We start from the raw sequence: 115,343 nt of genomic DNA on the forward strand, positions 1-115,343 counted from the left end.
TCTGGAGTTCGTTGGTGGAGAATCCCTTTTTTGTGCAACTCATCAGGAACATCGTTTTGTACCACACCAGAAACGGCAGCTTGGAGCTCTCCATGATCGTACCGCTGCGCAACGAGGTGCGGAAACGGCAACCTTTGCATTCATAACTCCATTTACCCTGTAACCAATAATGGGAAGTGCCCCCGCATCGCTTGCAGACAACCCCTTCCTTATCACGCTGCTCCTTGAAATGCAAACGACAATCTTCCTCCGAACCGAAATGAGCCGTAAAACTGAATATGTTCATAATCCCTGCTTTTTGAGCGCTAATATACTAAAAATATTAGGTGTGTTTGCGGAGAATCAGAAAATATTAATCAGAAAGTACGGGCTACATTTGCAGGCAATGTTCATGCTCTTGGCGATGTTGGTCTGCGCCGTGGTACTGACCTCGTGTGAAAAAGACGACCTCGACATACAACAAAATTACCTGTTTGAGGTACAGGTAATGCCTGTTCCAAAGGATGTGTCAAATGGTCAAACCGTAGAAATAAGGGTAACGATACAGCGAAGCGGAAATTTCAGTGATGCAAGTTACTACATCCGCTATTTCCAGTTTGACGGACAGGGAGCATTGCGCTATTACAGTGAACCGCCGTATATGCCCAATGACGTGTACCTGTTGCCACAGACACAATTTAGGTTGTATTACACCTCGCAATCCACCGTATCACAGGCGTTTGATATTTGGATTTCGGACAACTTCGGGAACGAAAAGCAAATAAGTTTCCAGTTTAACAGCCGTGATTAAAGACAGAAAAAACCTGCACGTTGGGCAGTTTTTTTTCATTTTTAAGCCTGCCATTCGGTGCTTTTTCGTAAATTCAAAGTGTCGAATTATAATAGCTATCGTTATGGGTGCATCACTGGTTTTAGGCATAATAGCACTGGTTTTGGGATTAGGTCTCCGTTACTGGATTAACCGCAGGAAGTTTTACAGGCGTAGCCCGACCGGAGCGGAAGGCTTTTCATCCTATGAAAAGTCGGTTATTATTAAAACTTCTGAACGTTTGGGCAAATGGATAGCTTATGCTTTGATTATATTCGGTGTGCTGTTCTTGTGGAGTTATTCGAGACAGAAAAAGGCAAAAGAAAAAGCATCCCAAAACACGGAGATACAGAACCCACGATAAGTAACGATATTTAGTTTTAGGGAACGGTACAGGTCTTTACGGTCTGTACCGTTTTTCTTTTACAATCTTCCCATGTTAAACCCAAATTGAAAAGGCGGATGGCTGTTGTATAAGAAAATCCACATTGTTATCTTTGCTATTAGAAAATATAAAAATCTTAAAGTGTTTTTGCTTTAAGTCTCGACATTTAAAACTGGTAATTTTAAACAATTCTCCGAGACAAATAAGTAAGAACGCTCATGCTATGGCGTGGGCGCTCGCTTATTCGGAGAGAGGCGTACCAGTGCCTTAATGTCGATAAGTGTAGTTGCCTACGCTTTTTTATTGCAGGTCGCTACTTTTAAAAACAGATATTATGGTTACTGGAAAAGAAAACAAAAAAAAAGTCTGTGTAGCGGTCATAGATAGCCATGCACATCTTCGGGAGATGCCCGTAAAGCAACTTGAAAATTCGGGCTATACAGTATTGTTCCAAACAGGTAACGGGCAGGATGCCCTACAAAAACTAAAAGAGAATAACAGATTACCCGATGTCTGTCTCATTGAGGAAGATTTTGCCACGGCTAAACTTTTACTCGAAAAGCATCCCGATTTGAAAGTCCTAATTTCCAGTACGGAAGACGACACCGAAAGCGTAACGGATATGCTAAAGGCAGGTGTTTCGGGATATATTCTGAAATTTGCAGACCCCGATGAAATGCTAACCGCCGTTAAAGCATTGAGCGAAAACAAAAAATATTTCAGTGTTGGGATTAGTGGGATAGCAATGGAATATTTTAAAAATCAATCACAATCTTAGGTTTCTTTGCTAATCAAAACTTCTAATTTTATATTCTATTGTTTTCCGCAAGTTTCCTATAATGTTCTCCCAATGCTGTCAATTTGCAAGATTTACTTTCCATTGCGACATTCCACATATGTTGAGCGCCTACTGGTTTAAGTAAATTAAGTCTATTATATTTTTGTAGAACAGCAAATATCTTGGTGTTTTCTTCAATTGGGTCGGGCATACCTTTATCTCGTCCTTTCATTTCCGGTTCAAAGGAAGGGTCAAGATTAAATTCAAATCCGGCTACGGGAAATAAATCTTTTATCATTCGTAAGTCGTCCAATTCTATTGAGGGTGACGCTTTTCTTAAAGATATAAAGTTCCGTACATTTGTTTTGAAGATAGGTCGTTGCTCCCATGCCCCCAAGGATTGGTCAATATGAGCATAAACACTTCCTGGCGTTATATCTCCTAAAATATTAGAGGCACTACCGTTTAGGGCGTCAACTAATAATGTTGTAAAAACGCCACTACCGTTTTGTTCTGATGCATATTGGTCGGAGGTTGAGGCTGTTAAAATAGTTATTCCCTCATTAATTAAAGCACTATCTTTTATATTAGGTGGATTTCCGGCAATACCCGAATGACAACTATCTAATATAATAACTTTGTTGGTTGCTGGTGAATCGTTAGCTAAAACTAAAATATCGTTTAAAGAAACTCCATCATCACCTCTTTTTGCATCACTTCCTAACAAATAGCCACCTGTTGTTTCAATATGCCCATGACCAGCAAAATAAAGCAAGGCTACTTCTGATTTAGTGTTAAACAGCTGGCTAATAGCATCTTTAAGCTGACCTCTATCAAGGGATTCTCTCTCATTTGAAGCTGTGAGCAATTTACAATCAAAGTTTACTGAGCCATCAAAATTTCTTTCTAAAATGCCTTTGACTGAGTAGGCATCATTAACACAACCATATAAATCGCCTCCATTTGGATAGTGATTTATTCCGATAATTAATGCAATTTTCATTATAAGGAATCAATGAAATTTTTAATATTGTCCCAAGTCCAAACTTTCGTAGTTATACCTGCGATTTCGGTTCGGTCATTTGAGTACGCCCAAACCCCAAGAATTTTTTTTCTCTCTTCCTTAGCACATTGAATTTCCCACTTTTGTCCTGATGACGATAAAGAATTCTTGCTAACTAAAACAATTATACCATCGGAACGTCTAATTCTCGTTCTAACTCTGGATTTCCAATCTTCACTATAAGGTTCTTTCACAGACATATCAATATATTCGAAAGGTGAATGTGTTAAAAGAGATTGTCCTTTCAAAAAATCTCTTTGTGTTTTGTCTTCAATAGCAAATGCGATAAATACAACTTTCTTCATAAATGACTAATTTTTTTATAACACTCCATTTTTTAAAAATAGCGAGATTAGCTTGTGGCTTACACTATGGTTTATTTTACAACAAATTTAATAAATAAAAACGTCCTCTCCGTCTCTAATTCGAACTAATTTATAATCTTATGGTTTCTTTGCTACTTTCTTTTCCGTCTCAACTCATGAAAGAAAGTAGGCTATGCTCTATACAACCTATTTGGAAAATGCAGGTAAGAAACTGCGGAGCGGAAGCATTTAACAAAGGGGTTGTTCCGCTTTCCGCAAAAAGACGGTCCCGACCATCGAAAGGATCTATCTTTTTGCCCACCGGATTTTAATAAAAATGGGAACGGCGCACCGTTCCCGAAAATTCAAGAATTATAAAATACATGACCGCTATCGCTCCAATAGTCACCGCTAAACAGGTCACGGGCATAAGCCTCATAATCGAAGTACGTTTTTGCAAATTCGGGCAAGTCCATTTGCTCTACCTGTTCATAGGCAAAATCTTCCTCGTCCTTGTATTCCCCTATATAGTCATCGTCAAAGTCGCTCATTAGGTCGTCAATATCCCCCTCGGACAACTTACGGTGTCCATTGTCACACCATATTAGAAATGCCTCTTTTCGGGTTTCGTCCATATCTTCCAAAGCCTCCAAAACCTCAAATATGCTATCGCTTATCCAACATTCGCCGATTAAGCCGTTTGGGATGTTCTCGTAATCTTGAAACATAAATTCGGGGTCTTCCTCGTCATCGTGCAACTCCCTGCAAGCGTCGTAAAATTCGTCTTTGTCCGCATAGTCGGATAGCGTTAGCCATTCCCCGAAGATTGAACCGTCATTATATTTTGCGTATGTGCCGACATATACCCTTGCTTCCGATGTGTTTATTTGATGTGTCATTTCTTTACTGTTTTGAATTAATTTTTTTGATTTATTCGGCAATGAGAGGTGGTGCTGTTGTTTTGTTTCAATACCATTTCCAATGCTTATATTCCTCATGCCTGACATTTTTTTTATTCGTGTAAAGAGCCGGAGTATGCTGTGTTTCGTTTCGAGAGCAGTTTAGGTTAGTGTTTAGGATGCACAAGGTTTTGGAAAACAAATACTACCCAACGGGTGGAGATTTTTTTTCAAACTTGCATGACCTTTTGCCTCCGTTAAGAACACGTCCAACCTTTGCTCCATGAAACGTGAACAACAGGCATACCCGCTTTTTAGGTATAACCAAACGTGGAAGAAATGGGGATAGCATTGCCGAAATGGTTCTAAACAGGCAGACTATGCCAAATAATTCAACCCAAAGACACAATCCAATATCCACTCCATCAGTATGATAAGTTTGTCTGTGCGGATTAATCCGTGTGGTTAACAGGCAAAAAACAGTTGAAGATGGATAAAGAAAAAGCGAACGATTTAACACCCGAAAGAGTTGTACAAATCTTGAAAAAGAAAGGAACAGAGGTCAATTTAGAGGAAGCAAAAACCATCTTGGAGTTTGTCAAGAAGATAGCTGACATTGCAGTTAACCAGTATCTAAGAGGAAAACTATAACCTAATGAACAAGGAAAACTGTTGTGATGAGAAAGGCAGATTTATACATACGTGTATCGACAGACGAGCAAGCGGACAAGGGATATTCGCAACGTGACCAAGAAGACCGATTAAGAAAATATTGTGAGATAAAAGGTATTTCGGTAAGGGATGTGTACATAGAAGACCATTCGGCAAAATCTTTCAAACGTCCAGAGTGGCAGAAATATTTATCCAACCTGCGTAAAACAAAAAACAACAAAGCGGGGTCGATAATATTATTTACCAAATGGGATAGGTTCAGTAGAAATGCAGGAGATGCGTATCAAATGATTAACCAGTTACGGACACATGGCGTTGAGCCTGTTGCGATAGAACAGCCCTTAGACCTTACCATTCCCGAAAATAAAATTATGCTTGCGTTCTATCTTGCTTCACCGGAAGTTGAGAACGACAGGCGTGCATTAAATGTTTTTCACGGAATGCGCAGGGCGAAAAAAGAGGGGCGGTATATGGGTACTGCTCCATTGGGATATGTCAATAAGATAACAGAGGGCAAAAAGAAATTCATAGCACCGCATGACTTTGAAGCACCCATATTAAAATGGGCGTTTGAGCAAATCGTTTCCAATAACTTCAATACGGAACAGATATGGAAAATGGTTCGGGAGAAAGCCGATGGAAAAGGTCGGTTCAGCAAAAATAACTTTTGGGTAGCCGTCCGAAACCCCTTGTACTGTGGCAAAATATTCATTCCTCCCTACAAAGAGGAAAAGGGATATTTTGTCAAAGGACAGCATGAGCCATTAATCAGCGAAAAGACATTTGCGGATGTACAGGATATACTCGATGGGAGAAAGAGGGTTGTAAAGCCTAAAATCGTGGCTATGGACAATCTACCGCTTAGAGGGTTTATTAAATGCCCTAATCCTAATTGTAATAGGATGCTCACAGGAAGTGCCTCAAAGGGCAAGATGGGCAATTACTATTACTATTATCATTGCACTTCCTCCTGCGGAGTACGTTTCAAAGCCGAAACCGCCAATGAGGCTTTCTTAAAACAGTTACGGCATCTATCACCAAAAGAGGGTATGGTCGATGTTTTTATCGAAGCCTTTATAAAAGACTTCAATAACAAGACCAAAGCCCAAAATACCGAACGGGCAAATATCATAGGTGAGATTGATGCGTTGAACAAACGCTATCAAAATGCTCTTTTAAAGAATGCCGATGGAGAAATGGCAGATGACGATTTCCAAGAAGTAAAGAAATTGACCAAAGGAAAGATTGAGGCTTTGGAACGGAGATTAAACGACTTGGCAGTAGTCGGAACGGAGATAAAAGACTTGGTAGCATCCACCTTAAAAAAGGTCGCAAACATTGATAGACGCTATGAAAACGGCGATATTGAGGAAAAAAGGCTTATAGTGAGTTCGATGTTCCCCGATTTTTTGGAATTTGACGGAACACAACATCGAACTCCGAGGCTAAATTCTGCGATTGCACTTATCTATCAGAATAACAGCAAGTTACAAGACAAAAAAAATGGGACAAGTCTTTCTTTTTTAGACTTGTCCCAAGAGGTGATCCCGCTGGGATTCGAACCCAGGACCCATACATTAAAAGTGTATTGCTCTACCAGCTGAGCTACGGAATCGTTGTTCTTTTATCGAGAACCCTTCGTTGTTTGAAGTGATGCAAAGGTAGAAAAATCCTTAATATGTGCCAAATCTTTTGAACTTAAATTTGTCCTTAATCAAATAAGTCGCTGTTTTTCAGTTTGAAAAAATGAATAAAAATATTGGCTTAGATATATACTGAAGTGGTTTCTGTTCAATTTTTACCCAAAAACTTGCAGAAACAACCATTTTGCCGGACAGCAAAAGGGGATCTGTTTTTCCATATTCATTAAAAAATTGAAATAAGTGGGGGCTGAAATTATTAGGGCGTTGCATTCGGGAATTGTTTTACCCATGTTCGGGCCATATTGCGAAATTCCGAATATGTCTCGAATGAGACCAAAGCCATGTACATCTGAAATCAAAAACGATTGTTAAAATTTTGATCTAAGCAAGGAGGGAGGCAATGCTGGTATCGAATTTAATGAAAACAGTGCCTATGGTCTAAAGGTAGAAACTCTTAGGGAAAATAGGATACTTTGTAAAGGTTAATAATCCTTGAACTTAGAAATTGCCTTAAAAATAGCTTGCCCTGATCATTCTGGGAACTGAGTTGATGTCATGGAGAATATCAACTTTAGCAAATCCTTTCTTGATCAGAAGTTCCTTGGTTTCTTCGGAAAGGTATTGGTTGATCTCGAAATAGAGGGTTCCTTCTTTTTTGAGGTGTTTTAGGGCGAATGAAGCGATATGGTCGTAAAACAATAATGGGGCTGAGTCTTCCACAAATAAAGCCGTGTGCGGCTCGAAATGCAGTACATTGCGGTGCATATCCCTTTTCTCGTCATGGGTGATGTAGGGCGGGTTGCTGACAATGATGTCATATTGCTCCTGATCAAAGACCAGGTTCCATTCCAGGATGTCCAAACAACGGAAATCAACAGGGCAATCATTTTGTTGAGCATTCTGTTTAGCAATGGCAATGGCCTCTGGGGAGATGTCCACTGCGGACACATGGGATTCAGCAAGACCTTTTTTCAAGCTGATCGCAATACAGCCAGTCCCTGTGCCGATATCGATTATATCAAGATCGGATTTGCGCTTGTTTTCGGAGATAATCAGCTGTACGAGTTCCTCCGTCTCAGGTCTGGGGATTAAGGTATCCTCCGACACGATAAACTCCATTCCATAAAAAGGAGCCCTTCCAATAATCTGTTGGATAGGTCTGCCGGTCTGAAGCTGTTGCAGGAGCAAATTGAAGTTGGTCTCCTGATCCTCCGAGAGCTTATCTTGCAACTTCATGCTAAGTTGGATCCTGCTGTAACCCAGCAAATGTTCGGCAGCAATCTGAAACAGGCTCAGTGCCTCATCCTGATCATAAATCGACGATAAATCCGACACAAATTTTTGCCTTAAGCTGCCTATAGAATCCATACAGCAAAGGTAGGAAAAAAACTTGTGGCGAGCTGCTCTTGACAGCTCGCCACAAGTTTTTTAGACATCAGACAATAGACACAAGACAACATACCCTCGGCAAGAATCTCACACAAACTGTTGGGGTGTATCGCATACACCCCAACAGTTTATGTGCGTTAAGCTGGCGAAATATAGGTTATGATCTTGGCCTATCCTCTCATCTTTTCCATCCTGGTTCATTCCCTGATCTTGGTCTATCCTCTTATCCTTTTAATCCTGGTTCAAACAAGTTGGCATAGACGAGCAGCTCCTACGAACCTGTGAATTATTCTGGCCAAATATAAGATCATGGTCATAGTCCATCCGGAAGGTTTTTCTCAATCCACCAATCTCCATACTCAAATCTATTTCACTACCTTTGAAACATGCATAATCAATACATGAAGCGATGTTTGGAATTGGCTGTCTTGGGGGCAGGCAAGACCAGTCCGAATCCGATGGTGGGGGCAGTGATTGTCCACAATGGAGAAATTATTGGAGAGGGTTATACGTCGCCTTATGGAGGTCCCCATGCGGAGGTGAACGCGGTTCGATCAGTGATCGATCAGGTCGGAGAGGCGAAGGCAAGGGAGCTGTTTTCGGAGAGCACGATCTATGTGAGCTTGGAGCCCTGTGCGCATTTTGGGAAGACACCGCCCTGTGCGGACATGATCGTGGACATGGGTTTCAAGGAAGCTGTGATCGCTTGTTTGGATCCCTTTGCAAAGGTAAATGGTTTGGGCCTGAAAAAGTTGGAGGATGCGGGGATTAGCACTGAAGTAGGGGTTTTGGAGGATGAGGCTAAGTGGGTGAACCGCAGGTTCTTTACAAAACTGAAAGAGTTCCGTCCTTACGTAATCCTGAAATGGGCAGAAACGGCCAATGGTTATTTTGCACCTGTATCGGGGCAGCGCTGGATCAGCAATCAGGCAAGTAAGCAATTGGTGCATAAATGGCGTTCGGAGGAAGATGCGATCCTGGTCGGCAAAAGAACGGCAGAGCTTGACAATCCAAGCTTGACGGTTCGGGACTGGGAAGGACGGAACCCGAAGCGCATATTGATCGACAAAAATCTTGAACTTCCGGAAAGTCTTTCAATTTTTGACGATGCAGCGGAAACCATAATTTTCAATGCTCAGAAAACCGATTGGCAGGGTAACCGGAAATATATAGAACTGGAGAATTTTGACCTGTACCTTCCACAGCAAATCCTTTATCAGCTGTATTTAATGGATGTACAGTCCATTATCGTTGAAGGAGGTAGAAAGACGCTTGACCTGTTTATTCAGGCAGGACTTTGGGATGAAGCCCGCATATTTGTAGGAGCCGAATCATGGTCTGAAGGCATCGAGGCTCCAAAATTAATTGGAGACATGAGGGAAGAAATAAAAGTAGGTTCAGATCTATTGAAAATTTACCTTCCAAAATAAATCGAATCATAATTTTTCCTAGCAAAGCTTGCCCTCAATCTATTGGGAGGCTTAATTCACTATTTTATAAACTTGTTTTTAAAATTAAAATACGTAATTGAAAGTTAAATATATTATATTTAGCTATGCGTATATCCGAGCATATCCTATACTTTATTTGGCGTTATCGACTTTTTGCTCCATTTGATCTTTGTTGTACGAATGGAGATGAGATTGAGGTTGTTCAAATGGGCAACTATAATACCGATGCTGGACCAGACTTTCTTCTTGCCCATCTTCGTATAAATGGCCAGGACTGGCATGGACATGTTGAAATCCATGTAGACCCCAATGATTGGAACCAACATGGACATCAAAAGAACAAGGCTTATAATGCAGTGGTGCTGCATGTGGTCTGGGAAGCCGGCTTGGACTGTTTCCTAGAGGATGGAACCCTCATTCCCTGTTTGGAATTGAAGCCTATCGTTGAGGAATCCCTATTACAGAAAATTGAGAAACTCTTGCAGAATAATCACTGGTTGCCCTGTAGCTATGGAATGGATCAGGTGCCAGACTATCAGAAGATCCAGGTCTTGAACCGAATGGGGATTGAGCGATTGGAGCATCGCTATAAGATCGTGGTCATGATGCTCAACAGCTATAGAGGGGATTGGGAAAGGGTATGTTTGGGAATGTTGGCAGGTGCGTTTGGAATGAAGGTCAACAAGCAATCCTTTCAGGACCTGAGCCAGATCCTGTCCTTGAAATTGATCCAAAAGATGAAGAATAGCCCCGAGAATATACAGGCCTTGTTTTTTGGGCAGGCGGGGTTCTTGAAGTCCTATAAGGGGGGTGATCCCTATATCTTAAAGCTTCAGGCCAATTATGGCTATCTGAAGAAAACCCAGAAGTTAATTGAACTTTCCGCCTTTCAATGGAAGTTTATGCGCATGCGACCCTATAATTTTCCGACGATTAAATTGGCCCAGCTTGCAGCGATGTACTGTCGCTTTGCCTCTTGGTTTTCCCTGATCGTGGAAGCGAACAGTTTGGATGAATTAAAAGGATATTGTCAGCAATTGGAGATTCCAGAGTTTTGGAATACGCACTTTCATCTGGAGAAAGAATCGGTCAGGCACAATACCCGGATTTCCGAGCAGTTTTTCCATCTCTTGGCGATCAATAGCTTTGTGCCCATTTTATTTTCCTATGGGAAGTACATAGGGAACCAGCAGTATATGGATCGCGCCTTGCAATGGTTGGAGCAGCTGAAGCCGGAGGTCAATTCCGTTTGCCGACGTTATATGGGATTTGGCTTGGACCTGTTCAATGCACTGGAGACCCAGGCCGTGTTACATTTAAGGTCGGCCTATTGCAATTCCAAGCGATGTCTGGAATGTGGTATTGGGGTATCGATTATCCGAAAGGATTAAGCTTTTAGGATCTCAGCAATTTCAGGGAATCCTTTTTCTGCAGCCATATCGGATGCAGTATGCCCGAAATCGTTACGGATGGCGATATTGGCGCCATGTTCCAATAGAATGATGATCATATCGATATTACCCTGTTGGGCGGCCAAGTGCAGAGGGCTGATCCTGGAGGATTGCAGCACATTGACTTCAGCACCGGCTTCGATCAGCATTTTGGCAATATTGTTCTGTCCGTTACTTAATGCCGAGTGGATAGGGAAGACCTGATATCCATTTTGGGAGGATGAATTGGGATTAGCACCGTTTCGCAATAAGATGCGAACGATATCCTCTTTTCCAAAGTGGGAAGCTATGCCTAGCGGGTAAAAGCCATGGGAGGAGAGTTCGTTGATGACATCAGGTTTTTGGTCAACCATAAACTGTACCTGTTCGGTCAGGCCAGCGGCACAGGCTTCGTGTATGGTGATGCTCTTGATATATTTGAGGATGACCTGCACGATCTGGCTTTTTTGGTAATAACAGGCCAAAAGCAGTGCTGAAATGTCATGGCTGGTGTTTTCCTTGACAAGGTCGGGGTTTTGGCTCAGTAATAAATCTAAATCTTGGTAGTTTCCGGTCTCAATATATTCTTCCAGTACTGTCAAACTCATAGTCCTTATTTTGCGTTACGAAATAAACAAAAAAAAGTTAAAATAAAGTTACTTGGGCCCTAAATTTCTATGTTTTGCTATAAAATATTTTAGGTTAATAAATGTAATCTATACAATTTTTTTTGTTTGGGTACGAACACTATTTAATTTTTGTAGCTGATTGTCTACAAAATAGGAAATCTACCACCTTGTCTTATAACTTTTCTGTTGATTTTTTTACTTTTGTAATGCCCTCCCCAAGGGCATGTTTTTCATAGGTAGATGTAGGGTCGAATTAATCTAATTCGACCCTTTTTTTCTTTAGGGCTCAAATTTAGTTTCCAATTAGGTATTTTTTGACTTAATGGGATTTGTTGAAACGGCTAATTATTAACTATAAAAGGGTTTTGCAGGTACTGTGGAGGAAGTTTCATAGATTTGTAACATGAGCAAAAGAAAAATTGTTGTAGCCATTACCGGAGCATCCGGATCCATCTATGCGAAAGTGCTGTTAGACAAGCTGCAGCAGCTTTCAGAGCAGATCGAAGCTGTAGGGATCGTTATGTCGGACAACGCCAAGGACGTTTGGAAGTTTGAACTGGACAACGATAGTTACAAAGATTATGATTTTCCGACCTATCAGAAGAGTGATTTTATGGCGCCCTTTGCTTCTGGTTCGGCAAAGTACGACTGCATGTTTGTCGTTCCCTGTTCTATGGGGACCATGGCAAGGATTGCACATGGGATTTCCTCGGATCTGACGACCCGAGCGGCCGATGTGATCCTGAAGGAAAGGAGAAAGCTCATTTTGCTTACTCGAGAAACCCCGTTGAGCAGCATACATATCCAGAATATGGCCCTGATTACCCAGGCGGGTGGAATTATCTGTCCAGCTTCCCCATCGTTTTACAGCCGTCCACAAACCTTTGAAGAATTGGCCGCAACCGTTGTAGACCGTGCCCTGGATATCGCAGGATTTGATCTGAGCGGTTTAAAGACCTTTCGTTGGAGTGAATAATTTCATTGATCCTTTTATAGATAGGGACAGCAGGTATTTTGCGAATAATGGGATATACAAGGATTCCTAAAAGTTTTTGTAACAGTATTCATTGAATTTTGTACTTTTGTTTTTTAATGAAACAGCTGTTAATATCTTCGAATAAGGAGTTTTTATACTTGAAGAAGGTTTTTGAAAATGCTCATTGGAAAAGAACCTTTGGAAGGCTAGCTGGTTCCCACAACTTAAACAACAGCATTCAGCACAATTTTTTGATTTTCAATTCAATTCATGGCTACAATATTAATTAATTCTGCGACTTTGGTTTCGGCAGGACATCCGCTGCATTTGTCTACTGTAGACGTACTTGTGAAAAATGGCAAGATCGAACAGATTGCCAAGAAGATCAAGTCGGACGACAATAAGCTTCAGGTGATTGACGGGAAGGATTCATTTCTTTCTGTAGGATTTTTTGACCTCAACGTTAATTTCGGTGAACCGGGTTACGAAACGAAGGAGGACCTTCAGACGGGAACTGCAGCTTCGGCAGCAGGAGGATTTACGGCAGTGGCCGTACAGCCGAATACCAATCCGCCAATCCACAGCCGTTCGGAAGTAGCCTTGATCGTCAATGCTGCCAAAGGAAACCTTGTGGACGTTTTTCCGGTAGGGACGGTCAGCAAGAAACGCGAAGGCAATGAATTGGCTGAACTATATGATATGAAAGTCACAGGTGCCGTAGCCTACAGTGATGGTACGCACAGTATACAGCAGGCGGGTCTGATGTCCCGTGCCTTGCTTTATGCAAAAGGTTTTGATGGATTGATCATGGCATTTCCGGAGGATGACTCCATCGCCGCGGACAGTAAAATGAATGAAGGTGAAGTGAGTACCTACCTTGGCATGAAAGGTATCCCTAACCTAGCGGAATCCGTTATGATCTCTAGGGATCTTTTCCTAGCGGAGTATAATGAGGCGCCAATCCACTTCAGTACCATCTCTACGGAAGAAGCAGTTGACCTGATCAAAAAAGCTAAGAGTAAAGGGATTAAGGTGACCTGCGATGTCGCTGCACATAACTTGGTCTTTACAGATGAGGACGTTAAGGGTTTTGATAGCAATTATAAAGTAAGCCCTCCATTGCGTACCAAGAAAGATGGAAAAGCCCTGATCAAAGGATTGAAAGATGGCGTGATCGATGCGGTGGTATCACAGCATACTCCACAGGAGATCGAATTCAAGCAGGTGGAATTCCAGATTGCGAAAAATGGAATCATTGCGGCACAGACCGTCTTGCCATTGTTACTGAAGGCAGGTTTGTCCGCCGAGCAGATTGTAGAGAAATTAGCGGTTAACCCTAGGAAAATCTTAGGACAGGAAGTTCCTGTGATCGCAGAAGGAGCAGAGGCAAATTTGGTGTTGTTTAGTCCATCGAAAAAATGGATATTTGATAGTAAGACCAATAGATCAAAATCAGCAAACAGCCCGTTGTTCGGTCAAGAATTAACAGGTCAGGTATTAGCTGTAATTAACAATAATAAGTTGCACATCAATTAAATAACATATGGATACTAAAGTAAAGAATGCCTTAGAGGCTGCTGTAAATAATTATGCTAAGGTAGAGCAGATTGATGGACAGGATATCCTTCCGGGCTTAGCTTCCGCATTTGAATTAGATGCTCCATTTATGGATAAGGTAGAGGCCATGGATGCTGTTTTTGATGACAATCAACGCTTTGAAGAACTGCGCGAATATAGTTTTGACCTGTTGATGATCAACTTCTTTGCAGAGGATGTCCAGAAATTGGAAGAGGACTATCTCGATTCAGAAGAATGGGAAGCGATCGAGGAGGAAACTCTTGATCGTGGCTCAGAACTGTTGAATATTCTATTATACCTGAAAGAATGTGAAGATGACGAGGTTGAGCCTTCGTTGGATGATTTCTTGAAGGAGTTCCTTTTGGTTGAAGAAGATGAATTTCAGGATGAATACAGGATTTACGAAAAGGTAATTGCCAACCAGATCTTGATCGATAGCGACTATAATGAAATCGCAAAAGTGGCCAAAGGGCTTTCTGAGGATGATGAATTGGTTGATTTATTCTATCCTTTGATTTCTTTCTTCAACGAACAGAAACCAAATGCAGGACAGTTGGAGGAATATGCGCAGGCAGCTCCGAATAAGGCATTAGACCAAGCCCTACTGCAATTAATCATAAACTACAACTCATAAATTATGGATTCAATCAACGCTACAAATAATGTAAGGAAACAAGCCGTGATCAATGGCGTCATCTTGGGAGTGATATCCTTTGTTCTTTCCATTATTTCCCTTTATTTTTCGAAATCAGCTACATCGATCGTTACTTCATCGGTCATCAATATCTTCGTTAGTTATGCGGTTTTCCTTGCGATTGCAGTATTCTTTATCCTGAAATTGAGAAAAGCTAACGGTGGGTATTGGGATTTTTCTACGGCCCTGAAGAATATCTTTATTATGTTGGCCATTACGGCTGCCATAGGTCTTATCGGTATCAATATATTCAATATGGTTTATCCAAGCTTACAGGTAGAAGCTATTGAAAACACGCAGAACCTGACCATTGAGATGATGGAAGCCAATAATATGCCTGATGAGCAGATTGATGCTACCTTGGAGATGTTGGATCAGCAGAAGGAAGCCTTAGGTTCCTTGTCGATCGGGCAGATCCTGAAGGGATTGGCGGTTTCCTTATTGCTTTACTTTGTATTGGCCTTGATTTTTGCGGCAATCTTCAAAAAAGAGAAACCCATGTTCAAACCTGCAAGCAGTTCGGATGAAGCACATCCTTGGCAAAACACAGATAACAACGATAATAACGCTTAACAAACGCTAACGTTTATATGATAAAGGTATCATCCAAAAATGATACCTTTGTTCTTTATTCATTATGGACATTTCAGTAGTAATACCTTTATACAACGAGGAAGAATCACTTCCTGAATTGACGGCTTGGATTAAGCGCGTTATGGATGCCAATAATTTCACTTACGAAATCGTTATGGTTGACGATGGCAGTAAGGATAGTTCTTGGAAGGTGATCAAGAACCTGAAAAAGGCGAATGAGAATGTTATCGGTATACGTTTCAGGAGGAACTATGGGAAATCGGCGGCGCTTAACGTTGGTTTTGCAGCGGCGGAAGGCGATGTGGTCATTACGATGGATGCTGACCTTCAAGATAGTCCTGATGAGATTCCAGAGCTTTATGACCGGATCATGAACCAAGATGCTGACCTGGTTTCAGGTTGGAAGAAAAAGCGGTATGATCCATTGACAAAGACCATTCCTACCAAGTTGTTCAACTCTGCTACGCGCAGTATGTCGGGTATAGACAACCTGCATGACTTCAACTGTGGGCTGAAAGCCTATAAGAAGGATGTGGTAAAGAGCATAGAGGTTTACGGTGAGATGCACCGCTATATTCCTGTACTGGCCAAATGGGCTGGTTTTAGCAATATACAGGAGCAGGTCGTTCAGCACTATCCCCGAAAATATGGTACGACCAAATTTGGTCCGGGACGCTTTGTAAAGGGATTTCTGGATTTGATGTCCATATTCTTTGTAGGAAAGTTCGCCAAGAGGCCCATGCACTTCTTTGGACCTTTAGGCGTTATCAGTTTCTTACTGGGATTTTTCATTACCATCTGGTTGATCTGCGAAAAGCTGATGAGCATCGCCAATGGTACCGTTTATAGAAATGTGACCGACCAGCCATTGTTCTTTTTGGCATTGGTGGCCATCATCATTGGATCACAGTTATTCCTGACTGGATTTGTTGCCGAGCTGGTATCGCGCAATGGTTCCGATAGGAATAAATATCATGTAGACGAAGTCATCTAATATGTTTTTTTCCATCATCGTTCCTCTCTATAACAGACCGGTTGAGATCAAGGAAATGCTCAGTTCTTTGTTGGACCAAACCTACAAGGAATTTGAAGTGATCATTGTGGAGGATGGATCCAAAAATAATGCGGAACATATTGTAGATAAGTTCAAAGACAGACTGGATATACAGTATTTCTTTAAGGAAAATGAAGGTCAGGGATTTGCTCGGAACTATGGTTTTGAAAGAGCAAAAGGAGATTTCTTCATTGTTTTTGATTCTGATATCATTGTTCCAGAAGATTATCTGCTCAAGGTAATCGAAGGGATTGAAAAAGATAAACTGGATGCATTTGGTGGTCCAGATGCAGCACATTCTTCTTTTACGGCCATACAGAAAGCGATCAGCTATTCGATGACCAGTCCGTTTACCACAGGCGGTATCCGTGGCAATAAAAAGCATGTCGGACAGTTTCATCCCAGAAGTTTCAATCTAGGGATCAGCCGTGCCGTTTGGGAGAAAACTGGGGGATTTAAGCTTTCCCGTCGCTCAGAGGATATCGAATTCAGTATCCGGATGATCAATTCCGGCTTTAAGGTTGGTTTGATTCCAGATGCTTTTGTTTACCATAAACGAAGGACGAGCTTTGCTCAATTCTATAAGCAGACCTATAATTTTGGAAAGGGAAGGATCGATATTTACTGTCTTTACCCGAAGGAATTGAAGCCTGTTCATGCCCTGCCTGCCGTATTTGTGTTGGGCTTGGCTTTCTTGCTCATGATCGATGTCATCAACCTGTTGACCATGGACGAGATCTATTTTTTACATATCCTGGGCCTGATAGGCAATTCTTTTCTAGCGATCTATACCATATTGCTGTTTCTACATGCCTTGGTCAGTACCAAGAGCCTGAAGGTTGCCTTCTTGTCGGTGATTGCAGCTTATACGCAATTGATAGCGTATGGGTCTGGATTCCTAAGCCAATATGCCCAAAAATTTATTACGAATAAAAAGGCTTCAAAGAATTGATAAATTCCTGATGCTTTATTAAATTGTGATGAGGAGATACTATGATTTCATTAACTCAAGGAAGTTTAGATAAATTAGAAACCCTGTTCAGTGATCTTGGCTATAAACTGCGCTATGAGAAGGGATCGTTCCGAACCGGTGCATGTGTTCTGCAGAACGCCAGGGTGGTCGTGGTAAACAAGTTCTCGACCGTGGACATGAAAGTGGTTTCCCTATTGCAAATCTTGGAAACCATGGAAGTGGATGAGAGCTTGATCCAAGAAAAATTAAAGACTTTTTATCAGCAAATAAAAAAGACAAAAATTACGTTTTGAGAGTAACATTTTTAGGTACAGGAACCTCGCAGGGAGTTCCGGTTATTGCATGTCCATGTGAAGTCTGCCATTCGGAGGATAAGCGAGATAATCGCCTACGTTCTTCGATATTGCTGGAATACAATGGCTATTCGGTCATTGTGGATACAGGACCTGACTTTAGGTACCAGATGTTACGCCAGGAAGTCAAGCGCCTGGATGCCGTATTAATGACGCATTCCCATAAAGACCATATTGCAGGTTTGGATGATGTCCGTGCCTTTAATTACCAACAGCAGCAATCTATTCCGATCTATTCCAATAAGGCGACCCATGATGCCTTGAGGAAGGAGTTTTACTATGCCTTCAGTGATTATAAATACCCCGGAGTGCCTCAGCTGGAGCTTGAGGAAATCTTTGCCGGACAGGCTTTTGAGCTGTACGGAAAATCAATCCTGCCAGTGGAGGTGATGCACTATAAGATGCCTGTTCTGGGATTTAGGGTCGATAATTTTGCCTATATCACCGATGCCAAGACTATTTCAGAAGAATCCTTTAAATTATTGGAAGGAGTGGAGGTTTTGGTGATCAATGCCTTGCAACGTGAACCTCATATTTCCCATTTGACTTTGGAGGAAGCTATTGAAGTTTCCAATCGGATACAACCCCAAAAAACCTACCTTACCCATATTTCACATCGTTTTGGAAAGCACGTGGAGATAGAAACTATGTTGCCGGATGGAATTTATGTGTCTTACGATCAGTTAGTTATTGATTTATTGTAAAAAAATATGTCTGTTTAAAACAATTTGTTTGAATGACTTGTTTATCCTAATGAAAATTGAATCATTGAATAAACTATTTTACAAAACACAAATTTTAACTACTATGGGAAATATTTTGTATTTAATCGCGGTTATTCTCGTCATCATTTGGGCAATTAGCTTCTTTGGAGGTTATGCTACTGGCGGTATTATTCACATTTTATTGGTTATTGCCATTATTGTGATCTTATTGAGAATAATCAGAGGCAACGCTTAAATTTTATTAAATAACAGTTGAGCAATGGCTATGTCTTCTTCAAAGGTAATCTTCAGGTTCTGTTGATCACCGGGGAGCAGGTATAAGTTATTGCTCAACTTTTCTACAACAGATGCGTCATCTGTAAAAAAGCTTTCCTCAGGCTGTTCATAGGCTTCGATCAGTAGTTTGCCCATAAACAGTTGTGGCGTCTGTACCAACCAGACCATCTGCCTATCCACTGCATGGCTTTGTTCCTGCATCCCCATCCTTACAGAATTTGTACTCTGTACAGCAGGGATTACCGCAGGTCTATCCAAGTTACAGGTCGTATATAACTCATCGATCAATTTGCCGCTCAACAATGGTCTAGCGCCATCGTGAACCCCAATTTTAGATTCTAACCCCAGTTGGGCACTTCCCTTAATAAATTCAATACCATTTTTTACGCTCTGGAATCTCGTGTTTCCACCTTGAGTCACCTGATGCGGGATGTTGAAATCAAATTCTCTGCAGAGTTCATCCCAAAGACCAAACATCTGTTCGGAAAGAACGAGGATAATTTCGGGCTTGGTCTGTGAAGAGGCGAATTTCTCCAGGGTATGCATGAGGATGGGTTTTCCATCCAACAGAAGAAATTGCTTTGGGAGATTTCCTCCAAGCCTAGAGCCTGTTCCGGCAGCAACGATGATGACAAAATGGGTAGACATAGCTTCGATATAGCGTTTAATAAAGCAAAGTAAATAAAAAGGAATAAAAAACGCAGGTCATTGACCTGCGTTTTTCTTATTTAAGGAGTAAATTATTAAATAATCAACATAGCGTCTCCATAGCTATAGAAACGGTATTTCTCTTTTACGGCAACTTCGTATGCATTCATTACATTTTCATATCCTGCGAAAGCTGCAATCATAACCAAAAGGGTAGATTGTGGAGTATGGAAATTGGTGATCATCGAGTTGGCGATGCTGAAATCATAAGGAGGATAGATGAACTTTGAAGTCCAGTCATTTGCTGCTTTCAAATGTTTGTCGGCAGATACTGAGGATTCGATAGCGCGCATGGATGTTGTACCTACTGCACAGATCTTGCGTTTGTTATCGATACCCTTATTAACGATGCGAGCAGCTTCCTCAGAAATGATATACTGCTCGGAATCCATTTTATGTTTCGTTAAATCTTCAACTTCAACCGTACGGAAAGTGCCAAGACCTACGTGAAGGGTTACTTCAGCGAAATCTACGCCCTTAAGTTCTAAGCGTTTCATCAATTCGCGGGAGAAGTGCAATCCAGCGGTTGGCGCTGCAACGGCACCTTCGTTTTTAGCGTAGATAGTTTGGTAGCGGAATTTATCTTCAGGAGTTGCTTTTCTTTTGATGTATTTAGGAAGAGGAGTTTCGCCTAAGATCTCGATGTTCTTACGGAACTCTTCGTCAGTACCATCAAAAAGGAAACGGATGGTACGGCCACGGGAAGTGGTATTGTCTACTACTTCGGCAACCAAAAGATCGTCATCTCCGAAATACAATTTGTTACCAACACGGATTTTACGAGCAGGATCAACCAAAACGTCCCAAAGGCGTAATTCTTTGTTCAGTTCCCTCAACAAGAATACTTCGATAGTCGCTCCAGTCTTTTCTTTATTACCATACATACGAGCAGGGAAAACCTTTGTGTTGTTCAAGATCATGACATCTTTATCATCAAAATAATCCAGAACATCTTTGAAGATCTTGTGTTCGATTTTTCCACTATCGCGGTGTAAAACCATTAAACGAGATTCATCTCTTTGTTCTGAAGGCTCAGATGCTAGCAATGACTCTGGAAGATTAAAGTTGAATTGAGATAATTTCATGTTATTCTACTGATGTATTATGCCCTCTAGCCTTACTGGGGCTAGATTTTAAAAAGGCTTACAAAATTACGAAATTAAAAGCTAATTATACCCTTTTTCTTGTATTACAACAATTTAATGATAATATCGGGTAAAACCATGTAGCTATGACTGTACATTTTAGTACATGTTCAACCGAATTTATTTAATAACATTGATTTCTATAAAATATATTGTAATTTAAAACTGACATTTACACTGTCTATTACCTATTTAGATTAATTTTTTATGACAGATACAACAAAGAAGGGCGATTTTGCAAATGATTTAATACCTAACCCTGACACACTAGACGATGGAATCCATCACGTTAATAATCCAGTTCTCGACCTTCCCAATATAGAAAAGCTTTATTTAACTGCTGTTAAAGGCTATACGCAAGACCGAAACGCGTTTTATTTTTCGGATGGGCGATCGAAAGTGGAAGTGAAAGTTTTTTCAGAGGATATCATCCGCGTGCGATTGGCACCTGAAGGTTCTTTCTTGGTCGATTTCTCTTATGCCATCAGTTTCAAGGAAGATAACTACGTGAGTTATGAACTTTTGGAAGATGCCGATTATTACAAAGTAAAAACGAACTCTACGATATGCTTGATCCGTAAATCGGATTTTACCATTTCCTTTGCGGATACGAACGAGAAGGTCTTGAACAAAGACCATTCGCCAATGCACTGGGAAGAGAATGTAGATTTTGGTGGTTATTATGTCTATTGTTCTAAAGAAGCTGCTGCTGATGAAGCTTTCTTTGGACTGGGCGATAAAGCTACCAACCTGAACCTGAGAGGGAGAAGGGTGAAGAACTGGAATTCGGATACCTATTCCTATGCCTTCAATCAGGATCCACTCTATAAGACGATCCCGTTCTATATGGGTGTAACCGAAGGTCAGGCCTATGGTATCTTCTTCGACAATACCTTCAAGACTTATTTTGACTTCGCTGCAGAACATCAGGACCAAACCAGTTTTTGGTCTGAGGGTGGAGAACTGCTATACTATTATATCCAAGGTCCAAAAATGATGGACGTGGTAAAGCGTTATCATAAACTCACCGGCACCCATTATATGCCTCCAATGTGGGGCTTGGGCTACCATCAATGTAGGTGGAGCTATTACCCAGAGAATAAGGTTCGTGAAGTTGCCTATGAGTTCAGAAAGCGTGAAATTCCTTGTGACGCTATCTATTTGGATATCGACTATATGGATGGATACCGTTGTTTTACTTGGAACAAGCGCTATTTTCCAGATCCTAAAAAGATGATTTCGGACCTCAATGCCAATGGATTTAAAACGGTGGTGATGATCGATCCGGGAATCAAGGTGGATGATAGCTATTGGGTTTTCAAGCAAGGTCAGGAGAACAACTATTTCTGCCGCCGGGGGGATGATTACTTCATGGAAGGGTTTGTATGGCCAGGAAGGTGTCAATTCCCTGATTTCACAAATCCGGAGGTACGGACATGGTGGGGAACACTATACAAAGGTTTGGTCGATGATGGCGTTGCAGGTTTCTGGAACGACATGAATGAGCCCGCTGTATTTGGTAGAGGGACTTTCCCGAATGATGTTAGGCATCAATTTGAAGGACATCGTGGTTCGCACCGTAAAGCGCATAACGTATATGGTATGCAGATGGTCCGCGCGACTTACGACGGCCTGAAGAAATTATATAAAAACAAACGTCCGTTTACCATTACCCGTGCGGCCTATGCCGGTACGCAGCGGTACTCATCGGTATGGACGGGTGACAATATCGCTACTTGGGAGCATTTGCGCATCGGAACCTTACAGTTACAGCGTCTTTCGGTTTCTGGACTTTCTTTCTGTGGAACCGATATCGGTGGATTTACCGGTGAGCCAGATGGTGAACTGTACACACGTTGGATGCAGTTTGGGGTGTTCTCTCCATTTATGCGTGTCCACTCGGCAGGTGATACCCGCGATCGGGAGCCTTGGAGCTTCGGACCAGAATGGGAAGCGATCTGTAAGAAGTTTATTGAATTGAGATACAAGTTGTTACCCTATATCTATTCAACTTTTTGGTTGCAACATAAATATGGTGAACCTATCTTAAGACCAGTTGCCTTGATGGAACAGGAAAAGGCCAAAAATATGGTCCGTGAGGAGGAGTTTGGTTTTGGAAATCAATTGTTGGTTTCGCCAGTCCTTCATCCTGGTCAACAGAACAAAATTGTTTATTTGCCTGAAGGAACCTGGTATTATTATTTTGACAACAGTTTCTATGAAGGTGGTCAGGAATATACCATTGATACGCCATTGGATGAGATGCCATTCTTTGTCCGTGGTGGATCGATTATCCCTGAATATCCTGTGATGCAATTTACAGGAGAGCGCAGGGTGGAGTCATTGCGATTGAACCTGTACTATTCCGAAGGTGAACATGCATCCTACCTATATTCCGATCATGGCGAAACCTTTGCCTATGAACAAGGGGTCTATGTGGAGAAGAATTTTATTGCAAGCTGTGATACCAAGCAGGTCAGCGTGATTCAAGGTGAGGAAGGGTTGTACACTCCGTATTACAGCGATTTCCATCTGTACCTGATCGGTTTGCCATTTGAGCCAAAACAGATCACGGTGGACGGGGTCAAAACCGCTCTGCAGAAAGATGAGCAGGGAAACAGTTTTATTAAATTAGAGCGAGATTTTAAAAAAGTAAATATTCAATAACTAGCTAAAACCTACTTAATTATGCCTCAACCAGTTGAAGTACACTCCTTATTGTCCGAATTTGATGTTTTTTTATTCAAGGCAGGACGGCATTATAAGCTTTATGAGAAATTTGGTTCTCATGAACTTCTAATTAATGGGGTAAAGGGAGTATATTTTGCGGTCTGGGCACCCAACGCCCAAACAGTGTCGGTAGTCGGAAACTTCAATGGATGGAATCCTCATTCGCATCAATTACAGGTTCGGTGGGACAGTTCGGGCATTTGGGAAGGTTTTATTCCTGGATTGGAGAATGGAGAGGTCTATAAATACCATATCCATTCCAATACTGGGGAGCATCTGGAGAAGTCTGATCCTTTTGCCTTGCATACCGAGATACCACCGAAGACAGCATCGATTGTTGCTACAACATACTTTGATTGGAATGATTCAGAATGGATGTTCAGTCGTAGGGAGCATAATGCACTGGATAGGCCCATGTCGGTCTATGAAATGCATTTGGGCTCTTGGCTTCGTGATCCTAAAGATCCAGATCGTTTCTTAAGCTATTTAGAAATTGCAGAGCAGCTGATACCTTACATTCAGGAAACTGGTTTTACCCATGTGGAATTTATGCCTATCATGGAGCATCCATATTATCCTTCCTGGGGATATCAGATTACCGGTTATTATGCGGCGAGCTCCAGGTTTGGAGGTCCACAGGACTTGATGAAATTGATCGAGCTGTTGCATGAAAGCCATATTGGTGTGATCCTGGACTGGGTGCCTTCGCATTTTCCGGGAGATGCCCATGGGCTTTATAATTTTGATGGAACCCACCTCTATGAACATGCGGATCCAAGAAAGGGTTTCCACCCCGATTGGCAATCCTATATATTCAATTATGGAAGGAATGAGGTTAAATCGTTCTTGATCAGTAATGCCTTTTTCTGGCTGGATCGATACCATATCGATGGATTGCGGGTGGATGCCGTTGCCTCCATGCTTTATCTGGATTATTCAAGGAAAGCTGGTGAATGGGAACCTAATGAGTTGGGCGGAAATGAAAACCTTGAAGCTGTAGCCTTCTTGAAGGAATTCAACGAGGCTGTTTCCAAATATTACCCCAACGTGCAGACCATTGCCGAAGAGTCTACTTCTTGGACGGGGGTGAGCCGTGCCACCTTTAATGGTGGACTTGGGTTTGGAATGAAATGGATGATGGGCTGGATGCACGATACATTAGCCTATTTCAAGGAAGATCCTATCAATCGTTCCTACCATCATGATAAGCTGACCTTTGCCACCGTATATGGATTTACGGAAAACTTTATGCTGCCTTTATCGCATGATGAAGTGGTATATGGCAAGCGTTCCTTGGTCTATAAAATGCCTGGCGATGAATGGCAGAAGTTTGCCAACCTCAGGGCATTATACCTATACATGTTTACTTTTATAGGAACGAAATTGCTCTTCATGGGTGGGGAATTTGGTCAGACTGCAGAGTGGAATGTCAACCAATCCTTGGACTGGCATCTGTTGCAGTACAAGCCGCATTCTAGTCTAAAGAATTTCGTGGCGAAATTAAATGAGATCTATAGAAAGTATCCAGCACTTTATGAGAAAGCCTTCAGTCCGGAAGGGTTTTTCTGGATAGAATTAGGGGACAGGGATCAAAGCGTCTTTGCGTATTGCAGACGTGGGCACGATATGGTGAACGACCTAGTGGTCATCCTCAATCTTACACCTGTTGTCCGGAGGAAATTTAAGTTAGGTGTGCCGCATCCGGGAAAATGGGAGCTGATCCTGAACTCGGACGATCAGGCATATAATGGCAGTGGCGTATCGGTTAAGAAAGAATTGATTACAGAAAATGAACCTTGGATGGGGCAGGAACAAGCCATTGTCGTAGACCTGCCACCATTGAGCGGTTTAGTATTTAAAAGAAAATTCGGAAAATGAAAGTCATACATTTAAGTGTAGAATGTTTTCCTGTCGCCAAAGTCGGCGGATTAGCGGATGTGGTGGGTGCCTTGCCTAAATACCAAAGGGAATTAGGTATTGATGCATCGGTCATCATGCCCTACTTCAACAGGAAGTTTGTACAGGATCATGAATTTGATGTGGTAGCCCGTGGAGAATTCCCACAGGGTTCCAGTGTATTGACCTATGAAATATTAAAGGAGAAAAAAGATGAATTGGGATTTCCGTTGTTCTTGGTGAAGATCCCTAATCTTTTGGACCGTGAAGAGATTTATTGTTATCAAGATGAGGCAGATCAATGGATTGCCTTTCAGCATGCGGTTCTCCATTACCTAAAAAGCAATGATATTCATCCAGATGTGCTGCACTGCCATGATCATCATGTTGGATTGGTTCCTTTCTTGACCAAGTGGAGCAATGAATTCAATGTTTTCAAGGGTGTGAAAACGGTAGTGACGGTCCATAACGGCCAGTATCAAGGCTGGATGTCCTGGAGTAAAGGGATTATCCTGCCATCATTTGATACCTGGAAATGGGGGTTGTTGGATTGGGATGGTCTGATCAATCCGTTGGCCACCGCCATAAAATGCTGTGATGCCTATACCACCGTTTCTGAAGGTTATCTAAAGGAACTGTTTGTGGATGCGAATGGATTGCAGGATCTGTTTTCAGATGAACGCTCTAAGGCCGTGGGAATTGTCAATGGTATTGACACCTCTTTTTGGGATCCAGAGATCGATGCCTTAATCGATCATCAATATTCCATGGTAACCGTGAACCAAGGGAAGGCTGAGAACAAAATGACCTTTTGCAAGGAATTTGGTCTAGATCCGAGCAAGCCTCTGTTAAGCTATATCGGTCGATTTGCCACGGAAAAAGGAGCAGATATTTTGCCTGAATTAATTGAGAATCTTTTGAAGAAAAACTCAGGGAAATTAAGTATATTTATACTAGGCTCTGGTGATGCGGGCATCCAACAATCTATAGAGGCTATCGCTCCTAACTATAAAAATGATCTAGCAGTATTCTTTGGGTATAATGAGCCATTGGCTCACCGGGTTTATGCAGCCTCAGACCTGTTGATTATGCCTTCGCGTGTGGAGCCCTGTGGATTGAACCAACTGTATGCATTAAAATATGGGACCATTCCTGTCGTTCGCAAGATAGGGGGTCTAAGAGATACCGTAAAGGATGTAGAAGAGGGAGGCTATGGCTTTCTTTTCAATGATGTAGAGGCTGATGAAGCTGCTGAGACTGTGAAAAGAGCAATCAAATATTTGAGTTATGCTGATAACTTGACGAAAACAAGGGATGCTGCGATGGTATTGGATTATTCTTGGAACAAATCGGCAAAGAAATATATAGAGTTATATAACCAATTACTTAAATGATATGTCGCATAAAGTTGTTTCTATAGTACTAGGTGGGGGTCGAGGAACCCGCTTATTTCCGTTGACAGACCAACGTTCGAAACCAGCAGTTCCAATTGCAGGAAAGTATAGATTGGTTGATATCCCAATTTCCAATTGTCTTAATTCTGGCTACAATAAGATATATGTACTGACGCAATACAACTCGGCTTCATTGAACAAGCATATCAAAAACTCCTACAACTTCAGTATTTTCAGTAAGGGTTTTGTGGATATATTGGCTGCAGAGCAGACCAATGAAGGTGATCGCTGGTTTGAAGGTACCGCCGATGCGGTTAGAAGGACCCAGAAGAACTTGGTGAATGTGGACTATGATTACGTGCTGATCCTCTCCGGAGATCAACTCTATCAAATGGATTATTCGGCCATGGTGGACTTCCATGTTAAGAACGGAGGGGAAATCACCATTGGAACCATTCCAGTAACGGCCAAGGAAGCTCCAGGTTTTGGAATCCTGAAATCGGATGAAAACAATAAGGTCATCTCCTTTATTGAAAAACCGACCAAGGACCTTTTGGAAGACTGGACCTCGGAGGTGCCTGAAGAATTGGAAAAACAAGGTAGAAACTATTTGGCTTCCATGGGTATCTATGTGTTCTCCAAAGGTGTGATGTCAAGGATGTTGGCAGAGAACAACGGAATGGATTTTGGAAAAGAGATTATTCCAGATGCAATCGAAAGTTCAAATGTATTGAGCTATCCTTTTGACAGCTATTGGACCGATATCGGTACGATCCCTTCTTTCTTTGAAGCGAATATTGGATTGACAGATGATATCCCGGAATTCAACCTTTTTGGCGAAACGGTATATACCCGGGCGCGTATGTTGCCACCATCAAAAGTGTCAGGTACTACCTTGAACAATGCGATCATAGCTGATGGATGTATTATCTTGGCTGAAAAGATCCAACGTTCTGTGATTGGGATCCGTTCTAGGATAGGGGAAGGAACCGTGGTCAAGATGACCTATATGATGGGGTCGGATTATTATGAAGAATTAAATGAAGTTGTACAATTAACTTCATCCCAAGCTCCGCCACCAATTGGAGTAGGTGAGCGCTGTTATATCGAAAATGCCATCTTGGACAAGAACTGTAGGATTGGAAATGATGTGAGGATTAAAGGTGGGAAGCAATTAAAGGATGGGGATTTTCCTGAGTACACAATTTGTGAAGGTATTATCGTCATCAAGAAAAATGCTGTAATAGAACATGGCAGAACCATTGGGTTCTAGAACTATAAGATTTAAAAAGAAAGGCTATCCCACTCGGATAGCCTTTCTTTTTTATGTTTTTATTGTTGGCCTTTTAATACCAATTCATAGATAAAGTAAATGATCGCCAAGACAATGATTGCAATGATGATTGTTTTCTTGAGATTGTTAGCTGCTGGCTGATCATCTTTCTCTTTAACGACTGTTTCTGGAACCTTTGTAGGGTCTACATCTTCGGCGTTATTGATTTTGTTTCCTTGTTCATCTTCTTTTTCTTGCATCGTTATTCTCCATTAGTTTACTATTCTTAAACAAATAAAGAGATAAATAGTTTGAGATGGCTTGTTAGTCAACAGATTCGCGGATTAAGCCATAATCAAGGGCCATTTTTATGGCCGAGCTCAAGTTGCTGGTCTTGAATTTTTCGATCAGGTTCTTACGATGGCTCTCCACAGTGTGGTGGCTAATAAAGAGCTTTTCTGCAATTTGGGTCGTCGTCAGTCCCTGTGCCGCTTCAGCCAATATTTCCTTTTCCCGACGGGTCAATTTTGGGACACTCTTCAGTTCCGTACTGTTTTTCTTATCGATGATCAGTTTGGTCTGTTTGCATAGAAATTTCTTTCCAAAAAGAATTTCTTGGATGCCAAGCTTGATCTCGTCAATGGAAGCATTTTTCTGGATATAGCCATGCGCCCCTTCCTGAAAAGCGCTGTTGATCACAGCAAATTCATTGTGGACACTGAGCATGATGATCTTAAGATCCTTATGTTTTTTGATCAATGGACTGATCAATTCCAATCCATTCGCATCAGAAAGGTTGATGTCCAATAGCAAGACATCAATCGCAGTTTCTTCCAAAGCCTTTACCAAGACCTGCGCATTGGGATAACAACCAATGATGTTTAAATCTGGCTCTTGGGCAAGGATGTTCTTCAAGCCTTCGGATAGTAAAGGATGGTCGTCGGTGATGGCGATATTTATCATGTTTGTTTGTTTTTTGGGATATTGATTTCAAAGCTACTTCCTTGACCGATATCAGATTGTACATTCAAATTACCTTTCAAGAACTCTACTCTTGATCGTATGTTCTGCAAGCCTGCAGATTTGTTGCTGTGATTGTTGCTGTCAAACCCTTTTCCGTCGTCCTCAACGGTGATATGGTATTCGGAGTCTTCCTCAACAAGCTGGATAAGGATTTGGCTAGGGTCCGCATGCTTAATGGCATTATTGACCAGTTCTTGGATAATTCTATAGATGACCAGTTGCTGGTCAAGATTCATGTTGTTGTTAAAATGCAGGAATTGGACATCGATCTCCAGATTATCATTGCACATACGTGAGGCATAGTCATTCAAGGCTTCCTGCAAACCAAACTTCTGCAATAGGTCTGGTGTCAGGTTGTGGGCTACTCGACGGAGTTCATCAACGGCCATATCCAATTGGGTGATTCCCTTTTGCATCTTCTCCTGGATCTCAAATGATGTTTGGTCGTTCAGATGGGATAAATGCAGTTTGGTTCCTGATAAAAGTCCACCTAAACCGTCGTGTAGATCGCGTGCAATCCTTGCCCTTTCTTGTTCTTGCCCATCCAGTAGGGCAGTCAGCATGGATATTTTCGCATTTTGTCTTTCTTGTTCGATGGCAAGGTTGTGAAAGTTCTCCCTTTGTTTCATATGTTTCAGGCGCTGCGTATAGGCATAGAATAGGACCGCCAATAGGGTTAAGGCCGCGATCATCAAGGCAATGTAATACGTGTTGATCTTATCCTTTAAGCTGATTTCCTGTTGATAATTGCTGATTTCTTGAGCTCTGTTCTTGGCTTCCAGTTTAGACATCTGAATTTCCTGAAACTGCTTCTCAGCAGTCAGTTTGGAGACTTCCAATTCTTTGGACTGATTGTCCTGGATCAGCCGCAAGTTTTCCAGTTCCTGCTTCTGCTGGATTCCCAAAGCTGCCATCAATTGGATCTGCTGTTCTTTCTTTTCAGCTTCTACTTGTAAGAGTGCCAGTTCTTGGTCCTGTTTTCCTTTTTCATACTGTGCTTCAAGACGCTTGCCTATACCCAGCTTCTCCTGGTCGTAGACATTGGTAAACAAGGTAATGTATTCTTTATAATAATTGATGGCCTCCTGATAATTTCCCTCTTGCTCACTGATATGTGAAAGGGTGTTATAGATGCTCATCAAGATCTGTTGATCCTGTACCTGGGATTTGTTGATCTCTATCAGTGATGATAGCAAATGTTCTTTTGCTTTTTTGGAGTTTCCGTTCAGAAGTTCCAGTTCTGACAATATCCCATACGCCGAGGCAACCAAATTGTACTGTTTGGATTCCAGTCCTTTTGTTTTTGCCAGTTCAGCATACTGAGTTGCTTTATCCCTATATTCCTTAGGATAGAACTTAAAATAGAGATGCGAAAGGTTATTGGCTACAAAAGCTAAGTTTGAAGGTATTGGTATCTCATTCTGTTTTTCCAGATAGGTATTCAAAGCTTTTAGGTAGTATTCTTCCGCTGAGTTCCTAAATTCTACATGTTGCTGGTCTTCTAGATATTTCTGTTCATACATATAGCCCAATGACATGTAGGTGTCAAAAATGGTCAGTGGATCTTTCTGCTTCAGTGCAATATTCAGCGCTAGTTTGCTGTATTTTTCCTGCAGTTCAAACTCATTCCAGTTCGCGTAAATAGACGTCAGCTCTTTATAGACATTTGCTTTTCTGTTGAAAAGTGTATTCGATTGTTTGGCCTGATCGTAATAACTCAATGCGATCATAAACTGCTTGACTGCTTCTGCCTCCTGTTGTTGCCTTGCCAATATCCATCCATAGCCGTAATAGACATATCCTTTGGTTTCGATGTCCTTGCTGCGGTCTACCAATGACTTCGCCTTCAAGATGCTTTGCCTTGAACTTGTCGTTTCTTCCATAATCAATTGATTGATGGCAAGAATGGTATAGAGATAGGCAGAATATCGGCTGTCATTTAACTTGCTGGCAACGGCGATATCTTTTTTAAGTAGTTTGAAGGCTTCATCTTCCTTTTGATTGAAGAATAGCGCTTGCGCCAGCTTTCCGGTGCTGAAGAATTTTTCAGGATCGTCGGTGTTGTATTGATTATATTCCTTTTGGAGTTTGTCCAGGATATCCTGAGCCTTTGCCGAATGGGGAAGGAGGGCAAGAATGCTGAATAGAAAAACATAAAATATAGATAATAAGACTTTTCCTATGTTAGTGTTCATTCTTGCTTTCTGTTTGTGTATTGACAAAAGTACATAAACAGAGCCTAATAAAGGACTCTGTTTATGCTTTCGTTCGATTAGTTGATGTTTACTTTTTCACCTTTGGTGTTGATATAATACACATCGCCATCATCCGTATCCATAACTGATGCCGTACCATCTTCGAAAGAGGAAACACTGCTAAACTTAATAGGGATGACTAACTTTCCTTGATTATTGATATATCCGAATTTTTCACCCTTTTGAACAATATGCAATGGGTCTTTTTCAGAAAGAGAGATCATATCGTAGCCTTCTGCAAGTTTTTTGTTCTGTTTGATATTGTACATTACATAATGATCATTTTCAACCGAAACAAAAACTTCAGCGTTGAATTCCAGGATGAGAGGATAAGAAATCGGAACGATAACCTTTCCTGTTTTGTCCAAGATTCCGGTTTTATCACCAACGGTAGCCGATAAGTATCCGTGGCTCATATGGCTCACCATATCATATTGAGCCTTGATAACAGGCTGGTCATTGGCACCAAGGATCCCAAACTTGTCGTTTTCGGAATAGATGTACTGTTGGTATTCTGCGTCATACACAAGGAAATCATACTTGAAAGGAATCTTGATGTTACCATCTTTATCCATTGAACCATATTTGCTATCCAAATTGATTACTGTGCTTATTCCTCCACTGAATTGATCAAAAAAGGTATAATCAGCTTCGGTAATAGGATTTCCATTTTCATCCATTAAGCCTAATAGCTCGGTGTCATCATCTTGGTATAAGTAACGGTCTTCATCTACCTGCGGGACTGCTGAAAGGCTATCTACCGCATCTAAATGCTCACCCTCTTCCTCGTCAACAACCAGTGCAGCATAGAAAGTAGGAATCTCAAATTCGGTATTGCTCAGGCTTTCTTCGGTAATATTAATTGCAGTAAATCCAGTCTCGCCAATAGTAAGTTCCATTACCGCTCCAGGTAGATCTTTAAGGAACATGAATTGATCCCAATATAGGTTTGGAAGTTTATCGGAGTACCAAACTTCCATCTTAGTATAGTTATCACCCGAAAGGTCAAAATCTCCATTCACTACGGCCATCTTACAAGGAATGCCTGCTATGGTTTTAGTTTTTCCCTGGACGAATTCAAATTCTACGTCTGATTCCACATATAGCCTTCCAGCTTCACCATCATTACCTTCATTGTAAATGTAATACTGTTCGGATTCTGGAAACAACAAGAAAGAGCGATCTGTCTTTTTGTTGATAACCTGCAATCTAGTGGGTGATTCATTGAGAGAAGTCTTTATAAAAGTGTCGTTGAACCAAGCCCTCAATGAATAATTGCCTGAACTGTTTGCCTGATCCTTTTGTTCTCCAATTAAAATAGTGCGATAGTCGATTCTGTGAAGCTTTTGCTCTTGTGCCAACAATGTTAGCTTGCAAAAGCTAATAAGTAAAATAGAGAATAATAGTTTTTTCATTAAATATGATGTTATTCCACAAAAATGGACAGATTACGGCAGAAAAACCATCCCTGATAACAGCTAATTTCGTTGGTTGCACGGAAATAATTGCCTGATTTTATGATGTAGAGATTGTATAGCTCCGGAGAATAAATTTAGTAAGTATTCCTGCTAAGTGGTTTTTAATATGTAAGTAAACTACTCCAAGCAATTATTTGACACTTCACCTCTTTTTCTATGATAAAACATAAAAAGAGAAACAGCTTTTTAAGATTATTAAACTTAAAAAGATGCTTAAAATAATGTTTGTTAAGCAACGAGAATATTCTGTGTTACAACATTTATTCATTATTTTCTCTAATATCCTTTTTAATTGAAGATTAGTTATAAGATTAACTAAAGGGTAATTATTAAGCTTTAATTATGTTAACTTTTTAGATGAAGTAGCGAAACCTTTTTGTTATTTTTGAATTAACTAATTGTACTTGATAAAATATATTTAACATCTTAACCTACTATTAACAAACATTTAATAATAAACCAATATTGTAAAACCTTTCTTTGCTCGCAAAGAAATTGTACTTAAACCATGAAAAAGAACTACACCTACCTGCCCATTTTAGTGGGCTTATCGCTTCTTTCTTGGTCTGCTGCTCATGCTACATATAAGCATGTCCCACTAGAGCGGACCTATGAAATCAGTCAGAACATTATTCGAGGTAAAGTAGTCGCAGAAACAGGTGAGGCTGTTGTCGGCGCATCAGTGAGTAATGTCACGATTGGGTCTAGCACCCAAACTGATGAAAATGGAAATTTTGAACTCTCCGGTTCTGTGGGAAACGAACTGAGGATTTCCATGGTCGGCTATACTGCTAAAACTGTTACTGTTACTGGACCCCAAGTAAATGTTACTATTGTTGCTACCGATCAAAACCTTGATGAGGTCGTGGTTGTGGGCTATGGTAAGCAGAAAAAAGTGAACTTAACAGGTGCAGTAGCACAGATCGATTCCAAAGTATTGCAAGATCGTCCTGTAGCAAATGCAACCCAAGCTCTTCAAGGGGCTGTGCCTAACTTGAACATTAATTTTACCAACGGACGCCCAGGGGGGGAAGGAAAGGTAAATATCCGTGGTTTTGCATCTATTAACTCCGCAAATGCTGCTCCACTTGTCCTAATTGATGGTGTTCCGGGGAATATCAATACCATCAACCCTAAAGACATTGAATCGATATCTGTATTGAAGGATGCTTCCGCGGCGGCCATCTATGGTGCTAGAGGTGCCTTCGGTGTGATGCTTGTCACAACCAAAAAAGGACAAGCCGGAAAGATGACCATTGGCTATAGCAATAATTTTGGAACTTCTGACCTTACCGTTAACACGGATTTCATCACCAATGGCTATGATGCTGCCGTATTGAATGATGAAGCGTTTTTACGTGCAACTGGTAACCGATATACAGGTTATACCGATGAGGATTATGCAGAATTACTAAAGCGTAAAAATGACCCATCTTTACCTTCCGTGGTAATCCAAAATAGAAATGGAAAGGACCAATACGTGTATTATGCCAATACGGATTGGTGGAATACTTTCTATAGGGATAAGATGAATTCTATGGAACATGCCCTAACTTTTTCTGGTGGATCTGAAAAAATGGACTATTACATCTCCGGAAGAATGTACCAGAAAGGTGGTCTGATGAAGGTCCAGCAAGATAAGTTTGAAGGATACAACCTAAGAGCTAGATTGAATGGGCAAGTAACAGATTGGTTAAAAGTGAGCAATAATAGCCAAATTAACTATCAAAACTATACTTTCCCAGGATGGAACAGTAGTGTAGATGCCAACAATAACTTTATCTCCACAACTGTGCATGCATTACCTTCCTATGTTCCTCAAAACCCAGATGGTACGGCTACATACAGAACGGAACTGAACAATTATAATATCGGTGATGGTATCATGGCAGATTTACTTTACGGTAAATCCAAAGGAGGGGAGAAGGAATATGAATTTATCAACCTTTTTGAAGCTGTCGCTCAAATTATGCCAGGCTTGACCGTTACTGGTAACTATACATTTACCTACAATCCGATTGATAAATTTAATCGCAGGGTTCAGGCTCCATGGTCTGTTTATCCAGGCGTGATCAATTATTTGGGAAATGATCAGCTAATTCAAAACTTAGAGAATTACAAGAAACATTCCCTAAATATTTTCGCCAATTTCAACAAAAAATTTGGTGATCATAATTTAGGAGCTACAGCAGGTTACAACCAAGAACTGAGTACCTGGAGAAATGTAGGTGGAACCCAAACCAACCTCTTATCAGAAGACCTTAATGACTTTAACCTTGGTACAGGCGTGCCATTATTACGTGGTGGCGAAGAATCTTGGGCATTACAGGGGTTTTTCGGAAGGATAAATTATGATTATAAAGGAAGATATCTTTTAGAAGTAAATGGTCGTTATGATGGGACTTCCAAATTCCCTTCAGGTCAACAATTTGGTTTCTTTCCATCCTTTTCAGCAGGATGGCGTATTATGGAAGAACCTTTCCTAGAGTCTGTGAAGCCTTATATAAACGAAGCTAAACTAAGAGTTTCCTACGGTTCTCTAGGAAATGCTCAGGAAGCTTCGCCTTATGGTTATATCCCGTTATTAGGCGCTGGAAACTCAGCCTACATTACCAATGGTGGAAGAACACAATTCTTAAGTTCACCGTCGCCAATCTCTGGAGATTTAACATGGGAAAGAACCAGTACCTTAAACTTTGGTGCTGACTTTGAATTTGCTCAAAGTAGATTGACTGCATCCTTTGATTACTTTATCCGCGAAACCTTGGACATGTTGATCCCTGGAAAAACATTGCCAGCAGTATTCGGTGCTAGTTCTCCGAAAACGAATGCAGGAGATTTAAGAAACGTAGGATGGGAATTGTCATTAGCATGGAGAGATCAATTTGAAGTTGCTGATAAACCTTTTGGCTATAGTTTCGGTCTTGGCCTGTCGGATTCCAAAGCAAAGATTACCAGATTTGACAATAGAGAAATGTTGTTGAACAACTATTATGTCGGTCAGACATTAGGTGAGATCTGGGGCTATAAGATCGACGGTTTGTTCCAAACCAATGAAGAAGCTGCCAATTGGGATGTAAATCAAGATCGCATTGATGCTCGCCGTCTTTCAGCTCCCGGAGATTGGTCTAAGCTGCAGGCTGGAGATCCAAGATTTGTGGATATCAATGGAGACAAAGAAGTAAACCAAGGGAAAAATACCCTAAGTGATCCTGGAGATCAGGTTATCATCGGTAATAGTAGAGCGAGATATAACTTCGGTTTAAACTTAGGTGCCAACTGGCAAGGTTTTGATGTCTCGGCATTCTTCCAAGGTATCGGAAAACAGAACTGGTGGCCAGGTTCCAATGCGGATAAGTTCTGGGGACCTTATTCAAGACCTTATTACTCATTCGTTCCAAAAGATTTTGTTGAAGATGTATGGACTCCTGAGAATCCAGATGCATATTTCCCTCTATTGCGTGGCTATATCGCTTTGGATGGTAACAGTTCCCTGAATGTAAAATCAGACCGTTATCTGCAAGATTTAGCTTATATCCGTTTGAAAAACCTAACCATTGGTTACACTCTTCCAAACGCTATCATGAGCAAGTTGAAACTGAGCAATGCAAGGATTTATCTGTCTGGAGAAAACCTGTGGACAGCGACTAAACTAAGGTCAAAATATATTGACCCAGAACAAGCAGCTCAAGAATCTAACGGTAGAGCTTACCCTTATTCTAGAACATTTTCTTTTGGACTTGACTTTACTTTCTAAACCCATGAAAAACTCATTAATATTATATATTCTACTTGCTGTTCTAGTTACAGGATGTAGTAAGGATTATTTAGATAGACAGCCGGAGGCAAATATCTCTCCCGATGTCTCTTTCAAAAGTGTCAAAGATCTTGAATTGTTCAGCAATTCATTTTATGACGGCGCCCTTCCATCTGCTGAAGGAATCTATAACGAGGCAATTGATAATATTGTTAAAACAACCCTTCAAGATGAATTAACGGGAAAAAGAATTGTCCCTGTAAGTGGGGGTGGCTGGTCTTGGACCCAACTAAGGAATATTAATTTCTTCCTTGAAAACTGCTATAATCATCTTTCAGTTCAGGATGCTGCGCCTTATGCAGGTGTAGCCAAATTCTTCAGGGCTTATTTCTATTTTGATAAGGTTAGACGTTTCGGAGATGTGCCTTGGTACGGAAAGGTTCTTGATGTCAATGATGAAGAGGAATTATCGAAAAAACGTGATTCTAGAACGCTTATTGTTGATTCCATCATGGCAGATTTAGATTTCGCCATCAAGAATATGTCAGACGCAAAGTCCGATGAAAAAGCAACAAAATGGACCGCCTTGGCACTTAAATCAAGAGTGGCCTTGTTTGAAGGTACTTTCAGGAAATATCATACGGAATTGAACCTGCCTAATGCAAATAAATACCTTGAAATGGCTGTAGCAGCTTCCAAAGAATTAATGGATGCTGGTCAGTATAGTCTATATACAGGTGCTGGTGTTGATTCTTATGGTAAACTTTTCAGCTCTGTCAATAGCGTATCCCAAGAAGTTATTTTGGCCCGTAAGTTTTCGGATGCCCTACAGATTTGGCACAATGTAAACTATTATACCATTACAGCTTCATACGGTAAGCCAGGTCTGGAGAAAAACTTGGTCAACTCCTACTTAATGAAAGACGGAACACGCTTCACGGACAAACCTAACTATGATAAAATGACCTTCTTGGAAGAGGTAAAAGATAGGGATCCAAGGTTGCATCAAACCATAAGAACTCCTGGCTATACCAGAATAGGAGGGGCAGCACCAATAGCACCTAACTTTGGAAATTCCGTGACGGGCTATCAGTTAATCAAATTCGTAGGTGATGTGAAATATGATAACTATAATCGTTCTGAAAATGATATGCCTATTTTCCGCTATGCTGAAGTTCTGTTGAACTATGCTGAAGCTAAAGCTGAATTGGGAACTTTGACCCAAGCTGATCTTGATCAATCCATTAACCTAATCCGTGCAAGAGCAGAAATGCCAACATTGGTATTAGCAGCGGCAAACAGCAATGCAGATCCGTATCTGGCCAAAGATTATCCAGCAGTTGCTGGAGCCATGAAAGGTGCTATCCTTGAGATCCGTAGAGAAAGAAGGATTGAATTGGTTATGGAGTCCTACCGTTGGGATGATATTTTGAGATGGAAAAGCGGTCAATTGATCACTCGTCAATTTAAAGGGATGTATTTCCCAAGCATTGGTAAGTTTGACCTCGATGGTGATGGTAAAGAAGATGTTTGGATTTACGAAGGAACTAAACCAACAGCTCCAGGCGTCCAATTGTTAAAATTAGGATCAGAAATCTTATTGGAAAACGGGAAAAGTGGAAACGTGATAATCAATGCCCATATCAAAAAAGTATTTGATGAGGCTAAAGATTATTTCTATCCGCTTCCGATCCAGGAATTGGAACTCAATAAGAATTTAACTCAAAATCCAGGCTGGAAATAATGTTAATATTAAATAAATGAATAAAGCCGCATCTTTTTGATGCGGCTTTTTCTTATGCAATATCTTCAGCTTTAGGGTTGTTAAGCTTGGAATGTTTATAACCATAAAAGAAATAAACCACTAATCCTATTGCTAGCCAGATCAAAAAGATCACCCAATTGCTCGTACCTAGCTCGGTCATCAAATAGAGATTGATCAGGATCCCAATCACAGGTAGCAAGGAGAAATTGTATTTAAAAGCCATAATAGCAAGTACAATCCATACAGCCCAAAAGATCAAAATCAACGATTTATGCTCTAGGATATACAAGAAATCCAAGTGTTGCCATTCATGGATGGCTTCTTGGTTAAATTTCCAGATCAAAGCCCAAGCAATCACAAAACCTAATCCGATCAGGTATTTGCCGTTTATATAGGGAACTCTAAATTTAGATTGCTTTGATAAGCCTGAATAATCCATATAGAGTACACCCGCACAGACTAAAATAAAGGCAAAGAAGGTACCTACGGAGGTTAGATCCACAAAGAAATCCATCTTGAAGAACATGGAAGGTATAGCAACCACGAAACCTGTCACGATTGTCGCAAAGGAGGGGGTCTTATACTTAGGGTGGATGGTAGCAAATTTTTTCCAAAGCAGGCCATCACGACTCATGGTCATCCAGATCCTTGGTTGAGCTAATTGATAGACCAAAAGAGCACTGGTAATCGCAATGACTGAGGTGACTGAGATTATCCCAGCTAAATAATCGACTCCTATGTATTTAAAAACAAATGCCAAGGGATCTTTTACGTTCAGTTCCGTGTAATTCACCATCCCTGTCAATACCAAAGTTATCCCTACATAAAGTACTGTACAGATCAATAAGGTGATGATCATGGCCTTCGGAAGGTCACGTTGGGGATTCTTGCATTCTTCTGCAGTGGTCGAAATAGAGTCAAATCCAATAAATGCAAAGAATACAGCAGCCACTGAACCTAATACGCCCTGGAGACCATTTGGAGCAAAGGGTACCCAGTTTTCAGGATTGACGAAAAAGGCGCCACCAATAATGATAGCCAAGATTACACCGATCTTTACCATGACCATGATGTTACTGGCTCTTCTAGACTCTTTAATGCCTCGGTATACCAACCATGTGATCAAGCTGATGATAACCCCAGAAGGCAGATCAAAAATAATAGGTACTTCACCAATCCTAGGGGCAGATTCATAGGCCTTCAGACCCAATTTATCCGCAACCGTCAAGGCTTCCGGTCCTAATTCAACTAACTTCTGATGAGCTTCCAAGGCATATTGGGGCGCCATAGAAAGCCATGCAGGAATATGTATCCCAAATCCTTCCAGCATGGTAACGAAATATTGCGACCATGATATGGAAACCACAATATTGGAAACTGCATATTCTAAAACCAATGCCCAACCAATAATCCAGGCGAATAGTTCCCCAAATGCAACATAAGCATAGGTATAGGCACTACCCGAAACTGGAATGGTACTGGCAAATTGTGCATAGGAAAGAGCCGTAAATACGCAGGCAAAAGCAACAAACACAAAAAGTAGAGAAATGGCAGGGCCACCCTCAAAACTAGCCAATCCGATGGTGCTGAATATTCCGGCACCTACGATGGCAGCAATTCCTAAGGAAACTAAGTCTCGAACTCCAAGGACCTTGTTCATACTTTCGGACTGACCCTTTTCCTTGATGATCAGTTCTAGACTCTTCCTTTTGAAAAGCTTATTTCTCATTAGCGATTAATTATTTGGTGAAGTCAACAAAAGTAGATATAAAAATGAAACCCTAGAATGATATTTATAAGAAAATCATACTAGGGTTTCTGAAAATTTATTGAATAAAATATTTCATTTATGTTGTGGCCGAGTAATTATCTAGTATTTCCTGCGTAGGTACAAAGAAAAGTGTACCTGTTTCCGCAGTACTGAAATCCAATATCCTATCATAATTTCCTACAGGATCCCCCAAGAACATATTCTCCAACATCTTTTTCGTTGTCGAGAATTTACTGGCGTAGGAAATAAAATACGTGCCGAATTCACCTTTTGAAGGATTTGAAAAAGGAAGGTTATCCCGCACAATCTTTAGGTCATTCCCATTCTCATCTGTAATACTGGTCAATGCACTATGGGCATTCTTTGGCTTGACTTCATCCGTCATCTCCACATCCGACAATTTGTACCGACCAAATACCTTCTCTTGCTCGCTGGTAGACAGTTCTTCCCATGCCTTAAGATTGTGGATGTATTTCTGTACAAACTGATAACTCCCACCTTGATATTGAGGATCTTCTTCGCCAACCAATGCAAATTGAGCTCGTTCATCCCCAATCGGATTTTCTGTTCCATCGACAAAGCCAAGGATGGAACGGCCATCCCAATACCTAAAACCATGGACCTCCACCAAATTGTCGGCAACAGGATTGATGATATCGTAGATATCCTTCGCCATCTCATAACAGATGCCAGCATTCTCAGCGCGTAGATGAAAATGTAAATCTCCCTCCGTAGATACGGCAGTATGTTTTCCTCCAACAATCTTTTCAAAAGTCTTCAGTTCCTTGGGAAGGGGAGTAGGCATACCTAATTTATTCCAAGCCTCATAACCGATCCCCATAATACAACTGGTCCTGCCATTTGGCGTACGAACCACAAATGAATGGTTCAAATTGGAAACCAGTGCACAAAGCCTTTCAAAGACAGCCTTATAATCTGTTCCATCCTTAAATTTCCAAACTGAAAAAATGGTGTTGTTATTGGGGTAATCCGTAATGTTTTGAGATATTGATGCCATAGGTGAATTTAATAATAGTGTTAACCTAATTTAAGCATTCTTAACAAGAGATAAAAGTTAGTCTGTAAATTTTATTGAAAGAAAAAAGTACTGCGTTTTAGGGCAGTACTTAATGCATTGTGATGAAAAAAGCAGAGAAATAAATCCCTGCTTTCTCAATTAGTAATTTATAACCTTATCTAATTCTTTTTCATCGATGGTTACTTCATTTAGATAACGCTCTAAGCTATCATCCAATTCTTTCATCCAAGGTGTATGGTGAGGTTCAGCGCTTGTGCCATCCATGACCGACTTGTAAACCTGATCCCTGTAGTTCAGGATATTGACCTCCTTGTCGTTTAACCAGCTTTTAAACATCTCTGCCACACGATCTAAATCGAATGCAGGATAATCCGTATAACTGATCAAATTCTTGATGTAATCTGTCTGGAAATCTACATGCTCAGGACCAGTTACGGTTTTAGCCTCGTAATCCATCCACTGTTTAATGTCGGCATCTCTTTCCTCTTTAGCTGGGAAATCAACTCGCCCCAACATATAATCCCTTGCAAACCATGCCTGAGTATCAAACATGTTGAATGTATAGTATTGGTCTTGCATTCCTAAGAATATAAGTCGCTCATTTTCATTGAATACTACACCTTTATATAAATTGTCTGGATACAGACAGTTCTTCGTCTTTAAACGCAAATCATCCGGTAGGAAAGGGAACTTGTGCTGATATCCTGTACAAAGGATCACGGCGTCATAATCTTCAGTTGTTCCATCTTTGAAATAAGCAGTATTGCCATCAAAGTGAGTTACCAACGGTTTTTCCTTGATTCCTTCTGGCCATTTCGTGCCAATTGGGTTTGTCCTATAGGAAATGGTCACCGAGTCACTGCCATGTTTGAAACATTGAACCGCAATATCCTCAGCAGAATAACTACTTCCGATCAACAACAACTTTTGTCCAATAAATTGATCCGCACCACGGAAGTCATGCGCATGCATCACGGCACCTGGAAAGTTATCAATACCTTTGAAATAAGGCATATTAGGTGTTGAGAAATGACCTGTACCTACTACAAGATAATCGAAGTACTCCTCGAATGTCTCATTCTTTTGTAGGTCATCAAATACGACCCTAAATTGTTTTTTATCTTCGATATAGTCAACCCAGCGAGCTACCGTATTGAATTTAATATAATCTCTTGCGTTACTTTTCTTAATTCTGCCTTGAATGTAGTCAAAAAGCACTTCACGTGGAGGATAGGACGAAATAGGCTGCCCAAAATGCTCCGTAAAAGTATAGTCTGCAAATTCTAGACATTCTTTTGGCCCGTTGGACCATAAGTATTTATACATGCTTCCATGTAATGGTTCGCCAAATTTCCCTACACCCGTTCGCCAGGTATAGTTCCACATGCCGCCCCAATTATCTTGTTTTTCATAACATTTAATTTCTGGGATGGGATTACCTTTTTTCTGTTCTGATTCAAATGCTCTTAACATAGCTAAACCACTAGGGCCAGCTCCAATAATTCCAACTTTAAAATCTGTCATATTTTATTCTTTTTATAAATTTTTTAAATTTTTCAATGTGCCATTATCTGTAGATAGATGCAATAAGGCTGTAATGATTCCCATTAGGGGAAATAGAAGGCGTGTTGATTTCTTTGGCAGATAATTACCAAATATTCGTGACGCTAAAATTAAAGGAAGTAATAATTAGGTGATGCTGAATGATCATTATACACAAATGTGTTTTTTTCCTTCACTGTTGCAAAGGTACGAATAATATTCATTAATTAAAAATATTAACGAAATAATATTCGGATTAACCAATGGTTTTATCGGAAAACCAATGATTAATATTTGGTTCTGTTAGGAATTGTTTGGCAAATTTGACCGTTCAGAAATTAAGTCCAATTGCCTGCGTCCCTGTTGGTTTTGGTATATGATTTGCTTTTATCGGGTAGGATTTACCAAATTAATTCTAGCCCCATTTTCAATTAAATTAAGGGATTGCGTGATTTTGAGCAAAATCTGTTTATTTTAGGAGTAAATTAAAAAAATCATATATGGCATCAGGAATATTCGCGGTTTTGGATGATATCGCCGCTCTTATGGACGACGTAGCAGTTGCAAGTAAAATCGCAACTCGGAAAACCGCAGGTATTTTAGGAGATGATTTGGCCGTGAATGCCGAAAAAGCAACCGGATTTTTAGCATCTCGGGAGCTTCCGGTCCTCTGGGCAATTACGAAAGGCTCCTTTGTCAATAAGCTGATTATCGTGCCTGTCGCCTTATTGCTCAATGCTTTCCTTCCCGTAGTGATAAAATATATTTTATTGATTGGTGGTGCTTATTTAGCTTATGAAGGAGCGGAAAAAGTTATACATTATCTTTTTCACCGGAAGAAAGAAGGGCAGGAGGTCATTCAGGAACAAGCTTTGGAAGGAGAAGCAGCAGAGTCTGCAAAGGTTAAATCCGCAGTCACTACCGATTTTATCTTATCCGTGGAGATCGTAATCATAGCATTAGGAACTGTACTTGAAGAAAGCCTTGCCATTCAGATCCTAACGGTTTCTGTGGTTGCTATCCTTGCTACGGTGGGTGTATATGGTATAGTCGCCCTGATTGTGAGAATGGATGATGCCGGACATAGCCTGATCAAGAAATCGAACGATAAGGGAATAGCTGCTAAATTAGGACACCTCCTGGTAAAACTTTTACCGATTGTGATCAAGGCCTTAGGGGTAATCGGAACGATAGCTCTATTATTGGTTGCAGGGGGTATTTTTGTGCATAATATCGATTATTTCCACCATTTCCTTCCACAGGTTCCTTCAATCGTGAAAGAATTTGGAATGGGTCTTGTAGTAGGTTTTATTGTACTGGGAATTGTTCTCCTGGTCAAGAAGATCTTTGGGATAGGAAAGGATAAGCATTAATTTATTTGTGGGGCGGGTTAATTTTTAGCAATTTGCGCCACAATAGGTCCTGGCCTAAACCGAATAAAATTTCTACAAGAAATAGTATAGATTATTTATGAAAAAGATATTAAACATTATTTGTTTCGTTGCTGTTTTAGGGGCATTTACTGCCTGCTCCAAAGAGGATGAAGAAGTAAAGACTCCAAAAGACACTGCAGAACTGATTGGAAAATGGGTTAAGGTTGATGGAATCCGTAATTCAGATACTATTATCACCGAAGGTCCTCATTTGGACACCTTAAAAATGCTTGAATTCACAGCGGATAATAAATTGACGGTGAGTCGTGGACAGTTCTGCGTTTTCACGGCTGCAAAAGATAAGAGCCAATCTGGCGATTTTGAATATTATTCAGTAAACAATAGTATTTACCCTGGCCTCAATGACAGGATTAAATATAACCAAGGTTGTACGAATGGAATGCCTGTATCTCTTCAAGGCAATGTTTTACGCATTGGATTTCCTACGGATGAGGCTTCTTACGAAGAATATATGAAAGTTACACCTGCAGAAACCCCAGAGGTTCCTGAAACCCCTGAGGTTCCTACAGAACCAACTCCTGTTGGATAAAAAAGACTTTTGAGGAAAGCCCAAAATTAATTTTGGGCTTTTTTTATTCTAGTTCCAATAAAATAAAAACCCCCGACCAGGTGGTCAGGGATTTTTTTATATGGCCATCCGCCATGTTATTGTTAAACATTTCTTTATGCTTAGAGATGTAGTTTCATCCCTTCGTGACTTGCCCTAAAACCCAGCTTCTCATAAAATTTCAAGGCATCTGGTCTTACTTTATCTACGGTGAGTTGAAGGACATGGGCACTTTTTTCTTTTGCTCTTCGGATCGCATATCGGATCATCTTTTCGCCATAACCTTTAGACCGCTCTGCTTTATCAATCCTAACCCCTTCGATCTGGGCCCTGATTCCTCCACGATAGGTCAGGTATTGGATAAATGTCAATTGCAAACAGCCAATAATTTTGCCATCCTCAGTTTCCATTACCAAAAGCTCTTGGTTTTTGTCCTCATTGATCTTATTGAAGGCAGTAATGTACTCCGCAGGAAGTGGATGCCGATAAGCCTCGCGCATGTTCCCTAACATATCGTCCGAAAGTAATTCTATGATTCTTTCTAAGTCCATAATATGGGCTTTTCTAAACTTCATGGTAGATTTTCCTATGTTTGCATAGTAAATGTACGAAAAATCCGGAATAAAAATAAAAGGATAAAAAGAAAGAATATTTTTTTTGACATATCTTAATAAGGAACTCGGAACGGAGCAATGTTTATCATGAAAAGGTTAAGGACTTTATTGGCGTTCAGTTCGTTAACCGAAGTTTAACGATGACAGAGTCTAAGGGAGGAAATCGTACAGATTCTTTACTAACTGTTCAGAATTGGAAACCTACATTTCATCACAAGCAAATTGTCTGATTTTCAATTTTTAGCACTTTATTACATAAATCTTCCATCTTATTACATTTTCACCTGCTACTATTGTAATTTTTTCTAAAATTATGTAACTTGTTGATAGATAGTTTGTTGGTGGATATTAATTTATCCATTACTCCCCATTTATCAACAATTTAATTAACATTTTTCGAAAAACACTTAGTATAGGAGGTATATCATGGAAAGTCTAAAATTTGAAATTGGAAAGGTTTCTCTGCATCAATTAAACAGTGTCAAGGACGCATTAAATGAAATAACAAATATCAACGATTGGCAGATTGCCCCTTATGTGGATGGATATTTGCTCTCTGTAAAGGGCATCAATATTGTAAGTTATTCCATATTAAAATCCATTACTGCACTGGGGATAAATGCAGAACAACTTTATGAAGAATAGGTTCTTCAGTACGAGCTTGAGTCAAGGGATTCCCTTGACTTTTTTCGTTTATTTGGATTGGGCTGTAGGTGTTTGATTGTTTGCTAGTGTTTCTTAGTTAAATGCTCTACCTAGTTATTAGTATACACATTTAGTTTTTTCCTTAAGATCCTCCGGATGGTATGTATCCTCGTTTTTATTGTTCCTTCTTTAATATCCATTGTCTCCGCGATTTCATAGTATTTAAATCCTTCTAGGTACATACTTATTATCTCATAATTTTCCGCTGATAAAGACTTGATTGACTTTTCGATATCGCCTAAAACAAACCTTGATTCAGCATTGTTTTTCGAACTTCGATTTTCCCCAGTATAGGTGAGTTCTTTTTCTGCGGTTCTGTATAAATTAAGGCGTCTATATTTATTCAAATAGATATTTTTCATGATCACGTACAACCAAGCAACTATTTTAGGGTGATTGATGAATTTTTCAATTGATTTCAGGGAGCGGATAAAAGTTTCTTGAACCAGCTCGTCCTTTTCGTTTTGATCTGTAGTGAAGTTATTTGCCAACCGATTTAAAATTGGTGAATTCTGCACAATCACATCATTAATTAGATTTTTCATGATTGAATGTTATATGTTATGTAACATTATAACGTATTGTTTATGAGCATGTTTTGCGCTGTTGGGTACATTATGACAAAACAGGTATTAAAATTTATTTCAGGTATTAATCTCTTGCTTGATCTGAAATTTTAAAACTTGAATTTATAGGATTGTACGGTTTCGAACTGTTAATTTCCACTCAACACGAAAGTTGAATGGATTTGGATTCTTTTGTTACACTTAAATTTGTAGCGAAATTGCGACAAATACCTGAAATCAGTTAAAAAGTACTGAATTGTCTTTAATTCAAGCATGCCCCAAGCTGATAGCGATTAATTTTAGTTAATTTTAATAGCTTAATTAGAAAGTTAACTAAGTATTGCCGATGAAATATAAAGTTGATTTAGAAAGATAGAGTTCTTAATAAATTAATGTAAATAAGTAAACTAATTAAAGTAAAAAAAGAAAAGGTTAATTAGTCATGCTAACTACAAGAAAAGATTCATTTCACAATTCTGTTAACAAAAAAAGATATACACTCCTGCAAGAAGATTGTAAAAGTGATTTTTTATGCTTTGATGTCTTCTTTAAGGAAGGGCCCTTTGCAATTCTTGTTTTAGACAAGAACTTTCATGTTATACGTGTTAATGGGCGATTTGATTACATATTTGGGTTAAAAGGAAAGGAGTTAATATCTAGAGATATTTTTGAGTTTTTGAACTCAGAAGATGCATATAGATTAAAGGGGATTTTTGAAAATAGAGACGAGTCCAGAAAACCATTGTTGGTCAATTTGCGATTTAAGAAAAACAAAAGTTCCTTCCTAAATATTGAAACCTTTATTAAAAAATATATCAATCAATTTCAGGATCCGCATTATTGCATGCTCCTTTTTGATAAGAAATTTTATCCCCACCATCATTGGGTGGAACTGAAAAAAGAAGTGTTTCAGGCCATTGTTGATACCCAAGAACAAGAAAGATATAGGATAGGAACCCAATTACATGATAGTGTCGCCCAAACCCTATATGCCATAAAATTAAACCTTCAGCACCTTGAAAAGGATAATGTCGGTAGTAAAAATGAAATGCAGAACATTAAACTGATGTTGAACGATGCTATTGCGCAAATACGGAATATCTCAATCGACTTGGTTCCTGCTGTTCTCCATGATTTTGGACTCAAGGCCGCAATCCAGTTTATGGTTAACCGAATTGATATGTCGGATTTCAAAATTACCACTGTCATTACCAAGAAAGTTGAAGAGTTAGAACAAGAAGTTAAGTTAGTAATCTACAGAATCGTCCAAGAACTATTGAATAATTGCCTGAAACATTCCAATGCAAATAAAGTCGCAGTAAAAGTAGGAATGAATGAAAACAAAATTCAAATTATGGTAAAGGACAATGGTGTGGGCTTTTCTGAGGAATTAGCAAATAACATGAAAAAAGGAATTGGTTTGAGAAGTATTAAAAATAGAATTGATTTATATCAAGGTGAAATAGAAATTTTGGAATTAAAAAAAGGAACCGCAGTGGACATAACTTTAAACGTATTTTAAAAATGGGCGATATTAAGATACTTTTAGCTGAAGATCATTTAGTGGTTAGAAATGGTATTAAGCTGCTTTTGAATTCCCAGACAAATTTTAATGTAGTGGCCGATGTCAGTAACGGCATGGACGCCCTGCAAACATTAAGTTCAGATGTGGAGGTCGATGTTGTCATTACGGATCTCGGCATGAACAATCTTGACGGTTTACAGCTTATCCAAGAAGTTACCGCAAAATACCCACATATTAAGGTCATAGTACTGACTATGCTGGACTGTGAACAGCATATGTTCAAGGCTTTTGAATATGGTGCAAAGGGCTATTTGGTTAAAAATGTGGGTTCGGACGAACTTATTTTCTGTATCAATCACGTGGCTCAGGGCGGGAAGTACCTATGTGAAGAGCTAGCTATTGGATTTATCAATTCAGGTATTGAAAAAAACAGGAACAAAGACCTCGAGTTTGATCCGGTAGCACTTGATCTGACATCCAGGGAATTGGAAGTGTTGGAACTCTTAGGTGAAGGCCTCACAAACCTAGAAATCTCTAAAAAATTGTTCTTATCTAAACGTACCGTTGAAGGACATAGGCAAAACCTAATTGATAAAACAAAATCTAAGAATACACCCGCACTGATTAAATATGCCGTTCTTAACGGCTTGATTCAATAATTTCTAAACTTTATCAAGGTTCGATTTGTTCTTCCATTGAATATGTCGAACCTTGATCAATATAATAAAAAACGTGATTTCACCAAGACAGCCGAACCCCAGGCAAAAAAGGAAAAAATCAAATCTGCAGGCCAGCATTTTGTCGTTCAGAGGCACCATGCCAGTAGGCTACATTATGACTTCAGACTAGAAATCGATGGCGCACTGAAGAGTTGGGCCGTGCCAAAAGGACCTTCCCTAAATCCTAAGGACAAACGATTGGCTGTTCAGGTCGAAGATCATCCATTAAGCTATGGCTCTTTTGAAGGCCATATTCCCAAGGGAAATTATGGCGCCGGTACAGTTAGTATCTTTGATGAAGGAACTTATGTCCCCTTGGAAGCAGCGTCGGATAAGGATTTCCTAAAGCAATGGAAAAATGGAAACATCAAGTTTACCTTGAAAGGGAAAATCCTGAAAGGTGATTTTGCTCTCGTCAGAATGAATGGAGCAGATTCCGACAATTGGCTTTTGATCAAACATAAAGATGAATTCTCTTCGGATAAACCCTTTGACGCGGAAAAGTTGGTCAGTGATTCCGTTAAGGCTGAAGGGAAAGACTTTAAGAAAAAATCAACCAAAGCTAATTCTGGAACTGTAAAAAAAAAGTCCCAAAGTATCGAGGATAAACAGCTGAAACCCATGCTCGCAAAATTAAGCCAATCCATTCCTGATTCCCACGACTGGCTATTTGAGAAGAAATTTGACGGTTTTCGCTCGCTTTATTATGCTTTGGACAGCATAAAGAAATTAATCTCAAGAAATGGAAATCTCCTGAACAAGAAATTCCCCAGTATTCTCAACGATCTCGAAAACCTAAGCAGACCTTGCGTCCTTGATGGTGAGATCGTGATTGAAAATAAACAGGGAATATCCCAATTTCAATACCTTCAGTCTGGAGAACCTATACAAAATAACCTTCAACTCTATTTTTATGTCTTTGATATCCTGTATCTGGATGATGTAGACCTGAAATCTTATGCTTTAACAGAAAGGAAAGAAATACTAAGGCTTCTGATTTCCAAATATAAATTCCAACATATTAAATTGGTTGAGGAAATAATCCCCGAACATCAAGACCTCTTAGCCTATGTTAGGGAGCAAAAATGGGAAGGGATTATTGCTAAGCTTAAGGATAGCACCTATGATATGGGCCAGAGGAGTGGGAAATGGCTTAAGATAAAAATACGAAATTCCCAGGAAGCCATTATCTGCGGATTCACTAAACCTGAAGGTTCTCGGTCTTATTTTGGTGCATTAGTTTTAGGGATCAAGTCTGGAGGTCAATTCAAATATATCGGCAATTGTGGTACTGGGTTTAATGAGGAACTGTTAAAATCGCTTTCTACTTTATTTAAGCCCTTACAGACCCAGACCAAACCCTTTTCAGAGGCTGAAAAAATAGCCAAAGAGAAAGATGTCACTTGGTTAAGGCCTCAATTGGTTTGCGATGTTTATTTTTCGGAATGGACCTTGGACGAACATCTGCGTCATCCGGTTTTCAAAGGTATCCGAGATGATAAGTCCGCCGAAGAAACTACCAAGGAAGAACATGCAAACGAAGTGTCAGGAAAGGAAACTAGGATCATGGATAAAGAACTTAAATTTGGAAAAAAAACGATCAAATTGACCAATCTAGATAAACTCTATTGGCCGACAGAAAAAATCAGCAAAGGAGATCTTTTAGATTATTATGAAAAGATGGGTGATTATATATTACCATATCTGAAGGATAAACCTATTTCCATGAATAGGTTCCCCAATGGAATCGATAAACAGAGCTTCTTCCAAAAAGACGTTGATCCTGATAAAATCCCTGCTTGGCTCAAGACGACCGAAGTATTTTCTGAAAGTACATCCAAAACCATTGACTATCTTTTATGCAATGATCTGCCAAGCTTACTCTATATCGTGAACCTCGGATCTATCGAAATAAATCCATGGCTTTCTACCTACAAAAAGCCTGAAAAACCGCAATATGCTGTTTTGGATTTAGATCCAAATGGCGCAGATTGGGCAGATACCATCGATGTAGCCCTAAGCTGCAAGGAAATTTTGGACAGAGGAAATATTCCTGGTTTTATAAAGACTTCTGGCTCCAGTGGATTACATATCTTTATGAATGTTGCAGGTAAGTATGACTACCAAGTCGTCAGGGATTTTGTCCAATTTATTGCTGAATTGGTCCATCAAATGCATCCTGAAACGACCAGCTTGGTTCGGGATCCTAAAAAAAGAAAAGGCTTAATCTATCTGGATTATCTCCAAAATAAAGAAGGACAGACTATAGTAGCACCTTATTCCGTTCGTCCCAAGCCTAATGCTACAGTCAGTACACCCGTTCTTTGGGAAGAAGTGAATTATGACCTTTCTATTCAAGACTTCCATATTTTTAATGTCTATGGTCGAGCCAGCAGCATTGAGGATCCCTGGAAAGACCTCAATGGCAGTAAAGTCGATATAAAAAAGGCCCTGTCTAAATTTTAAGCCAAACTGGCCTTTAATTTTTCCAATAGGTCGGTAGCTTTGGTATTTTCCACATTGATCTTTCGGATGGTAGCGCGTTTGCCTTTGCTCTTCTGATTGATGATTTTCATTAATTCTTTGGAATATTCATTTTTGAAAGCGGAGATATCAAATTCCTTACTATTCATTTTGATGAGCTGAAGAGCCATATCCATCTCCTGTTTAGAGATTTTACTGGAAGTTGTTTTTAACTCTTCCGTATCCCTAATTTCTTCCTCAAACCGGAGTTTGTTGAGTAAGAGAATGTTCTTGTATGGTTTAATGATCGCTAGGTTTTCTACACTTCGCATAACAAAGGTCCCTAAACCTGCCATTTTACTTTTTTCCAAAGCCTGTAATAATAATTGATAAGCTTTTTCCCCTGATTTTTGAGGCTCCAAATAGTATGGAGTGTCAAAATATATACTGTCGATTTCTTGCAGTTTGACGAAGGTTTGCAAATTGATCATTTTGTTCTTTTCGGGCATAGCTTCCTCAAAGTCGGCATCTTCCAAAACCACATATTTATCCTTCAATAAATACCCCTTTACGATATTGTCCCAACTTACTTCCTTACCCGTATCTTCATTCACCCTCTTGTATTTGATATTTGCGTGATCTTTGCGGTCTAACATATCTAAATCAAGACTGCTGCTTTGCGTGGCTGAAAAAATCTTGATAGGGATATTTACTAATCCAAACCCAATGGCTCCTGTCCAAATAGCTTTCATACGATGTTTTTATTTTAATAAACAATCTTTAGGAAATATAGTTCAGTGCTTCTCACTGAACGATTTTAAGCTTCGATTGTTCTCGATGAATAAAAAGGATTATTTATTGTTTTATGATGAAGATAAATGAAGAAAAATTAAACAGGATTGGAGAATACCTCCAATCAAAAAAATTAAAACTATCCTTGGCAGAAAGTATGCCTGCTGGCTTTTTTACTAGTATATGGAGTTTGCAGACCGAAGCTGGGGAATATCTTGAGGGTTCAGTTGTCTGTTTCAGTGAAAAAGTAAAAACCCATGTTTTAAAAGTCCCTAAAAATCTTCTTGAAACTTATTCGGCAGAATCCATGGAAGTAACTGAAGCCATGCTAAAGAGCATAATGGCTACCATACCTGCCGATATACACATAGCCATTACGGGCAAAGCCTATGATGTCAAGCAGACCCAAAAAAATCAGTGTGAGACTGGTGACGTCTTTCTTTCTATTTCCAATAAGGGTAAAATAATTTCTAAAAAATATCATTTTTCAGAAAGCAATGCAGCCGATGTATTTATTTGTGCATTCAATGCCTGTTTAGATTTATTGGAATTAGAGTTTGAACTAACAGCTAAATAGTAACCCTTCCACCGGTTGCTGGGATTGTAGCTCCTGAAATATAGGATGCCGCATCTGAAGCAAGGAAAACATATATGGGAGCAATCTCTTCGGGTTGTCCAGGTCTGCCCATAGGCGTATTGCTTCCAAATTTTTCATGGTCGGGAATCGTACTGGGAATCAATGGTGTCCAAATAGGACCTGGAGCAACGGCATTTACCCGAATGCCTGTGTTTTCCTCAAGGAATTTCTGCGCCAAGCTAGAGGTGAAGTTTTGTATGGCGGCCTTACTGGCTGCATAAGGCAACAAGGTTGGGTTAGGATCATAGGCATTCACCGAGGTCGTATTGATAATACTTCCGCCAGCAGGGATATACTTTTTTGCATATTTTACCAAATAAAACATCGCACTTAAATTTACTTCAAATGTTTTGTTCCATTCTTCCGCAGTGATATCTTCAATATCCTTATAGGTCATCTGATAGGCCGCATTGTTTATAAGGACATCTATTTTTTTAAATTCCGTGATACATTGCTCAATGAGTTTTTTACAATTGAGTTCTTCACTTAGATCAGCCTTAAATAGAATGACCTTCGAACCAGCTTGTTTAACCCATTCGGCAGTATCATAGGCATCTTCGTTCTCTATTTCATCCTTATAGGCAATGACTATATCAGCGCCTTCCCTGGCCATGGCGATGGCGATTGCCTTGCCAATACCCGAATCACCGCCAGTAATGATCACAACTTTCCCTTCCATTAATCCATGCCCAACATAGCTGTTCTCGCCATGATCGGGTAAAGGATCCATTAATTTCGTTTCCCCAGGAGGGGATTGTGGCTGTTTCTTAAATGGAGGTGCTGGATATTTTGTCTCTGGATTATTCGTTTCTTGTACTTTCTTCTTCATAGCTTCTTCTGATTTTTTGTTGTTATGTTCCGTGAATAGAACAATTCTACCCGATATTCGTTCTGCTAAAAAACAATTCATCATGATGCAAGAAAACAGCTTATACAAGATTTTATTTGATGGAGCAAGTTCCGAATTGTTGGTCGAGATTGTTTTGAGGACTTTGATCATGTTCCTGCTGATTTTGATTATCCTTCGTATTTCTGGAAGAAGAGGGGTGAGGCAATTGACATTATTTGAAGTGGCTATTATCTTAGGCTTAGGTTCTGCAGCAGGTGACCCTATGTTTCAGGATGACCTCCCGATATTACACGCTATCCTGGTTTTTCTAACCGTTATTTTGCTTTACAAAGGGATTACCTGGTTGACAGCAAAGTTCAGTTTTGTGAACAAAATCATGGAAGGTGATCCCTTTGTCGTGGTAAGGGATGGCGAATTTGCCGTCAATGAAGAAAATATAAGCAGCTTCTCAAAAATGGAATTCTTCGCAGAGCTGAGGAATGAATCCATCGAACATCTAGGTCAAGTCCGAACAGCAGTTTTAGAAACAGATGGCAGCATGAGTATTATCCGCTTCAGTAATGAAAATATTAAGTTTGGTCTTCCACTTTTTCCAGACGATTATATTGAGATTGAACCGCTCCAGCCCGAAGAAGGTCCATTTGCCTGTATGTACTGTGGCAAGGTGATGGCAGTAGTAGGTCAAAATTTAACTTGCCCGGTATGCCAAAAAAAACGCTGGACAAAAGCTATCAATACTTTGACCCCTTAATCAATTATCGGGAAAATAGAGTTTGACCGCTGTTCCTTGATTGATTTCACTGCTTACTTCTATTTTTCCCTGAAGCTTTTCCATCATCCGCTTTACGATGAACAAACCTATTCCGTTACCGTGGAAATTACCTGCATTCGAAGCTCTATGCATATTGGAAAATATTTCGCCCATTTCAGCTGTTGGTATTCCAATCCCATTATCCCTGATATAATAATAAATCCCATTTTCATCCCTTTCGCTATCAATACTCAACATAGGTTGATCTTTTTGAGAGGAATATTTGATGGCATTATTAATAAGGTTAGAAAAAACCTGATTTAAGGAGTTTGGCTCAGCATTAATGGGATGTAATTCTCCCAAATCTATTTTCAGTTCTGTTACCTGGTGAATAAATTTGGCCTCATTGATCCAATGGTTAACCTTCTCCGAAATATGAACTACCTTTTTGCCAATTTTATATGTTCTTGCCTCGCTCAAAAGAGAGGTTTTGTCGATGATCTGTGTCAAGCTGCAAAGGGCATCTTCAATCACATATAACCAGTCCTTGAAATCATTGTTTTGATCCAAATGCTTTTTACGGATATTTTCTATAGCAATCCTTGCAATGGAAATTGGGTTTTTGGCATCATGCACTAAGGTATTGGTAATCAATTCCAATTCATTATTATAATTTAAATGCTGAACATGGGATTCAATGGTTTTGAGTGCAACATTTTTCTCTGTTACATCGATAGAAGTATGTAATATAGCATAGGTCTTATTGTTCTCATCCGTTAAGGCCTTATATTCAAAATCAAAAAAACGTTTGATTGGAATTCCGTCCTTCAGGATTTCAGCCTCTTTATCTGTTGCGGTATAACTCTTTCCGCTATGCCATACATTTTCCAATATTGCTGAAAATCCACTTTCTTTGAAGGAAGGAAAAACTTCACTGAATAGTTTACCGCTAATATCCCGCTTGGCGCACCACATTTCTAACATAGCCTCATTGACAAAAGCAATACGTAAATCAGGACTATCGTATATAGCAGTCGCTAACGGAGAATAATTAAGGATTTCGTTTAAAAATTTGTAATCTTCAGGTAGCATAGAATTATTACGTATACGATTGCAAAACAATAAATTTATTGAATTTTAGGTTACTCACAAGGCAACAAGGAAGAAGGGATTCTATCTCAAATTCCGGTTAACCGTAAAATGCTGGATAGATTTTAAACCTATTTTTAAAATATTTCCTCAAGGAAAAACCCTCAAGCGGAGAGCAGGAGGGTTTTAGGAAAATGAAGGTTTTATAAATAAACGATTACTGTAATAATATCAAATCAAACTGTAGATTATGAAATCTGTTAAAAATCAGTGTTTTATAAACGGATGAAATTTCTGAAATTAATTTTTGTTTCGCCGTTTTGAACGGATGCCATATACGGCATATCCCAATACTAAAACACAGATAAGGATCAAAAAAATAGTTAGTAAACTCGAATCCATTGTTTTTTCCTTTCAATTAAAATACAACTTAAATTATTTCTGAACGTCAAAAGCCCTAAAAAACCGTATTTTACTCTGTAAAAACCGTATTAATTTTCTATTTATTCGTAGAAAATAAATACAGGCAAAAGAATTGAGGTTTCTTCTGCCTGTCAATATGGAAATGGGTGTTTGAGTACTTATTAAAAATCTCTTAACTCTTTGATGTGTTGATGAGCTTCCAATTGAGTAGCAAGTTGTTGCTGCAGAATCCCTGTCAAGTCTTGATAGTCATCTAAACTATCGCTTAAAATTTCCTTATAGGTTTCTTTGAATTCATCCTCACCTTTCTCGCAACTCTCCAAGATAGCCTGAGATATGGAAGGTGAAATGGCAGATTTGATATCCATCCAAATCCTGAAAATTTTACCGGTAAAATTACTGTCCTCTGTCGGCTCTTGCCCAAACTGCTCTAAGCAAGGGCTTAACTCAATGATAAATTGACGTGATTGCTCAATGTATTGCTGAAACAAAACCTGTAACTCCCGTAGATTCGCATCGCCTGCAATTTCTATTGCTTTCTTGTACCCTTTAATACGGTCATTGTTTATTTCAACTGCTCGATTCACTAAGTCTATTTTCTTTTCGTTATTTTCCATGGCTATATATTTTAAATATTGAACCATTTAACGTATTTCATAGTTTTAACTTTTTCATATTCAGGTATTTGTCCCTGAATTGATGTGTAAATACTGCCTATGTTTTTGATGTAATAATTTTTAATAATCTATCTTGGATTCTTTTAGCCCTTGACCCTGTGGGCATGCTTTTATTTTTTCTTATCCAGTTACTTAAACTTCCATCTTCATACAGACAGATTATTTCTGGCAGGATGTAATGCTTTAACGCTATGCCTTTACTGTTCCCCAATTCTTTGGCTACCACTTTGACAGTTTCTTGAACCTGATTATGGCGCTGTTTTGGGTCTTCGGAATATTCGCTGTTTAAAAATATTTCTAGGCATAGATAACAGGCATTCCAAGTCCTAAATGTTTTGCAGGTAATGTGCTGTTGATAAACATGATATAGATATGCATTTAAATGTCCAGAATCCAATTGCTGGATTTTATGGTTACTGTCTTCAAATTGAAATAATTGCTGTCCAGGTATTGCTTTTACCTTTTTCAATAAACTGGCTAAGTTTTTTGCAGTTATTTTTTTTTCTTGAGCAACACCCTTCTTACCTATATATTTAAAACAGATCTTATTTTTATCGATGGATAGATGTCGATTTTTCAATGTAGTCAATCCAAAGGATCCGTTCTCTTTCTCATAAAATTGATTGCCAGCTCGCATGGAGGTTAGATCCATGATCTGTAGAGCCAAAGCTGTTACTTTTTGAAGGTCAATTTCTTTGCGCTTTAAATCTTTCCTGATCTGTTTTTTTAATTTACCGAGACCTCGAGCGAAGGGTAGGAGCATGGCAAATTTATCTTCCTTTCGCAGAGCTTTCCATTTGGGATGATAGATATATTGTTTTCTGCCTTTTATATCGTAGCCTGTGGCCTGTAAATGACCAGTTTTAGAGGGACAGATCCAAACTTTCTTCCAATTCGGAGGTATGACCAAGGATTTGATCCTAGTAAGGGTTTTATCGTCGGAAATAGGTTTTTTATTTTGGTCAACAAAGGAAAACCCTTTACCCTTTTTAATTCTTGAAAAGCCGGTAATATTACTGTCAACATACTTAAGACCTTTAATCTTATCGATTGAACTATGGGTAAAGGATTTTTCCATTTTTTAATTAATGATTCCGGAGGACATTAATCATTTCTCCCTTTTTTCATTAGATTGTTTTCCAGAATTATCTGTTGTTTCTGCTTGTGAATTACCATTTGACTTAGTACTTTCTTTTGACGGATCGGCTTTAATGTTAGTACTTCTGGAATCCAATGAGTTTTTGTTATGGGGATGTTTATCTACTGCTGTATTTCCTTGTTTTTTCATGTTTTCCTCCATGTTCGATGTTAATTAAATAACACCTGAAAATACAATATGTTTATGTTTTAAATACTTGTTTTCCGAGGAAAATACCTACTGAAAATGAATGTAATTTATTGTGTCTAAATAAGATAGCCAAAAAGATAGATTGCTTTCTGCTCCTTGATTTTTATTGACCCCATATTCTTCCAATCCATCGAAACATGCCATGTTTTGATAATCAAATAATACTTCTCCAGTCATATTGATACCTAAAAACCATGAAAATGCCTGAAGGACCCTTTCTGGACAATTAATGCCTGTCTCATGATGGATCAGTTCATCATAAAGCATGATCGTACTGGAGACTTCTATAGGCTGTTGACCATAATCGCTAAGAGAACCATCCTTTTTCAGCCAGTCCGTGTTGCCGATACTTGCAAAATATCCTTTTTGAAAGACGGCTTGGTCCAAGTAGCAGCTGCTGTGCAAGGCAACTTTCTCAAGCTCCTTGTTCCTGAAAAAGCGCGATGCCCTTAATAAACTCAACGGAAGAATGGCATTGTCGTAGGAAATCACTTCCTCAAACCAATTCCAATTCTCATCCTGAGCAGCATGATACTCATTCATTAAAAATTGACATGAACTTTGGAGCTGTTTTTGGATTTTCACATCTTCAGGAAATTTTTCAAGGTAATGTATAAGACCTAAGATCTGGTATGCAACGGCCCTGACTGATTCGCAGTTTTCCATATGCGGATAGGCACGATCAAATATTTCCTTGGCAATAGCATGGAAGTTGGCTATTTCCTCTCTAGAAAGTAGATAGCCTAAGGCCCATATGGTTCTCCCAAAACTGTCCTCAGAACCTATCCGCTCCAAAAAAGCATGGTCAAAGGACATAAAGTTCCTAAAGGTACCATCGGATTTTTGGGCATAATGGATAAATGATAAATAAATACTGATATACTTATTTCTGTACTTGGGTTCTAAATGATTAAATGCTTTACAAAATAATAACAGGGCCCTGCAATTATCATCCAAACAATAGCCGTGATGATAATCTGGGATATTGAATTTTGCATGCTGAATGATTCCAGTAGGTTTTGTCAAAATTTCAATGTAGGAAAAATCCACCCTTGGTACCCTCTCGAAGAAACCCTTCAAAGTTTTCGTCATACTTGTTCTTTCCACATGATTTTTCTCCATCATGAAGTAGCGTTATGAAGAAATTAAGTTCTTAGATTTTCCAGGATCTAGGAACTTCATTGTTTTATCTTGGTATATTATGCTCTGAATTTTTGCTTTCGGATTAAGAATGGAGGATATTAAGCTCAAATGTAGTTTCCCCACATTTATCCAAGACATGGATTTACCAAAACTTTCAGCTCGCTTTTGATAACTCTCCATCAACCATGGCTTTTCAATCAATTCATTGATGCAATTTGCCAATCCTGAAGCATCATTGAAATCAAATAGCACCCCTCTACCTTCAGCCAAAAGATCCTTGGCATACCAATATGGCGTTGAAATTACGGCCGCTCCAGCACCAAGTGCAAAGGATAGGGTCCCACTGCTCATTTGGCTTTCATTTGGATATGGCGTTACATAGATATCACAGGCTTTAAGATATTGTTGTAATGTCTCATCATTTACAAAGTGATTCACAAAAAATACCTTGCCTGAAAGATTAAGATTGCCTGCCTGTTGCATCAAACTATTCTTATAAGTATCTCCTTCCTCTTTTAATACATTTGGGTGGGTAGCACCGAGGATGATATAAACAAAATTGTCCGAACGGATTTTTGAGGTAGCTTCAATGGCAATTTCATACCCCTTGCTTCTTCCAAGTAGTCCGAATGATAGCATGACCTTTTTATCTTCCAGACCTAAAATTGATTTTGCTTCTTCCTTGCTTAACTTAAAGTTCGGGACACCATGTGGAATCAATGTAAGTCGATTGGGGTTGACATGGTAAACTGTTTCCATCATTTCAATTCCCCGCTGTGTCATGACCGTAATCTTATCACTAAGGATGCTTAATTTTTGGATGACCCTGAACTCTTGAGGATTGGGATTTTGAAGGATAGTATGCAGATTGCTGATTATTTGAAAGTTGACCCGTAGCATGAAATCCAAAATGAATTCTCCCGCCTCACCTCCGAAAATTCCGAATTCATGCTGTATTATGCAACAATGGTAGCGTTGATTGTTTGCCCAATCTGCTGATTCTAAATAATCTATTTTTTCATTTCTTTTAATGGTCCTTTTAACCTCAGGAGGAAATGAATGTTCAGAACCGTCGGTGATAGCGATGACATCAACTTCATTGGAATTATCCATGATGGAGTTAAATAAATCATGCGTAAAAGTTGCTATTCCACATTTCCTAGGCGGGTAAGTGCCAATAATCAAAATTTTCATAGATATCCTTTTGCAAATTGTTTATAATTAATTCTTTACTATGTGTTGAACATTCCATAACAGGAAATTGTTCAGGTCCATTCTTCAGAAAAATTAAATATGACAAAGAATAAACAAGACCAGTTTTTAATCGTTATAAATAAGTTGTTGACTTTTAATCAAAACTATAATGGGAATAACAATAAACCGAAAGAATATACTTTTTAAACCAAAGTTGGATAGGGTATTGGCTCGCCGATTCAACCTTTCACCCGAAAGGTCAAAAAGGATTATTGAAAGGGTAATGAAATTAAGCGATGAAAAGAAGAATGCATTGATCACCCAGATTTTAAGAAATTATGCACGTAGACATCGCAGTGTTTTGAATGTATTGGAGCGAAACTATAAACTCAAAGCCCAGGAAATCAAAGACCTCCAGATTGATGCCAAGAAATTAACGGAAGTTGAAAAATTACTGATCGGATCGTATTTTACCATGGAATATTCTATTGAAGCTGCTGCCTACTTCAATCCGTCCATCGTGATATCACCGGACCAATCCCAAACGCATGAAGGAGAGAAAAGGGTGATATTGAGCTTTAGGGCAGTCGGAGAAGGGCATTTATCTTCCATCGTTTTCCGTTCGGGAATCATAGACAAAAATCTAAACATCGAACTTGATGAAGTAGGTATTTTATTGGATAAACCTAAACATGTCAAGAATTACCGATATAAGAAAGATGATTTTATAGAAAAACTGATGCAAATGCATACCGTTCAGGATGATATTAAAGAAATCATTGAAAAGAAATTGACGGAGACTTTTACCTATGATGAATTGATGCGATTTGTCAAGGAAATCGAAGAAGATAATGAGATGACCCATGACAATCAGATTCTGATGCATCAGATCATGTGGTTGGCCTCATCACATTATGAGATTTCGTATTCCTTGGATACATCGATCTCTGAACGAGTGATTTTTCCGATAAGTGATACCGAAAAAAATGGGATTGAGGACGCGAGATTTGTAGCTTTCAAAAGCGAAAAAGGCAATACAACCTATTATGCAACTTATACCGCATATGATGGCCATACCATCCTCCCCAAACTGCTTTCGACCAAAGATTTCATCAACTTCAAGGTTCAACCTATCAACGGGAAAATTGCTAATAAAGGGGCTGCACTTTTTCCTCGAAAGATCAATGGGAAATATGTCATGCTCTGCCGGATAGATGGAGAAAACAGTTATGTGTCCTTCTCCGATTCCATTACCAATTGGCATGGTGAAATCCATTTGGTCGCTGAACCTGAGTTTCCTTGGGAGTTTATCCAAGTCGGGAATTGTGGATCCCCTCTCGAAACGGAGAAAGGTTGGCTGGTGATTACCCACTCTGTAGGTCCCATGCGAGAATATGTGATCGGCGCCATGCTTCTCGACCTACATGATCCTAGCAAAGTCCTGGGAAAATTAACAGAACCACTGTTGTTTGCCAATGAAGAAGAAAGAAATGGGTATGTGCCGAATGTGCTCTATTCCTGCGGACAGATCATCCATAACAATCAATTGATTTTGCCATATGCATATTCTGACCATGAGTCTACTTATGCAACGATATGCTTAGATGAATTGCTCAACACCTTGTTGGAGGAAGGAAATCCCTAGGTTTACTTTTGTAGGATACCTTCGATCAGGGATTTCCATTGCGGATAGGAGGCACCTAACTTGGCTCCTAGGGCAACGAATAAATTCCTTAATCGGTCCAATAGCGAGTCAAGATCCAAGTTCATCATTTCATTTCGACCAAAATAGGATGCTTCCACGGTCTTTCCATCCCTTTTGACCTGAAAACTAGAAGTTGCCATGTTTTTGAAGAAATGCTTGGTTTCGTGGTCATGTTCCTGATGTGGCATATCACTCGGCCTTAAGGTTAGTGTAATGAGATCATGGGAGCTGTCTGATGATTCATTGATCTGTTCTATCTGTACGTAATCATACCCAGAGGCAGTCCATAATCCAGGTCCTGGGATGTCAATTTTCACAAAATCCCCTTCTTGTGGCTTTTCCTCCGAATGCTTTCCAAAGGCATCCAAATGCTCAAAGGTCGAAACTGGAACCTTCGCCACTTGATCCCAATTGTTGATCTCCAATAGCCTGTTCTTCGCTTCTAAGTAAAAATTCTTTGCCTGGATTTCATTCTCAAATTCTATGGAATCGGAGATATCCATGTCTTTGCCTTTATGCTGGGCCGGAATAAAATGTTTCATCGCATTGATCTTTCTTTATTAACAAGTTACATGAATAATAGTTGGCTCTTTAAGCTACCTTAATTTTGGGTGATCAGTGAAGAATCGGTACAGTTCACCTACAAAAGGCATTGTCATGCTTTACCGATGGTTAAGGGGTTTTGGATCAGTGCAATTAAGGTTTGTCTGGTTCCGAGATCCTTCCTGCGTCAGGATGACACCGGAAAAGAAAAGAATTTTTGCGATTAATGGCTCCGTTGGGGCATGTAATTATGTTTTTTTTTGTCATGTTGAGGAACGAAACATCTCGTAAAAATACAAGCATTCAAAATAAATTATATCAATTACTGAACCCCAGCGGCGGTGGAATCTTTGTAGATTAATGATGGCTAATAACAGCCAACCCGCAGCGTGGGTGGAATGTTTTTCTGAAAATCCCCGTATCAATCAGATCAAGAAAAATAGTTCCCTCATCTTACGATTTCGGGTTGACAACGATCCTAAAAAACACCAAAAAATAGATTCTTCGCTTCACTCTGAATCCCTCTAATGTGCATTTTGATTCTGAACGATCAGTGAAGAATCTGTACGGTTTTCCTCTCTGCAACCCTGTCATGCTGCACCGAAGGTGCAGGAACTGTACGCCATTGTAATTAAGGTTTGTATAGTTTCGAGATCCTTCCTTTGTCAGGATAACAGGAAGGGGAAACCGTAGGTTAAGGAACTGTAAGCCAATACCCCATCCTTAGTCTGGTTACAAGAACCTTTGTGCCTCAGGTTGGCACACAAAAAGGAAAACTTTTTTGCGATTAACGGCCCTTCTCATCAACTTCTTTTAAATTTTGTGAAAACTGAAAATTCTCGAAATCGAGAACGAGCTTCGGGTATACTTTTGCTCTTATTCGAGGCATATTCGGAAAATTCGAAATATGTCTAGAATGAAACCAAAGTGAGGTCCAATTCCAACTGCTATGGAGCAGATTGCTTATTTTAAAATTTTAATAAAGATTTTACCCTATTTAATCAGGCAATTAATTAGGTTATAAAATAAAGAAAAAGGTTTTGAAAATTACTTCCAAAACCCTTTTCTTATTGGGGTAATATGAGAGTGCCTTAATGGCTATGCCCAACTGTACCTACCATTTTGGCATTGATAAAGAAAGCATTCTTTATTACGATCCTGCTGTTAGCTGGTATTTCAATAATTGGGGTAATACCGGTATAGCCCATACTGGAAACGCCTCTAACAACTTCTATTTTTTCAAAATTAATAGGCTTGGAGGTTTCAGTATGATTATGTTCTTCACCTTCCTTATGAACATGTGGCTCTTCGGGGTGTTCATGTTCGCCTGCGTGATCATGTTCCTCGCCAGCAGCATGTTCATGGTCTTCATGTTCTGCTTCCGGTTTTTTATCGGTTTCGATAAAAATGAAGGTTTTTCCCTCTGATTCTACTATAGCCTCGTCAGGCACTGCCGCTGTTGTGACATCTTCCACACTTATGGAACCCGAGGTATTCATGCCGTCAATCAGACCAGATTTGTCTCCAATGACCATACTATGGATGGCGATGGTCTTGCTTTCATTTTCAAATGAAGCCCCAATTTGCGATATCCTTGCGGTATAGTTCTTACTCGGATTGTTGGTCGTGGTAAAACTGATTTCCTGTCCTACCTTTAATTTAGGCAAATCCCTTTCAAAGACCTGCAGGTCTAGGTGGATCATGCTATTGTCAACTACTTCTACTATAGGAGAGGAGACATCTACATAGCTGCCCAATTTAGCAAAAATATTGGATACCACTCCATTGATTGGGCTCGTGATAGTTAATGCAGACCTCAGATTAGAAGTTGAGATGGCATTGGGGTTTATCCCCAAGAGTTGGAGTTGTTTGGCGGAAGAGGCTTTTTTAGTCCTTAATATATTCAAGTTGCTCACTGCGTTTTGAAGGTTTCTTTTTACCCCTGCATTGCCGGCATTTAGTTCTTGCTGACGTTGAAGCTCCTGTTCAGCAGCTTGGATTTCATTGTTGGCATTGAGATAGTCTTCTTGAAGTTGGATGAACTGCGGATTGATAATGGTCGCTATCGTTTGTCCCTTCCTGACATGATCTCCTAATTGAACATTCAGGGATTGAATTACGCCTCCGTATAAAGGGGTGACGTTGGAACGGTTGTTATTGGGTACATTTAATACCCCGTTGGCAGTGATCCTGGCCGTCAGATTTTTCTGTTCGATCTGTCCAAATTGAATGCCCACCTCCTTGATCTGTTCCTCTGTTAGGGAAGTGATGGTTGTTTTTTCCGTAGCGCCATGTTCATGTTCATGGCCTTCTTCAGTCTCCGCAGCTTTTTCTGATTTAGTAGAACTGCTATTACAGGAAGATAATATGCATGCAAAGCCTAAGCAGAGTAATAGTTGTTTTGTTTTATTGATGGATTGCATAAGCCTATTGATTGATAATTGAATAAATTGAAATGACAGATTCATTGACACTTTGAATGCTTTTTAAATAATTCAAATAGATATCTGTCGTGGTCTGAAGGGCAAAAAGATATTCTACATAGGAAATATCTCCTGCTGAATAACCTAGTTTTGCGGCATTGATGATCTCTCTTGCATTTGGCAAGGCATTGTCCTTGAAATAATTGAACTGAGCTAGGTTCTGTTCATATTGATTCATCAGGTTGCTGTATTCGTTCTGGAGTTTTTGCTTTTCCCATTCTGCGGCCATCTCTGCGGCCTGTTTTTCAAAGTCTAGGGACCTGATCTTGGCCTTTGTGGTTCCGTAGGTTAAAGGGATGGCAATGCCTACATCAAAAGAATTGAACCTTTGGCCACGGCCATAATACTTTTCAATCCCATTCCTTTCATGCATGCCCATTAAAGAGGCATTGGTATATCCAATATTAAAATCGGGCAATCCTGAGGACTTCTCCACCTGTTTACTTGATTCCGCTATCCGTGCCTGTTGGTAAAGGGCCTGGATTTGTGGATGATCGGCTATTTTTGACGTATCGGTTATCTCTGAAAGTCGGATAGGTTCAAATATTTCATCCGTTTCAACTTCGAAATCCTCTGAAACCTGCATCAGATTCTTTAGACTGTTATAGTCGTTTTTCATCAAGGTTTCATTTTGCTTATATAACAAGTTGATTTCCCCTTGTTTAGCCTGTGCAGTATTGATATCCACCTTTTTGGTGTCACCAGCATTATATCGCACTTCTGCAATCCGAATAAAATCCCTATAGATACTATCCAATGATTTAAGTTCCCTTTCATTGTTCTCTAGGTAAGCTATCTGCAAAAAGTAGGTACGGACCTGTTGTTTTAATTGGTTTATTCCTACAGATTTTTCTACCTGTTTGGCCTTCACCTGCTCGGTTATCAAAGCTTTCCTAGATTTAAAAAGTGTAGGGAAGGGGATGGTCTGGGAGATGGAAATGGCATCGTTCTGTTCAAAGCCATCGTTTTGGCCATATTGAAAATTCAGGTCTGTTTTAGGGAGTTCTCCACTTGTTCTGAGGAGGCTCTCTGCAGCTCGGATTTCAAGGTCGTTGGCCTTTAATCCTTTATTGTTGTCCACAGCAATTTGAATAGCCTGATCCATATTGACCTTTTGCTGGGCATTTGCAGTCGATAGACCTAAAAAGCCAAGGATAAATATGCTAATCGTCGTTTTCATATCCATAGGTTTTACCTTGATTTTAGAATTGAAAATAATATATAACAAAGGAAGGACAAAGAGTGTCAGGATCGTTGCAGTGACTAATCCACCGATAACCACCGTGGCGAGGGGTTTCTGAACTTCTGCACCGGCACTAGTACTTATGGCCATTGGCAAAAATCCCAAAGAGGCCACAGTAGCCGTCATCAATACAGGTCGTAACCTGATTTCAGTCCCTACCTTTACACGCTGTATGATATCGGTCATTCCTTCTTTTTCAAGCTGATTAAACTTTCCTATCAATACAATACCATTCAGTACGGCGACACCGAAAAGGGCAATAAAACCAACTCCAGCACTGATACTAAATGGCATATCCCGGATCAGCAGGGCAAACACCCCGCCGATGGCACTCATTGGAATGGCTGTAAATATCAATGTTGCCTGCTTGAAGGAATGGAACGTGAAATATAGTAACAGGAAGATCAGGAAAAGGGAAATAGGTACTGCAATCATCAGTCTGGAACTGGCCTGTTGAAGGTTTTCAAATTGGCCTCCATACGTAAAATAATAACCCGATGGCAGCTTGACCTGGGTACCTAACTTATCTTGTATTTCTTCGACGACAGATTGAACATCTCTTCCAGCAACGTTGAAACCTATAACAATCCTTCTTTTACCTTCTTCACGACTGATCTGAGCGGGTCCGACGGTAAAATCAATCTTAGCGACTTGAGAAAGTGGGATCTGTTGATGGTTTTGTGTTGGGATCAAGAGTTGGCTCACATCTTCTATATTGTTCCTATGTTCGTCATGCAGACGCACCACCAAGTCAAATCTCCGTTCATTTTCATATACCATTCCACTGCTTTTTCCTGCGAATGCGGTACTGACCACATCATTGACATCTTCAACGGCCAAACCATAATTGGCCATTCTCACCCGGTCGTATTGAATATTGATTTGAGGAAGTCCGGTCACTTGTTCCACCTGTGGTGCTGTTGTTCCGGGAACGGTTTGGATTATTGCATTTACCATGTTAGCATAGTTAAGCAAGGTATCTAGGTTCTCACCAAAGATTTTCACGGCTACATCCTGACGGATACCCGTCATCAATTCATTGAAGCGCATTTGGATAGGCTGGTTCTTTTCAAAGAAAACCCCTGGAATGACCTGTAGCTTTTCCATAATGGCATTGCCGAGTTCTTCGTAGGACCTGCCTGATTTCCATTCATTTTGTGGATTTAATATCACCATGATATCGGTAGCTTCTGGTGGCATAGGGTCAGTGGGCACTTCGGCAGCACCGGTCTTTCCCACCACCATTTTTACCTCTTCAAACTCCTTGATAATCCTAGATGCTTGCATGGAGGTTTCTATACTTTGACTCAATGAGGTGCCGGGAGGGAGGATACAGTGAAAGGCATAATCTCCTTCCTGGAGCTGTGGAATAAATTCTCCACCCATTCTGTTGAAAACAAAGATGGTAAACAGGAATATGGCGACCGCAATGGATACAATGATATATTTTACGCGTATCGCTTTATCCAATAAAGGCGCATATAGCTGATGTAATTTTTCAATGAATTTATCGCTGAAAGTCTTTTTGTCATGACCTTTCCTTGGAAGAAAAAGGGCACACATCATTGGGATATAGGTTAGGGAAAGGATTAAAGCACCGAATATGGCAAAACCAACCGTTTTCGCCATCGGTGAAAACATTTTCCCTTCTACGCCCACTAATGTTAAGATTGGAATATATACAATAAGGATAATGATTTCCCCAAAAGCGGCTTGGGTCCTGATCTTGGAGGCTGAATCGAAAACCTCCTGGTCCATTTCCTTTTGGCTAAGTCTGTGGGTGGATTTCCTTAATCCTAAATGGTGCAAAGTTGCCTCCACCACAATGACTGCCCCGTCTACGATAAGACCGAAGTCAATCGCCCCTAGACTCATTAAGTTTGCACTGACCCCAAACACGTTCATCATCCCCAAGGCGAATAACAAAGAGAGAGGAATGGCCGAGGCGACTATCAATCCCGCCCGGAGATTACCTAAAAAGAGGACCAAGACAAAAATAACAATCAAGGCACCTTCGATCAGATTTTGCTCTACGGTTCCAATGGCTCTGCCAATAAGGTCGGTACGATCTAAATATGGTTCTATTACTATATCCTCAGGTAATGAATTCTGGATGGTAGGTAACTTTTCCTTGATACGGTTGACGACGTCATTACTGTTCTCGCCTTTCAGCATCATCACCACACCGCCCACTGCATCAACCTCTCCATTGTAAGTCAATGCTCCGTAACGAACCGCTGATCCTAGTCTTACATCTGCTACATCCTTGATGAAGATAGGTACAATACCATCTGTTTTTACAGCGATATTACCGACATCTTCCAAAGAACTTACTAATCCAATTCCTCTGATAAAATAAGCGTTGGGTTTTTTGTCTATATATGCGCCACCCGTATTTTGGTTGTTTTTTTCAAGAGCATCGAAAATATCAGGGATGCTGACACCCATGGCGCGCAATTGATCGGGGTGAACGGCTACTTCATACTGTTTCAGTTGACCGCCAAAGCTGTTTACTTCGGCCACTCCAGGAGTACCATAAAGTTGACGGGCTACTATCCAATCCTGCATCTCCCGCAAATCCATGGAGCTGTATTTGCTTTCACTTCCTTTTTTCGGGTGAATAATGTACTGGTAGACTTCACCTAGTCCGGTGGAGACTGGGGCCATTTCCGGATTACCTATGTTTTTGGGTATGTCTTCGGTGGCTTCGATGAGCCTTTGATTAATCAGTTGCCGCGCGAAATAGATGTCTACATCCTCTTTAAAGACTACAGTAATGAGTAATGACAGAAAGGCCAAACCGAGAAATAGATCGGATTTCCTCAATATCTGGAATATTGGCAATGCTCTGCTCGATTGGGAAAGTAACAAGTCGTTCAACTTCCTGTCCTGCAAGTGTTGGCGTACTGGTGAATATCTGAACCTGATTGTTAGTGATGTCAGGAACGGCATCAATGGGTAATTTGGTAGCTGACCATACTCCCCAAACTATCAAGACCAAGGTCATTATACCAATAATGATCTTATTCTTGATACTAAATTTTATGATTTGATCTAGCACATGAATGGCTTTAAATTCAACATTTTACGTTTTTAGGATATAGGCATAACTTGCTCTATCCAATAGGTTTTCTTCCAGAATCAAAAATTCTGAAATAACATAAAGATTGAATATTAAACCTGAGGGGGTTGCCAAATGTTTTCCTGGTCATTGCTGACTAGTGGGTATTCTTTTTCTGTTAAATCTATGTTGGAATAGGATTCAATTGGTTTTTCAAGCTTTAACATATGAAAACTCGCAACCGTTAAGGAAATTCCGCAGCATGAACAGGTACAGAAAGGTGTACAGCTGTCTTTGGAGCAGTCATGTTGTTCCTGATGGGTTGATTTTTCAGTTGAGCTATGGAGATGGGCATGAGATTCCGTCATGCGATCACTGCATGGTATCAAGGTAAGGACCATGACATAAACCATTAATATGATAGAAGCGAATCTCATTACTGCAAATATATAGAATCTAATGATTGGGAAATTAGTGATAATCAATAAATAAGGCTTAATGTAACAAGAAAGTTGCGATTAATAAGTATCGAATCCCAAGCAATCTCGTTTTTTAATTAATCTACCGCCTTTTTTGGCTATCTATTAATAAATACATCACTATGGGAAATATTCCCCAAAAAATCTTAATTGGAACACATCATTTGGATCATATTGGGGGATCCGAAGCGTATACTTACGATCTGATCAAGGCCCTAAAAAATATGGAAGGTATAGAAGTGGAGTATTTCACTTTCGATAAAGGAGCGGTCTCTCAAAAAATTGAAGAGGAACTTCAGGTTTCCTTTATGTCCAAGAAAAAGTATGACTTGGTCATTGCTAACCATAATACCACCGTGAAAGAGCTTTATGGTCAAGCGCCCATTCTTCAAGTCTGCCATGGCATCATTCCTGATCTGGAACAGCCATCGCCATTGGCAGATTATCATGTAGGGATATCTGAGGAAGTTTCAGATCATTTAGTAGAATTAGGATATCCTAATTCCATCATTCTTAATGGCATCGATGTCAACAAGAAAAAGTCCATAGTGGCTCCCAATGATGAATTGGAAAGTGTTCTCTCTTTATGTCAAAGTGAGAAAGCTAATAAACTATTGCAAAAGGTTTGTGAGGATAAAGGTTTGGAATTCAAGTCTTTTAATAAACATGTTAACCCAACTCTCAATATAGAGAAACAGATCAATAAAGCGGACTTGGTTGTGGGGGTGGGAAGATCCATCTATGACGCCATGGCTTGTGGAAGGCCCTGTTTAATCTATGATAATCGGGGATATAATGGAAATAAGGCCGATGGATACCTTAGACCTAGAAATTTCTGGAAATATGTGAAGAATAATTGCTCCGGTCGCTATTTAAATAGAAAATATACGGAGAAGGACCTGATCCGGGAACTGGAGAAATATAATCCGCAGCATGGTCAAGAATTGCGAAACATTGCTGTTGAGAACCTTAATTCACAGAACATGGCTGTGGAGTTACTCAATATGCAGCAGAATTTTACTTGGAAAAATAAGTTCAAGAAATGGAAAAGGTTTTCAGACCATGCGAAATTAGTGAAGCATGCCCTGCTTTACAAGAGATTGTATAATGCAACTGGTATTGAGTATTTTAACAAGTCCTTGATGTAGCCTGTGAATTTTCAACCTTTATTTTTTCAATAAAATTATACCATAATAATCTGGATAATTCATAATTTACAGAGCCTAAATTAAATGAAATTATGCAGAAATTCGTCGATCGTTCAGAGCAAGCAGCAGATAAGATTTTTGATAGCCGGACCGTACAAAAAGATTACCACAGCATCATGGGAATAATAAAGCCCGGAATGTCGGTTTTGGATGTAGGCTGCGGTACAGGAGCGATTAGTAAGGGCATCGCAGAACTGGTAGGACCCACTGGAAAAGTGATCGGTATAGACAATACCCGTGATTTTATTGAATCTGGGAAGCGGAATTATGCAGAGCTGGACAACCTTAAATTAGTACATGCCGATATTTTTGATTATTCAAATACAGAAAAATTTGATTTGGTTGTTTCTGCCAGGACATTACAATGGTTATCCAAACCAAATGAAGCCATTAGACAAATGATAACATTCCTGAAACCTAATGGGATACTTTCTGTTTTGGACTATATCCATGAAGACATTGAGTGGAACCCTAAAATCCCGGAAAGCATGGCCAACTATTACAGTTCATGGTTGAAGTGGAGATCAGATAATGGAATGAATAACCGCATGGCGGAATGCTTGCCCATAATTTTCAATGAGAATGGATTAAGGAACATTGAAGTCCGGGAGTCCAATGAGACCTATCTGAAAGATCAAGATGATTTTGAAGATAAATTGGGGATCTGGATCAAAGTAGCCAGTTCAAAGCAGCTTGTTGAAGAACAGTATGTTACGGAAGAATTAAGACAGAAAGCAATTTTGGACTATCAAAATTGGATCAGCAGTGATGCCCAAGCGATGCAAATGATGCTGAAAGAGGTGCGAGGGCAAAAGATAGAGTAAGTCTATACATATATTTCAAGTCTAAAGGTTCCTTTAGACTTTTCAGTCTCAAAATTTATACAATTCCAATATCATTTTTTTTAGTAGATTTATTAGATAAATAACTTATTCAACGTGTTTTATTTATAAACCTAACCATACATAAGTATTTGTATTTTATTATAAAATATAAATACCGAGTTAAAAAAAGCTTAGTATCCATCAATCTTGAGTAAGATTGTGTATACATTCTATGCTAATTTTACGTATGGATACATAATCCTGCTTATGGGCTATGTATGAACGCAATAAACCTATAACTAAGCGTAATATAAATCTGCAATGAGAAGAAAAATATTGGTTTTTTCTGCTTTGGCTGTTCTGGTGTTGACCGTCGGTTTTTTTACTGTACATAACAGTGAAGAAGTGGATTTCAGCAAAGATGTTAAGCCCATCCTGAACAAGCATTGTATTTCATGCCATGGTGGGGTGAAAAAAAATGGCGACCTGAGTTTTCTTTTCGAAGAGGAAGCCTTTGCCAATGCGAAGTCAGGTGAGCCCGCAATCATCCGCGGTGATGCCGAGCACAGTAACATGATCAAACGCCTGACCGAAGAGGATCCTGAATTGCGCATGCCCTACAATGCCGCAAAATTGGATGACAGTGAAATCGATATCCTGCGTAAATGGATAGACCAAGGGGCTAAATGGGGCAAGCATTGGGCATATGAGCTGCCTGAAGAAGTGGAGGTTCCTAAATCCTTTTCATTCGCCTCCCTTTTTGGTTTCAAGCCAAAAGGGATTAACAATAACATAGACTATTTCATTAAAGATAAATTGGATGATCAGGGACTTTCTTCTTCGGAAGAAGCTGCCCGAGAAACTCTTTTGAGAAGGGTTTATCTGGACCTGGTCGGTGTTCCGCCAAGCCTTGAGGAGGTAGAAGCCTTTAAAAATGATAATCGCGACGACGCCTACGAAATAAGGGTGGATAGCTTGCTCAATTCGCAGCAGTATGGCGAGAAATGGGCCTCCTGGTGGCTCGATATGGCCAGATATGCTGATACCAAAGGCTATGAAAAGGATATGTCCAGGCAGATCTGGGAGTATAGGGACTGGGTGATCCGAGCCTTCAACAAGGACATGCCCTATGATCAGTTCAGTATAGAACAGCTTGCCGGAGACCTGTTGCCTGAACCTAGCAAGGACCAACTGATTGCTACGGCATTCCACAGGAATACCATGAATAATGATGAGGGTGGTACAGACAGTGAGGAGTTTAGGGTTGCTGCGGTCCTGGACCGTGTAAATACAACCTATCAGGTTTGGTTGAGTACGACCTTTGAATGTGTGCAATGCCATAGCCATACCTATGATCCCTTCAAATTTGAGGAATATTATAAATCCGTCGCCTTTTTTAACAATACGCGAGATGAAGATACCGAAGGGGATCATCCGAGACTGCGTTTTTATGGCGAACAGGAGCAACATAAAATTGATAGCATCAAGACTTGGTTGACCCAATATGGCAATGAGAAGCTGCTGCATTCGACGGACCTTTTCTTAAAAAGCCTTGAACCTAAGATACATGCTCATTATACAGATCAACTGAACAATGCCGCTCTATACGATACTAAATGGTTAGGGGTGCGTAGTGGTGGAAATGCCAGAATGAGGAACATCCAACTGGATGGAAAGAAGTTGATCTACCTGAACTATTGGACTGGAAATACAGGTGGAAGGCTGGAAATCCGTAAGGACAGTTTAGCTGGAGAATCCATCGCCAGTATTGAGCTTCCAAGTACACAGGGAAGACAGGTGATACAGGCTCCGATAGCCGCTACCCAAGGCCGACATGATCTTTACCTGGTATTTACCAATCCCAAATTAGGGAAGGATGAACCGGTGTGCATGGTGGAATGGTTGGCTTTTCGGGAGCCATTTCCTGACATGAAGGCGCCTGGTGCGGAGCATATTCAAAAAAGTATATTGCAATTGGTCAATACTAATCCTTCCAGTGTTCCGATCATGATCGAGAACCCTGAGGACATGAAAAGGACCACCAAGATATTTGAACGTGGAAACCGTTTGGCGCCGGGGGATGTGGTGGAGCCCAAAGTACCGGAAGCATTGAACCCATTTCCGAAAGGAGCTCCCAACAACCGATTGGGCTTTGCACAGTGGTTGGTTGCCAAAGATAATCCGCTGACGGCAAGGACGCTGGTAAACCGGGTATGGGCGCAGCTGTTCGGTAGAGGGTTGGTAGAACCATTGGGGGATATGGGAACCCAGAGCAATCCACCGATCCATAGGGAATTGCTGGATTACCTTGCCTTGGATCTGATGCATGAAAAGGAATGGAGCATGAAGTCCTTGGTCAAGGATATCGTTCTTTCCTCAACCTATAGACAGTCATCCAGCCTGGATAGCAAGGATGCCAAAAAGGATCCGGAGAACTATTACTTGGCAAGAGGTCCACGTTTTAGACTTTCTGCAGAACAGATCCGTGACCAAGCGCTGACGGTAAGTGGGTTGCTGAGTGGCAAGATGTTTGGACCAAGCGTGATGCCGCATCAACCAGATGGAGTTTGGATGTCGGTGTACAGTGGCGAAGCCTGGAAGAAAAGTGAGGGTGAAGACCAATTCAGAAGAGGAATCTATACCTTCCTGAAACGGACCAGTCCTTATCCTTCCTTTATTTCCTTTGATGCATCGAGTAGGGAAGTCTGTCTCGTGGACAGAATCAGGACGAATACTCCGCTCCAAGCATTGACGACATTGAACGACCCGGTTTATATAGAGGCAGCGAAGAACCTCGCCGCAATTATGAAAAAAGAATCTAATGGAGACCTGAAATCAGGGATAGCGGCTGGATACCGGCATACGATGTTCAGGGATCTCTCCGCCGATAAATTGGCTGCACTAGAGAAACTCTATGCGCAAGCCTATGATAATTTTGAAAAGCGACCAGCTGAGGCGGAAAAGTTCATGGGCAAGGACCATGTTTCGCCTAACAGTAAAGAGCTGATCAGTGATGCTGCATATACCTTGGTAGCGAACGCTCTGTTGAACCTAGATGAATTTTTGACTAAATCTTAAGGACATGAAAGACTTTGATAAGCTAATGAAAGAGGCCTACCATAGGCAGTTGCAGGCAGAGACTAGGCGACATTTCCTTAAGAAATGTGTTGCTGGGATTGGAAGCATCGCCCTTGGGGGAATGATGGCAAGTTGTATGCGTTCTGGAAATTCTGCAAATGCTGAAGGCATTGACCTCAATTCCTTGAATCCTTTGCTGCCCCGGGCCCCTCACTTTGCCGGAAAGGCCAAGAACGTAATCTATCTTCATATGGCCGGAGCGCCGTCCCAATTGGAGCTTTTTGATTATAAACCTGCTTTGCAGAAACTTCATAACCAACCTTGCCCAGAATCTTTGTTAGCGGGTAAGACCTTCGCTTTTATCCGTGGTGTTCCCAAAATGTTGGGGCCGCAGGCAACTTTTAAGCAATATGGACAGAGCGGAGCTTGGGTTTCGGATCATCTCCCACACTTTAGCAGGGTGGTCGACGAGGTGAGTTTCCTGAAGGCTGTACATACCGACCAGTTTAATCACGGTCCGGCCCAATTGTTCATGCATACCGGAAGTGCCCGATTAGGACGTCCGAGCATCGGCTCTTGGGTAACCTATGGCCTGGGTTCGGAGAACAGCAATTTGCCGGGATTTGTAGTGCTGACTTCTGGGGGGAAGACTCCAGATGCGGGGAAAAGTGTTTGGGGCAGTGGCTTCCTGCCTTCAGTGTACCAAGGGGTGCAGTGTAGGTCTAAAGGTGACCCGGTGCTCTATATTGCCGATCCGGAAGGGATGGACCGCGACCTCAAGCGGAACGCCATAGATGCCATCAATCAGGTGAACAAGGAGGAGTACGAAACGTTCAAAGATCCTGAGACCCTGTCCAGGATAGCACAATATGAGATGGCCTATAAAATGCAGGTAGCAGTTCCTGAGGTGATGGACATCAACAATGAACCGGAATATATACACGAACTCTATGGCACTAAACCAGGGCAGGAGTCTTTTGCGAATAACTGTCTGCTGGCACGTAAGCTCGTGGAGAAGGGGGTTCGGTTCGTTCAGCTCTTCGATTGGGGCTGGGATAGCCATGGTACCAATCCTTCTGATTCCATTGACCTCGGCTTTCGCAACAAATGCCGCGAGATTGACCGCCCGATGACTGCACTCATCATGGACCTCAAGCAACGTGGTTTGCTGGAAGAGACCTTGGTAGTTTGGGGTGGCGAGTTCGGAAGGACCCCGATGCAGGAAAACCGTGACAACAACGATATGCCTTTCCTTGGACGTGACCACCATACCGATGCTTATACTATCTGGATGGCCGGTGGTGGTATCCGCAATGGGGTCAGCTATGGTGAAACGGATGAAATTGGGTTTACGGGAATTAGTGGAAGATCTTCAGTACATGATGTACATGCGACCATGCTGCATTTGCTAGGGTTTGACCATGAAAAGTTTACCTATGAATTCCAAGGACGGCCGTTTAGGCTGACCGATGTGGAAGGGACCGTAATCAAAGATATTATCTAAACAATATATGAAGAACCTTTTTAGGCTATTGATCATTCTGGTCTGTCAAATGAATTTTCTGTTTGCACAGACGGAAAAGGGACCGACCATCAAATATTATTGTACAAACTGGGGCATGACTGATAGCTGGGCCGACTTCTGTAAGAAAGTGAAGGCGGCTGGATATGATGGCGTGGAGACTTGGTTGCCAAGTGGGCAGGCTGAAAGGACTGCTATGCTAAAAGCGCTGAAGGAAAATGGACTTTCCTTGGGGCTGCTCGCTGGAGGGGGTGGAAGTGACTTTACAGCCTATATGGGCAGTTTTGAGAATAACCTCAAGGAAGCTATTAAACTAAAGCCGGATTATATCAATTGCCATACAGGAAAAGAGTATTACAGTTTTGAGGAAAACAAGAAGCTGATCTTGCTTGCCTATGGGATGAGCAAGCAATCAGGAATACCGATTTACCATGAGACGCATCGTGGACGGTTCAGTTTTGCAGCTAATATTACCAAAGAATATCTTGAAAAGATACCTGAATTGACCCTAGCCTTGGATATATCCCATTGGTGTGTCGTCCATGAATCCTTGCTTTCGGACCAAAAAGAGGCAGTGGAACTTGCCCTTTCGAGAACCGGACATATCCATACACGAGTTGGGCATCAGCAGGGCGCTCAGGTGAACGATCCGGCAGCCCCTGAATGGAAAGCTGCCCTGGACCAACACTTGGCATGGTGGGATGCCATCGTTGATCGGCATAAAAAGCAAGGTAAGTCTACGCTGACCATGTGCATGGAATTTGGTCCATCGGGTTATTTGCCCACCTTGCCTTATACCCAACAACCTGTTGCCGATCAATGGTCTGTAAATAAATTTATGTTGGATCTCCTGAAGAAAAGATATAGCTCCTTATGAAGTTTCTAGAAGAATTGGCCTCCTTTTTCGGTCGTTTCCACCCAATCCTAGTCCATCTGCCAATCGGAATGCTTGTGCTAGCCTTTGCAATGGCAGCTTTCGAAAAGGTCAAGAAAACTGTTGAGTATGGTTCAGCGATTAGGTTTTCGCTATTGTTGGGGGCTTTTGCTGCTGTATTGGCTGCGGTTACGGGGTTCTTGCTGTCCAAGGATGGAGGCTATGAGGATGATGTCCTAGATTTCCACCAATGGCTAGGGATCTCAGTTGCCCTATTGTCTTTGCTGAGCTATTGGCTCTACCGTGACGGAAATACAGCGCAGGGGATTCTGGGAAAGTTGAAGGCTCAACGTTTTGTGATCCTGTTGCTGATGGTCGTTCTATTGGGATTTACAGGTCATTTTGGTGGGACATTAACCCATGGTAAAGGTTATATCAAGGATGCAATTCCTTCGGATATAAAAGCCGCATTGGGCATCGAGGACAAGGAGGAAGAGATTATGGTACTGGAGAACGTTCAGGAAGCTGAAGTCTATGGACAGGTCATCCAACCTATACTAAAGGCTAGGTGCCAGAGTTGCCATGGTGAAAAGAAACAGGAAGGTGAATTCTCCTTACATAACAAGGAAAGCCTACTGAAAGGCGGTGAATCAGGATCTTTGTTGGAAGCAGGGAACAAGGATAAAAGTGAACTCTATAGGCGACTTATCTTACCAGAAGGCCATGAGGATAGGATGCCACCAAAAGGTAGGAAACCTATTACAAACGATCAGATCAAGCTAATTGCTTGGTGGATTGATAGCGGACTGGCTTTTGATAAAAAGGTAAAGCAAGTGGATCAAGGGCAGGAAATAGCAGCAATCCTTAAAAAGCTGGAAAGTCCGGCTGAACCCACTGAATCACCAATGTTGTATGCCAACCTACCAGAAGCTCCAGACCTTCCAGAAGAACGATTGGAGGCTTGGCAGGCTAAAGGGATAAAGGTCCTTCCGGTAGCTACGGAAAACAACTATGTGACAATCAATGCCATTAATTATCCAGAGCTCAACGATAAGGATATTGAAGATCTGATGCATATCAAAGAAAATATTGTACAGTTGAAACTTGGGCATACCAAAGTAACGGATCAAGGCATGAAACTTTTGACTTCATTGCCAAACCTGGTCCGTCTGCATTTGGAACATACCGGAGTTACCGACAAAGGAATGGAAATCTTGAAGTCTGCTCCACAGTTGGCCTATCTCAATATCGTAGGAACAAAGGTTACCGAAAAGGGAGTGCAACAGCTCAGCTCGATCAAGTCACTGAAGGACATCTATGCCTTCCAAAGTGGAGTTAAATTAAATGCAGATAACTTAAAGGGGAATGGGAATTCCAGGTTAGACACCGGTAACTATGAATTACCGTTTCTTGAGTCTGATACCATACAATATTAAACCCAAAAGAACGATAGGACATACCTGTTTTGGGTTTAATGGAAATTAATGACTAAGATTTACTAGGAAAGAAATAGGTGATCAAGATAATGCATTTCTCGTCATTTTCATTTTTTGTGGAACGAATCATATTTCCATCAAGAAATATGGAATCACCAGTTTCTAGTTCTATTACCTGATTTCTTAAATGTATCGCTGCTTTCCCATTGATAATATGCTTAAAAATGTAGGCATCCTGTTGCACTATGGATTCTTCTTTGTAAGGATCTAATTCTAACAAAACAACACTCATATTGCTTTCTCCTAGATCTTGATCGGTAATTCTTTTGTATAGAGAACCTGATCCTTTCTCCAATATTAACGAAGAATAGTTTTCTTTTTTGAGTAGAATGACTGGACCTGGTTCCTTGGGACCTGAGAAATCCTCAAAAAACTGGTTCATGTCAATTTCAAGAGAGCTGATGATATTGATTAATACCGGAAGTGAAGGTATAGTCCTATTGTTTTCAATCTGTGAAATTAGCCCTTTGCTCACTCCAGCCTTGTTCGCAAGCTCTTGGATCGTAATACCCTTGTTTTTTCTGATTTCCTTGATCTTACTACTTATTTTGAAAATAGTATTGCCTTGCATTGTTTGTTTTAATTAAAATGATTCAAGTAAAGTTAAACTTATTAAGTAAAATTGTTATTTTTTTATTTTATTTTCTTTGTTCGAAACAAAATGGTAGTAGAAAATTAACACTTTCCTTAAAAGTACTTTCGTCCTAATGCTGATTTTTCAGCACTTTAAAAATTGTCGGGTTATTTAGGATTGTAAGCTATCCAAAACTTGAAAAAGAGTTTGATGGGAAATGGGCTTAGTCAGGTACTCAATGTATTGATTACCGTTATTGCTTTTATATCGGTCTGATTTACAGATAGAAGAGCTAATAATAAAGATGCTTACCTCTTGATCTTCGAATAGGTTTTCTTCTTGTATGCTCGTCATCAATTCCCAGCCATTCATTAAGGGCATATTGATGTCTATAAACAAGACATGGGGATAACTTTCTTTGTTGGATTTGTTCTTTCTGAAAAACTCAGCTGCAGTATATCCATCAGGGAAGATGCTCAGTTCAATCTGTTTTTTGTCGTACTTTTCAAGGAATTTCTTGAATAGAAAACAGAAAATAGAATCATCATCCACAAGAGTTATCCTCAATGTTTCCTTCATGGTAAAACGTTAATTTGCTAAGGGTAAGTTTATGGTTACCTGATTTCCGAAGTCAACATTCCTAGAGATATTGATATTTCCGCCGAAATTTAAGATCTGTTGTTTAGCTAAATGCAGATCCAATAATGAGTTTTCATCAATATCCTCATCTGTTGATTCCAGATCTTTTTCAATCCCAAAACAACGTTGTGATTCACAGTCGTTTTCAATTTTTATCACAATAAAATCTTCCTTTCTTTCTGTCCAAATTTTTATCGTGACTTTCTTTCCGGAAGAATTCAGTTTCAGGCTTTCATTAATCAGATAATGCATGATATTGTAGATATAGATAGCGGGGGAAGGCAATTTCTATTATTTCAAAATGGCAATCCAACTGAAGTTCTTTACTGTCGATTTTGGACTGAAACTGATTGGTCAAATTTTGATATATTTCGTCCATATTTGAGGTCTTGAAAAGAGAGTCGTTAGAATTTTGTATTTCCACTGTTTCAATCAGTTTATCGAACAGTTTTAGGAATTTGAAATTGCTCTTTTTCAATAATTTGGTCAGGACTTGCTTCTCATGTTCATCAGTTTCAAGACTCAATTGCTCGATGATCATGTTGATATTACTGATCGGGGTCCTGAGGTTATGCGTTAGGATCTGATTGTAAGCTTCTAATTGATTTACTCGAACTTTCAGTTCGTAGTTCCTTTTTTCCAAGAGTTCGTTCTGTTGGTTAAGCTTAATCTCATTGTTCTTGAAAAGCGATAGATCTTGTATCTGACAAAGGAAATAGACTAATTTTCCAGTCATATCGCGAACAGATGAAATATTGATCAGGCAATAAAAAGATTTATCTTCTTTGGCAATACAACGGGCTTCTATAATGGCTTTTTCCATTTCACCAGACTTCACCTGTTTTGTGGCTGTTGTCACCAAATCGAGTGATTCTTCATGGATGAACTCTGATATGGGTTTTTCCAACATTTCCTCAGCAATGGTATAGCCCAATATGCTTTGCAGTTCTTGGTTGTATTCCATGACCTTCAGCGAACGGTTCAACAGCAGCATACCGATAGAAGAATTCTTGAAAGCACGATTGAATTTCTCCTCCTTGATCTGCATCTCGGCTTCCAGCCTTTGTTCTCTGGTAATATTGGTCACCACCACTGTCAACCGATCAGTTTTATTATTGATGATCTTGGTCTTCAACTTAAACCATTGGTCGGGATTTGAATCATAGGGCGATTTGTATTTCAACACGTAGCCAGTCCTTCTCTTGAAGGATTTGTTCAGGATATATGTGAGGGTTTCGGAAAATTCTTGTGGGAAAAGATCAGCAATGGATTTATTGACAATAAATTCCTTTTCATAGAAGAGCTGTTCCGGGGTAGATGTCCAACAGTTCAATATGACACCATCATCCCTGATTTCAAATATAATATCATCTATAGAGGATACTAAGGAGTCAAAATCTTCCAGTTTTTGTTTCAATTGCTTTAATTCATCAGACACTAAGGGAAGTTCCATATTGAAAATAATGGTCAGCTTGAAGGGCTGAAAATGATAAATAGATAGTGCTTTCTGTTAATACTTTACGGCCTGCAAGAATATTCATTCTTGAAATGATGTAAAGATAAAGAAATTTCTGTTCCTATTTTAATGAAAATTTCTTAAAATCGATACAGGATGGTTAAAAATTTATTAAATAAAATTAAAAAAAGTGCTAACTTGCTCCTGTTAACCTAAGTACTTATTTGTACTGTAACACTTACTATTAATAAATTCAATTAATAAATCTGAATAATGGTAATTCGTTCTTAATTAGAGGTTTTGTAAATATTTTTATTTAAAAATCTGTAATCGAAAGACCAGGAAGAGATTGAAATTAGTGCATGGCAAAATGGATTATTGTGCGAAAGTAGGATGCTAAAATATTTCTTGGATATAAGATATTAAAATAGGTTTAATATAATTAACTAATCAATTTAAAATATGTCTTTTTTCAATCCAATATCATGCTACCTTTGCGACGCAAAAATTCATTAATTCAGTTTGTTCAAGCATGGAAAAACCAAACCAAGTTTATCAGTGGGCAATCTTTTGTTCAATTGATATCTATAGAATTAAGGTAATTTTTCAATTAACAAAATTGGTTTTAATAAAGCCAATATTGTCCAGAAATTAACTATTATGCAGATTGGCATTTAGTCAACATTAGGTAATATTAGCTTTAAAATAAATTTTATTTTATTTATTAAATATAGCCGACAGAAAAGTGACATTAATTTTAAAAAATGGTAGACCTGTTGTCAGATTAAGGGCGTTTAGAGCGATAGATGACCCTGAAACATGTTTACGATTTATCAAAGGGCATGAACACGTGCTAACCTCTATAGGTGTTAAAAAAGTAACCTCATCCAAGGACGAATGGATGTTTAATCCCGCATCTTTTGTTTTAATTGTAGAATCTCTAGATGGTGCAAACGTTTATGGTGGGGCGCGTATACATGTTGCTGGTGGTACTCAACCTCTTCCAATCGAAGAAGCCACCGGAATGATGGATCCCAAAATATTTGACCTTGTCTGGTCATACGCTCAAGAGGGAACAGGGGAAGGCTGTGGACTATGGAACTCCCGTGAAATTGCTGGCTATGGAATCGGAAGTATTTTCCTTACCCGAGCGGCAATTGCCATCGCACCTCGGATCGGACTGAAAACCTTATTTGCACTTTGCGCACCCTATACCATCAATCTTACAAAAGCAGTAGGTTATCGACAAGAATTTGGAGTAGGAAATAACGGTACATTTTATTACCCGAAATTAGATCTCTTGGCCACAACGATGGTTTTGGATGATGTACTTAATGTTCCTACAGCCTCCGAAGAAGATCGTAATGCCATTCTTGCCCTGCGGGATATGGCTGTAGGTCCTCGGATAGAGGTCCTCCGATCCAAGGAGATTGAAATCCATTACGATCTAAGCCTTAATAACCTGCAAGGTTGGGACCTTCAAAAAATTATCAATATGGCAAATGGACCAAGGTCTATTGATGATGGTAAGAGTCCCGACGATATTGTAATTCTATAAAAACTATGCAAGACAATCACGCTACCAAAAACAACTATTTATACAAACCTATATTTTTTGACAAATCCAAACCTGCGGATGCAGTGGCCATCCAAGAATTGCTGGATAAACAGGAAATCGTATTTGTGCATGATCAATTCGAACGGCAGTTAAGGGATCTTTTTATTTGCCGAAATCCTACTTTTTCTACAAACGAAGAACAATTTCTGCAATTTGTTGGTTTAATCAGTAATCAACGACCTATGGAAGAGTTGGGTGCCTGGGTTTATTATCCGTGGAGAAAAACCTTAGTGCACGTTTTGGAACGTGAAGAATTTATCGAAGTAAGAACAAACCGCAATCAACTTAAAATATCAAAAGCAGAGCAGGAGCTTCTGTCGAATAAGACAATTGGTATTATCGGACTTTCAGTTGGTCAATCTGTGGCTATTACCATTGCTATGGAAAGAGGTTGTGGCAAGTTAAAGCTTGCCGATTTTGACGATCTGGATCTTAGCAATTTGAATAGGTTAAGAGCACCAGTGTTCAGCTTGGGGATTCCCAAGGTTGTCCTGGCAGCAAGGGAAATTGCAGAAATCGATCCCTATCTGGAAGTGGAGATATATCCCGAAGGGATCCATGAGGAGAATTATCAAGAATTTCTTCTGGGGAGTCAAAAACTGGACTTGCTGATCGAGGTCTGTGATAATTTTGAGGTGAAGGTCGAAAGCAGGATCCGCGCTAAAGAGCTAGGAATTCCGGTAATTATGGAAACCAATGACCGAGCAATGCTGGACATAGAAAGGTTTGATGTATTTCCTGAACTGAAAATATTCCATGGACTTGTTGGTGATATAACGGTTGATGAAATCCAAGCTTTGGACAAGAATGAGCGGATGGGGCTGTTGATGAAGATTGTCAATGCCAAAGAGCTATCTGAAAGGATGAAACAATCGCTTCCTGAACTGGGTAAATCCCTGAAATCTTGGCCACAATTGGCTTCCGAAGTCGTGTTGGGCGGTGGTATTTCTGCTTGGGCTTCGCGAAAACTTCTGCTCGGTCAAGATCTGAAATCTGGAAGGTATTACGTGGATTTGGAGAAAATATTAAGTGCAAACCCTGTTAATTAACACATCAGCGATGTTAAGGTATTTGTTATTTCTAACTATGATTTTATGCTGTCTTTTTAGCCCTAAAGCTAAGGCATCGACAGATAGTGTCATTTACTTTAATGGGAAGGATGTCAAAAATATTGGAAAGTATTTATCTCTCTATGAAGAAAATGGGGAGTCAGTTTCTTTTAATGATGTCTTAGCACATCCAAACCTTTTTTCTAAATGTGAAACTGAGGTCCCTAACCTCGGGATCGTCAAGAAACCCCATTGGATCAAATTTGAAATCGTCAATAATTCTGATGAGGATCGCTTGATCGTAGACCTATCCCAACCTAATATTGCGGAAGTGAAATTTTACAGCATTATCAATTCCCAAATAGACAGTGTTGGATATAACTTAAAACAAGGTTATAGCGATCGAAAATATTCCCATCAATTCTATCTGTTTGATCTCCATCTCAAAAAAGGAGAGAAAGCAGTCTGCTATATGAAGTTGCAGAGCGAAACCCAAGTCATTGTTCCGCTGTCCATCCATACGCCAACAGGACTTTTTAATTTCCTGCAGAAAGAAGATATCCTTTCAGCCATCTACATAGGACTGATGTTGTCCTTAGTGCTCTATAATGCGTTTCTATATGTTGCAACTGGGGAAAAGCATTATTTAAGCTATGTGAACTATATTTTTTGGGTCTTTGTGGCCCAAATGGCGGTATTGGGGCTATTTGAAAGAGTTTTCCCCATTCGCAGTGAATGGCTGTCATCAAGATTGTTAACGTTTTCAGGCGCCATGTCAGGTATCGGTGCCATTCTTTTTGTCAAGTCTTTCCTGCACACTTCCGTAGAAGCAAGGGGCTTCAATAAATTACTGAACGTTTTTTTATTTGGTTATTTCTTTGCCATCCTATTGTTGTTGATAGGCTATATTATCCCTGCATATAGAATCGTAAACCTGGTTGCGGGTGGTGGAGCTGCCATCGTCCTCATATTTGCCTTTGAGTTATCGCGAAGAAAATATAGCCAGACCAAGTTTTTCCTCTTTGCATGGTGTATCTTTCTGATCAGTGTATTGGTCTTTGTTCTTAAGGATTATGGCGTGCTGCCAACCAACGTTTTCACGGCTCGGTCCGTACAGATAGGTTCTGTTATCGAAGCGCTCTTGCTATCTTTTGCATTGGCCGATAAGATCAATACTTACCGCAAGGAGATGTTGGAATTACAGGTCCGTGAATTGGCTATTTCCCAAGAAAATGAAAAGCTAATCCGTGAACAGAATGTGATTTTGGAACAGAAGGTCCGTGAAAGAACGGAAGAACTCCAAGAGTCCAATAAATCGCTGAGCTTAACCTTGTCAAACCTGAAAGATGCCCAAGCCCAGCTGGTGGAATCTGAGAAAATGGCCTCTCTAGGTCAGTTAACGGCCGGTGTAGCCCATGAGATCAATAATCCGATCAATTTTGTGACCTCCAATGTATCTCCACTTCGCCGCGATGTTGGAATCCTCTGGGATATTATCGATCAAATTGAAATGATAGCATTGGATAACGACCTGCAACTGGAAGAGAAACAGGAGAAAATCCAAAATATCAAGAATATCAACGATGTTGACTATCTGAAATCGGAAATCAATTTCTTGTTGAAGGGTATCCAAGAAGGAGCAGAACGGACAGCTGAAATAGTCCGGAGCTTACGGATTTTTTCCAGGATTGATGAAGATACGCTGAAGCGTGCCGATCTGAATGAATGCCTGGATTCCACTTTGGTCATCTTGAATCCAATGACCAAAGAACGGATTAGGGTCATCAAAAATTACCATAGCATTCCCATGGTGGAATGTTATGCGGGTAAACTGAACCAGGTTTTCATGAATATACTTTCCAATGCCATCTACGCCGTTGAAAAGAAATTCAATGGAAATGCGGGTGGAGAAATCAAGATCGAAACAAAACTTGACGAGGATTTGTCAAAAGTAATAATCAGTATTATGGACAACGGTACGGGGATCCCTCCAGAGGTCATCGGACGTATCTTTGAACCATTTTTTACAACAAAGGATGTTGGTGAAGGCACAGGTCTAGGGATGTCAATTGCTTATAAAACAATTGAAAGACATAATGGAAGAATTGGTTTGCAATCCACGGTCGGAGAGGGAACCACTTTTGATATCCATTTGCCAATCAAACAATAAGGTAAAGATTAAAATAAAGGTTTTTTAGGTCACACTAAAAGGTAATAGTATGGATAAGAATTTTGAGGTGTTGTACATTGATGATGAGTACAATAATTTGGTAGGATTTAAAGCGGCATTGAGGTTTCACTACGATATTCATATTGCGAGCAATACTACGGATGCAGAAAATATTTTAATGACCAATCCCAATATCAGGGTAATCTTTTGTGACCAAAAGATGCCCGGAGAGAATGGAATTGATTTCTTCAGCAGGATCAAAAAGGAATTTCCGAAGCCTATGCGGGTCTTGATCACCGCTTTTGCAGACATGGATACGGTAATTGACTCCATTAACCGCGGTCATATCTTCAGGTTTATCAAAAAACCTTGGGAAGAAGCTGAGATTATTTCCTGTATCGAAGAGGCCAATAAGTTTTATGTAACAAATTCTTTGTTGGATTTGCGCAATATGGAGCTTCAGAAAGCTTATGAGGAGCTTGATAAATTTGCCTATAGCGTTAGCCATGATTTACGCGATCCACTTGCAGGGGTGCTTGGTGCTATTCGGATTGCTTTGGATTTCAAGAGTGTCGAGCAGGTTCATGAAATCCTGAACCTCATGAAAACTTCCATTGTTAAACTAGAGGACTATATCAACAGCCTTCGAGATTATTATCTGTTGAGAAGGGGAGAGCTCAACCTTTCCAAAATTGATTTCAATTCCATCTTCGAAGATATTCTTGACTTTTATAAAATGTACAGCCAAAACTCGGGCGTAGAGATCAGCTTTGAAGTCGACCAAGAAAACACGTTCATCAATGATAAATCCATCTTGGAATTGATCATACACAATTTGGTTTCCAATGCGATAAAGTACCAAAAATTAGACTCTCTGGATAAATGGGTGAAATTGAAGGCAGAAACTGAAAATGGTCATGCAAAAATAACCGTAACGGATAATGGAATTGGAATCTCAGAGTCTTCGATCAACGATATCTTTAGGTTGTTTTTCCGCGCTAGCGATCAGGCTGAAGGGATGGGCTTTGGATTATATAATGTGAAGACTGCTGTGCAGAAACTTAAAGGCGGGATTTCCGTAGATTCAGAACCAGAGAACGGATCTAAATTTGTAGTGACTATTCCTTCTAAGGAATAGTCATTGGAATTTTAGGACAATAGTTTTTGACGAAGTAAAAACTCCAATTGTTCGTTTGAGATCTCCAGTTTAGACTTTTGATCGATAATATTTTTCTTGTTCTGATAGATTTCAAAAGCTCTTGAGATGGTTTCGGTCAATTCCTCTTCGCGCCAAGGCTTGTTCAGGTAGTGGAAGATTTTGCCTTTGTTAATGGCATCGACCACTGCACCCATATCCGTATAACCGGTCAACAGGATTCGCATAGGGTCAGGTTTGATTTCAATAACCTTTTCCAAGAATTCCACCCCGGTCATTTCAGGCATTCGCTGGTCAGTAATAATGATCTGGATATCATTTTTACGAATAATATCCAATGCTTCAGCTCCCGTTAAGGCAGTAAATACATTGTATTTAAACCTGAACGTGGCTTTAAAAGAAAATAAATTGTTCTCTTCATCATCCAAATACAGCACATTAATCTTATTTTCTATGTTCATTACTTTCTTACTTGAAAAACTGTTTCAAAATTAGTAATTATTTGTGGTCCATAATAATTGATTTGAATATAATGAGAAAATTGCATTTATTTTCAGATTTAAATTAATATTTTACTTGATAGTCTTTTGGAAACTTTTTTCCGGAAAAAGCTCGCTGTGAGGTCAACTCTTCACTTTTAGAAGTCCAGAATTCATCATCTGCTGGTAAGCCCAATGGTAAGAAGGAAAGGGATGCTTCATATAATGATCCGGCATTGGTATATGTGTCAGCCATATTCCCCTGATCTGTGGAAGTAAATCCCAAAATCAACCAACCATATTGATCATAAAGATCATGCTTGTAAATGTTTTTCAGGATGGCTGTCAATCCATTTCGGATTTGGCCATACGATAGGTGTTCTGGAAGTTTCTTGTCCAATGCTACTTGTGCCAAAGGTTGGAAAGCTCCATTCCTATAGGTTGAACTTCGTCCGATAATTGGAAAATAACCTTCCGGAGAAATCATTCTTTCCAGGTGCTGGGCATATCGTTGCATTCTCTTATATGCACGTTCATACTTCTCTTGGTAGTTCCCAGCCTTCAGGTTATGTTTTAAGGTTTCAACCAGCATGCAATGGATGATGTAGCCATTGTAATGGTCAAATGCAAAGTGGTTTCCATCTGAGTACCAACCATCGCCAACATACCAATCATGGTCAAATTTATTGATGGCTAAATCTATGCTTTCCCGATTGGGTTCCACACCAATGCTGTACAGAAAGGTTTCCGTAATCGATGAAAACAACAGCCAATTGTTTTGCCCCGGCTTTATCCAGCGTATGTATTTCAGCTCCTCAATGACCTGTTGTTTGGTCTTGTCAGGAAGGGGTTCCCATAAGGCTTGTGGAGCCCTTAAAAACCCTAATGCTAAATGGGCAGCATCTACCAAGGTCTGACCTTCTTTTCCACGCCAAGAAAAATAATCGGGCGAACTGGGATCAAACCCATGTTGTATACCGAGTAGGGCTTGTTCCCTATATTTTTTTCGAAGTTGACCTTCTTCAGAAGCATCGTCTTTCAATCCCAACCAAGGAGCCATGCCGGCCATCAATCGGCCAAAGGCCTCCAAATACCCAACCTTTGGATTTCGCCCATCAAAAGATTCAGATACGACCATGGGCATGTTTTTCTGGAAAGTGCCTTTACTGATGTTCTCCAAAATAGGACTTGCCATTTTGCTCAAAATGGAAACCCAATAGGCTCGGTCATCTGTAGCTAGATATTTTGATGCTAATCCATCTGTGTTGGTCTCATTTAGGACGGCATATGCCCTGTTTTCCTGCATGGTTAAACCAGCAATCATTAATCCTGCAGACTGTATCCAGGTTCTTCTTTTCATAGGGTAGGTATTTATGGGTTTAGGTCAGTTATTTGCCTTTTCTCTAATTTAACATATTCTGGGCAAAATGTAGCATATATTGAAAATCGGCATCCTCAATCAATTTTATTAAGTTTGTAATATCGAGATGCAATAAGGTATGGAAAAGAATAAAATCAGCGCTGATGAGTTCGTCGAGAAGTTTATGGGAGGGAGCCTTAAACACCTGACCTATATACAAACGCCTATCAAGATCTTTCCATTACGTGATATAGCACCTTATCTGAAAACCCCGATTCCACCTATTTTCTTCGGCTATAATCTCCTTATTTATATTAATCAAGGTTATTTCAAACATCAGATTGAATCTACTTCATTTATGGTACAGGCACCTTCTGTGCTAATTTCCAATTATGGTAATATTTCTGCTATTGATTCGGTAGATAAATCCGCTCAGGGATATTGTGTATTGATCAAGGAGCAGGCTATGACATCCTTGTTCAGGGAACAAGAAATCCTCAATATTTTCACCATCTCACCTTTATTGAATCTCAGTAAGATAGATAATGAAGAATTGAACGGACTTCTGGATTTGCTATATGAGGAAATCTATACGGAAAAACCCTATAAGGAATACTATGAAAGTATTTTTAAGACCGTAATGTTAAAGATTATCAAGATTTCTGCCTCCAATAAATCCTTGGGAAGGCGACAGGAAATTGCTATATCATTTAAACAACTGGTTCATTTACATTATAATAAGGAAAAGTCCGTTAATTTTTATGCAGATAAGTTAGCTGTCTCCGTAAACTATTTGAATAGATGTGTTTCTTCGGTGTTCAAGAAATCCTCAAAACAGCTCATTCTTGAAGTTGCCATAATCCATAGCCAGTTAATGCTGTTGGAAACCAATAAAAGTGTGGCCAGTATCGCCTATGAATTGGAGTTTGAAGATCCATCTTATTTTACCCGTCTGTTTAAAAAGATCGTAGGAATTTCTCCAACTGAATATCGCAAAACGATAAATTAGCGCAGAATGGTTTTTATGCACGATTTGTCCTAAATATAAACGAAATCCTCATAGATATTTTCTTGATTTCCCTCTAATTTTACAATTGAGTTTTATAATAGCCAATTTGTTCAACTCAAAAAGGCGGACCTATGAATTGCTCACTATACATTGTAAATAAAAAAATAGCATGAACGGAGTTATAGAAAATATAGATTTTGAAAACTATATTTCATCATTCAGAAAACACTTATACCACCTATTCAGAGAAGAATTTGATTATTCATCCATTAGTTTGAAACGTGATTTTCCTGCAGAGTTTCTAGCAGAGATCATGAAGAAAAAACCTCTGGCGGTGGCTATTCCTAAATTGCACGGAGGAAGAGGCGTATCGGTAAAAGAATGTTTAGGAGTTCTGTCTGCCGCTTCGTATGAATCTCTGGCACTTTCCTTAATGTTCGGTATCAATATCGCTTTGTTCCTGGAGCCTGTTGCCAAGTACGGAAATTATGCTGTGCAAGAACGCGTATTTAAGGAATTCATAGAGAACAATGCCATGGGAGGTTTAATGATAACCGAGAAAGCCTACGGTAGCGATGCATTAAATATGAAAACGGCTTACGATCAAATCGGCAACTCCTATAAGATCAAAGGTGAAAAACATTGGCAAGGACTTAGCGGTGCTGCTGATTTCTGGTTAGTTACTGCCCGCAAACTCACCCCAACCGGTGAGTTGACCCGCGACATTGATTTTTTCGTGACGGATAACAGCAATCCTGAACAACATATCCCTATGCTGGAGCGCTATAACAACCTTGGTTTGTATGCAATTCCTTATGGCGTCAATCAAATTGATGTAGTTTTACCGGAAGATCAAAAATTAACACCAGAAAGTACAGGAATTAAATTGATGCTGGACATGCTTCACAGAAGTAGATTGCAATTCCCAGGTATGGGCTTAGGTTTTATCAAGCGTCTACTTGATGAATCTCTGCAACATTGCCAAAACAGGATTGTCAGTGGAAGCCCATTGATCAACATTGATTCTGTAAAATATCAAATTTCAAGAATCCAGGCAGCCTTTGCCATCTGCTCAGGTATGTGTGCTTATTCAGTAGCAACCAGTGGTATTGAAAATGACCTTTCAGGATTAAGTATTGAAGCCAATACCTTGAAAGCCTTGATTACCGACTTGATGCAAGAGTCTGCACAGATCAGCCTTCAATTAGCAGGTGCAAATGGATATAGATTGGATCATATCGCTGGACGATCAGTGGTGGATAGCCGCCCATTCCAGATATTCGAAGGATCTAATGAAATGCTATATGGACAGATTGCTGAAGGTATCAGCAAGATGATGCGTAGAGCAAAAGAATCAAATCTATATGAATTCTTAAAAACCTATCCTAATGCTAATCTGAGTGCTCCATATTTCAAGGAACAATTGAACTTCAGCCTAGAAGCCGGTATCAACCAACGCGACATGGTTACCATTGGTCGAATGATCGCTAGGGTAATCAGTTTCCAATTTGTTCTTCAAATGGAAGGCTTCAATGCTGAATTAGTAGAAATCACCCGTCAGCATATCTTGATGGATCTGACGATGTTCCATGGCCAGTACATTAGCAAAAACAGCGCTAATCCTTTGGTTGAATATGGTATGGATTCCGATTGGATGAACTTTGTCTCTTAATAACAATTTCAAATACAACAAGGAGAGCTGGGTTTTATTACCCAGCTTTTTTTATGGCCAAAATTTTTAATCTCAAAGTATTCTTGATTTTCCTATTGGTCTTATTCGAGACATATTCCGAATTTTGGCAATATGAATAAGGTAGAGTTAATATTCTATCCGAAGCATTCTCGAATATGCCTCGAATGAGTCTCGACTAAGGTCTATTTTATTAGCCATAATTATGTCAGGAAAAACCCTGAAAAACACCATTCTTCTGAATCTTTGATAATTTTATTTCATCATATAAAAAAACTAGCTATAGGTTAAACAATCTATTGTCTTTTACTATTGTAAATACTGTATGGAGAAACAGAATAAGGCTGATAATGCTATGGCGCCAATTCCGGATGGAAGGAAACTAGATGTTTTCTATAAAGTGGACATTGTAGTCATCGGTGCTGGGCAGGCAGGTCTGTCGGCGGCCTATCACCTCAAAAGGGAAGGGTTAGAGCCAGGGAAAGGATTTGTAGTATTGGATGATGAATTTGGTTCCGGTGGAGCATGGCAACATCGCTGGGATTCCTTGACCTTGAGCAATGTGAATGGAATCAATGATCTGCCGGGGATGACCTTTTCGGAAGCGGTCAATCGCGATGATAAACAATTGCGGGCCAATGTTGCATTGCCCCAATATTATGAGAAGTACGAAAAGGCCTTTGATCTCCCTGTAATCAGACCAGTAAATGTATTGAAGGTAACGGAGCGAAATGGAAGGTTTCTGATCCATACCAATGGACTGCAGTTTTCAGCAAAAGGCATTATCAATGCGACCGGTACCTGGAAGACTCCACATTGCCCGAAGTATCCCGGTTGGGATAAGTTTAAAGGAAGGCAATTACATACCGGTGAATATAAAAATGCTGCTGAATTTATAGGGAAGCACGTCATAGTCGTTGGTGGTGGGATTTCTGCTGTACAATTATTGGGTGAGCTCTCCAAAGTGACTCAGACTACATGGGTAACACGGAGGCCTCCTGATTTTCGGCCTTATGAATTTAACCCAGAATTAGGTCGAGAGGCGGTGGCCATGGTCGATGAACGGGTACGGAAAGGATTGCCTCCAAAATCGGTTGTTTCTGTCACGGGCTTACCGATCACTCCGGCTATTGCGGATATGTTGAAGTCTGGTGTATTGGATAGGAAGCCCATGTTTCAAGAGATAACAGAAAATGGCGTGAAGTGGGAAGATGGTAGCGAAATGGATGCTGATGTTATCTTTTGGAATACCGGTTTTAGGCATTCCTTGGACCATTTGGATCCTCTGGGGTTAAAAAATGAGCAAGGTGGAATTGAAATGGGCGGTCAATTAGCGACCCAAGTGGTAAAAGACCCTAGAATTCATCTGACTGGTTATGGGCCTTCCTCTTCAACCATTGGAGCAAATAGGGCGGGGCGTGCGGCTGCAAAGGAATTAATTGCCTATTTAAAATTGAAATAAGTGCCGAGCAGATATATTTTGAGAACTTAATTTACAATATGACTTTTTCCCGATACGAATCATTATTGGTTGCGATGTTGACCATTGTCCAGTTTACGGTAGTTTTAGATTTTGCAGTTATGGCACCTTTAGGTGCAGAGTTGATCGACTCCTTGGATATTTCCACCAAGCAATTTGGAATCTTAGTGTCTGCCTATGCATTGAGTGCAGGTGCTTCGGGCTTTCTTTTGGCCGGTTTTATCGATCGTTTTGACCGTAAAAATATCCTCTTGATCATGTACGTAGGTTTTATTATCGGAACAGTCTGTTGCGCAATAGCACCTTCGTACTATTTTTTGTTGGTATCTAGGATTGTCGCCGGTGTTTTTGGTGGAGTAATGTCGGGAATTACCTTTGCGACCGTTACAGATTTTTTCAGGTATGAGATCCGAGGTAGGGTGATGGGGTTTATACAGATGGCATTTTCTGCAAGTCAGATTTTGGGGATTCCATTAGGGCTCTATTTAGCGCATATTTGGTCCTGGCATGTTCCATTTTATTTTATCGTAGGTATTGGCCTTATCAATATCGCCATGTTGGTGAAATTTATGAAACCTATTCCTTCCAAAACCATTCCTGGAGAGAAAAGCAGTTATTTCCAAGTGATAAAAAGGGTTTTTACCAATAAAAAATATTTGATTGCATTTTCGACAACCTTTTTCCTAGCAACAGGAGGTTTTATCTTACAGCCCTATGTTACCCCGCATTTGGTATTCGATCTTAATTATGCAGAAGACCAATTACCCTATGTTTTTTTCTCGGCGGGGATAGCCACATTGATTGGTTCACCAATTTTTGGAAAATTAAGTGATTCTTGGGGAAAGTATAAGTTGTTTGTTACGGGTAGTTTATTGGCCGGAATCTGTATCATTTGGTTTGTTAATGTTCCAGCGGGCAATTTATTTATGGTTGCCGTGGCATTCAGCTGTATGATGCTGTTTGTATCTTCTAGGATTATCAGTGCAACCGCCATGATTACAGCCATTCCAGATGCTAGTGAACGTGGAGCCTTTATGAATATCAATTCAGCCATACAACAGTCCAGTGGGGGAATTGCCTCCATCTTAGGTGGAATTGTTTTGATTGAAAAGGAAGGTAATCAGGGCTTTGAGAATTTTCAGTTATTGGGACTGATTACGTTTGTGAGTATTTTAATCTGTATCTTGTTGATGTATAGGGTGAATAAAATCGTGGAAGGGAAATATTTGAAGTAAATGTAATGATTGTGGTAGGGGAAATGCTAAGCCGGTTGGTATTTGAACCAGGATGCCAGGGATAGGAGGATGGACCAAGATATGGGGGCTTATTTTAGCATATAATTAGTGCTAAAAGGTCTGTTTTTTTTGGGGTCATCCTGACGCATGAAGGATCTCGGAACAATGCATATATTTTCAATAGTGTATTGGTGTACTTTCCTGTACGTTCGGTTTCCCCCTTCCTGTCGTCCTGACGAAGGAAGGATCTCGGAATTTTACAGACATAATCAAATTACGGATAGCATTGGCGTACAGGTCCTTAACCTTCGGTTAAGGATGACAATCGGTTTGTGTGGAGAACCGTACAGATTCCTCACTGATCGTTCAGAATCAAAATGCGCCTAGGAGGGATTCAGAGTGAAACGAAGAATCTATTTATTACTTTTTTTAAGGATCGTTGTCATCCCGAAATTGTAAGATGAGGGAACTATTTTTTTTCTTTTTAGACGCTTAAAAGGGAGATATAAAAAATATTTCACCCACGCTGTGGGTTTTCTACATTCCAATTCACCTTTCTACAAATATTTCACTCCTGTTGTCGATTCCCAAAACTTGATCTTTTACTAACCTTTCAGTTGTAATTTTTTCAATGCAGTTCTTTGGACTGAAATAATTAATTGCATATTTGTTTTTTGACTGACATTTGCTAATTTGGTAAAACGGATTAGCGAAACCTAAACACAAAAAATATTAATAAACTCAAATATGATTAAACATTGTTTATCCAAGATTTCTCTCCTGCTAATATTAGTGGCGGTACTGAGTTCTTGTCAACAAAAGCGATCTGGAAAGCCTAGGGTATTGGTTTTCAGTAAAACTGCAGGTTTTCATCACAATTCAATTGAAAAGGGCAATGCAGCCATTCAAAAATTAGGTCTAGAGAACGATTTTGTTGTGGATACCACTTCGAATGCGGATCGATTTGTTGAAGATTCTTTGAAGAATTACTCAGCAGTTGTGTTTTTAAATACATCTGGGGATGTCTTAAACAATTATCAAGAAGCTGATTTCGAGCGTTACATTCAAGCTGGTGGTGGTTTTGTTGGAATCCATTCAGCTGCTGACTCGGAGACGGATTGGGGTTGGTACGGACGTTTACTTGGTGGATATTTTGGTTCAGAGCCTGAATTGAAACAAGGTAAATTAACCATTGTAGACAAAAATCATCCTTCTACAAAAGGTCTTCCTGATCCTTGGGAGATTACCGATGAATGGTACACCTTCAAGAAACAACCTGAAAACTTAAAAATCCTGATGACGGTTGATAAATCTGTTTTCCCGAATAAGGATGAGGTTGAGCAGGCTCCTGTTGCTTGGTTCCATGAATATGATGGCGGAAGGTCTTTCTACACCGGTTTGGGACATGAGGATGCAGAATATGCAGACGCGAATTTCTTGAAACATATCTTAGGGGGTATTCAATATGCAATCGGTAAAAACCTTGAATTAGACTATAAAAAAGCTAAGACTGTTCAGGTTCCAGCTGCAGACCAGTTCAAGAAGGTAACTATGGCCGAAGGAGAGTTCTTTGAACCGACGGAAATGGCTATCCTTCCAAACCTTGATATCTTGATTGCCCAACGTCGCGGCGAATTGTTGCTTTATAGCAAAGAAACCAATAAAGTAAGCCAAGTTGGACTTTTGGATGTCTATCATAAAACAGAAGTTCCAAACGTGAATGCGGAAGAAGGATTTATGGGTCTAACAGCCGATCCAGACTTTGCAAAGAACAATTTTATCTATGCTTATTACAGTCCTAAAGATACTTCGGTAAATAGACTTTCGAGATTTGTCTTCAAGGACAATAAATTGGATATGGCTTCTGAAAAAGTGATTTTAGAGCTTTATTCTCAACGTGATATCTGTTGTCATACAGGTGGTTCATTGGCATTTGGTAAGGATAGAAATCTGTTCATTTCTACAGGTGACAACTCTACTCCATTTGATGAGCCAAACCAAAAATATGTGAGCAATGGATTTTCTCCTAAGGATGCTAGGGAAGGGCATGAGCAATATGACGCTCAACGTTCTTCTGGAAATACCAATGATCTGCGCGGTAAGGTATTACGTATCACCGTTAAAGAAGATGGTACCTATGCTATTCCTGAAGGCAACCTGTTTGCGAAAGGAACAGAGAAAACAAGACCTGAGATCTACGTAATGGGTAACAGAAACCCTTATAGAATCTCCATTGATAAGAAAAATGGATTCTTGTATTGGGGGGAAGTTGGTCCGGATGCCAATAAGGATTCGTTGAACAGAGGTCCGCGTGGTTACGATGAAGTTAACCAGGCACGTAAAGCAGGTTTCTTTGGTTGGCCATATTTCGTAGGAAACAACTATGCTTACCATGCTTATAATTATGAAACTGGTGAAATGGGTCCTGCGTATGATGCGAAAAAACCAATCAATGATTCAAGGAATAACACAGGTTTACGAGAGTTGCCAGAGGCAATGCCTGCCTTTATTTGGTATCCATATGCGGAATCACCAGATTTCCCTCAAGTAGGTTCAGGTGGCCGTAATGCGATGGCCGGTCCAATTTATTATACCGATATGTTCCCTCAGGAAACTCGGTATCCAGACTATTACAATGGTAAATTGTTTGTTTATGACTGGATCCGCGGTTGGTTTAAAGCTGTTACGATGTTGCCTAACGGTGATTTCGATAAGATGGAGCCATTCATGGGCGGTGTTAAATTCAACAGTCCAATCGATATGGAAGTAGGTCCTGATGGTAAGTTCTATGTATTGGAGTATGGCAGTGGATGGTTTAGCAAGAACCCGGATGCTGGGATTTCAAGAATTGATTTCGTGCCAGCTTCGGCAGATCAGGCTGCTCATAAAGGAACTGAAGGGGATGCAAGTGTTGCTGGACCAATGGGCCACCAGCAAGGCAGCAAGCCTAAAGGTGAGGCCTTGATCGAGGCATCAGACTGTAAGGCTTGTCACGCTATCGATAAGAAGTCTGTAGGACCTTCATATGTAGAGATTGCAAAACACTATAAAGACAATAAAGATGCACACAGTATCCTAGTGAAGAAAATCAAGAATGGCGGAAGTGGCGTCTGGGGAGAAGTAGCGATGGCTGCACACCCGAACATGAAAGATGCCGACCTAGATGAGATTGTAACTTGGATCTTGTCGCACAAATAAGAAATCCTTTAGATAACCTGATTTTTTCAGGGATAAAAGAATTGGAGTGGCTGAAAAGCCGCTCCTTTTTTGTATTGGAAGGATGAATGTTTGCTTAGGTATGCAACCCCTAGCGGGCAATGTCATTAAGTTAAGGAAAATAACCACAGATTCTTTGTTACTTTTGAAGCCCAAAAGTAATCAAAACCGCCGGAGGAGCTCACGGATACCAATTCTCTTCGTTACTTTTGAAGCCCAAAAGTAACCAAACCGCCGAAGGAGCTCAAGGACACCAATTTTCTTCGTTACTTTTGAAGCCCAAAAGTAACCAAAACCGACGAAGGAGCTCATGGACACCAATTTTCTTTGTTACTTTTGAAGCCCAAAAGTAACCAAAACCGACGAAGGAGCTCATGGACACCAATTTTCTTCGTTACTTTTGAAGCCCAAAAGTAACCAAAACCGACGAAGGAGCTCATGGACACCAATTTTCTTCGTTACTTTTGAAGCCCAAAAGTAATCAAACCGCCGGAGGAGCTCAAGGATATCAATTTTCTTCGTTACTTTTGAAGCCCAAAAGTAACCAAAAGGCTTCGGCCCATTTAAGGTGGCTTTTCGCACAGTCATCCGCACATGGACAAGAATGCCTTGTTGTCGGGAATACCTTTCTCAAGATCATCCCTTTTGATGGGATGATCTTGAGAAAGCATTCCAAGGCCAATCCCATCGCACAGGTCATCGGCATTCTTTCCATTTTTCCGCCACTGGAAATGAGCCGGGGGCTAAAGGACTTCCTTCGGAAGGTGAAATGTTTGTAGAAAAACCCCAGCGGGGATGGAATATTTTCAGAAATTAGATCTGAATAATGGCCAACCCCTAGCTGGGGTGGAATATTTTTCTATATATTCCTTTTATGGGTCAAAAAAGAAAAAAATAGTTTGCTCATCTTGCGATTTTGCAATGACAACGATCCTTAAAAAAAGAAAATAAATAGATTCTTCGTTTCACTCTGAATCCCTTCTTATCGCATTTTGATTCTGAACGATCAATGAGGATTCTGTACAGTTCTCTACTCTACGACCCTGTCATCCTGGACCGAAGGTCCGGGAAAGTAAGCCATTGCAATTATGGAAACGCATTGTTCCGAGATCCTTCCTGCATACCAATGAAGTTTGATAGATCTATGTTTCTGGCTTTCTAGACCCATTTTTATTATCCTGAATTTTTCCTTTTTTATGACATACTGCCCTGGAAGGGCAGAATTATTTTAGAAATAGTATTGAACAATATAGAAGTAGCGAAAAACTGATGTTCAATTAATCGAACATCAGTTTTTCGCTACTTCCAGGCTAACGTACCATGCTAGCTAAAATAATGGAACCCCGATCTTGGCCCATCCTCTTATCCTTTGAATCCTGGTTCAACCCCGATCTTGGTCCATCCTCTTATCCCTTGAATCCTGGTTCAAAATCCCCCTCCCAGCAATCTCTTTTTTTATTTTTTGATATGGATATCGGTTTGTGGGAATGGGATATCGATTCCTGCCTTATCCAGGTCTTCTTTACATTGTATGATCAATTGTTCCTGCATGGCCCAGAAATTTTCGTTGGAGGTCGTGGCACGTATTGAGAGGTTGATGGCACTATCACCTAATTCAGTGACAACCACATCTGGTGCTGGATCCTTAAAGGCAAATTCATTTCTCGAAATCGTATCCAACAACAATTGTTTTGCTGCCTTTAAATCGGTGTCATACCCTACACCTATGTTGAACCATGTTCTTCGGGTTCCTAGTTCAGAATAATTGGTGATGTTACTATTGGAAAGTTCACCATTGGGAATGATTACCAATTGATTCTGCGGAGTAACCAATCTGGTATTGAAAATATCGATTACCTTGACCGTACCATCCACACCTGATGAAGAGGAGATATAATCACCGACCCTAAAAGGTTTGAACAGCAAGATCAATACACCTCCAGCGAAGTTAGATAGTGATCCTTGTAATGACATACCGATTGCTAAACCGGCAGCACCAATTACTGCAATAAAGGTAGAAGTCTGTACGCCTAATTGGCTGACTACCACGATGAAAAGCATGATCTTTAAGACCCAATTCAATAGGTTTCCCAAAAATGTCCTGATGCTGGGATCTACATCGCGCTTTTCGAAAATCTTTCCTAAAAGTTTTCCAAATAGCTTGATCAACCATAGTCCCAAGAAGAGAACAAGTGCGGCAGAAATCAAAGAGCTCAATAATACTGGAGCATATGCGATTGCACTGTCAATAAATTTTTCAAGTTTGTTTTCTATACCGTTCAAATTTGCGTCTTGCATTTTTTCTGTTTTTGTGGTGCGTATTAATAGTAAATATTCAGTATGATAAATTCGATAAACCCTTCGCAGGGAACAAAATGAGATCCCACGGCTAATCACCTAGAAGCGTTAAAGATAGTATGGGATTTGCAGCGAATTGCGAATGCTAATTTGCTGTTGTTTTTAATAAATAAGACACAAAGGTATTAAAAAATAAACTAATAGGCAATTTTAGCGCAGGATTGATGAATTATTGCATATTTTTTGAAATTATCCTTACTTTGCCAGCACTCTGAAATATGAAAAACGTTAAAGCATTCTATAACCCTGCGCAACTCTTTACGTTCAGTTTTATTATGATCATTTTGACTGGATGTTTATTGTTGATGGCGCCGTTTTCTACCCAGGTTCCGATTAATTTTATCGATGCACTCTTTACGGCAACCAGTGCGGTCTGTGTCACGGGATTGACTACTTTGGATACCGGAACTGCATTTACTCCCATAGGTCATTTTATCATTATTTTACTGATTCAAATCGGCGGATTGGGCATCTTGACCTTTACCAACTATTTCGCTTATTTTTTCAAAGGAGCAAGCACTTACGAAAACCAAATCGCGACCAGTAATTTTTCCAATAATGAAAAGCTGGGGGAAGTATTTTTGATGTTGAAGCGAATCATCATCATTACGTTTTCCATAGAATTGGTTGGAGCGATCTTCATTTTCCTTTTTACGGCAAAGTTGATGGATCAGTCCTTTTTGGAACATCTGTTTTTTTCAGTCTTTCATTCGATTTCATCCTTTTGTAATGCAGGATTTTCTGTAGTGCCAGATGGTCTGACCAATCCACTCGTTATCCATAACTATGCATTTCAGATGGTCTTGATCATCTTGATCATTTTTGGAGGTCTTGGCTTTCCAATAGTAATCAATATATTGAAATACCTGAAGCACGTATTCAATCGCATATTTAAGAAGATTGCCTATCGGGAATTTGATTATAAGCCTTGGGTGATCAATATAAACAGTAAGATCAATTTGATTACTACGCTGAGCATTACAGTTTTTGCGACTATATTGATCTTTATATTGGAATATGATAATATCTTGGTGACGCATGAGGGGATAGGCAAATTCGTAACAGCACTTTTTACCGTTGTTTCCCCACGTACGGCAGGTTATAACAGCATTGACTATGGCGCTTTACATATTTACAGTATCCTGTTCATTATCCTGTTGATGTGGATCGGTGCCTCACCAAACTCTACTGGGGGAGGTATTAAGACGAGTACTTTTGCCGTAGCGGTTTTGAACATCCTGAGTTTGGTTAAGGGAAAAGAAAGGGTAGAGGTATTTCAACGTGAAATCGCAGGCATTACCATTAAGCGGGCATTTGCCATCATGACCTTATCGCTTTTTGTGATCGGCTGCTGTATCATTTCGATTTCTGTTTTTGATCCAGAATGTACTTTGGTAGAAATCGCATTTGAATGTTTTTCTGCCTATAGTACGGTCGGATTGACCTTAGGCATTACGGCAAAGCTGTCAGCAGGGAGTAAGATCACATTGATTATTCTGATGTTCATAGGCAGGGTGACCATGCTGACAATTATGATTGCCATGTTCAAGAAGGTGAAATTCACGAATTATAGATACGCAAAAGAAGAACTTACAATAAATTAAGCAATGAAATTTATCATCATAGGATTAGGGAATTTTGGGGCCTCTTTGGCCATGAAACTAACAGCCCAAGGAAACGAGGTGATTGGGGTTGATTTGAGGCTGGAGCGCATTACCGCTTTGAAGGAGAAAATCACACATACCATTGCGCTTGATGCGGCCGAGCCAAGTGCTTTTCATTCTTTGCCTTTAAAAAACACCGATGTAGTCATTGTAGCCATAGGCGAGGATGAAGGGGCCAATATTATGGTGACTGCCTTATGTAAAGAAGCACAAGTGAAACGTTTGGTGAGCCGTGCGGTCAATGCATTACATGAAAAGGTCTTGAATGCCATCGGCGTTACTGAGATTGTCCATCCGGAGGAGGAAACTGCAGAGCGCTGGTCGAAGAAGCTGTGTTTGTCTGGCTTGGTTGATTCATTTGAATTAAATGCCAACTACAGCATTGTGGAAGCCATAATTCCAAAGCAATATGTAGGCAAAACAATTCAGGAAATCGGTTTTAGGGAAAAATATGAAATATTAGTCCTGACCATTCTGAAGAGTGCAGAAAGAGATACTTTATTTGGCAAAAGCAGGATCGTCACCACGATTTTGCATGGAATCCCTAAACCTGATACGGTATTGCAAGAAGGAGAAATCATCGTCATATACGGTAGCAACAATAACATTAAAGAGTTCTTGAAATAGGATTGCTTTTAATGAAATCGCAAGAATTATAAGGGATGTTTGGCATCCCTTTTTTTGTATAAAAAGCCTTACCTAAACAAGAACTTCGGATTATCGGCAAAGAATATATCTGCATTTCCATATACTATTATTAGCGCTAATATATTGCTATATGAAAGTTATTTATTCAGTATGATTTTAGTTTCGTTAATTTTTTTTAAAATGATAAAATAATTTTAGAACTATATCGCAATTTTATGGTTTAAATTAATAAAAAAGAAGTTATAACATAAGTAATAACTATCTTGCATTACTTATTAATCTACCAATATTGTATGAGCATGCCTATTGTCCCGGAAAATGAATCGGAGCGTTTAAATATCCTATATTCTTTTGGACTGATTGCTGTTGGAAAATTGCCGGAACTGGATGTTTTTGCAGAACTGGCATGTCGTATTACGAACTGTCCCTCCTCCATCATTGCTATTATGGAAAAGGATCAGCAGCGAATCCAAAGCTGCATTGGTCTGGACTTAGAAACGGTAGATCGTAAGAATACGGTCTGCCAATATACGATATTGAGTTCGGAGCCATTGATGATTGAGGATACCTTCTTGGATACCAGGACGGCGCATAATCCGCTCATCATTGCTGGGCAGATCCGGTTTTACGCTGGGGTACCATTATTGGACGAACGTGGACATGCTTTAGGTACACTATGTGTAATCGATTATCATCCCAAAACATTAAGCCAGCAACAGTTAAAAGAACTGGAAGACTTAGCAAAAGCCGTTTTGGCCGTACTATTGGCCAAGAGGAAATTAAATCAAGCGGGTTATTTCAAGGATATCCTTTCCGTGACACAGAACATGATCTGTGTTTTGAATGAGGATTTTACCGTAAAGGAAGTAAATCCAGCCTTTGCAGAACTGATGCAAATACCTATCCGCGAATTCGACGGTCTTAATTTTTTAGAGGTACTGAAAGTTAAGGATAGGAAGGTGGTCTCGAAAATCAAGTCTGTATCCAGTTCAGATCTGGAGGTTATGGTGCAAACGCAAACACAGCTTAGGGAAGACGAGTCGGTAACGATTGATTGGCACCTGAGGCATGGTCAAGAGAATAAGGAGATTTTTGCATTTGGCAGGAACATGACCAGAGAGAATTCAGAACGTGCAAAACTGGAAGTTTCCGAAAGGAGATTTAGGAATTTCTTTGAAAATGGAATCGGGCTGACGAGCATGCACGATATCCATGGGAATATATTGGAGGTCAATGAAAAGGGCAGACAGGTTCTTGGATATTCCTTGGAAGAAATCCCAGGTTTGAACTTAAGGGATTTAGTACCGAATGAAAATAAATCGCTTGTTCAACCTTATTTGGATAGGATCCTGAAAAATGGAGAGGATTCTGGCATGATGGTCCTGAAAAAAAGGAATGGAGAATGGATCTATTGGTTGTACAACAATATGGTCGAAAAAGACCAGAACGGCAAGCAATATGTCGTGAGCTCCGCCTTGAATTTAACCGATCGGATCAAGTTAGAGAAGGACTTAGAACATACCAAACAGATGCTTGAGCAAACCAATATTGTTGCCCAAGTAGGTGGTTGGGAAGTTGATGTTAAAAAGAATGAAATCTATTGGTCTGATTCAACACGATTGATCCATGGTGTTTCTGAGGATTTTCAGCCCAATATGGAGAATGTGTTTTCATTTTTCGATCCGGAGGAAAGAACGATCATTGAGCATAGATTTAACAGGGCCATCGAAACTGGGCAGTCCTATGATTTTGAAATACAATTAAGAAAGCCAAATTCAGAACAGATCTGGGTCCGTATTAAAGGCAACCCTGAATATATCGAAGGGCGATGTGAAAGGGTTTTTGGGATTATTCAAGATATTGACCAGAGCAAGAGGCTGTATTTAGACATTGAGTTAAAAGAAGCCATGCTTCAAACCTTTGTCAAGCACGTTCCAGCTGCAGTAGCCATGTTTGATACTGATCTCAATTATTTGGCGCTCAGTCAACAATGGATTGAAGAATTCCATCAAGGGAAGAATTCAGACGGCAAAAGGAATCTTTTTGAACTTTTTCCAAATGTTCCCGAAAGTCGCAAGCAGATCTATCAACGAGCCTTAGAAGGAATACCCTATAAAAATGTAGATGAGGTTGTTCAAGTTGAAGGCGCTGCAGAAAATCAACATTATAATTGGGAAGTGAGGCCTTGGCGTATTTCGGACAATAATATTGGTGGGATAATCATATTCTCCCAAAATATAACGGAACAAGTCGAGAACAATGAGGAACTAAGGAAAGCGAAACAGCTTGCGGACCTAGCCAGTAAAGCTAAATCCGAATTCTTGGCGAATATGAGCCATGAGATCAGGACACCATTAAATGGTGTAATAGGCTTTTCCGATCTATTGCTGAAAACACCGCTAAACGATCTACAGAAGCAATATTTAAAATATGTAAATGAATCTGGGACAAACCTCCTTGCGATCATTAATGATATCTTGGATTTTTCAAAAATAGAATCAGGAAAGCTTGAATTCTACATTGATCAATACAACCTATATGAATTAGTAAACCAGGTCATCCACGTGATTCTCTATCAAGCCCAAAACAAGGATATTGAGCTATTATTGAATATTGAGCAGGGTTTGCCGACCATGATTCATGTAGATGAATCCAGGATTAAACAGGTTCTGATCAATCTTTTGGGGAATGCGGTAAAATTTACGGAACAAGGAGAGATTGAATTGCGGGTGGAGGAAACCTTCAGGAATGAGGAGAAGGTCGGATTGCGATTTACGGTTCGAGACACCGGAATAGGGATTCCAGATGAAAAGCAGCAGCGCATATTTGATGCTTTTATCCAGGAAGACAGTTCTGTGAGCAAACGTTTTGGAGGAACGGGCTTAGGTCTGACGATTTCCAACAATATCCTAAATTATATGGGCAGCAATCTATCCTTGAGGAGTGCAGTAGGGGTAGGGTCGGAATTCTTTTTTGAAATAGAAGTTCCTTATGAGAACCCTATTGAGGCTGAACATAATTTGGCAGTCGATTCTGCCCTGATTGTGGATGATAATGGCAGCAATAGAATGATTTTGGAGCACATGTTGGCCTATAAAGGAGTGGAAACCGAAACTGCTGAAAATGGCTTTGAGGCCCTACAGCTTTTGTCCATTGGGAAGCGATTTGATGTAATTTTGATGGATTATAGGATGCCAATCCTAAATGGTTTAGAAACTCTTTCAAAAATCAAGGAATTATATCGTCAGAACGAGGAGGAGTTACCGATCATGATCTTGCATACCTCTTCAGATGATGAAGAGCATATTGGACACTTCCGTCAAGAATCCAACTCACATATATTAACCAAGCCTATTATTTCAGAAGACTTGTATAGGATCTTGAGGAAAGATACTGAGGCTAATAAATCACTTCCAGTGGAGCAGGAAATGGAGTTCGCTGCAGAAGAAAAGATATCCACAAAGTCATATCAGGTTCTTCTTGCAGATGATAATCCGGTGAACATGGCCTTGAATAATCGACTTATAGAAAATTTACTTCCTAATTGTAGTACGGTCTGTGTTGAGAATGGCCAATTGGCAGTAGACTCCTGTGAAAACCAGGATTTCGATCTGATCTTAATGGATATTCAGATGCCGGTGATGGATGGGCTTGAAGCGACAAAAAGGATCCGAGAGATTGAAAGTTATAAGCATGTGCCCATCATTGGAATTACTGCCGGTAATGTTGTTGGGGAAAGAGAAAGGTGCTTACAGGTAGGTGTGAATGATTTTTTGACCAAGCCCATTAAAGTTGAGACTTTTAAAGAAGTGCTGTACAATTGCCTACTAAAGGCTTCAGATAAAAGTTTATCCAACATCAATGAGGTCAAGCATATAGATTTTGATGTTATTGAAGAAGCGACCGATTCTGATCCGGTATTTAAACAACAGTTTTATGGATTGATCCTTCAAGAACTGCAGATGCAGGAATTGGATATCAAGCAATTGATCCAGGATCGAGATGAAAATCTATTAGGACGGGTCTTACATAAATTGAAAGGTACATCAGGAAGTGCAGGCTTGACGGAATTGAATCTTATGTTGATTGAATTGGACAGTCAATTTTCGAAGGGGATTGAAGTGTGGGAACATTTGCCTAAGGTATTACATGAAATTGAAATATTACAGAAATTATTAATTGATATAAAGGAGTAAAGAAATGGTTGTGTTATTAGCTGAAGACGATGAATTAATCCTCAAAACTATCGAACATAAACTAAAAAAAGAGGGTTACCAGGTGATCTTAACGAGGAATGGAATGGAGGCCATCGATTTGTTGAATAAAGAAGAAATCGATCTTATCATCAGCGATATCATGATGCCTTTTGCATCGGGTATCGAAATCCTTTCGGAGTTAAAGAGTCTAGAAAAGAGGATACCAATTATCATGTTATCCAGTATGGGGCAAGAAGATACCGTGCTTGAAGCATTTGACTTGGGAGCTTCTGATTTTATGGTTAAACCCTTCAGTCCCAATGAACTGATTATTAGAGTAAATAGACTGCTGCGATAGCCTATGGAGAAAATGTTTACCCTTCATGAGTTGACATTAGGAATATTGACCATTCTGATATTGGTTTTCCTTTTTACGCTTGGATTGTTGATCTACAGTTTCCGAGCCTATAAATTGGAAATCAATAGGAAGTATTGGAAGAATATGTTGAACGAATACTTGATGCAAGTACTCGTAGAAGGGAACCAAACCGATCTGTATATCGACCCTAATCTGTCGGAATTACTGAAGCATGAGAATTTCAGGAGGTTTTTCTTGGGGCAACTCATTGAAGCTGACCGTAAGTTTTCAGGAGTGGCTGCTACGGTCCTACAGCGGGTCTTTTATTCCTATCAATTAGATAAAGAGTCCTATAGTTTACTTAGAAGCTATAAGGGGCATTTAATTGCTCGAGGCATACAGGCCTTGACTATCATGGATGTGCATTTGGCCTTACCTGAAATTGAATCCAAACTGAATCATCGGAAAAAGAATGTGGTCCATGAGGTACAATATGCCATGGTACATTTCAATGGTTTTGAGGGCTTATCCTTTTTAGACACGCTAGAAGGAATTCTGTCGGATTGGCAACAGCTGCGGATTTTGAACAATATTAAATCTTTACCCAAAAATGCAACTGAAAAGATCAGTAAATGGCTGGAGTCCAATAATCCATCGGTTTTGCATTTTGCATTAAAGTTGGTTCGGAAATTTCAAATTTTTGAGTTGCATGATCAGGTAGTGGCGATTTTGGCGGATGACCAGGATGTGATTTTGAAGGATGCCATCAAAACACTTTTTAGTTTGGATGCTCAGGATACATCCAGTCTATTGGCCATTTATTATCCTAAAATGAAGGAAGACCTTCAACTTGAGATCCTAAAGGGATTTGGGCAGACTAGGGCTTTTGACCAATTAGAATTTTTAAGATCTCAGTTAATAGACAATCCTTCCAATCGGATTAAGGTTTCGGCTGCCGAAGCTTTAGCGAATCTTGGGGAATTTAATTATTTAATAGACTTAAGTAATAAGTTGGCTCCTGAGGATCCAACTTTAATGGTTTTGAATCATGCTCTGCAGAAAAAATCCTAATTATGGCTGAGATTATTTATGTAATCATAGTTTGGTTATTTTTACTTTATTCCATTGGAATTTTTAGTGTTTATACCTGGATAGCTCTATTTTCCTATGGTGCTGTCCTGCGTTATAAGCATGGCAATATCTTTACGGATTATTCCATTATAGCCTCCAATCCGAACGCGCCAAGTTTCAGTTTGATTGCACCTGCCTATAACGAAGGAATGACGGTGGTGGAGAATGTCCGCTCACTGCTTTCCATATATTACCATAAATTGGAGATTATCATCGTCAATGATGGTTCTAAGGATGATTCAATGGAACGATTGATCGAGGCCTATCAATTAGAAAAAGTTTCTTATATCATTCCTGGGAATATAGCCACCAAAGAAGTAAAGCAGGTTTACAAAAGTAAGAACCCTGCTTTTAAGAAATTGATTGTAGTGGATAAGGTGAATGGGGGGAAGGCCGATGCATTGAATGTTGGGATCAATATTTCGAAGGCTGACTATATTGTCTGCATCGATGTGGACTGTATCATAGAGCAGGATGCCATTTTGAGATTGGCGAAGCCTTTTATGGAGCAGACAGACAAGCGCTTGATTGCATGTGGTGGGACCATCCGTTTAGCAAATAACTGTAAGATAGAGAAGGGTAAGGTTGTTGAAGTTAATTTACCAAAAAGCTGGTTAGGCCGGAGTCAGGCATTGGAATATATCCGGGCGTTTGTATTGGGGCGTATGGCCTGGTCAAGAGCCAGTGGATTAATCTTGATTTCAGGTGCATTTGGCGCTTTTGACAAGGAGATTGTACTGGCCTGTGGTGGATATGATCCAAAGACGGTGGGTGAGGATATGGAGTTGGTGGTGAGAATGCGTAGGTATATGAAAGAGCATAAATTGCCTCATCAGGTTATTACCATTCCAGATCCATTATGTTGGACCGAAGTTCCCGAGGATAAGTCAGTGTTAAAGAAACAACGGAATCGTTGGATGCGTGGAACGATGGAGACCCTGTGGAAACATAGGAAAATGATGTTCAATCCGAAGTACGGCAAGATGGGAATGCTCAGTTTGCCATATTGGTTTTTCTTTGAGTTTCTTGGACCCTTGGTTGAGTTTTCGGGGTATGTTATTTTCTGGATATTCTTATTTATGGGCTTCTTGAACTGGACTTTCTTCTTTGTCCTATTTGCCTTAGTCTTATTTTCTAGTATACTCTATTCCGTATATGCGATTTCGGTGGACTTAGTGAGTTACCAAGTTTATACCAAGCGGAAGGATTTGACCAAGTTGATCCTGACGGCCATAATAGAACCTTTTTATTTTCATCCCATAGTCACGATGGCAGGTATTAGGGGAATGATTGATTATTTCAAGAAAGGGCATACTTGGGGTGAAATGAAAAGACAAGGCTTCTCGGATCAAGTTCATGAAACTTTTAAGGAAAAGGTTGTCCGTATTATTAAGTCCTTGTTCCGGGAGTTTAGCTCGGTCGCAAGTGTATTTATGATCCTAATTTCGATTTTTAGCATATTGGAATACTTTATCTATAGTCATAATATCCAGCAATTCAATGGCATGAGTTCGTTTTTTGTCTTGTTGCTGAATAACGTATTGATAGGGTTTGTGATTCTGGTGCTCTTTTTCGTGATCTACGCAGTCTTAGCAATCTTTAATCGTCAGTTTTCCAGAGTTGCCCTTCATGTTTTGGCGAGTTTAATTTTGATCTCTCAACTGGTATTGGCCTTTTATTTTGCAGAATCGAGAAATTTATTGGGGACCGACCTGTTTTTTTATTCTGCGGATGAGCTGAAGAATATACTGCTTGCCAGTGGGGTATTGAATTGGGTTAATATTTTGATTTTAATTGTCGGTTTAGTTGGATTATATTTTGTGTTCCATAAAACGAGTAACCGATTTAAAGGCTCAGGGAAATTGTCGGCAGTTTTTCTTGGCTTGGCGATTTTAGCTTTTGGATATCTTTCCATGGGTGGAGATGTGAAAAGCGCCACAAAAAATGAGTTTTTGGAAACTGCAGAGAAAAGCAAGCTTGGGTTTTTCATGGAAAGCAATGCCAAGATGCTCATTGAAGATATTGAAGAAGGATTAGGCTTGAATACATCATCTGCTAGTTATGCTCAAGTTTCTGGGGACTATCCATTTATGCGAGAAGATCAAACCCAAGACCTGCTCGGAACATTTTTCGACAGGAGTAATTCTGTTCCTAATCTTGTTTTAATTATCGTAGAGGGATTGGGCAATGCTTATAGTAATCCAAATGGATATATCGGTGATTTTACGCCATTCTTGAACTCCTTAAAGGATAGCTCTTTGGTATGGGAAAATAATCTAAGCACATCGGGAAGAACTTTCTCTGTGCTTCCGACGATTTTAGGTTCCCTGCCATTTGGAAATTCGGGCTTCCTAGAATTAAAGGATTATCCGGAACATTTTAACCTGATCAATATCTTGAAGAAAAATGGCTTTTCCACAGCATTTTTCTACGGTGGAGATGCTGAGTTTGACTATATGAGCAAATACCTGAAGGCAAACGCTATTGATGAGTTAGTCGATGTCAGCTCCTTTCCGGAGGGGTATAATAAACTGCCGAGCAGCAATGGGGAAAGTTGGGGTTATGAAGATCAGGCGGTATTAGAACAATTAAGATTGGCAAATCAGGAGAATAATGCTCCGCATTTCCATATTGCCCTGACTTTATCGACCCATAACCCATTCCTGATCAATAATGAGGCAAAGTTTGCTTCCATGTTTGATCAAAGGCTGAAGACGATTAAGCTGAACAGTATACAAAAGAATTTTGCTTTGGAAAATAGGAAGCAATTGATTTCGGTGCTGAATGCGGACGAGGCTTTAAGGGATTTCTTCCGTTCCTACCAGCAGCGAAGTGATTACAAGAATACGATCTTTATTATCACCGGAGACCATAGTATGCCAGAGATACCTCTGCAAAGTAAGATAGATCGCTATCATGTTCCTTTGATTGTGTACTCTCCTTTATTGAAAACTAAACGTAAGTTTCAGAATGTGGTCAGTCATTTTGACCTTGCTCCAAGCATTTTGGCATTTTACAAAAATAATTATCAGTTGGAGGTTCCAGGTCAGGTTGCTTGGGTAGGACAGGGATTGGATATCGGAGCTAACAAGAAAGGGCTCGGGATTCCAATGATGCAAAGTAAATCGCAATTGATTGATTTTGTTTCTGCGGACCTGCATTTGAACTCAGGGACTCTTTACAAATTAAATAAGGACCTCAGTGAAGATGGGATAGATAATAAATCGGGTGCCGAGGAGCTGAACCAAAGATTTGATACCTTCAAAAAAATGAACAGGCAATTTACTTCAAAAATGAAGCTATTGCCTGACAGTGCTTTTAGATCTTATTTTAAGAATTAAATTTTAGAACCTTCTTCTATAGCCAACCGTGAAATCAAGTTGATTATCCCTGGTTTTTGGTTTATACTCCACATTATAATAAGTGCCGGAGATATTGAAAATATTTTTGGATTTTACACTGAAGTTGTAGTCTAAACCTGTTTTAAAGGTTTTCAATTTGTACAGATTGTCAAATAGCAAATTTTCTCTGTTTTGGTCAGGACTGATACCTGTTCCAACGATAAAGCCTAGATAATCATCAGAACCCTTGGTATAATATCTAACTGTTCCGGCATAGGATTGGGAGATATTGTTTTCACTAGGGGTAAGGTAAGTTCTGGCATTGAACCAAAAGTTTTTATAGTATTTACCAATAGATGCGGTATACATCCAAACATTATCGGTGAATTTCAATTGTCTGAAACCGACCTCAGCTTCAAAACTAGCTGGTAAGTTGGCGTATAGAGAGGCTGCGGTCCTGAATTTTGGGAATAAGCCTGTACTATTAGAGAATCCCGTACCAAGGTACATATAGAACATTTTGGAAAGTCGCGGGTAGGCTTCCAGTTCAAATTGAGTTCCATTGCTTCCGAATTTGTTTGCTAGGTTCGCCCTGAAAATAAATGATCCGATTGCTGTGCCTCTTTTATAGCTTAAACCTACGATATGCCAGTTGTCTTCAAATTGCTTGTCAAAATACATCCAATTGTAGGTGACACCAACCTCATTGATTCCTACCTGTTCTTTGATGGCAATTTCCAAGGTTCTGGCATCAGCATTTTTTGGGTCAATTTCTAAGATTTCATCTAAAGTTGCTTTTGCCGTTTTAAAATCTTTAGTGCCATTTGCGATTTTGGATTTTAACAAAAGAAGATCCATGGATTTATGGTCATGGGTCAATCCCTTGTCTACAATTCGGAGAGCTTCTGGATAATTATCTTCCCAGTATTCAAGTGAACCATAAGCGAAATAGAAATCTGGATCCTTTGCTTCTTTAATTTCAAGTTCCTTGAATACGATTCGAGCGGAGTCGATTTTATCCATCCAAGTATATAACCTGCCCAGGAACACGGAGATATCTGTATAATCTGGACTTTTAGCTAAGGCTGTTTTTGCTAGATTTACTGCAGCGGGATAGTTTTTGTTGTCAAATGCTTCCTTTCGAGCCGCTTGGAACAATTCATCCGAATTCAAATTGCTTTCTTGAGCACATAGCTCTTGTGTTCCAAAACTCAAAACAAAGACTAGAATAGTTAATAGTTGCGTTTTTAAATTCATAAGTAGATTGACTCGATAGAGAACAAAGGTAACCTCTTTAAGTGGATTTATGTCTAAACAAATAGATTTTTGGATAAAAAAATTATCTCAAATTGTGAACATAACAATAAGTTTTGGGGTTTGGTTTGTTTTATTTTTCTTTAGGGTATAAATTAACCATCAAATTAATGATTAAAGGATGAACCTAGAATTGATCATAAAAGGAGCTCTTGTGGGCGGAATGTTTCTGTTAGCCTTTCTGAATTTTAGTAATGCCATCCGGGTAAATCGAAAAGCTAACCTATGGTTTGGCTTTTTTGTGTTACTATGGTCTACATTCTGGTTGGATGAATTGATCTTTCCGGATAATCAATTCACTAATTATTCTGCTTATATTCTGTTTCGTACTGTTCAGTTTTTTGTTCCCTTGAGCTTCCTGATAAGTGTATATTATTATACAAACCCTCAGTATAATTGGAAAGCGAAAGATAGTTTGTTATTTCTATTACCAATAGCTTTTCTGTCCATCCTTATCCTTGGAAAGGGAAATCCCCAAGGATTCTACAAACCGATATTGCTGTTGTTGTTTTTTATTCAAGCCTTGTTGTGTACAGTCTTGGCCTACCTCAAAGTGCGAAAACATCAGAAAGTTATACAGTCCTTTTCTTCGAATACCATGAATATTGATCTGAGATGGATAAAGTACATTATTTACTGCTGCATCATTTCTTCGGTCCTGATTTTAATCTATAACCTAGTATTCCCTGAAACTAACCTAAATATCATCATCAATTTATTTTTCATGGGCGTGCTCTATTTAGTTGCATTTTATTCCATGCGTCAGGGAGAAATTTACCCTAAAGGAATAGATGTTGACAAAACATTGGATATTGCTGATGAGGTAGATGGGGAGCAATCTGAGCATAAAATTAAATTATTGTCAGATGAAGATTTGATCCATTACAAAGAGGAGTTAAGTCAATTGATGATACAAGAGGAATTGTTTTTAGATAGTGAACTCAATTTATTGAAATTGGCAAATCGCTTAGGGATTACTGTACATCAATTGTCATACATTATTAATTCTGGATTTGGAATGAATTTCTTTCAATATATCAATCGGTTTCGGGTAGATAAAGCGAAAGAACTATTGGTTGATGAGACCATGATACCCTATAACATGATTTCAATTGGCTATGCTTCAGGCTTTAATTCCAAGACAGCCTTTAATACCGTTTTCAAAAATATAACCGGACTGACTCCAACTGAGTTCAGAAACTCTCGAAAATAAGGATATGCCCCTGTTATGTGGTGCCAATCTATAAACTTGAACACGTAAGTGTTAGAATACTAATGATTTAAGTAGTTAAGCTGATTTGTTGTTCTGATCTATAAGTCAAGACATTTTCAGCTTATTGATCGACTAATTTAGGCCTTGAACATTTTCATTTTAAGGATAAAGAATTAGTTTATGAAGTATTATCAAGAAATCGCTATCTATGCAGATCTAGAATTAATTCAAGAATTGTTGATCCGTTATGATCATATAGAGGTTTGGGAAAGGGGATTTGAGATATTTAAGGAATTGATAGTGGACGATAAGGAAAGCTGTATAATTCATTGGGATGTCGAAAAAAACATAGATTATACCTATCGGCTGAAAGAAAATATTTTGGGAACGAAACTGTGCCTAGAAGCGAATGGCTTGGAGGAAGATTTGGATGGGTTGGAAATTCAGTTTTATATGCAAAGAGCATTAAAGGGGATAAAAGAAAGAGCAGAGGAAAATTACTTCTTCTGCTCTAATGTTTAGTTCAATTAAATAGAATCTTTATTACGGTTGATAAACCTGGAGGCTAATAAATGATTTCTCGGTATTAGACCTGTAAATTCTTTGGGTATTTTTCTGGTAATCAGATTCTTTGGAATCATTGTATAGATCCATAAACTTACCAGGGTTGATATCAAGCATGGGGAACCATGATCCTTGAACCTGTACCATGATACGATGGCCCTTTTTGAAGGTGTGAAAGGCATCCGTCAGATCAAAGTTCAGTTTGGTTGGTTGGTTAGGAACCATAGGTTCAGGTTTCTCTAAACTGTTTCTGAACTTAGCACGGATTGGATCACCACGCAATAACATTTGGTATCCACCCATCTTGATTTTTTGAGGATTGTCTGCAGGGTCAGGTGCATCGTTTGGATAAACGTCGATGACCTTGACAATGAAATCTGCATCTGTTCCCGAGGTAGAAGCTACTAAATGTACGCCTATACTTCCAGCAATGGTCAAGTCTTCTTTAAGGGGTTCCGAAACGTAAACCAGTACATCCGGCCTTCTACTAGCAAACCTCTGGTCCTCAACCATCCAATCATTGCCGAATCTAGTGGTAATTTCTTGGGTAAAAGGCACTGGCTTTTTCGGGTCGTGGGTAAATTCATCAAAGTTATCCCTATCGGTTTTAGCATGTTCAGCTAGCTCGCCGTTAGGATTAAAATATAGGTTTTTTGTCTGTAAATCCTTTGGCGGCCATTGATCGAAATTATGCCATTTGTTGGCACCTGTATTGAAAGCCATTACCTGAGGAAGGTCCATTGATCCCTTTCCTTTCAGGTGATAATTATAGAATTTCAATTCCAGTTCCTGACGGTAGTACTCACCGGTATTGCTGTCCCAATAGATGTTGGCAGAGCGGTCTCCTTTTTGCGATGACCAGCTGCCGTGGTACCAAGGGCCTAAAATCAGGCGGTTTGAAGTGTTTTGGCTATGACTCTTGATACCTTGGTACACATAAAATGGTCCACGGATATCCTGC

93 protein-coding genes, 1 tRNA gene and 1 pseudogene (1 of these 95 running past the window's edge) are annotated in these 115,343 nt (G+C 39.8%); 55 read left to right on the forward strand and 40 right to left on the reverse strand.

All coding sequences use genetic code 11. From position 1 onward, the window contains the following. On the reverse strand, positions 1-286 hold a 286-nt coding region (locus tag NLF99_RS14345), incomplete at its 3' end, for a transposase (RefSeq protein ID WP_254529111.1). 99 nt (positions 287-385) lie between these two features. On the opposite strand from NLF99_RS14345, the gene NLF99_RS14350 reads away from it, so the two are divergent. The 3 genes from NLF99_RS14350 (at position 386) to NLF99_RS14360 (ending at position 1,971) form a co-directional block, all read left to right on the forward strand. Next, the gene (locus NLF99_RS14350; protein WP_308214544.1) at positions 386-790 is read left to right on the forward strand and encodes a DUF3872 domain-containing protein; all 405 of its coding nucleotides are present in this window, start codon (positions 386-388) and stop codon (positions 788-790) included. A 103-nt stretch (positions 791-893) separates the two neighbouring features. Further along, complete coding sequence (locus NLF99_RS14355; protein WP_045756378.1) at positions 894-1,172, forward strand: hypothetical protein; 279 nt, start codon at positions 894-896, stop codon at positions 1,170-1,172. 355 nt (positions 1,173-1,527) lie between these two features. Further along, positions 1,528-1,971, forward strand: coding sequence for a response regulator transcription factor (locus tag NLF99_RS14360; protein ID WP_149913536.1), 444 nt, complete (start codon positions 1,528-1,530; stop codon positions 1,969-1,971). Between the two features lie 28 nt (positions 1,972-1,999). On the opposite strand, the gene NLF99_RS14365 is transcribed toward NLF99_RS14360, so the two are convergent. From NLF99_RS14365 to NLF99_RS14375, 3 genes are all read right to left on the reverse strand, one after another. Beyond that, positions 2,000-2,974, reverse strand: coding sequence for a caspase family protein (locus NLF99_RS14365; RefSeq protein WP_149913537.1), 975 nt, complete (start codon positions 2,972-2,974; stop codon positions 2,000-2,002). Then, on the reverse strand, positions 2,974-3,339 hold the full coding sequence (locus tag NLF99_RS14370) for a TIR domain-containing protein (RefSeq protein WP_149913538.1): 366 nt from the start codon (positions 3,337-3,339) through the stop codon (positions 2,974-2,976). The genes NLF99_RS14365 and NLF99_RS14370 overlap by 1 nt, the downstream gene beginning before the upstream one ends. A 365-nt stretch (positions 3,340-3,704) precedes the next feature. After that, positions 3,705-4,238: an antirestriction protein ArdA gene (locus NLF99_RS14375; RefSeq protein ID WP_149913579.1), complete on the reverse strand. Its 534-nt coding sequence runs from the start codon at positions 4,236-4,238 to the stop codon at positions 3,705-3,707. A 489-nt stretch (positions 4,239-4,727) separates the two neighbouring features. Here NLF99_RS14375 and NLF99_RS14380 point away from each other — a divergent pair, with 489 nt between their 5' ends. Both NLF99_RS14380 and NLF99_RS14385 read left to right on the forward strand, forming a co-directional pair. Further along, positions 4,728-4,889 carry a hypothetical protein gene (locus NLF99_RS14380; protein ID WP_185211645.1) on the forward strand — a complete coding sequence of 54 codons (162 nt, stop codon included), beginning with the start codon at positions 4,728-4,730 and terminating at the stop codon, positions 4,887-4,889. Between the two features lie 26 nt (positions 4,890-4,915). Further along, a pseudogene (locus tag NLF99_RS14385) lies at positions 4,916-5,713 on the forward strand (recombinase family protein); the annotation flags it as partial. Between the two features lie 739 nt (positions 5,714-6,452). Here the strand turns inward: NLF99_RS14385 and NLF99_RS14390 are convergent. Further along, positions 6,453-6,525: transfer RNA gene (locus tag NLF99_RS14390), tRNA-Lys, on the reverse strand. A 538-nt stretch (positions 6,526-7,063) separates the two neighbouring features. Further along, the gene (gene prmC, locus NLF99_RS14395) at positions 7,064-7,921 is read right to left on the reverse strand and encodes a peptide chain release factor N(5)-glutamine methyltransferase (RefSeq protein WP_254529114.1); all 858 of its coding nucleotides are present in this window, start codon (positions 7,919-7,921) and stop codon (positions 7,064-7,066) included. Positions 7,922-8,328: 407 nt separating this feature from the next. On the opposite strand from prmC, the gene ribD reads away from it, so the two are divergent. Continuing rightward, positions 8,329-9,372, forward strand: a complete 1,044-nt coding sequence (gene ribD / locus NLF99_RS14400; protein WP_254529115.1) for a bifunctional diaminohydroxyphosphoribosylaminopyrimidine deaminase/5-amino-6-(5-phosphoribosylamino)uracil reductase RibD — start codon at positions 8,329-8,331, stop codon at positions 9,370-9,372. A gap of 125 nt (positions 9,373-9,497) precedes the next feature. Beyond that, positions 9,498-10,784, forward strand: coding sequence for a DUF2851 family protein (locus NLF99_RS14405; protein WP_254529116.1), 1,287 nt, complete (start codon positions 9,498-9,500; stop codon positions 10,782-10,784). On the opposite strand, the gene NLF99_RS14410 is transcribed toward NLF99_RS14405, so the two are convergent. After that, positions 10,781-11,431 (reverse strand): ankyrin repeat domain-containing protein, encoded by a 651-nt coding sequence (locus tag NLF99_RS14410; RefSeq protein WP_185217087.1) that lies wholly within the window; start codon positions 11,429-11,431, stop codon positions 10,781-10,783. The genes NLF99_RS14405 and NLF99_RS14410 overlap by 4 nt on opposite strands. Before the next feature lie 424 nt (positions 11,432-11,855). Between NLF99_RS14410 and NLF99_RS14415 the strand changes: the two genes are divergently transcribed. From NLF99_RS14415 to NLF99_RS14455, 9 genes are all read left to right on the forward strand, one after another. After that, positions 11,856-12,428: a UbiX family flavin prenyltransferase gene (locus NLF99_RS14415; RefSeq protein WP_254529117.1), complete on the forward strand. Its 573-nt coding sequence runs from the start codon at positions 11,856-11,858 to the stop codon at positions 12,426-12,428. Positions 12,429-12,698: 270 nt separating this feature from the next. Then, entirely contained in the window at positions 12,699-13,964 is a 1,266-nt protein-coding gene (locus tag NLF99_RS14420; RefSeq protein ID WP_254529119.1) for a dihydroorotase family protein, read from the forward strand. 7 nt (positions 13,965-13,971) lie between these two features. Then, positions 13,972-14,640, forward strand: a complete 669-nt coding sequence (locus tag NLF99_RS14425) for a hypothetical protein (RefSeq protein ID WP_254529121.1) — start codon at positions 13,972-13,974, stop codon at positions 14,638-14,640. 3 nt (positions 14,641-14,643) lie between these two features. Then, the gene (locus NLF99_RS14430) at positions 14,644-15,273 is read left to right on the forward strand and encodes a DUF4199 domain-containing protein (RefSeq protein ID WP_185211653.1); all 630 of its coding nucleotides are present in this window, start codon (positions 14,644-14,646) and stop codon (positions 15,271-15,273) included. Between the two features lie 64 nt (positions 15,274-15,337). Further along, positions 15,338-16,288 (forward strand): glycosyltransferase family 2 protein, encoded by a 951-nt coding sequence (locus tag NLF99_RS14435; protein ID WP_254529123.1) that lies wholly within the window; start codon positions 15,338-15,340, stop codon positions 16,286-16,288. Position 16,289: 1 nt separating this feature from the next. Further along, a complete protein-coding gene (locus tag NLF99_RS14440; protein ID WP_185217082.1) occupies positions 16,290-17,300 on the forward strand; it encodes a glycosyltransferase in 1,011 nt (336 codons plus the stop codon). A 41-nt stretch (positions 17,301-17,341) separates the two neighbouring features. Continuing rightward, positions 17,342-17,614, forward strand: coding sequence for a hypothetical protein (locus NLF99_RS14445; RefSeq protein WP_254529124.1), 273 nt, complete (start codon positions 17,342-17,344; stop codon positions 17,612-17,614). After that, entirely contained in the window at positions 17,611-18,378 is a 768-nt protein-coding gene (locus NLF99_RS14450; RefSeq protein WP_254529125.1) for an MBL fold metallo-hydrolase, read from the forward strand. Before NLF99_RS14445 ends, NLF99_RS14450 begins: the two co-directional genes overlap by 4 nt. Positions 18,379-18,481: 103 nt before the next feature. Further along, entirely contained in the window at positions 18,482-18,634 is a 153-nt protein-coding gene (locus NLF99_RS14455) for a lmo0937 family membrane protein (protein ID WP_139185413.1), read from the forward strand. On the opposite strand, the gene NLF99_RS14460 is transcribed toward NLF99_RS14455, so the two are convergent. Together NLF99_RS14460 and queA are read right to left on the reverse strand one after the other, a co-directional pair. Next, a complete protein-coding gene (locus NLF99_RS14460; protein ID WP_254529126.1) occupies positions 18,631-19,323 on the reverse strand; it encodes a 2-C-methyl-D-erythritol 4-phosphate cytidylyltransferase in 693 nt (230 codons plus the stop codon). The genes NLF99_RS14455 and NLF99_RS14460 overlap by 4 nt on opposite strands. A gap of 95 nt (positions 19,324-19,418) precedes the next feature. After that, on the reverse strand, positions 19,419-20,468 hold the full coding sequence (gene queA, locus NLF99_RS14465; protein ID WP_185211659.1) for a tRNA preQ1(34) S-adenosylmethionine ribosyltransferase-isomerase QueA: 1,050 nt from the start codon (positions 20,466-20,468) through the stop codon (positions 19,419-19,421). 267 nt (positions 20,469-20,735) lie between these two features. On the opposite strand from queA, the gene NLF99_RS14470 reads away from it, so the two are divergent. Genes NLF99_RS14470 through NLF99_RS14485 form a run of 4 tightly spaced genes read left to right on the forward strand, consistent with a single transcriptional unit; the run spans position 20,736 to position 27,821 of the window. Then, on the forward strand, positions 20,736-23,195 hold the full coding sequence (locus NLF99_RS14470) for a glycoside hydrolase family 31 protein (protein ID WP_254529127.1): 2,460 nt from the start codon (positions 20,736-20,738) through the stop codon (positions 23,193-23,195). A 21-nt stretch (positions 23,196-23,216) separates the two neighbouring features. Then, positions 23,217-25,136, forward strand: a complete 1,920-nt coding sequence (gene glgB, locus NLF99_RS14475) for a 1,4-alpha-glucan branching protein GlgB (RefSeq protein WP_254529128.1) — start codon at positions 23,217-23,219, stop codon at positions 25,134-25,136. Continuing rightward, complete coding sequence (locus NLF99_RS14480) at positions 25,133-26,548, forward strand: glycogen synthase (protein WP_254529130.1); 1,416 nt, start codon at positions 25,133-25,135, stop codon at positions 26,546-26,548. The genes glgB and NLF99_RS14480 overlap by 4 nt, the downstream gene beginning before the upstream one ends. A 1-nt stretch (position 26,549) precedes the next feature. Continuing rightward, entirely contained in the window at positions 26,550-27,821 is a 1,272-nt protein-coding gene (locus NLF99_RS14485; protein ID WP_185211663.1) for a glucose-1-phosphate adenylyltransferase, read from the forward strand. Positions 27,822-27,880: 59 nt separating this feature from the next. Here the strand turns inward: NLF99_RS14485 and NLF99_RS14490 are convergent, their stop codons facing one another. The 4 genes from NLF99_RS14490 to NLF99_RS14505 all read right to left on the reverse strand — a co-directional run bounded on the left by NLF99_RS14490 (position 27,881) and on the right by NLF99_RS14505 (position 32,514). After that, the gene (locus NLF99_RS14490) at positions 27,881-28,081 is read right to left on the reverse strand and encodes a hypothetical protein (protein ID WP_185211664.1); all 201 of its coding nucleotides are present in this window, start codon (positions 28,079-28,081) and stop codon (positions 27,881-27,883) included. Positions 28,082-28,145: 64 nt separating this feature from the next. Beyond that, positions 28,146-28,784 (reverse strand): response regulator transcription factor, encoded by a 639-nt coding sequence (locus NLF99_RS14495; protein WP_185217076.1) that lies wholly within the window; start codon positions 28,782-28,784, stop codon positions 28,146-28,148. After that, positions 28,781-31,039 carry a sensor histidine kinase gene (locus tag NLF99_RS14500; protein ID WP_254529132.1) on the reverse strand — a complete coding sequence of 753 codons (2,259 nt, stop codon included), beginning with the start codon at positions 31,037-31,039 and terminating at the stop codon, positions 28,781-28,783. Before NLF99_RS14500 ends, NLF99_RS14495 begins: the two co-directional genes overlap by 4 nt. Before the next feature lie 77 nt (positions 31,040-31,116). Beyond that, the gene (locus NLF99_RS14505; protein ID WP_254529133.1) at positions 31,117-32,514 is read right to left on the reverse strand and encodes a WG repeat-containing protein; all 1,398 of its coding nucleotides are present in this window, start codon (positions 32,512-32,514) and stop codon (positions 31,117-31,119) included. Between the two features lie 571 nt (positions 32,515-33,085). Between NLF99_RS14505 and NLF99_RS14510 the strand changes: the two genes are divergently transcribed. Next, a complete protein-coding gene (locus tag NLF99_RS14510) occupies positions 33,086-36,334 on the forward strand; it encodes a TonB-dependent receptor (protein WP_254529134.1) in 3,249 nt (1,082 codons plus the stop codon). Positions 36,335-36,338: 4 nt separating this feature from the next. Continuing rightward, positions 36,339-38,078 (forward strand): RagB/SusD family nutrient uptake outer membrane protein, encoded by a 1,740-nt coding sequence (locus tag NLF99_RS14515; RefSeq protein ID WP_254529135.1) that lies wholly within the window; start codon positions 36,339-36,341, stop codon positions 38,076-38,078. Positions 38,079-38,130: 52 nt separating this feature from the next. Here the strand turns inward: NLF99_RS14515 and NLF99_RS14520 are convergent, their stop codons facing one another. The 3 genes from NLF99_RS14520 to NLF99_RS14530 form a co-directional block, all read right to left on the reverse strand. After that, positions 38,131-39,828 carry an amino acid permease gene (locus tag NLF99_RS14520; RefSeq protein WP_254529136.1) on the reverse strand — a complete coding sequence of 566 codons (1,698 nt, stop codon included), beginning with the start codon at positions 39,826-39,828 and terminating at the stop codon, positions 38,131-38,133. Between the two features lie 118 nt (positions 39,829-39,946). Further along, entirely contained in the window at positions 39,947-40,888 is a 942-nt protein-coding gene (locus NLF99_RS14525; protein WP_185211671.1) for a Dyp-type peroxidase, read from the reverse strand. Positions 40,889-41,047: 159 nt separating this feature from the next. Beyond that, positions 41,048-42,433 (reverse strand): NAD(P)-binding domain-containing protein, encoded by a 1,386-nt coding sequence (locus tag NLF99_RS14530; protein WP_185211672.1) that lies wholly within the window; start codon positions 42,431-42,433, stop codon positions 41,048-41,050. 518 nt (positions 42,434-42,951) lie between these two features. On the opposite strand from NLF99_RS14530, the gene NLF99_RS14535 reads away from it, so the two are divergent. Together NLF99_RS14535 and NLF99_RS14540 are read left to right on the forward strand one after the other, a co-directional pair. Next, positions 42,952-43,824 (forward strand): DUF808 domain-containing protein, encoded by an 873-nt coding sequence (locus tag NLF99_RS14535; protein WP_185211673.1) that lies wholly within the window; start codon positions 42,952-42,954, stop codon positions 43,822-43,824. Between the two features lie 97 nt (positions 43,825-43,921). After that, entirely contained in the window at positions 43,922-44,434 is a 513-nt protein-coding gene (locus NLF99_RS14540; RefSeq protein ID WP_254529137.1) for a hypothetical protein, read from the forward strand. Between the two features lie 140 nt (positions 44,435-44,574). On the opposite strand, the gene NLF99_RS14545 is transcribed toward NLF99_RS14540, so the two are convergent. Next, positions 44,575-45,003: a GNAT family N-acetyltransferase gene (locus tag NLF99_RS14545; RefSeq protein ID WP_214649456.1), complete on the reverse strand. Its 429-nt coding sequence runs from the start codon at positions 45,001-45,003 to the stop codon at positions 44,575-44,577. Positions 45,004-45,492: 489 nt separating this feature from the next. On the opposite strand from NLF99_RS14545, the gene NLF99_RS14550 reads away from it, so the two are divergent. After that, entirely contained in the window at positions 45,493-45,711 is a 219-nt protein-coding gene (locus NLF99_RS14550; protein ID WP_185211676.1) for a hypothetical protein, read from the forward strand. 110 nt (positions 45,712-45,821) lie between these two features. On the opposite strand, the gene NLF99_RS14555 is transcribed toward NLF99_RS14550, so the two are convergent. Beyond that, positions 45,822-46,316 carry an RNA polymerase sigma factor gene (locus tag NLF99_RS14555; RefSeq protein ID WP_185211677.1) on the reverse strand — a complete coding sequence of 165 codons (495 nt, stop codon included), beginning with the start codon at positions 46,314-46,316 and terminating at the stop codon, positions 45,822-45,824. Positions 46,317-46,779: 463 nt separating this feature from the next. Between NLF99_RS14555 and NLF99_RS14560 the strand changes: the two genes are divergently transcribed. Genes NLF99_RS14560 through ligD form a run of 3 tightly spaced genes read left to right on the forward strand, consistent with a single transcriptional unit; the run spans position 46,780 to position 51,047 of the window. Continuing rightward, positions 46,780-47,859, forward strand: a complete 1,080-nt coding sequence (locus tag NLF99_RS14560) for an ATP-binding protein (RefSeq protein WP_185211678.1) — start codon at positions 46,780-46,782, stop codon at positions 47,857-47,859. 2 nt (positions 47,860-47,861) lie between these two features. After that, on the forward strand, positions 47,862-48,521 hold the full coding sequence (locus NLF99_RS14565) for a response regulator transcription factor (protein ID WP_185211679.1): 660 nt from the start codon (positions 47,862-47,864) through the stop codon (positions 48,519-48,521). 42 nt (positions 48,522-48,563) lie between these two features. Beyond that, complete coding sequence (gene ligD / locus NLF99_RS14570) at positions 48,564-51,047, forward strand: DNA ligase D (RefSeq protein WP_254529138.1); 2,484 nt, start codon at positions 48,564-48,566, stop codon at positions 51,045-51,047. Here ligD and NLF99_RS14575 read toward each other — a convergent pair. Beyond that, a complete protein-coding gene (locus tag NLF99_RS14575; RefSeq protein ID WP_254529140.1) occupies positions 51,044-51,796 on the reverse strand; it encodes a Ku protein in 753 nt (250 codons plus the stop codon). The genes ligD and NLF99_RS14575 overlap by 4 nt on opposite strands. Positions 51,797-51,909: 113 nt before the next feature. Between NLF99_RS14575 and NLF99_RS14580 the strand changes: the two genes are divergently transcribed. Continuing rightward, complete coding sequence (locus NLF99_RS14580) at positions 51,910-52,413, forward strand: CinA family protein (RefSeq protein ID WP_254529142.1); 504 nt, start codon at positions 51,910-51,912, stop codon at positions 52,411-52,413. On the opposite strand, the gene NLF99_RS14585 is transcribed toward NLF99_RS14580, so the two are convergent. Beyond that, the gene (locus NLF99_RS14585) at positions 52,406-53,302 is read right to left on the reverse strand and encodes an SDR family oxidoreductase (RefSeq protein WP_254529144.1); all 897 of its coding nucleotides are present in this window, start codon (positions 53,300-53,302) and stop codon (positions 52,406-52,408) included. The two genes, NLF99_RS14580 and NLF99_RS14585, sit on opposite strands and share 8 nt — an antisense overlap. Positions 53,303-53,384: 82 nt before the next feature. Here NLF99_RS14585 and NLF99_RS14590 point away from each other — a divergent pair, with 82 nt between their 5' ends. Beyond that, positions 53,385-54,074: a DUF421 domain-containing protein gene (locus tag NLF99_RS14590; protein ID WP_237235549.1), complete on the forward strand. Its 690-nt coding sequence runs from the start codon at positions 53,385-53,387 to the stop codon at positions 54,072-54,074. Here the strand turns inward: NLF99_RS14590 and NLF99_RS14595 are convergent, their stop codons facing one another. The 6 genes from NLF99_RS14595 to NLF99_RS14620 form a co-directional block, all read right to left on the reverse strand. After that, complete coding sequence (locus NLF99_RS14595) at positions 54,075-55,166, reverse strand: PAS domain-containing sensor histidine kinase (RefSeq protein WP_185211684.1); 1,092 nt, start codon at positions 55,164-55,166, stop codon at positions 54,075-54,077. It abuts the gene before it with no gap. Positions 55,167-55,747: 581 nt separating this feature from the next. Further along, positions 55,748-56,203 carry a PA2169 family four-helix-bundle protein gene (locus NLF99_RS14600; RefSeq protein ID WP_254529146.1) on the reverse strand — a complete coding sequence of 152 codons (456 nt, stop codon included), beginning with the start codon at positions 56,201-56,203 and terminating at the stop codon, positions 55,748-55,750. Positions 56,204-56,300: 97 nt separating this feature from the next. Next, positions 56,301-57,341, reverse strand: coding sequence for a DNA topoisomerase IB (locus NLF99_RS14605; protein WP_254529148.1), 1,041 nt, complete (start codon positions 57,339-57,341; stop codon positions 56,301-56,303). Positions 57,342-57,371: 30 nt separating this feature from the next. After that, positions 57,372-57,551: a hypothetical protein gene (locus NLF99_RS14610; RefSeq protein WP_185211687.1), complete on the reverse strand. Its 180-nt coding sequence runs from the start codon at positions 57,549-57,551 to the stop codon at positions 57,372-57,374. Between the two features lie 87 nt (positions 57,552-57,638). Continuing rightward, positions 57,639-58,736: a hypothetical protein gene (locus NLF99_RS14615; protein WP_254529150.1), complete on the reverse strand. Its 1,098-nt coding sequence runs from the start codon at positions 58,734-58,736 to the stop codon at positions 57,639-57,641. Positions 58,737-58,745: 9 nt separating this feature from the next. After that, positions 58,746-59,948 carry a glycosyltransferase family 4 protein gene (locus NLF99_RS14620; protein WP_254529152.1) on the reverse strand — a complete coding sequence of 401 codons (1,203 nt, stop codon included), beginning with the start codon at positions 59,946-59,948 and terminating at the stop codon, positions 58,746-58,748. 169 nt (positions 59,949-60,117) lie between these two features. Between NLF99_RS14620 and NLF99_RS14625 the strand changes: the two genes are divergently transcribed. Beyond that, on the forward strand, positions 60,118-61,593 hold the full coding sequence (locus NLF99_RS14625; protein WP_254529154.1) for a glycoside hydrolase family 130 protein: 1,476 nt from the start codon (positions 60,118-60,120) through the stop codon (positions 61,591-61,593). A 2-nt stretch (positions 61,594-61,595) separates the two neighbouring features. On the opposite strand, the gene NLF99_RS14630 is transcribed toward NLF99_RS14625, so the two are convergent. From NLF99_RS14630 to NLF99_RS14645, 5 genes are all read right to left on the reverse strand, one after another. Next, on the reverse strand, positions 61,596-62,195 hold the full coding sequence (locus NLF99_RS14630) for a hypothetical protein (RefSeq protein WP_254529155.1): 600 nt from the start codon (positions 62,193-62,195) through the stop codon (positions 61,596-61,598). Between the two features lie 1,092 nt (positions 62,196-63,287). Further along, positions 63,288-64,619 (reverse strand): efflux RND transporter periplasmic adaptor subunit, encoded by a 1,332-nt coding sequence (locus NLF99_RS14635; RefSeq protein ID WP_185211692.1) that lies wholly within the window; start codon positions 64,617-64,619, stop codon positions 63,288-63,290. A gap of 4 nt (positions 64,620-64,623) precedes the next feature. Beyond that, positions 64,624-68,802, reverse strand: a complete 4,179-nt coding sequence (locus NLF99_RS14640; RefSeq protein ID WP_368041471.1) for a CusA/CzcA family heavy metal efflux RND transporter — start codon at positions 68,800-68,802, stop codon at positions 64,624-64,626. After that, entirely contained in the window at positions 68,684-68,983 is a 300-nt protein-coding gene (locus tag NLF99_RS19825; RefSeq protein ID WP_308214541.1) for an efflux RND transporter permease subunit, read from the reverse strand. The genes NLF99_RS14640 and NLF99_RS19825 overlap by 119 nt, the downstream gene beginning before the upstream one ends. A gap of 113 nt (positions 68,984-69,096) precedes the next feature. Then, the gene (locus tag NLF99_RS14645; RefSeq protein ID WP_185211694.1) at positions 69,097-69,420 is read right to left on the reverse strand and encodes a DUF6660 family protein; all 324 of its coding nucleotides are present in this window, start codon (positions 69,418-69,420) and stop codon (positions 69,097-69,099) included. Between the two features lie 164 nt (positions 69,421-69,584). Here NLF99_RS14645 and NLF99_RS14650 point away from each other — a divergent pair, with 164 nt between their 5' ends. From NLF99_RS14650 to NLF99_RS14675, 6 genes are all read left to right on the forward strand, one after another. Continuing rightward, positions 69,585-70,610 (forward strand): hypothetical protein, encoded by a 1,026-nt coding sequence (locus NLF99_RS14650; protein ID WP_254529156.1) that lies wholly within the window; start codon positions 69,585-69,587, stop codon positions 70,608-70,610. Positions 70,611-70,702: 92 nt separating this feature from the next. Then, complete coding sequence (locus NLF99_RS14655; RefSeq protein WP_254529157.1) at positions 70,703-71,494, forward strand: trans-aconitate 2-methyltransferase; 792 nt, start codon at positions 70,703-70,705, stop codon at positions 71,492-71,494. Between the two features lie 321 nt (positions 71,495-71,815). Then, complete coding sequence (locus NLF99_RS14660) at positions 71,816-74,572, forward strand: DUF1553 domain-containing protein (protein ID WP_254529158.1); 2,757 nt, start codon at positions 71,816-71,818, stop codon at positions 74,570-74,572. Between the two features lie 4 nt (positions 74,573-74,576). Further along, complete coding sequence (locus NLF99_RS14665; RefSeq protein WP_254529159.1) at positions 74,577-76,076, forward strand: DUF1501 domain-containing protein; 1,500 nt, start codon at positions 74,577-74,579, stop codon at positions 76,074-76,076. Positions 76,077-76,083: 7 nt separating this feature from the next. Then, complete coding sequence (locus NLF99_RS14670; RefSeq protein ID WP_254529160.1) at positions 76,084-76,971, forward strand: sugar phosphate isomerase/epimerase; 888 nt, start codon at positions 76,084-76,086, stop codon at positions 76,969-76,971. After that, positions 76,968-78,404 carry a c-type cytochrome domain-containing protein gene (locus NLF99_RS14675; RefSeq protein ID WP_254529162.1) on the forward strand — a complete coding sequence of 479 codons (1,437 nt, stop codon included), beginning with the start codon at positions 76,968-76,970 and terminating at the stop codon, positions 78,402-78,404. Before NLF99_RS14670 ends, NLF99_RS14675 begins: the two co-directional genes overlap by 4 nt. Before the next feature lie 52 nt (positions 78,405-78,456). On the opposite strand, the gene NLF99_RS14680 is transcribed toward NLF99_RS14675, so the two are convergent. The 4 genes from NLF99_RS14680 to NLF99_RS14695 all read right to left on the reverse strand — a co-directional run bounded on the left by NLF99_RS14680 (position 78,457) and on the right by NLF99_RS14695 (position 81,130). After that, a complete protein-coding gene (locus NLF99_RS14680) occupies positions 78,457-79,035 on the reverse strand; it encodes a helix-turn-helix transcriptional regulator (protein ID WP_254529164.1) in 579 nt (192 codons plus the stop codon). Between the two features lie 174 nt (positions 79,036-79,209). Then, the gene (locus NLF99_RS14685) at positions 79,210-79,617 is read right to left on the reverse strand and encodes a response regulator (protein WP_185217047.1); all 408 of its coding nucleotides are present in this window, start codon (positions 79,615-79,617) and stop codon (positions 79,210-79,212) included. Positions 79,618-79,626: 9 nt separating this feature from the next. Continuing rightward, positions 79,627-79,929, reverse strand: a complete 303-nt coding sequence (locus NLF99_RS14690) for a hypothetical protein (protein WP_254529166.1) — start codon at positions 79,927-79,929, stop codon at positions 79,627-79,629. Then, the gene (locus NLF99_RS14695) at positions 79,913-81,130 is read right to left on the reverse strand and encodes a PAS domain S-box protein (protein ID WP_254529168.1); all 1,218 of its coding nucleotides are present in this window, start codon (positions 81,128-81,130) and stop codon (positions 79,913-79,915) included. Before NLF99_RS14695 ends, NLF99_RS14690 begins: the two co-directional genes overlap by 17 nt. Positions 81,131-81,878: 748 nt before the next feature. On the opposite strand from NLF99_RS14695, the gene NLF99_RS14700 reads away from it, so the two are divergent. Genes NLF99_RS14700 through NLF99_RS14715 form a run of 4 tightly spaced genes read left to right on the forward strand, consistent with a single transcriptional unit; the run spans position 81,879 to position 87,108 of the window. Next, complete coding sequence (locus NLF99_RS14700) at positions 81,879-82,691, forward strand: hypothetical protein (RefSeq protein WP_185211703.1); 813 nt, start codon at positions 81,879-81,881, stop codon at positions 82,689-82,691. Between the two features lie 5 nt (positions 82,692-82,696). Then, entirely contained in the window at positions 82,697-83,800 is a 1,104-nt protein-coding gene (locus NLF99_RS14705; protein ID WP_254529169.1) for a ThiF family adenylyltransferase, read from the forward strand. A 37-nt stretch (positions 83,801-83,837) separates the two neighbouring features. Next, positions 83,838-85,970, forward strand: a complete 2,133-nt coding sequence (locus NLF99_RS14710; protein ID WP_254529171.1) for a 7TM diverse intracellular signaling domain-containing protein — start codon at positions 83,838-83,840, stop codon at positions 85,968-85,970. Positions 85,971-86,019: 49 nt separating this feature from the next. Further along, positions 86,020-87,108 carry a hybrid sensor histidine kinase/response regulator gene (locus NLF99_RS14715; RefSeq protein WP_185211706.1) on the forward strand — a complete coding sequence of 363 codons (1,089 nt, stop codon included), beginning with the start codon at positions 86,020-86,022 and terminating at the stop codon, positions 87,106-87,108. 11 nt (positions 87,109-87,119) lie between these two features. On the opposite strand, the gene NLF99_RS14720 is transcribed toward NLF99_RS14715, so the two are convergent. Together NLF99_RS14720 and NLF99_RS14725 are read right to left on the reverse strand one after the other, a co-directional pair. Then, entirely contained in the window at positions 87,120-87,587 is a 468-nt protein-coding gene (locus NLF99_RS14720; RefSeq protein WP_185211707.1) for a response regulator, read from the reverse strand. 103 nt (positions 87,588-87,690) lie between these two features. Further along, entirely contained in the window at positions 87,691-88,965 is a 1,275-nt protein-coding gene (locus tag NLF99_RS14725) for a DUF2264 domain-containing protein (protein ID WP_254529172.1), read from the reverse strand. A gap of 139 nt (positions 88,966-89,104) precedes the next feature. On the opposite strand from NLF99_RS14725, the gene NLF99_RS14730 reads away from it, so the two are divergent. From NLF99_RS14730 to NLF99_RS14755, 6 genes are all read left to right on the forward strand, one after another. Further along, positions 89,105-89,974, forward strand: coding sequence for an AraC family transcriptional regulator (locus NLF99_RS14730; RefSeq protein ID WP_185217043.1), 870 nt, complete (start codon positions 89,105-89,107; stop codon positions 89,972-89,974). 169 nt (positions 89,975-90,143) lie between these two features. After that, complete coding sequence (locus tag NLF99_RS14735) at positions 90,144-91,646, forward strand: acyl-CoA dehydrogenase family protein (RefSeq protein WP_254529173.1); 1,503 nt, start codon at positions 90,144-90,146, stop codon at positions 91,644-91,646. A 343-nt stretch (positions 91,647-91,989) separates the two neighbouring features. Continuing rightward, entirely contained in the window at positions 91,990-93,126 is a 1,137-nt protein-coding gene (locus NLF99_RS14740) for an NAD(P)-binding domain-containing protein (protein WP_237219488.1), read from the forward strand. A gap of 38 nt (positions 93,127-93,164) precedes the next feature. Then, positions 93,165-94,379 carry an MFS transporter gene (locus NLF99_RS14745; RefSeq protein ID WP_185217041.1) on the forward strand — a complete coding sequence of 405 codons (1,215 nt, stop codon included), beginning with the start codon at positions 93,165-93,167 and terminating at the stop codon, positions 94,377-94,379. A gap of 747 nt (positions 94,380-95,126) precedes the next feature. Next, positions 95,127-97,577 (forward strand): ThuA domain-containing protein, encoded by a 2,451-nt coding sequence (locus NLF99_RS14750; protein WP_254529174.1) that lies wholly within the window; start codon positions 95,127-95,129, stop codon positions 97,575-97,577. A gap of 545 nt (positions 97,578-98,122) precedes the next feature. Continuing rightward, positions 98,123-98,374, forward strand: a complete 252-nt coding sequence (locus NLF99_RS14755) for a hypothetical protein (protein WP_254529175.1) — start codon at positions 98,123-98,125, stop codon at positions 98,372-98,374. 676 nt (positions 98,375-99,050) lie between these two features. Here the strand turns inward: NLF99_RS14755 and NLF99_RS14760 are convergent. Further along, a complete protein-coding gene (locus NLF99_RS14760) occupies positions 99,051-99,893 on the reverse strand; it encodes a mechanosensitive ion channel family protein (protein ID WP_185211713.1) in 843 nt (280 codons plus the stop codon). A 278-nt stretch (positions 99,894-100,171) separates the two neighbouring features. On the opposite strand from NLF99_RS14760, the gene NLF99_RS14765 reads away from it, so the two are divergent. The 6 genes from NLF99_RS14765 (at position 100,172) to NLF99_RS14790 (ending at position 111,291) form a co-directional block, all read left to right on the forward strand. Continuing rightward, positions 100,172-101,557 carry a TrkH family potassium uptake protein gene (locus NLF99_RS14765; protein ID WP_185217038.1) on the forward strand — a complete coding sequence of 462 codons (1,386 nt, stop codon included), beginning with the start codon at positions 100,172-100,174 and terminating at the stop codon, positions 101,555-101,557. A gap of 3 nt (positions 101,558-101,560) precedes the next feature. Next, positions 101,561-102,244, forward strand: coding sequence for a TrkA family potassium uptake protein (locus tag NLF99_RS14770; RefSeq protein WP_185211715.1), 684 nt, complete (start codon positions 101,561-101,563; stop codon positions 102,242-102,244). Positions 102,245-102,558: 314 nt separating this feature from the next. Further along, positions 102,559-106,461, forward strand: a complete 3,903-nt coding sequence (locus NLF99_RS14775) for a response regulator (RefSeq protein ID WP_254529177.1) — start codon at positions 102,559-102,561, stop codon at positions 106,459-106,461. Between the two features lie 4 nt (positions 106,462-106,465). After that, the gene (locus tag NLF99_RS14780) at positions 106,466-106,819 is read left to right on the forward strand and encodes a response regulator transcription factor (RefSeq protein WP_185211717.1); all 354 of its coding nucleotides are present in this window, start codon (positions 106,466-106,468) and stop codon (positions 106,817-106,819) included. Positions 106,820-106,822: 3 nt separating this feature from the next. Then, a complete protein-coding gene (locus NLF99_RS14785) occupies positions 106,823-107,890 on the forward strand; it encodes a hypothetical protein (protein ID WP_254529180.1) in 1,068 nt (355 codons plus the stop codon). A 2-nt stretch (positions 107,891-107,892) separates the two neighbouring features. Continuing rightward, positions 107,893-111,291, forward strand: a complete 3,399-nt coding sequence (locus tag NLF99_RS14790; RefSeq protein ID WP_254529183.1) for a sulfatase-like hydrolase/transferase — start codon at positions 107,893-107,895, stop codon at positions 111,289-111,291. A gap of 3 nt (positions 111,292-111,294) precedes the next feature. On the opposite strand, the gene NLF99_RS14795 is transcribed toward NLF99_RS14790, so the two are convergent. Beyond that, positions 111,295-112,548 (reverse strand): YaiO family outer membrane beta-barrel protein, encoded by a 1,254-nt coding sequence (locus tag NLF99_RS14795; RefSeq protein ID WP_254529185.1) that lies wholly within the window; start codon positions 112,546-112,548, stop codon positions 111,295-111,297. 178 nt (positions 112,549-112,726) lie between these two features. Here NLF99_RS14795 and NLF99_RS14800 point away from each other — a divergent pair, with 178 nt between their 5' ends. Then, on the forward strand, positions 112,727-113,818 hold the full coding sequence (locus tag NLF99_RS14800; RefSeq protein ID WP_254529187.1) for a helix-turn-helix domain-containing protein: 1,092 nt from the start codon (positions 112,727-112,729) through the stop codon (positions 113,816-113,818). A gap of 180 nt (positions 113,819-113,998) precedes the next feature. Next, entirely contained in the window at positions 113,999-114,340 is a 342-nt protein-coding gene (locus tag NLF99_RS14805) for a hypothetical protein (protein WP_254529188.1), read from the forward strand. A 21-nt stretch (positions 114,341-114,361) separates the two neighbouring features. Here the strand turns inward: NLF99_RS14805 and NLF99_RS14810 are convergent, their stop codons facing one another. Then, positions 114,362-115,343: the 3' portion of a CocE/NonD family hydrolase gene (locus NLF99_RS14810; RefSeq protein ID WP_254529189.1), read on the reverse strand. The gene runs 908 nt beyond the window's last position; only the last 982 of its 1,890 coding nucleotides appear in the window; the start codon falls outside the window, past its right edge — the gene reads right to left on this strand; it ends in the stop codon at positions 114,362-114,364.

The sequence above is a fragment of the Sphingobacterium sp. LZ11T8 genome, assembly GCF_024261425.1.
Lineage (GTDB): Bacteria > Bacteroidota > Bacteroidia > Sphingobacteriales > Sphingobacteriaceae > Sphingobacterium.

What these genes read in the sequence shown, in the direction of transcription:
- NLF99_RS14350 (WP_308214544.1), top strand. Translation starts at nt 386, where the DNA reads ATGTTCATGCTCTTGGCGATGTTGGTCTGCGCCGTGGTACTGACCTCG.
- NLF99_RS14355 (WP_045756378.1), top strand. Translation starts at nt 894, where the DNA reads ATGGGTGCATCACTGGTTTTAGGCATAATAGCACTGGTTTTGGGATTA.
- NLF99_RS14360 (WP_149913536.1), top strand. Translation starts at nt 1,528, where the DNA reads ATGGTTACTGGAAAAGAAAACAAAAAAAAAGTCTGTGTAGCGGTCATA.
- NLF99_RS14365 (WP_149913537.1), bottom strand. Translation starts at nt 2,974, where the DNA reads ATGAAAATTGCATTAATTATCGGAATAAATCACTATCCAAATGGAGGC.
- NLF99_RS14370 (WP_149913538.1), bottom strand. Translation starts at nt 3,339, where the DNA reads ATGAAGAAAGTTGTATTTATCGCATTTGCTATTGAAGACAAAACACAA.
- NLF99_RS14375 (WP_149913579.1), bottom strand. Translation starts at nt 4,238, where the DNA reads ATGACACATCAAATAAACACATCGGAAGCAAGGGTATATGTCGGCACA.
- NLF99_RS14380 (WP_185211645.1), top strand. Translation starts at nt 4,728, where the DNA reads ATGGATAAAGAAAAAGCGAACGATTTAACACCCGAAAGAGTTGTACAA.
- prmC (WP_254529114.1), bottom strand. Translation starts at nt 7,921, where the DNA reads ATGGATTCTATAGGCAGCTTAAGGCAAAAATTTGTGTCGGATTTATCG.
- ribD (WP_254529115.1), top strand. Translation starts at nt 8,329, where the DNA reads ATGCATAATCAATACATGAAGCGATGTTTGGAATTGGCTGTCTTGGGG.
- NLF99_RS14405 (WP_254529116.1), top strand. Translation starts at nt 9,498, where the DNA reads ATGCGTATATCCGAGCATATCCTATACTTTATTTGGCGTTATCGACTT.
- NLF99_RS14410 (WP_185217087.1), bottom strand. Translation starts at nt 11,431, where the DNA reads ATGAGTTTGACAGTACTGGAAGAATATATTGAGACCGGAAACTACCAA.
- NLF99_RS14415 (WP_254529117.1), top strand. Translation starts at nt 11,856, where the DNA reads ATGAGCAAAAGAAAAATTGTTGTAGCCATTACCGGAGCATCCGGATCC.
- NLF99_RS14420 (WP_254529119.1), top strand. Translation starts at nt 12,699, where the DNA reads ATGGCTACAATATTAATTAATTCTGCGACTTTGGTTTCGGCAGGACAT.
- NLF99_RS14425 (WP_254529121.1), top strand. Translation starts at nt 13,972, where the DNA reads ATGGATACTAAAGTAAAGAATGCCTTAGAGGCTGCTGTAAATAATTAT.
- NLF99_RS14430 (WP_185211653.1), top strand. Translation starts at nt 14,644, where the DNA reads ATGGATTCAATCAACGCTACAAATAATGTAAGGAAACAAGCCGTGATC.
- NLF99_RS14435 (WP_254529123.1), top strand. Translation starts at nt 15,338, where the DNA reads ATGGACATTTCAGTAGTAATACCTTTATACAACGAGGAAGAATCACTT.
- NLF99_RS14440 (WP_185217082.1), top strand. Translation starts at nt 16,290, where the DNA reads ATGTTTTTTTCCATCATCGTTCCTCTCTATAACAGACCGGTTGAGATC.
- NLF99_RS14445 (WP_254529124.1), top strand. Translation starts at nt 17,342, where the DNA reads ATGATTTCATTAACTCAAGGAAGTTTAGATAAATTAGAAACCCTGTTC.
- NLF99_RS14455 (WP_139185413.1), top strand. Translation starts at nt 18,482, where the DNA reads ATGGGAAATATTTTGTATTTAATCGCGGTTATTCTCGTCATCATTTGG.
- NLF99_RS14460 (WP_254529126.1), bottom strand. Translation starts at nt 19,323, where the DNA reads ATGTCTACCCATTTTGTCATCATCGTTGCTGCCGGAACAGGCTCTAGG.
- queA (WP_185211659.1), bottom strand. Translation starts at nt 20,468, where the DNA reads ATGAAATTATCTCAATTCAACTTTAATCTTCCAGAGTCATTGCTAGCA.
- NLF99_RS14470 (WP_254529127.1), top strand. Translation starts at nt 20,736, where the DNA reads ATGACAGATACAACAAAGAAGGGCGATTTTGCAAATGATTTAATACCT.
- glgB (WP_254529128.1), top strand. Translation starts at nt 23,217, where the DNA reads ATGCCTCAACCAGTTGAAGTACACTCCTTATTGTCCGAATTTGATGTT.
- NLF99_RS14480 (WP_254529130.1), top strand. Translation starts at nt 25,133, where the DNA reads ATGAAAGTCATACATTTAAGTGTAGAATGTTTTCCTGTCGCCAAAGTC.
- NLF99_RS14485 (WP_185211663.1), top strand. Translation starts at nt 26,550, where the DNA reads ATGTCGCATAAAGTTGTTTCTATAGTACTAGGTGGGGGTCGAGGAACC.
- NLF99_RS14490 (WP_185211664.1), bottom strand. Translation starts at nt 28,081, where the DNA reads ATGCAAGAAAAAGAAGATGAACAAGGAAACAAAATCAATAACGCCGAA.
- NLF99_RS14495 (WP_185217076.1), bottom strand. Translation starts at nt 28,784, where the DNA reads ATGATAAATATCGCCATCACCGACGACCATCCTTTACTATCCGAAGGC.
- NLF99_RS14500 (WP_254529132.1), bottom strand. Translation starts at nt 31,039, where the DNA reads ATGAACACTAACATAGGAAAAGTCTTATTATCTATATTTTATGTTTTT.
- NLF99_RS14505 (WP_254529133.1), bottom strand. Translation starts at nt 32,514, where the DNA reads ATGAAAAAACTATTATTCTCTATTTTACTTATTAGCTTTTGCAAGCTA.
- NLF99_RS14510 (WP_254529134.1), top strand. Translation starts at nt 33,086, where the DNA reads ATGAAAAAGAACTACACCTACCTGCCCATTTTAGTGGGCTTATCGCTT.
- NLF99_RS14515 (WP_254529135.1), top strand. Translation starts at nt 36,339, where the DNA reads ATGAAAAACTCATTAATATTATATATTCTACTTGCTGTTCTAGTTACA.
- NLF99_RS14520 (WP_254529136.1), bottom strand. Translation starts at nt 39,828, where the DNA reads ATGAGAAATAAGCTTTTCAAAAGGAAGAGTCTAGAACTGATCATCAAG.
- NLF99_RS14525 (WP_185211671.1), bottom strand. Translation starts at nt 40,888, where the DNA reads ATGGCATCAATATCTCAAAACATTACGGATTACCCCAATAACAACACC.
- NLF99_RS14530 (WP_185211672.1), bottom strand. Translation starts at nt 42,433, where the DNA reads ATGACAGATTTTAAAGTTGGAATTATTGGAGCTGGCCCTAGTGGTTTA.
- NLF99_RS14535 (WP_185211673.1), top strand. Translation starts at nt 42,952, where the DNA reads ATGGCATCAGGAATATTCGCGGTTTTGGATGATATCGCCGCTCTTATG.
- NLF99_RS14540 (WP_254529137.1), top strand. Translation starts at nt 43,922, where the DNA reads ATGAAAAAGATATTAAACATTATTTGTTTCGTTGCTGTTTTAGGGGCA.
- NLF99_RS14545 (WP_214649456.1), bottom strand. Translation starts at nt 45,003, where the DNA reads ATGGACTTAGAAAGAATCATAGAATTACTTTCGGACGATATGTTAGGG.
- NLF99_RS14550 (WP_185211676.1), top strand. Translation starts at nt 45,493, where the DNA reads ATGGAAAGTCTAAAATTTGAAATTGGAAAGGTTTCTCTGCATCAATTA.
- NLF99_RS14555 (WP_185211677.1), bottom strand. Translation starts at nt 46,316, where the DNA reads ATGAAAAATCTAATTAATGATGTGATTGTGCAGAATTCACCAATTTTA.
- NLF99_RS14560 (WP_185211678.1), top strand. Translation starts at nt 46,780, where the DNA reads ATGCTAACTACAAGAAAAGATTCATTTCACAATTCTGTTAACAAAAAA.
- NLF99_RS14565 (WP_185211679.1), top strand. Translation starts at nt 47,862, where the DNA reads ATGGGCGATATTAAGATACTTTTAGCTGAAGATCATTTAGTGGTTAGA.
- ligD (WP_254529138.1), top strand. Translation starts at nt 48,564, where the DNA reads ATGTCGAACCTTGATCAATATAATAAAAAACGTGATTTCACCAAGACA.
- NLF99_RS14575 (WP_254529140.1), bottom strand. Translation starts at nt 51,796, where the DNA reads ATGAAAGCTATTTGGACAGGAGCCATTGGGTTTGGATTAGTAAATATC.
- NLF99_RS14580 (WP_254529142.1), top strand. Translation starts at nt 51,910, where the DNA reads ATGATGAAGATAAATGAAGAAAAATTAAACAGGATTGGAGAATACCTC.
- NLF99_RS14585 (WP_254529144.1), bottom strand. Translation starts at nt 53,302, where the DNA reads ATGAAGAAGAAAGTACAAGAAACGAATAATCCAGAGACAAAATATCCA.
- NLF99_RS14590 (WP_237235549.1), top strand. Translation starts at nt 53,385, where the DNA reads ATGATGCAAGAAAACAGCTTATACAAGATTTTATTTGATGGAGCAAGT.
- NLF99_RS14595 (WP_185211684.1), bottom strand. Translation starts at nt 55,166, where the DNA reads ATGCTACCTGAAGATTACAAATTTTTAAACGAAATCCTTAATTATTCT.
- NLF99_RS14600 (WP_254529146.1), bottom strand. Translation starts at nt 56,203, where the DNA reads ATGGAAAATAACGAAAAGAAAATAGACTTAGTGAATCGAGCAGTTGAA.
- NLF99_RS14605 (WP_254529148.1), bottom strand. Translation starts at nt 57,341, where the DNA reads ATGGAAAAATCCTTTACCCATAGTTCAATCGATAAGATTAAAGGTCTT.
- NLF99_RS14610 (WP_185211687.1), bottom strand. Translation starts at nt 57,551, where the DNA reads ATGAAAAAACAAGGAAATACAGCAGTAGATAAACATCCCCATAACAAA.
- NLF99_RS14615 (WP_254529150.1), bottom strand. Translation starts at nt 58,736, where the DNA reads ATGATGGAGAAAAATCATGTGGAAAGAACAAGTATGACGAAAACTTTG.
- NLF99_RS14620 (WP_254529152.1), bottom strand. Translation starts at nt 59,948, where the DNA reads ATGAAAATTTTGATTATTGGCACTTACCCGCCTAGGAAATGTGGAATA.
- NLF99_RS14625 (WP_254529154.1), top strand. Translation starts at nt 60,118, where the DNA reads ATGGGAATAACAATAAACCGAAAGAATATACTTTTTAAACCAAAGTTG.
- NLF99_RS14630 (WP_254529155.1), bottom strand. Translation starts at nt 62,195, where the DNA reads ATGAAACATTTTATTCCGGCCCAGCATAAAGGCAAAGACATGGATATC.
- NLF99_RS14635 (WP_185211692.1), bottom strand. Translation starts at nt 64,619, where the DNA reads ATGCAATCCATCAATAAAACAAAACAACTATTACTCTGCTTAGGCTTT.
- NLF99_RS14645 (WP_185211694.1), bottom strand. Translation starts at nt 69,420, where the DNA reads ATGAGATTCGCTTCTATCATATTAATGGTTTATGTCATGGTCCTTACC.
- NLF99_RS14650 (WP_254529156.1), top strand. Translation starts at nt 69,585, where the DNA reads ATGGGAAATATTCCCCAAAAAATCTTAATTGGAACACATCATTTGGAT.
- NLF99_RS14655 (WP_254529157.1), top strand. Translation starts at nt 70,703, where the DNA reads ATGCAGAAATTCGTCGATCGTTCAGAGCAAGCAGCAGATAAGATTTTT.
- NLF99_RS14660 (WP_254529158.1), top strand. Translation starts at nt 71,816, where the DNA reads ATGAGAAGAAAAATATTGGTTTTTTCTGCTTTGGCTGTTCTGGTGTTG.
- NLF99_RS14665 (WP_254529159.1), top strand. Translation starts at nt 74,577, where the DNA reads ATGAAAGACTTTGATAAGCTAATGAAAGAGGCCTACCATAGGCAGTTG.
- NLF99_RS14670 (WP_254529160.1), top strand. Translation starts at nt 76,084, where the DNA reads ATGAAGAACCTTTTTAGGCTATTGATCATTCTGGTCTGTCAAATGAAT.
- NLF99_RS14675 (WP_254529162.1), top strand. Translation starts at nt 76,968, where the DNA reads ATGAAGTTTCTAGAAGAATTGGCCTCCTTTTTCGGTCGTTTCCACCCA.
- NLF99_RS14680 (WP_254529164.1), bottom strand. Translation starts at nt 79,035, where the DNA reads ATGCAAGGCAATACTATTTTCAAAATAAGTAGTAAGATCAAGGAAATC.
- NLF99_RS14685 (WP_185217047.1), bottom strand. Translation starts at nt 79,617, where the DNA reads ATGAAGGAAACATTGAGGATAACTCTTGTGGATGATGATTCTATTTTC.
- NLF99_RS14690 (WP_254529166.1), bottom strand. Translation starts at nt 79,929, where the DNA reads ATGCATTATCTGATTAATGAAAGCCTGAAACTGAATTCTTCCGGAAAG.
- NLF99_RS14695 (WP_254529168.1), bottom strand. Translation starts at nt 81,130, where the DNA reads ATGGAACTTCCCTTAGTGTCTGATGAATTAAAGCAATTGAAACAAAAA.
- NLF99_RS14705 (WP_254529169.1), top strand. Translation starts at nt 82,697, where the DNA reads ATGCAAGACAATCACGCTACCAAAAACAACTATTTATACAAACCTATA.
- NLF99_RS14710 (WP_254529171.1), top strand. Translation starts at nt 83,838, where the DNA reads ATGATTTTATGCTGTCTTTTTAGCCCTAAAGCTAAGGCATCGACAGAT.
- NLF99_RS14715 (WP_185211706.1), top strand. Translation starts at nt 86,020, where the DNA reads ATGGATAAGAATTTTGAGGTGTTGTACATTGATGATGAGTACAATAAT.
- NLF99_RS14720 (WP_185211707.1), bottom strand. Translation starts at nt 87,587, where the DNA reads ATGAACATAGAAAATAAGATTAATGTGCTGTATTTGGATGATGAAGAG.
- NLF99_RS14725 (WP_254529172.1), bottom strand. Translation starts at nt 88,965, where the DNA reads ATGAAAAGAAGAACCTGGATACAGTCTGCAGGATTAATGATTGCTGGT.
- NLF99_RS14730 (WP_185217043.1), top strand. Translation starts at nt 89,105, where the DNA reads ATGGAAAAGAATAAAATCAGCGCTGATGAGTTCGTCGAGAAGTTTATG.
- NLF99_RS14735 (WP_254529173.1), top strand. Translation starts at nt 90,144, where the DNA reads ATGAACGGAGTTATAGAAAATATAGATTTTGAAAACTATATTTCATCA.
- NLF99_RS14740 (WP_237219488.1), top strand. Translation starts at nt 91,990, where the DNA reads ATGGAGAAACAGAATAAGGCTGATAATGCTATGGCGCCAATTCCGGAT.
- NLF99_RS14745 (WP_185217041.1), top strand. Translation starts at nt 93,165, where the DNA reads ATGACTTTTTCCCGATACGAATCATTATTGGTTGCGATGTTGACCATT.
- NLF99_RS14750 (WP_254529174.1), top strand. Translation starts at nt 95,127, where the DNA reads ATGATTAAACATTGTTTATCCAAGATTTCTCTCCTGCTAATATTAGTG.
- NLF99_RS14760 (WP_185211713.1), bottom strand. Translation starts at nt 99,893, where the DNA reads ATGCAAGACGCAAATTTGAACGGTATAGAAAACAAACTTGAAAAATTT.
- NLF99_RS14765 (WP_185217038.1), top strand. Translation starts at nt 100,172, where the DNA reads ATGAAAAACGTTAAAGCATTCTATAACCCTGCGCAACTCTTTACGTTC.
- NLF99_RS14770 (WP_185211715.1), top strand. Translation starts at nt 101,561, where the DNA reads ATGAAATTTATCATCATAGGATTAGGGAATTTTGGGGCCTCTTTGGCC.
- NLF99_RS14775 (WP_254529177.1), top strand. Translation starts at nt 102,559, where the DNA reads ATGAGCATGCCTATTGTCCCGGAAAATGAATCGGAGCGTTTAAATATC.
- NLF99_RS14780 (WP_185211717.1), top strand. Translation starts at nt 106,466, where the DNA reads ATGGTTGTGTTATTAGCTGAAGACGATGAATTAATCCTCAAAACTATC.
- NLF99_RS14785 (WP_254529180.1), top strand. Translation starts at nt 106,823, where the DNA reads ATGGAGAAAATGTTTACCCTTCATGAGTTGACATTAGGAATATTGACC.
- NLF99_RS14790 (WP_254529183.1), top strand. Translation starts at nt 107,893, where the DNA reads ATGGCTGAGATTATTTATGTAATCATAGTTTGGTTATTTTTACTTTAT.
- NLF99_RS14795 (WP_254529185.1), bottom strand. Translation starts at nt 112,548, where the DNA reads ATGAATTTAAAAACGCAACTATTAACTATTCTAGTCTTTGTTTTGAGT.
- NLF99_RS14800 (WP_254529187.1), top strand. Translation starts at nt 112,727, where the DNA reads ATGAACCTAGAATTGATCATAAAAGGAGCTCTTGTGGGCGGAATGTTT.
- NLF99_RS14805 (WP_254529188.1), top strand. Translation starts at nt 113,999, where the DNA reads ATGAAGTATTATCAAGAAATCGCTATCTATGCAGATCTAGAATTAATT.